This window comes from Gordonia sp. SGD-V-85, assembly GCF_001456905.1.
Lineage (GTDB): Bacteria > Actinomycetota > Actinomycetes > Mycobacteriales > Mycobacteriaceae > Gordonia > Gordonia hongkongensis.
The window spans coordinates 57,672-173,014 of record NZ_LNQO01000001.1 but is presented as its reverse complement, the minus strand read 5'-3'; the positions used below and the strand labels follow the sequence as shown (position 1 = coordinate 173,014).

The 115,343-nt window shown below is 67.9% G+C and carries 100 protein-coding genes, 1 tRNA gene and 1 pseudogene (2 of these 102 cut by a window edge); 46 read left to right on the top strand and 56 right to left on the bottom strand.

The window, feature by feature from the left end; all coding sequences use genetic code 11:
• The 7 genes in view from AS181_RS00755 to AS181_RS00725 are tightly spaced (at most 34 nt apart) and all read right to left on the bottom strand, a layout consistent with a single transcriptional unit that may run on beyond the window.
• Positions 1 to 67, bottom strand: partial view of a tautomerase family protein gene (locus tag AS181_RS00755; protein ID WP_058249708.1) — the 5' portion only. Its footprint begins 140 nt before the window's first position; only the first 67 of its 207 coding nucleotides appear in the window; the start codon lies at positions 65 to 67; the stop codon falls past the left edge of the window.
• Between the two features lies 1 nt (position 68).
• Positions 69 to 866 carry a 2-keto-4-pentenoate hydratase gene (locus AS181_RS00750; protein ID WP_091344194.1) on the bottom strand — a complete coding sequence of 266 codons (798 nt, stop codon included), beginning with the start codon at positions 864 to 866 and terminating at the stop codon, positions 69 to 71.
• Positions 867 to 898: 32 nt separating this feature from the next.
• Positions 899 to 1,702, bottom strand: a complete 804-nt coding sequence (locus AS181_RS00745) for a 2-keto-4-pentenoate hydratase (RefSeq protein WP_396275649.1) — start codon at positions 1,700 to 1,702, stop codon at positions 899 to 901.
• 34 nt (positions 1,703 to 1,736) lie between these two features.
• Positions 1,737 to 2,558, bottom strand: a complete 822-nt coding sequence (locus AS181_RS00740; protein WP_058249706.1) for an IclR family transcriptional regulator — start codon at positions 2,556 to 2,558, stop codon at positions 1,737 to 1,739.
• Position 2,559: 1 nt separating this feature from the next.
• Positions 2,560 to 2,871, bottom strand: coding sequence for an EthD family reductase (locus AS181_RS00735; RefSeq protein WP_058249705.1), 312 nt, complete (start codon positions 2,869 to 2,871; stop codon positions 2,560 to 2,562).
• 28 nt (positions 2,872 to 2,899) lie between these two features.
• Positions 2,900 to 3,937: an NADH:ubiquinone reductase (Na(+)-transporting) subunit F gene (locus tag AS181_RS00730; RefSeq protein ID WP_058249704.1), complete on the bottom strand. Its 1,038-nt coding sequence runs from the start codon at positions 3,935 to 3,937 to the stop codon at positions 2,900 to 2,902.
• 3 nt (positions 3,938 to 3,940) lie between these two features.
• Positions 3,941 to 5,176 (bottom strand): cytochrome P450, encoded by a 1,236-nt coding sequence (locus AS181_RS00725; protein ID WP_058249703.1) that lies wholly within the window; start codon positions 5,174 to 5,176, stop codon positions 3,941 to 3,943.
• Positions 5,177 to 5,297: 121 nt separating this feature from the next.
• Here AS181_RS00725 and AS181_RS00720 point away from each other — a divergent pair, with 121 nt between their 5' ends.
• Together AS181_RS00720 and AS181_RS00715 are read left to right on the top strand one after the other, a co-directional pair.
• Positions 5,298 to 6,287: an AraC family transcriptional regulator gene (locus AS181_RS00720; protein WP_058249702.1), complete on the top strand. Its 990-nt coding sequence runs from the start codon at positions 5,298 to 5,300 to the stop codon at positions 6,285 to 6,287.
• Positions 6,288 to 6,334: 47 nt separating this feature from the next.
• On the top strand, positions 6,335 to 6,826 hold the full coding sequence (locus AS181_RS00715) for an SRPBCC family protein (RefSeq protein ID WP_058249701.1): 492 nt from the start codon (positions 6,335 to 6,337) through the stop codon (positions 6,824 to 6,826).
• A gap of 52 nt (positions 6,827 to 6,878) precedes the next feature.
• Here AS181_RS00715 and AS181_RS00710 read toward each other — a convergent pair whose 3' ends face one another.
• The 6 genes from AS181_RS00710 to AS181_RS00685 all read right to left on the bottom strand — a co-directional run bounded on the left by AS181_RS00710 (position 6,879) and on the right by AS181_RS00685 (position 18,244).
• On the bottom strand, positions 6,879 to 12,377 hold the full coding sequence (locus AS181_RS00710) for an ATP-binding protein (protein ID WP_058249700.1): 5,499 nt from the start codon (positions 12,375 to 12,377) through the stop codon (positions 6,879 to 6,881).
• 285 nt (positions 12,378 to 12,662) lie between these two features.
• On the bottom strand, positions 12,663 to 13,760 hold the full coding sequence (locus AS181_RS00705; RefSeq protein WP_058249699.1) for a phosphotransferase: 1,098 nt from the start codon (positions 13,758 to 13,760) through the stop codon (positions 12,663 to 12,665).
• The gene (locus tag AS181_RS00700) at positions 13,757 to 14,113 is read right to left on the bottom strand and encodes a hypothetical protein (RefSeq protein ID WP_058249698.1); all 357 of its coding nucleotides are present in this window, start codon (positions 14,111 to 14,113) and stop codon (positions 13,757 to 13,759) included. Before AS181_RS00700 ends, AS181_RS00705 begins: the two co-directional genes overlap by 4 nt.
• A gap of 29 nt (positions 14,114 to 14,142) precedes the next feature.
• Positions 14,143 to 15,228 carry a TIGR03857 family LLM class F420-dependent oxidoreductase gene (locus AS181_RS00695; RefSeq protein ID WP_058249697.1) on the bottom strand — a complete coding sequence of 362 codons (1,086 nt, stop codon included), beginning with the start codon at positions 15,226 to 15,228 and terminating at the stop codon, positions 14,143 to 14,145.
• Positions 15,221 to 16,315, bottom strand: a complete 1,095-nt coding sequence (locus AS181_RS00690; RefSeq protein WP_058249696.1) for a phosphotransferase — start codon at positions 16,313 to 16,315, stop codon at positions 15,221 to 15,223. The genes AS181_RS00695 and AS181_RS00690 overlap by 8 nt, the downstream gene beginning before the upstream one ends.
• A gap of 195 nt (positions 16,316 to 16,510) precedes the next feature.
• Positions 16,511 to 18,244 carry a PEP-utilizing enzyme gene (locus tag AS181_RS00685; RefSeq protein WP_058249695.1) on the bottom strand — a complete coding sequence of 578 codons (1,734 nt, stop codon included), beginning with the start codon at positions 18,242 to 18,244 and terminating at the stop codon, positions 16,511 to 16,513.
• 270 nt (positions 18,245 to 18,514) lie between these two features.
• On the opposite strand from AS181_RS00685, the gene surE reads away from it, so the two are divergent.
• Entirely contained in the window at positions 18,515 to 19,315 is an 801-nt protein-coding gene (gene surE, locus AS181_RS00680) for a 5'/3'-nucleotidase SurE (RefSeq protein ID WP_058249694.1), read from the top strand.
• Positions 19,316 to 19,423: 108 nt separating this feature from the next.
• Here the strand turns inward: surE and AS181_RS00675 are convergent, their stop codons facing one another.
• Both AS181_RS00675 and AS181_RS00670 read right to left on the bottom strand, forming a co-directional pair.
• Complete coding sequence (locus AS181_RS00675) at positions 19,424 to 20,053, bottom strand: hypothetical protein (RefSeq protein WP_058249693.1); 630 nt, start codon at positions 20,051 to 20,053, stop codon at positions 19,424 to 19,426.
• Positions 20,050 to 21,636, bottom strand: a complete 1,587-nt coding sequence (locus tag AS181_RS00670) for an AMP-binding protein (RefSeq protein ID WP_058249692.1) — start codon at positions 21,634 to 21,636, stop codon at positions 20,050 to 20,052. The genes AS181_RS00675 and AS181_RS00670 overlap by 4 nt, the downstream gene beginning before the upstream one ends.
• Before the next feature lie 165 nt (positions 21,637 to 21,801).
• Between AS181_RS00670 and AS181_RS00665 the strand changes: the two genes are divergently transcribed.
• From AS181_RS00665 to AS181_RS00640, 6 genes are read left to right on the top strand one after another with little or no spacing between them, the layout of a single operon-like run.
• Positions 21,802 to 23,001, top strand: coding sequence for a cytochrome P450 (locus AS181_RS00665; protein WP_058249691.1), 1,200 nt, complete (start codon positions 21,802 to 21,804; stop codon positions 22,999 to 23,001).
• Positions 22,998 to 24,452 (top strand): aldehyde dehydrogenase family protein, encoded by a 1,455-nt coding sequence (locus tag AS181_RS00660; RefSeq protein WP_058249690.1) that lies wholly within the window; start codon positions 22,998 to 23,000, stop codon positions 24,450 to 24,452. The genes AS181_RS00665 and AS181_RS00660 overlap by 4 nt, the downstream gene beginning before the upstream one ends.
• Positions 24,449 to 25,276, top strand: coding sequence for an SDR family oxidoreductase (locus tag AS181_RS00655; protein WP_058249689.1), 828 nt, complete (start codon positions 24,449 to 24,451; stop codon positions 25,274 to 25,276). The genes AS181_RS00660 and AS181_RS00655 overlap by 4 nt, the downstream gene beginning before the upstream one ends.
• 11 nt (positions 25,277 to 25,287) lie before the next feature.
• Positions 25,288 to 26,766 carry a pyruvate, phosphate dikinase gene (locus tag AS181_RS00650; protein ID WP_058249688.1) on the top strand — a complete coding sequence of 493 codons (1,479 nt, stop codon included), beginning with the start codon at positions 25,288 to 25,290 and terminating at the stop codon, positions 26,764 to 26,766.
• Positions 26,766 to 27,479, top strand: a complete 714-nt coding sequence (locus AS181_RS00645; RefSeq protein ID WP_058249687.1) for a TetR/AcrR family transcriptional regulator — start codon at positions 26,766 to 26,768, stop codon at positions 27,477 to 27,479. Before AS181_RS00650 ends, AS181_RS00645 begins: the two co-directional genes overlap by 1 nt.
• Complete coding sequence (locus AS181_RS00640; protein ID WP_058249686.1) at positions 27,476 to 28,510, top strand: ferredoxin--NADP reductase; 1,035 nt, start codon at positions 27,476 to 27,478, stop codon at positions 28,508 to 28,510. Before AS181_RS00645 ends, AS181_RS00640 begins: the two co-directional genes overlap by 4 nt.
• Here AS181_RS00640 and AS181_RS00635 read toward each other — a convergent pair whose 3' ends face one another.
• Together AS181_RS00635 and AS181_RS00630 are read right to left on the bottom strand one after the other, a co-directional pair.
• Complete coding sequence (locus AS181_RS00635) at positions 28,511 to 28,924, bottom strand: (R)-mandelonitrile lyase (protein ID WP_058249941.1); 414 nt, start codon at positions 28,922 to 28,924, stop codon at positions 28,511 to 28,513. It lies immediately after the preceding gene.
• Between the two features lie 38 nt (positions 28,925 to 28,962).
• Complete coding sequence (locus tag AS181_RS00630) at positions 28,963 to 29,982, bottom strand: zinc-dependent alcohol dehydrogenase family protein (protein WP_058249685.1); 1,020 nt, start codon at positions 29,980 to 29,982, stop codon at positions 28,963 to 28,965.
• A gap of 171 nt (positions 29,983 to 30,153) precedes the next feature.
• Here AS181_RS00630 and AS181_RS00625 point away from each other — a divergent pair, with 171 nt between their 5' ends.
• From AS181_RS00625 to AS181_RS00595, 7 genes are all read left to right on the top strand, one after another.
• Positions 30,154 to 31,020, top strand: a complete 867-nt coding sequence (locus AS181_RS00625; RefSeq protein WP_058249684.1) for a helix-turn-helix transcriptional regulator — start codon at positions 30,154 to 30,156, stop codon at positions 31,018 to 31,020.
• A gap of 116 nt (positions 31,021 to 31,136) precedes the next feature.
• On the top strand, positions 31,137 to 31,547 hold the full coding sequence (locus AS181_RS00620) for a globin domain-containing protein (RefSeq protein ID WP_082652828.1): 411 nt from the start codon (positions 31,137 to 31,139) through the stop codon (positions 31,545 to 31,547).
• Positions 31,548 to 31,656: 109 nt separating this feature from the next.
• A complete protein-coding gene (locus tag AS181_RS00615; protein ID WP_058249683.1) occupies positions 31,657 to 32,826 on the top strand; it encodes an LLM class flavin-dependent oxidoreductase in 1,170 nt (389 codons plus the stop codon).
• Between the two features lies 1 nt (position 32,827).
• Positions 32,828 to 33,241 (top strand): SRPBCC family protein, encoded by a 414-nt coding sequence (locus AS181_RS00610; RefSeq protein WP_058249682.1) that lies wholly within the window; start codon positions 32,828 to 32,830, stop codon positions 33,239 to 33,241.
• A gap of 68 nt (positions 33,242 to 33,309) precedes the next feature.
• The gene (locus AS181_RS00605) at positions 33,310 to 33,846 is read left to right on the top strand and encodes a flavin reductase family protein (RefSeq protein ID WP_078113737.1); all 537 of its coding nucleotides are present in this window, start codon (positions 33,310 to 33,312) and stop codon (positions 33,844 to 33,846) included.
• On the top strand, positions 33,843 to 35,099 hold the full coding sequence (locus tag AS181_RS00600; RefSeq protein WP_058249681.1) for a bifunctional 3,4-dihydroxy-2-butanone-4-phosphate synthase/GTP cyclohydrolase II: 1,257 nt from the start codon (positions 33,843 to 33,845) through the stop codon (positions 35,097 to 35,099). The genes AS181_RS00605 and AS181_RS00600 overlap by 4 nt, the downstream gene beginning before the upstream one ends.
• Positions 35,100 to 35,465: a hypothetical protein gene (locus AS181_RS00595; protein ID WP_058249680.1), complete on the top strand. Its 366-nt coding sequence runs from the start codon at positions 35,100 to 35,102 to the stop codon at positions 35,463 to 35,465.
• 32 nt (positions 35,466 to 35,497) lie between these two features.
• Here AS181_RS00595 and AS181_RS00590 read toward each other — a convergent pair whose 3' ends face one another.
• Positions 35,498 to 36,316, bottom strand: coding sequence for a helix-turn-helix transcriptional regulator (locus AS181_RS00590; protein ID WP_231742195.1), 819 nt, complete (start codon positions 36,314 to 36,316; stop codon positions 35,498 to 35,500).
• Between the two features lie 77 nt (positions 36,317 to 36,393).
• Between AS181_RS00590 and AS181_RS00585 the strand changes: the two genes are divergently transcribed.
• Positions 36,394 to 37,995, top strand: coding sequence for a fatty acyl-CoA synthetase (locus tag AS181_RS00585; protein WP_058249679.1), 1,602 nt, complete (start codon positions 36,394 to 36,396; stop codon positions 37,993 to 37,995).
• Between the two features lie 21 nt (positions 37,996 to 38,016).
• Here the strand turns inward: AS181_RS00585 and AS181_RS00580 are convergent, their stop codons facing one another.
• From AS181_RS00580 to AS181_RS00570, 3 genes are read right to left on the bottom strand one after another with little or no spacing between them, the layout of a single operon-like run.
• A complete protein-coding gene (locus AS181_RS00580) occupies positions 38,017 to 40,389 on the bottom strand; it encodes a PEP/pyruvate-binding domain-containing protein (protein WP_058249678.1) in 2,373 nt (790 codons plus the stop codon).
• Entirely contained in the window at positions 40,386 to 41,423 is a 1,038-nt protein-coding gene (locus tag AS181_RS00575; protein WP_058249677.1) for a TIGR03617 family F420-dependent LLM class oxidoreductase, read from the bottom strand. Before AS181_RS00575 ends, AS181_RS00580 begins: the two co-directional genes overlap by 4 nt.
• Before the next feature lie 9 nt (positions 41,424 to 41,432).
• Positions 41,433 to 42,548, bottom strand: a complete 1,116-nt coding sequence (locus AS181_RS00570; protein ID WP_058249676.1) for a hypothetical protein — start codon at positions 42,546 to 42,548, stop codon at positions 41,433 to 41,435.
• 52 nt (positions 42,549 to 42,600) lie between these two features.
• On the opposite strand from AS181_RS00570, the gene AS181_RS00565 reads away from it, so the two are divergent.
• Entirely contained in the window at positions 42,601 to 43,200 is a 600-nt protein-coding gene (locus AS181_RS00565) for a TetR-like C-terminal domain-containing protein (RefSeq protein WP_058249937.1), read from the top strand.
• A 143-nt stretch (positions 43,201 to 43,343) separates the two neighbouring features.
• Complete coding sequence (locus AS181_RS00560) at positions 43,344 to 45,164, top strand: BCCT family transporter (protein WP_058249675.1); 1,821 nt, start codon at positions 43,344 to 43,346, stop codon at positions 45,162 to 45,164.
• A gap of 35 nt (positions 45,165 to 45,199) precedes the next feature.
• Here AS181_RS00560 and AS181_RS00555 read toward each other — a convergent pair whose 3' ends face one another.
• Positions 45,200 to 46,111, bottom strand: coding sequence for a LysR family transcriptional regulator (locus tag AS181_RS00555; RefSeq protein ID WP_058249674.1), 912 nt, complete (start codon positions 46,109 to 46,111; stop codon positions 45,200 to 45,202).
• 371 nt (positions 46,112 to 46,482) lie between these two features.
• Here AS181_RS00555 and AS181_RS00550 point away from each other — a divergent pair, with 371 nt between their 5' ends.
• Complete coding sequence (locus AS181_RS00550) at positions 46,483 to 47,769, top strand: GGDEF domain-containing protein (protein ID WP_231742194.1); 1,287 nt, start codon at positions 46,483 to 46,485, stop codon at positions 47,767 to 47,769.
• On the opposite strand, the gene AS181_RS00545 is transcribed toward AS181_RS00550, so the two are convergent.
• On the bottom strand, positions 47,717 to 49,081 hold the full coding sequence (locus AS181_RS00545; RefSeq protein ID WP_058249673.1) for an FAD-binding oxidoreductase: 1,365 nt from the start codon (positions 49,079 to 49,081) through the stop codon (positions 47,717 to 47,719). The two genes, AS181_RS00550 and AS181_RS00545, sit on opposite strands and share 53 nt — an antisense overlap.
• Before the next feature lie 85 nt (positions 49,082 to 49,166).
• On the opposite strand from AS181_RS00545, the gene AS181_RS00540 reads away from it, so the two are divergent.
• On the top strand, positions 49,167 to 49,592 hold the full coding sequence (locus tag AS181_RS00540; RefSeq protein ID WP_058249935.1) for a nitroreductase/quinone reductase family protein: 426 nt from the start codon (positions 49,167 to 49,169) through the stop codon (positions 49,590 to 49,592).
• Positions 49,593 to 49,639: 47 nt separating this feature from the next.
• The gene (locus tag AS181_RS00535) at positions 49,640 to 50,590 is read left to right on the top strand and encodes a serine/threonine-protein kinase (RefSeq protein ID WP_058249672.1); all 951 of its coding nucleotides are present in this window, start codon (positions 49,640 to 49,642) and stop codon (positions 50,588 to 50,590) included.
• 4 nt (positions 50,591 to 50,594) lie between these two features.
• On the opposite strand, the gene AS181_RS00530 is transcribed toward AS181_RS00535, so the two are convergent.
• Entirely contained in the window at positions 50,595 to 51,728 is a 1,134-nt protein-coding gene (locus AS181_RS00530) for an amidohydrolase family protein (RefSeq protein ID WP_058249671.1), read from the bottom strand.
• Positions 51,729 to 51,851: 123 nt separating this feature from the next.
• Here AS181_RS00530 and AS181_RS00525 point away from each other — a divergent pair.
• A pseudogene (locus AS181_RS00525) lies at positions 51,852 to 53,015 on the top strand (FAD-binding oxidoreductase); the annotation flags it as partial.
• A gap of 38 nt (positions 53,016 to 53,053) precedes the next feature.
• Here AS181_RS00525 and AS181_RS00520 read toward each other — a convergent pair.
• The 7 genes from AS181_RS00520 to dnaK form a co-directional block, all read right to left on the bottom strand.
• Positions 53,054 to 54,130 (bottom strand): hypothetical protein, encoded by a 1,077-nt coding sequence (locus AS181_RS00520; protein ID WP_058249669.1) that lies wholly within the window; start codon positions 54,128 to 54,130, stop codon positions 53,054 to 53,056.
• A gap of 98 nt (positions 54,131 to 54,228) precedes the next feature.
• Positions 54,229 to 55,335, bottom strand: coding sequence for a hypothetical protein (locus tag AS181_RS00515; RefSeq protein ID WP_058249668.1), 1,107 nt, complete (start codon positions 55,333 to 55,335; stop codon positions 54,229 to 54,231).
• Positions 55,336 to 55,353: 18 nt separating this feature from the next.
• Positions 55,354 to 55,821 carry an SRPBCC family protein gene (locus AS181_RS00510; RefSeq protein ID WP_058249667.1) on the bottom strand — a complete coding sequence of 156 codons (468 nt, stop codon included), beginning with the start codon at positions 55,819 to 55,821 and terminating at the stop codon, positions 55,354 to 55,356.
• A 44-nt stretch (positions 55,822 to 55,865) separates the two neighbouring features.
• Entirely contained in the window at positions 55,866 to 56,264 is a 399-nt protein-coding gene (locus AS181_RS00505) for a heat shock protein transcriptional repressor HspR (RefSeq protein WP_058249934.1), read from the bottom strand.
• A gap of 3 nt (positions 56,265 to 56,267) precedes the next feature.
• A complete protein-coding gene (gene dnaJ, locus AS181_RS00500; protein WP_058249666.1) occupies positions 56,268 to 57,470 on the bottom strand; it encodes a molecular chaperone DnaJ in 1,203 nt (400 codons plus the stop codon).
• Between the two features lie 263 nt (positions 57,471 to 57,733).
• Positions 57,734 to 58,378 carry a nucleotide exchange factor GrpE gene (grpE, locus tag AS181_RS00495; protein ID WP_058249665.1) on the bottom strand — a complete coding sequence of 215 codons (645 nt, stop codon included), beginning with the start codon at positions 58,376 to 58,378 and terminating at the stop codon, positions 57,734 to 57,736.
• A complete protein-coding gene (gene dnaK, locus AS181_RS00490) occupies positions 58,375 to 60,219 on the bottom strand; it encodes a molecular chaperone DnaK (RefSeq protein ID WP_058249664.1) in 1,845 nt (614 codons plus the stop codon). Before dnaK ends, grpE begins: the two co-directional genes overlap by 4 nt.
• A 469-nt stretch (positions 60,220 to 60,688) precedes the next feature.
• Here dnaK and AS181_RS00485 point away from each other — a divergent pair, with 469 nt between their 5' ends.
• Together AS181_RS00485 and AS181_RS00480 are read left to right on the top strand one after the other, a co-directional pair.
• Positions 60,689 to 61,507, top strand: coding sequence for a DUF1353 domain-containing protein (locus AS181_RS00485; RefSeq protein WP_058249663.1), 819 nt, complete (start codon positions 60,689 to 60,691; stop codon positions 61,505 to 61,507).
• A gap of 101 nt (positions 61,508 to 61,608) precedes the next feature.
• On the top strand, positions 61,609 to 63,399 hold the full coding sequence (locus AS181_RS00480) for an HNH endonuclease signature motif containing protein (RefSeq protein ID WP_058249662.1): 1,791 nt from the start codon (positions 61,609 to 61,611) through the stop codon (positions 63,397 to 63,399).
• Positions 63,400 to 63,480: 81 nt separating this feature from the next.
• On the opposite strand, the gene lon is transcribed toward AS181_RS00480, so the two are convergent.
• From lon to AS181_RS00465, 3 genes are all read right to left on the bottom strand, one after another.
• On the bottom strand, positions 63,481 to 65,823 hold the full coding sequence (lon, locus tag AS181_RS00475; protein WP_058249661.1) for an endopeptidase La: 2,343 nt from the start codon (positions 65,821 to 65,823) through the stop codon (positions 63,481 to 63,483).
• A 64-nt stretch (positions 65,824 to 65,887) separates the two neighbouring features.
• Positions 65,888 to 66,514, bottom strand: coding sequence for a hypothetical protein (locus tag AS181_RS00470; protein WP_058249660.1), 627 nt, complete (start codon positions 66,512 to 66,514; stop codon positions 65,888 to 65,890).
• 61 nt (positions 66,515 to 66,575) lie between these two features.
• Positions 66,576 to 66,758, bottom strand: coding sequence for a hypothetical protein (locus tag AS181_RS00465; RefSeq protein ID WP_058249659.1), 183 nt, complete (start codon positions 66,756 to 66,758; stop codon positions 66,576 to 66,578).
• A gap of 196 nt (positions 66,759 to 66,954) precedes the next feature.
• On the opposite strand from AS181_RS00465, the gene AS181_RS00460 reads away from it, so the two are divergent.
• Complete coding sequence (locus AS181_RS00460; RefSeq protein WP_058249658.1) at positions 66,955 to 67,374, top strand: DoxX family protein; 420 nt, start codon at positions 66,955 to 66,957, stop codon at positions 67,372 to 67,374.
• Here AS181_RS00460 and AS181_RS00455 read toward each other — a convergent pair.
• From AS181_RS00455 to AS181_RS00445, 3 genes are read right to left on the bottom strand one after another with little or no spacing between them, the layout of a single operon-like run.
• On the bottom strand, positions 67,371 to 68,843 hold the full coding sequence (locus AS181_RS00455; protein ID WP_058249657.1) for a DHA2 family efflux MFS transporter permease subunit: 1,473 nt from the start codon (positions 68,841 to 68,843) through the stop codon (positions 67,371 to 67,373). The genes AS181_RS00460 and AS181_RS00455 overlap by 4 nt on opposite strands.
• Positions 68,840 to 69,358 carry a hypothetical protein gene (locus tag AS181_RS00450; protein WP_058249656.1) on the bottom strand — a complete coding sequence of 173 codons (519 nt, stop codon included), beginning with the start codon at positions 69,356 to 69,358 and terminating at the stop codon, positions 68,840 to 68,842. The genes AS181_RS00455 and AS181_RS00450 overlap by 4 nt, the downstream gene beginning before the upstream one ends.
• 58 nt (positions 69,359 to 69,416) lie before the next feature.
• Positions 69,417 to 70,010 (bottom strand): TetR/AcrR family transcriptional regulator, encoded by a 594-nt coding sequence (locus AS181_RS00445; RefSeq protein WP_231742193.1) that lies wholly within the window; start codon positions 70,008 to 70,010, stop codon positions 69,417 to 69,419.
• A 98-nt stretch (positions 70,011 to 70,108) separates the two neighbouring features.
• On the opposite strand from AS181_RS00445, the gene AS181_RS00440 reads away from it, so the two are divergent.
• Positions 70,109 to 71,014: an alpha/beta hydrolase family protein gene (locus AS181_RS00440; RefSeq protein WP_058249654.1), complete on the top strand. Its 906-nt coding sequence runs from the start codon at positions 70,109 to 70,111 to the stop codon at positions 71,012 to 71,014.
• Between the two features lie 27 nt (positions 71,015 to 71,041).
• On the opposite strand, the gene AS181_RS00435 is transcribed toward AS181_RS00440, so the two are convergent.
• Both AS181_RS00435 and AS181_RS00430 read right to left on the bottom strand, forming a co-directional pair.
• Positions 71,042 to 71,443, bottom strand: coding sequence for an SRPBCC family protein (locus AS181_RS00435; protein ID WP_058249653.1), 402 nt, complete (start codon positions 71,441 to 71,443; stop codon positions 71,042 to 71,044).
• Positions 71,444 to 71,504: 61 nt separating this feature from the next.
• Entirely contained in the window at positions 71,505 to 72,230 is a 726-nt protein-coding gene (locus AS181_RS00430; RefSeq protein ID WP_091344192.1) for a GAF and ANTAR domain-containing protein, read from the bottom strand.
• Between the two features lie 173 nt (positions 72,231 to 72,403).
• Here AS181_RS00430 and AS181_RS00425 point away from each other — a divergent pair, with 173 nt between their 5' ends.
• Positions 72,404 to 73,126, top strand: a complete 723-nt coding sequence (locus AS181_RS00425) for a cutinase family protein (protein WP_082652836.1) — start codon at positions 72,404 to 72,406, stop codon at positions 73,124 to 73,126.
• Between the two features lie 7 nt (positions 73,127 to 73,133).
• Here AS181_RS00425 and AS181_RS00420 read toward each other — a convergent pair whose 3' ends face one another.
• Positions 73,134 to 73,415 (bottom strand): hypothetical protein, encoded by a 282-nt coding sequence (locus AS181_RS00420; protein WP_058249652.1) that lies wholly within the window; start codon positions 73,413 to 73,415, stop codon positions 73,134 to 73,136.
• 415 nt (positions 73,416 to 73,830) lie between these two features.
• Positions 73,831 to 74,505 (bottom strand): TetR/AcrR family transcriptional regulator, encoded by a 675-nt coding sequence (locus AS181_RS00415; protein ID WP_442902759.1) that lies wholly within the window; start codon positions 74,503 to 74,505, stop codon positions 73,831 to 73,833.
• Between the two features lie 275 nt (positions 74,506 to 74,780).
• On the opposite strand from AS181_RS00415, the gene AS181_RS00410 reads away from it, so the two are divergent.
• The 3 genes from AS181_RS00410 to AS181_RS00400 all read left to right on the top strand — a co-directional run bounded on the left by AS181_RS00410 (position 74,781) and on the right by AS181_RS00400 (position 78,081).
• A complete protein-coding gene (locus AS181_RS00410; protein ID WP_058249651.1) occupies positions 74,781 to 75,806 on the top strand; it encodes an alpha/beta fold hydrolase in 1,026 nt (341 codons plus the stop codon).
• A 64-nt stretch (positions 75,807 to 75,870) separates the two neighbouring features.
• Positions 75,871 to 76,968 carry a Rieske 2Fe-2S domain-containing protein gene (locus tag AS181_RS00405; protein ID WP_058249650.1) on the top strand — a complete coding sequence of 366 codons (1,098 nt, stop codon included), beginning with the start codon at positions 75,871 to 75,873 and terminating at the stop codon, positions 76,966 to 76,968.
• Between the two features lie 27 nt (positions 76,969 to 76,995).
• Positions 76,996 to 78,081 carry an NAD(P)H-dependent amine dehydrogenase family protein gene (locus AS181_RS00400; protein WP_058249649.1) on the top strand — a complete coding sequence of 362 codons (1,086 nt, stop codon included), beginning with the start codon at positions 76,996 to 76,998 and terminating at the stop codon, positions 78,079 to 78,081.
• 81 nt (positions 78,082 to 78,162) lie between these two features.
• On the opposite strand, the gene AS181_RS00395 is transcribed toward AS181_RS00400, so the two are convergent.
• From AS181_RS00395 to AS181_RS00385, 3 genes are all read right to left on the bottom strand, one after another.
• Positions 78,163 to 79,095 carry an oxidoreductase gene (locus tag AS181_RS00395; protein ID WP_058249648.1) on the bottom strand — a complete coding sequence of 311 codons (933 nt, stop codon included), beginning with the start codon at positions 79,093 to 79,095 and terminating at the stop codon, positions 78,163 to 78,165.
• A gap of 70 nt (positions 79,096 to 79,165) precedes the next feature.
• Positions 79,166 to 80,524 carry a styrene monooxygenase/indole monooxygenase family protein gene (locus tag AS181_RS00390; RefSeq protein WP_058249647.1) on the bottom strand — a complete coding sequence of 453 codons (1,359 nt, stop codon included), beginning with the start codon at positions 80,522 to 80,524 and terminating at the stop codon, positions 79,166 to 79,168.
• A 129-nt stretch (positions 80,525 to 80,653) separates the two neighbouring features.
• A complete protein-coding gene (locus AS181_RS00385; RefSeq protein ID WP_058249646.1) occupies positions 80,654 to 81,214 on the bottom strand; it encodes a dihydrofolate reductase family protein in 561 nt (186 codons plus the stop codon).
• A 138-nt stretch (positions 81,215 to 81,352) separates the two neighbouring features.
• Between AS181_RS00385 and AS181_RS00380 the strand changes: the two genes are divergently transcribed.
• Positions 81,353 to 83,584, top strand: a complete 2,232-nt coding sequence (locus tag AS181_RS00380) for an acyltransferase family protein (protein WP_058249645.1) — start codon at positions 81,353 to 81,355, stop codon at positions 83,582 to 83,584.
• A 17-nt stretch (positions 83,585 to 83,601) separates the two neighbouring features.
• Here AS181_RS00380 and AS181_RS00375 read toward each other — a convergent pair whose 3' ends face one another.
• The 4 genes from AS181_RS00375 to AS181_RS00360 form a co-directional block, all read right to left on the bottom strand.
• On the bottom strand, positions 83,602 to 84,678 hold the full coding sequence (locus AS181_RS00375) for an ABC transporter ATP-binding protein (RefSeq protein ID WP_058249644.1): 1,077 nt from the start codon (positions 84,676 to 84,678) through the stop codon (positions 83,602 to 83,604).
• Entirely contained in the window at positions 84,675 to 86,273 is a 1,599-nt protein-coding gene (locus tag AS181_RS00370; protein ID WP_226514175.1) for an ABC transporter permease, read from the bottom strand. Before AS181_RS00370 ends, AS181_RS00375 begins: the two co-directional genes overlap by 4 nt.
• Positions 86,227 to 87,198, bottom strand: coding sequence for an extracellular solute-binding protein (locus AS181_RS00365; protein WP_058249930.1), 972 nt, complete (start codon positions 87,196 to 87,198; stop codon positions 86,227 to 86,229). Before AS181_RS00365 ends, AS181_RS00370 begins: the two co-directional genes overlap by 47 nt.
• A gap of 189 nt (positions 87,199 to 87,387) precedes the next feature.
• Complete coding sequence (locus AS181_RS00360; RefSeq protein WP_058249929.1) at positions 87,388 to 87,903, bottom strand: SanA/YdcF family protein; 516 nt, start codon at positions 87,901 to 87,903, stop codon at positions 87,388 to 87,390.
• A 214-nt stretch (positions 87,904 to 88,117) separates the two neighbouring features.
• Between AS181_RS00360 and AS181_RS00355 the strand changes: the two genes are divergently transcribed.
• The 6 genes from AS181_RS00355 (at position 88,118) to AS181_RS00330 (ending at position 98,764) form a co-directional block, all read left to right on the top strand.
• A complete protein-coding gene (locus AS181_RS00355; RefSeq protein WP_058249642.1) occupies positions 88,118 to 89,491 on the top strand; it encodes a WS/DGAT/MGAT family O-acyltransferase in 1,374 nt (457 codons plus the stop codon).
• Positions 89,492 to 89,720: 229 nt separating this feature from the next.
• Positions 89,721 to 93,398 (top strand): (Fe-S)-binding protein, encoded by a 3,678-nt coding sequence (locus tag AS181_RS00350; RefSeq protein ID WP_058249641.1) that lies wholly within the window; start codon positions 89,721 to 89,723, stop codon positions 93,396 to 93,398.
• 134 nt (positions 93,399 to 93,532) lie between these two features.
• Complete coding sequence (locus AS181_RS00345; protein ID WP_058249640.1) at positions 93,533 to 94,786, top strand: pyridoxal phosphate-dependent aminotransferase; 1,254 nt, start codon at positions 93,533 to 93,535, stop codon at positions 94,784 to 94,786.
• Positions 94,787 to 94,927: 141 nt separating this feature from the next.
• Positions 94,928 to 96,709, top strand: a complete 1,782-nt coding sequence (locus AS181_RS00340; RefSeq protein WP_058249639.1) for an SDR family oxidoreductase — start codon at positions 94,928 to 94,930, stop codon at positions 96,707 to 96,709.
• A 5-nt stretch (positions 96,710 to 96,714) separates the two neighbouring features.
• Entirely contained in the window at positions 96,715 to 97,617 is a 903-nt protein-coding gene (locus AS181_RS00335) for a metal-dependent hydrolase (RefSeq protein WP_058249928.1), read from the top strand.
• 22 nt (positions 97,618 to 97,639) lie between these two features.
• Positions 97,640 to 98,764 carry a PDR/VanB family oxidoreductase gene (locus AS181_RS00330; protein ID WP_058249638.1) on the top strand — a complete coding sequence of 375 codons (1,125 nt, stop codon included), beginning with the start codon at positions 97,640 to 97,642 and terminating at the stop codon, positions 98,762 to 98,764.
• On the opposite strand, the gene AS181_RS00325 is transcribed toward AS181_RS00330, so the two are convergent.
• Complete coding sequence (locus tag AS181_RS00325; RefSeq protein ID WP_058249637.1) at positions 98,726 to 100,366, bottom strand: MFS transporter; 1,641 nt, start codon at positions 100,364 to 100,366, stop codon at positions 98,726 to 98,728. The two genes, AS181_RS00330 and AS181_RS00325, sit on opposite strands and share 39 nt — an antisense overlap.
• A gap of 115 nt (positions 100,367 to 100,481) precedes the next feature.
• Between AS181_RS00325 and AS181_RS00320 the strand changes: the two genes are divergently transcribed.
• The gene (locus tag AS181_RS00320) at positions 100,482 to 101,072 is read left to right on the top strand and encodes a TetR/AcrR family transcriptional regulator (RefSeq protein ID WP_058249636.1); all 591 of its coding nucleotides are present in this window, start codon (positions 100,482 to 100,484) and stop codon (positions 101,070 to 101,072) included.
• 34 nt (positions 101,073 to 101,106) lie between these two features.
• Here the strand turns inward: AS181_RS00320 and AS181_RS00315 are convergent, their stop codons facing one another.
• From AS181_RS00315 to AS181_RS00300, 4 genes are all read right to left on the bottom strand, one after another.
• Positions 101,107 to 102,654 carry a hypothetical protein gene (locus tag AS181_RS00315; RefSeq protein ID WP_058249635.1) on the bottom strand — a complete coding sequence of 516 codons (1,548 nt, stop codon included), beginning with the start codon at positions 102,652 to 102,654 and terminating at the stop codon, positions 101,107 to 101,109.
• Between the two features lie 95 nt (positions 102,655 to 102,749).
• Positions 102,750 to 104,186, bottom strand: coding sequence for a UDP-glucose dehydrogenase family protein (locus AS181_RS00310; protein WP_058249634.1), 1,437 nt, complete (start codon positions 104,184 to 104,186; stop codon positions 102,750 to 102,752).
• Between the two features lie 132 nt (positions 104,187 to 104,318).
• Positions 104,319 to 104,891, bottom strand: a complete 573-nt coding sequence (gene dcd, locus AS181_RS00305) for a dCTP deaminase (protein WP_058249633.1) — start codon at positions 104,889 to 104,891, stop codon at positions 104,319 to 104,321.
• A gap of 21 nt (positions 104,892 to 104,912) precedes the next feature.
• The gene (locus AS181_RS00300; RefSeq protein ID WP_058249927.1) at positions 104,913 to 106,412 is read right to left on the bottom strand and encodes an HNH endonuclease signature motif containing protein; all 1,500 of its coding nucleotides are present in this window, start codon (positions 106,410 to 106,412) and stop codon (positions 104,913 to 104,915) included.
• A gap of 252 nt (positions 106,413 to 106,664) precedes the next feature.
• Here AS181_RS00300 and AS181_RS00295 point away from each other — a divergent pair.
• Positions 106,665 to 106,738, top strand: a tRNA-Gly gene (locus AS181_RS00295).
• Positions 106,739 to 106,779: 41 nt separating this feature from the next.
• On the opposite strand, the gene AS181_RS00290 is transcribed toward AS181_RS00295, so the two are convergent.
• A complete protein-coding gene (locus AS181_RS00290; RefSeq protein WP_058249926.1) occupies positions 106,780 to 107,841 on the bottom strand; it encodes a YdcF family protein in 1,062 nt (353 codons plus the stop codon).
• 200 nt (positions 107,842 to 108,041) lie between these two features.
• Here AS181_RS00290 and AS181_RS00285 point away from each other — a divergent pair, with 200 nt between their 5' ends.
• The gene (locus AS181_RS00285; RefSeq protein ID WP_058249632.1) at positions 108,042 to 109,142 is read left to right on the top strand and encodes a hypothetical protein; all 1,101 of its coding nucleotides are present in this window, start codon (positions 108,042 to 108,044) and stop codon (positions 109,140 to 109,142) included.
• 65 nt (positions 109,143 to 109,207) lie between these two features.
• Positions 109,208 to 110,716: an amino acid permease gene (locus tag AS181_RS00280; protein WP_058249631.1), complete on the top strand. Its 1,509-nt coding sequence runs from the start codon at positions 109,208 to 109,210 to the stop codon at positions 110,714 to 110,716.
• Between the two features lie 60 nt (positions 110,717 to 110,776).
• Here AS181_RS00280 and AS181_RS00275 read toward each other — a convergent pair whose 3' ends face one another.
• Complete coding sequence (locus AS181_RS00275) at positions 110,777 to 111,247, bottom strand: SRPBCC domain-containing protein (RefSeq protein ID WP_058249630.1); 471 nt, start codon at positions 111,245 to 111,247, stop codon at positions 110,777 to 110,779.
• A 119-nt stretch (positions 111,248 to 111,366) separates the two neighbouring features.
• Between AS181_RS00275 and AS181_RS00270 the strand changes: the two genes are divergently transcribed.
• From AS181_RS00270 to AS181_RS00260, 3 genes are all read left to right on the top strand, one after another.
• Entirely contained in the window at positions 111,367 to 111,783 is a 417-nt protein-coding gene (locus AS181_RS00270) for a TIGR03668 family PPOX class F420-dependent oxidoreductase (protein WP_058249629.1), read from the top strand.
• A 238-nt stretch (positions 111,784 to 112,021) separates the two neighbouring features.
• The gene (locus AS181_RS00265) at positions 112,022 to 113,545 is read left to right on the top strand and encodes an SLC13 family permease (protein WP_442902762.1); all 1,524 of its coding nucleotides are present in this window, start codon (positions 112,022 to 112,024) and stop codon (positions 113,543 to 113,545) included.
• Positions 113,546 to 113,668: 123 nt separating this feature from the next.
• Positions 113,669 to 114,328 (top strand): NADPH-dependent F420 reductase, encoded by a 660-nt coding sequence (locus AS181_RS00260; protein ID WP_058249628.1) that lies wholly within the window; start codon positions 113,669 to 113,671, stop codon positions 114,326 to 114,328.
• 37 nt (positions 114,329 to 114,365) lie between these two features.
• Here AS181_RS00260 and AS181_RS00255 read toward each other — a convergent pair whose 3' ends face one another.
• Positions 114,366 to 115,133, bottom strand: a complete 768-nt coding sequence (locus tag AS181_RS00255; protein ID WP_396275658.1) for a LysR family transcriptional regulator substrate-binding protein — start codon at positions 115,131 to 115,133, stop codon at positions 114,366 to 114,368.
• Between the two features lie 41 nt (positions 115,134 to 115,174).
• On the opposite strand from AS181_RS00255, the gene AS181_RS00250 reads away from it, so the two are divergent.
• Positions 115,175 to 115,343 carry the 5' end (the start) of a DUF5997 family protein gene (locus AS181_RS00250; RefSeq protein WP_058249924.1) on the top strand. Its footprint extends 221 nt past the window's final position, so 169 of the gene's 390 nt are visible here — the first part of the coding sequence; it begins with the start codon at positions 115,175 to 115,177; the stop codon falls past the right edge of the window.

The following is a 115,343-nucleotide window of genomic DNA, read 5'->3' as shown; positions in this document are numbered from 1 at the left end:
CGCGCATCAGCGCGCGCACCTCGTCGGGTGAACGCCCCTGGGCGATGGTCACATCGATGAACGGCATCTCACCCTCCCGCGATCGTGATCGAGCCGAGCGTGGTGAAGTGTGCCGCGACCCGGCTACCCGGCTCGACCGGCACAGCGTCCGTCATGCCGCCGGTGAGGACGACCCACCCTGCCTCCAGGGTGACGCCCCGCGCGCCGAAGGTGTTGGCCGCGAACGCCAGTGCCTCGGCAGGATGTCCGAGCACCGCCGAGCCCGTCGCGGTGGCGACGATGTCGCCATCGATCTCCAGAAGGCACGCCTCGAGTCCGAAGTCCACGTTCGCGACATCTCGGATGACCGGACCCGTCACGTAGACGCCGGAGGAGTTGTTGTCGGCCACCGCATCCGCGAGGGTGAACTTGAACCCCGAGTAGCGACTGTCGATGATCTCGATCGCGGCCATCGCATGGTCGACCGCGGCGAGTGCTGTGGCCGCGGTGACACCGGGACCGGTGAGGGGCCGCCCGAGCACGAAGGCGATCTCCGGCTCGGCGCGCGGATGGATGAGTCGCTCACGCGGAACCGGCAGACCGGCGGGCAGCACCATCGCGTCGGTGAGCCAGGCGACCGACGGTTCGTCGACGCCCATCTGTTTCTGCTTGGCCCGCGAGGTCAGGCCCAGCTTGATTCCGGTCACGGTCTCTCCGCGCGAGCGCCGATCGGCGAGCGCGATGTCCTGAGCGGCATAGGCTACGTCGAGTGTCAGGCCCGGCCACTCGTGGTGGATCGAGGTCCGCGGCGTCCGCGAGTGTTCGGCGGCGAGCAGCGTGCCGGCGACGCGAACCGCACTCCAATCGTCGATTCCTTTGTCTGTCACATCTTCTCCTGATGGTTCGAGGACACGAGCACTCACGCGCCGGCCAGCACCGCGGTGACGCTGCCGAGTCCGGCGATGGTGGCGACCACGGTGTCCCCCGGCGCGACCGGCACGGCCGCGGTCATCGAACCGGGCAGGACCACGTGGCCTGGTTCGAGGGTGACACCCAGCGGCCCGACTGTGTTCGCCAGCCAGACCAGCGCGTTGATCGGGGATCCCAGCACCGCACCACCGGCGCCGGTGTCGACGAGGTCGCCGTTCACATGCAGGTTGCAGCCGGCCATCCGCAGGTCGACGTCGACGAGCGGCACCGGCCGTCCGCCCAGGATCACCCCGCCCGACGACGCATTGTCGGCGATGGTGTCGAAGATGCCGATCCGCCAGTCGCGGATGCGCGAGTCCACGATCTCCAGTGCGGGGAGCACGAAGTCGACGGCCGCGGTGGCCTCTGCGACCGTGACCCCCGGCCCGCGAAGCGGTTTGGCGAGGACGAAGGCGACCTCTGGCTCGATGCGCGGCTGGATGAAGGTGCCCGCCGGGATCGGGGCGTTCTCGAGATGGAACATGCTCGCCGTGAGGTGCCCGAAGTCCGGCTGGTCGACACCCATCTGCCGTTGGATGGCACGGGAGGCCAGCCCCACCTTGTGGCCCTTCACCACATCGCCGTTCTTCTCCCAGTCCTGAACCTGCGCGAGCGCGATCTCGTACGCGGTCGACAGTGGGTGGCCCGCGAACCGCGCGGCCAGGGGTTCGATCGGGGCGTGGTCTCGATAGGCGTCGAGCAGCGCATCGGCGGCGTCGCGCACGAGGTCGGCATGGTCGGTCATGGAAGGCATGATCTTTCTGGTCTGAGGAACAGTGACCGCAGGGTCATCCCGCCACCGCGTGCAGGACGGAGACCTCGCGCTCGGGCAGACGGATGGGCGTGGACACGTCGCCCGACGAGGTGCTCAGCGCGCGGGACGCGTCGGCGGCGGCCGCGATGACCGCACGCCGGAATTCGTGTTGTGCCGGGACGAATCTGGTCGCGGGCGCGGTGATCGACATCGCCGCCACGACAACCCCCATCTCGTCGCGGATCGGGGCCGCGACGCAGTGCACGTCGGGCACAGCTTCGGCCAGGTCGACGGCGCAACCCCGACGCAGCACACCCTTCAGTTCCGCGGCCAGTTCGTCCGGGTCGGTCAGGGTCGACGACGTGTACCGCCGGAGCTGCTTGTCGGTCAGATTGCGGGCCAGCTGGGCCGGATCGCAGTGCGCGAGGAGCACTTTGCCGACCGCGCTGCAATGCGCATCGAGCTGGGCACCGATCCGGGCGCCGGACACGTTGATGACGTGGTTGCCGAGCACCTTGTCGACGTAGATCACCCGATAGCGCTCCATAACCGCGAGATGGGTTGTCTCGCCGAGTTTCTCGGACAGCGCCTGCAGGATCGGCGCGGCACACGACTTGACGTCGACCGTGCCCTGGAGTGCCTGGTTGAGTTCGACGACGCGCCAGCCGATGCGGTAGCGACCGCGAGCGCGGCACTGCAGCAGGCCGATGTCGACCAGCGAGGCCAACAGTGCGTGCGCGCTCGATCGGGGGACGCCGAGCTCGCCCGCGACCTCCGACACTCCCCACTCCGGCCGTTCGACGGTGAACAGGTCCAGCACCGGGCCGATCTTCTGAACCGTTTGCAGAGCAGCCATCTCAGGGCCCCACCAACGACTCGTCGCTGAACAGCATGGTGGCTCCACCGGTGGCGAAGTTCGCGACATCACCGGCCGCGGCCTGGCCTTCCGGAGAGCCGAGGGCCTGGCCGAGCGCCTCTTTGGAGTCGAAGTACAGCTCGGCCACGCTGTAGGAGGCCGGTTCGGTGCCGTCCAGGGACTCGCACTTGCCCGCGGCGAACCGTCGCAGTCCGGGGATACGGCGGACCAGCTCGGCATGCTCGTTCTCATAGTGCCGGTCGAAGGCCGCCGGGTCGAGCGGGTGTCCGTAGATCACGGTGAGTCGGTACATGGCTTGCCTTTCGGATTCGAGCGAGATGTCACGATGCCGCGGTGGTCGCCACGGGGGCCGCCACGGTGAATTCCTCACGGAAGATGAGACGGGGCGCCATCCGGCGACGTTTCAGCGCCCGGACGCCGGCCTCGATCATGGCCGGCGGGCCACAGAGATAGGCGCTCAGCCCTTTACAGCTCCGGAAGTCCTCGACGACGACGTCGGTGACCATCCCGGTGGCGCCGTCCCACTGCTCCTCGCTGAGGACCGGCCGGTAGTGGAAGTTGCTGTACCCGGCCTCGAGTTCGCGGAAGAACTCGACGTCGTAGAGGTCGTCGCGTCGTCGGCCACCGTGGTACAGGTACAGCTCGGGTACCAGGCCGTGGTCCAGCACGTGGCGGGCGATGGACTTCAGGGGGGCGAGTCCGGTACCGCCGCCGATGAGGATCGCCGGCTCGGCCTGCTCGCGGACGAGGTGGAACTGGCTGAGCGGTCCGCGGAGTTCTACCCGCTCCCCCACCGTCAGCGAACCGAAGATCCAACCCTCCGTTGCTCTTCCACCGACGGTGCGCTTGACGTGGAACTCCAGGAGCTTCGACTCCGACGGCGGGTTGGCCATCGAGTACTGGCGCCCCACACCGGTACCGGGAATCACCAGCTCCGCATACTGGCCGGCGTTGAACGACATCGGCTCGTCCAGTTCGACGACGAGTCGGCGCGTATCGGTGGCGATGTCGTCCAGGACGACGACGGTGCCGTCGTGATCGCGCAGGGGATGTCGGGGCGTTCCATCGTCGACCGCGGCGCCCAGCGGTTCGACGACCAGGTCCGAGCACGGGGTGGCCATGCAACCCAGCGCCAGCCCGGCACACCGTTCGGCAGGCGTCAGCGTGTAGTCGGGTGAGTCATTGTGCGCCACTTCGCCGTCGAGTACTCGGAGCTTGCAGGTACCGCAGGTCCCCTGCGTGCAGGAGTGCGGCAGCCATTCCCCCGCGCGCAGAACCGCATCGAGAACCGATTGATCGGCGGCGACCTCGAGCGGCGTGTCCGAACCCTGGACACGAACACGATGTGTGGTGGTCACGCCTCAGACCTCCCACTGGATGTGGAGCTCCTTGGGGCCACGGAAGCCCCAGCCCCAGAAGTTGACCTCGTGGTCGGTGTCGCGCTCGATGTTGGGGATCGTCTCCAGGAGTTCCTCGAGCGCGATCCTGATCACGTTGTTGGCGAAGTAGGTTCCCGCACAGGCATGGACACCGCCGCCGAAGGTCATGTTCGGGATCACCGCGCGGTCGAGGTCGTAGGCGGTCGGGGCGTCGTAGGCGTTCTCGTCCTGATTCGCCGAACCGTAGGAGAGCATCACCAAGGAGTTCTGCGGGATCGTCACCCCGCCGACCACGACCTCGTCGGTGGCGATCTTTACGGCCGCCGACCAGATCGGTGCGACCCACCGCATGCCCTCGCCCACCGCCCGCGGGATGAGGCCCGGGTCGTCGACCACCCGCTCCAGCTGGTCCGGCCGGCTGAACAGGCCGGCGAGCGTGGTGGCCATCGCATGACCCGGCTCCTGCATCGCTCCGAGCAAGAACACGTAGAGGTTGGGGTAGATGACATCACGGCTGCGCGTCTGCCCCTCGGGCATCCCGTCGTGCAGCCAGTGCGAGATCGCGCTGTGATCGGGGTTGACGATCCACTCGTCGATCTTGGGGTCGACATGCGCGATGATCTCGGCCTTCGCCTCGTCACCGGGGACGAAGCCGTCCGGGTTGGCGAACTCGCCGTCGGAGGTCATCGCGGAATTCGTGAACGAGACGCTGAGCTTGTGGAACCACTCCCGCAGCTTGTCGGTGCTCACGTCACCCAGGCCGAGCAGATCGCCGAGTGCCCGGACACTGACCGGTTCGCAGTATTCGGCGACGATGTCGGCCGAGCCGTTGTCCTCGATCCGTTCGAGCAGTTCGCGAGCGTACGGCCGGACCAGGTCGTCGATGTAGTTGTCGACGGCCGACGGCTGCAGATGCGGCTCGACCATGTCGCGGAGATCGCGATGCTCGGGACCGTTCGTGTTGAGCAGCGCTCCGTGACCGAAGGTGCGCCCGCCCGCCGGGGAGATCACCGCAGGCCAGTTGTCCGAATCCTTCGCGATCTGCATGCACAGCTCGCGGGTCGAGAGGATGTACATCCCGAGGGAGGGCACGAACGCCACCGGCGCCTCCTTCCGGAGCCGCTCGTAGAACGGGTACGGATCCGCCTCGAGTTCGGCCATCGTGATCTCTTCGACGAACTTGGGGGTGACCTCGTAGGAGGGCTGTACTGCGGTCATGTGACTCTCCGTTGTCGTTCCGGATATCTGTTGTCTGGGGCCGGCTCGTTCGGTCATGCCGCCGGCCACGTCGGCGATATCTTGTGATCTGGAACACTATGGGTGGAGGTGGTGGGAGAGAATGACTGCGAATGCACCGATGGATGACTCCGCGCGCACCGCCGGATCCGTGGAACTGAGCACCCGCGAGCTTGCGAGTGCCGAGGGCCGGGTGCGGTGGGCCGAGGCCCTCGACGCCACCTTCTGCGAGATGGACATCGACTGGCCCCAGGACCGACGCCCGTTCACCGCACAGATCGTCGCCCGACCCGTCGGCGCCCTGTCGGTCAGCGTGGTCCGCGCCGATCCGCACACCGTCGTGCGCACGCCGGCGATGATCGAATCCGATCCGGCCGACGACTATCTGCTGTGCCTCATCACCCAGGGGGCCGCGACGATCTCACAGGGTGAGCGCACCGGATTGCTGGAACACGGCGCCTTCGGGATCATCGACGCCACTGCACCTTTCGTCGTCAGTGGCGCAACCGAGTTCGAGCAGATCGTCGTGCGCGCCCCGCGGGAACAGCTCATCGCGCGGGCAACCCACGACGTCGTCGACGACGCGACGGGCCGCGCGATCGCGGTCGACTCGGGCATCGGACGGCTGGTGTCGAACTTCCTGGTCGATGTCGCGGCCCAGGTCCAGGGCGTCTCCGTGCCGTCGTCGAGCACGGTGGCGAGCGCGGTCCTCGACATGGTCGCCGGCGCGATGACCGAGCAGGTCTCACCTCGCACCGCGACCGACCGGATACACGCCGCCGACCTCCGCGCGGTCCAGAACGCGATGGCCGATCACCTCCACGATCCTGACCACACCATCGCACTGGTGGCCGCAGAGCTCGGGATGTCGGTGCGCTACGTCCACAAGCTGTTCAGCACGACCGGCACCACACCTCGGGCGTGGCTCTACGCCCGGCGGCTCGACCGGGCCCGTAACCTGCTCGTCCAGAGCGATCTGGGCGTCGCCGACATCTGCGCACAGGTCGGGTTCCGCGACCCGTCGCACTTCAGTCGTGCGTTCAGCCGGACCTTCGGGGTCAGCCCGTCCCGGTACCGGACCATCGCGCCCTGAGCGGCGCCCTCCCTAGGATGGTCGGTACGCGACCGCAGGAAGGGCCCATGACGACCAGCGACATCGACCGCAGTGCTCGATTCACCCGTTCCGAGTCCATCCACATCGACGCCACGCCGCAGCAGGTCTGGGATCTGGTGACCGACATCGCTCGCACCGGCGAGTGGAGCCCGATCTGCAAGGCGTGCTGGTGGAAGGAGCCCGCGACCGGACCGGAGGTGGGCGCGTGGTTCTTCGGCCGCAACGAGACACCCGAGCGGGTGTGGGAGACCCAGTCGCGGGTGGTCGCCGCACAGGAGCCCGTCGAGTTCGCCTGGATGGTCAACGGCGACGCCGTGCGGTGGTCGTACACGATCGAACCCGACGACGACGGGACGACGCTGACCGAGTCCTGGGCCGTTCAACCGGCCGGTTTCGAGCTGTTCGCGCAACGGTTCGGCGACGACGCCGACGCCCAACTCGAGCAGCGTCGCGACGCAGCACTGTCGGGCATCCCGGCCACTCTCGCCGCGATCAAGGAGATCGCCGAGCGCGGGTGATCCCGCTTCCTGAGGTGCGCGGCATTCGCGCACCTCAGGAAGCAAAGGACTTCTAGGAGCTGGCCACCTGCGAGTCCTGCCGACCCCACGCCGGCGACTTCTCGATCGCGCCGATGATCTGGGGCCGGAGCTCCTCGGCCTGGATGACCGCGTCGACCGAGCCGACCTCGACGGCGCGGCGGATGCTGTGCACCGCGTCGAACTCCGCAGCGATCTCGCTGATCTTCTCCGCGCGCACCGACTGACGCAGATCGGCCAGCTCGGCGTTGAGCCGTGAGCGGTCCGGGCCGGTGGCCTGGGCGGTCTCGGCTTCGAGCTCACGCACCCGCGCGTCGGCACTCACCCGCTTGGCCACGTCGCCGGCGAACACCACTGCCGCCGCGGGGGCACCGCCGAGGACCGACGCGAACGAACCGTCGATCGCGAGCACGGTCATGTTGGGGTTCAACGCCTTCGAGAACACCACGAACGCTCCACCGTGGTAGCGCGAGATCACGCAGAACACGATGGGACCCTCGAAGTTCACGATTGCGCGGCCGATCTCCGCGCCGTACTCGAGTTGCAGCTTGCGCAACGATTCGGGCGATCCGTCGAAACCGGACAGGTTCGCCAACACCACGAGCGGTCGGTTTCCGCTGGCCACGTTGATCGCGCGCGCCGCCTTCTTCGACGACTGCGGGAACAGCGTGCCGGCCGTGTAGGTGTCGGGACCGTCCGTGGGGGTGTATCCCCGGCGCGGCACCTCCCTCGACTCGATACCCAACAGGCACACCGGGATTCCGCCCATGTGCAGATCGCACACGACCGCGGTCTCCGCGTCGGCCATCCCCGCCCAGCGCTCCAGCACCGGGTGGTCCTGGTCGGCGACGGCGCGGATCACCGTGCGGATGTCGAACGGCTTCTTGCGGTCCGGATTGGTGGCCGCCGAGAAGATCTGTCCGACCGTGGTGAAGTCGCTGCCCGCCAGGACGTGCGGGTAGTCGGAGATGTCGCGGTCCACCGGGTCGCTCGTGATCGCGCGACGCGGGGTCTGCTCGCCCGACGCCACGTAGGTGTGCTCGTAGTGAGCCATCAGAAGATCCCGTGCGGCACCGAGATTCGGCGCCCAGTACTGCGCCTGGCCGTTGGGGCCCATGACGCGGTCGTAACCGCCGATGCCGAAGTTGTCCTCCGCCGACACACCGCCGGAGAAGTCCAGCGACTGCTTGCCGGTGAGCACCATGGCCGACTCCGGTGTCATCACGAGGATGCCCTTGGTGTGCATGAGCATCGTCGCCTCGGCGTTCCAGTACGGCTGCCCGCCCACGTTGATGCCGGCCACGACGATGTTGATCTCACCGCCGGCCTGCGTGAACTCGACGATGCGCTTCAGCGCCCGGGCGATCCAGTCCATGTTCTCCGTGCCGGAATCCATGGAGATCCGCGCGCCCGACGACAGTGCGTACCACTCGAGCGGGACCTGCATCTGCTCGGCGAGGTCGAGCGCCGCGACCAGCCGGCTGCACTCCGGTTCCGCCAGCGCGCCCAGCGATTTCGTCGGGTCGCCGAGCAAGACCACGCGGGTGACGCCGCGCGGGTACTTCTCGGTCGGTGTGGTGACCACACCGGCGACGATCGCCGCCGAATTGCGGCCCTTGGCCCGGTCGACCGGCACCAGACGCTGCTCGGCGTCGAGGTCGTACTCGGTGAAATCGCCCAGGATGGCGGCCAATTCGTACGGGTAGACGGTGTTGCGCTTCGCTGCCCGCAGCACCTTCTGGCGGTACTCGTCGACCGGTTCGATCGGCTCGTCGGTCGGGTCGACGACCCGGACGTCGAACCCGCCGGTGGGGTTGACCGAGAAGTGGACCGAAACCTTGCTCAGCTCGCCGGTGTCGCGGTCGCGGCGCCGCGCGATGAGCTGGACCTCTTCGAGCCCGACTCCCTGTGTCGTGCCGCGGATGTGGTCGGCGATCGCGTCGAGGACGTCGGCGTCGACGTCGATCGGCGGCCACACGTACATGATGATCCGGTTGGCGCTGGACAGGTTGGTGGAGCCGCGCTGCGCGCGCCGGATGGAGTCGACGCACGACGCGAGTGCGGCTTCGGCGGTCGGCAGCGTCAGCAGGCGGCCGTCCTGGTCGCGCAGTGCGGTCAGGTCGCGGACCTGCGCGAAGGCGACGAGACGGCGATCCGACGCGTTCTCCCGTGCGACACAACGGAAGAGGTAGACCTCTTCGTCGTCCGACGACGGCAGTCGGGTGAGGTCGAACTTGCGGAGCCGTTCCATCTGCATGCGCTGTGCGATGTAGGGGTGCAGTCCGCGGATCAGGCGTTCCTCGGCCATACCCGTCGCCGACGGCCGGAAGGTCACGTGGTGATGCATCCGCGCATCGGCGCTGCCGGCGACCGTGATGGTGACGCGGTGCACCTGCGGCGGAAGCGAACTGGTGGCGACGATGTCGTGCAGTGTCCCGGCGAGCACGTCGAAGTCGTCGGGTTGCTGCTCCCACGCCAGGTAGATGTCGGCATCGACCGCGGCGGTGTCGCGGGCGAGTTCGGCGAGTCCGCCGATCGTCGCCGGCAGGGCGTCGAAACCGACTGCGGCCGAAGCGATGTCACCGGCATCTCGCTGGGCGACCACGAACGTCGCCCCGCCGGCCTCCCGGATCCGGATGTCGGCGAGGCCGCGGTTGCCGTAGTAACGCCGGGTCAGAACCTCGAGCATCACCGTGTTGTCGGCGTGCCGCTCGATGCGCTGACCGAGAAGCCGGACGAGCGGTTCGGTGCTGCGCACCATGTCGTCGATGCGGCTCGTGCGGTCGGCGGCGTCGGGGTTCTCGTCGAGGTACTTGAGCTGCTTGCGCACATTGCTGTAGACGCGGGCGCGGTCGCGCAGCAGCAGCGGCTGGCCGTACCAGGCGTAGATGACGCCGCGGGCGAGGTCGGCGACGGCCGGGAAGCGGACCTGGGTGGCGGCGACGAGGCGGTCGAGGGCCGTGCCCACCGCGTCGCGCAGTTCGTCGCGCGGGGTCGGCTCGTCGAGCCATTCAAGGAGCAGCGAGCTGATCACCGCGGCCGAGTCGTTCGGGTTCTGCAGCGCGAGGAAGATCCGGAACACCGCGGCCTCGAGCTCCGGGGTGCGCTCGAGGTCGGTCACGCCGTAGTGGCTGAGCGCGCGGCTCAGCTGGTCGTGGAACGCCGCGGGCAGGCCGTCGCGTTCGACGTCGAGACTCTGCAGGTAGGTGTGGAAGTTCTCGCGTGCGCTGTGCACGTGCTCGACACCGACCTCATGACTCGACGGCCGGTTCTGGCTCAGCTCGGCCAGGTCGGCGAACACCGTCACCAGTTCGAGCTCGTCGGCCAGCGGACGACGGCCGCTGTCGAATGCGGCGCGCCGGACGGCGAGGTACTCGTCGAGCAGGCGCATCCGGTGGTTCGGGTCGACGTCGAAGCCGAGCAGCTGGCTGCGGAGGTCTTCCTGACTACGGGTGGTGCGTTCGGTGGGATCGACCTCGAGCTCGGCAGGCAGCTCCAGGTCGACGGCGTCGGCGGCCACCTCCTCGACGGCGTCGTCCTCGTCGTCGGCGAGCGGTTCGAGGCGCATCAGGGTCGCGCCCGTCTCCACCTGGGTGCCGACCGACACCGCGCACTCCTTGACGCGCGACCGCACCGGCGCGCGCAGGACGGTCTCCATCTTCATGCTCTCCAGTACGAGGATGGGGGCACCCGCGTCGACCTCGTCGCCGGCCTGCAGCGGCGTCGCGACGACGAGCGCCGGCGCGGGCGAGCGCACCACACCGCCCTCGTCTCGGCTGACGCGGTGGGTGACGCCGTCCACGTCGACGAGGTGGATCGGTCCGTGGGTGTCGGTGAGCAGGCGGTAGCGCACCCGGTTGACCACGAGCTGCGCGGCGTGCTCGTCGAAGCGTTCGAGGTCGACATCGGCGGTCCGGATCTCGCCCGGCGCCTCGATGGTCACGCGGAAACGATGCGCGCCGATGGCCCCGACCCGGACGCGATACGCGACGCCGCGCAGCTTCAGATCGAGTGGACGGCCGCTGTCGTGCTGCACCTGCGGACGACCGCCGGAGGCCGTCGACATCAGCCGCTGCCGCTCGACGAGTTCCTCTTCCTCGTACGCGTCGATGGCGGCGGCGATCAGCGCGATCGCCGAGTGCCGGTTGGCGACGAGGCCGCCCTCGGCACGCACGCGGTCGATCCAGCCGGTGTCCGCGCTGCCGTCGATGACCTGCGGCTGCGCGAGCAGCTCCAGCACGAAGCTCTTGTTGGTCGCGCCGCCGGCGATGATCACGCGGGTCTCGCGCATGGCCCGGCGGAGGCGGCCGAGGGCCTCGTCGCGGTTCCGTCCGTAGGCGATGATCTTGGCGATCATCGAGTCGAAATCGGCGGGGATGGTGTCGCCCTCGCTGACGCCGGTGTCGACGCGGATACCGGGGCCGGCGGGCAGCTCGAGCAGGTCGATACGGCCGGGCGCGGGGGCGAAGTCGCGGTCGGGATCCTCGGCGTTGAGGCGGGCTTCGATGGCATGCCCGCGCTCGACCGGGGGCTCACCCTCGAGGCGGCCGCCCGACGCCACGTGCAGCTGGGCACGGACCAGGTCGAAGCCGGTCGTCGCCTCGGTGATGGGGTGTTCCACCTGCAGGCGGGTGTTGACCTCGAGGAACGCGAGCAGGTTCTCGCCCGGGTGGTAGAGGAACTCGACGGTGGCCGCGCCGCGGTATCCCACGGCCACGGCGAGCCGCTCGGCCGACGCCTTGAGCTCGGCGACCCGATCGGCGGGCAGGACCGGCGACGCCGATTCCTCGATGATCTTCTGGTTGCGCCGCTGAACCGAGCAGTCGCGGACGCCCAAGGCCCACGCGGTGCCCTGGCCGTCGGCGATGACCTGGACCTCGACGTGGCGCGCACCGGTGACGAGTCGTTCCAGGAACACCACGCCACTGCCGAAGGCGCGCTCGGCCTCCTCGCGGGTGCGGGTGTAGGCGTCACGGAGATCGGCATCGCTGGTGACCTTGCGGATGCCGCGGCCACCACCGCCGGCGGTGGCCTTCAGCATCAGCGGGTAGCCGATCTGGGCTGCCGCGGCCACGGCTTCGTCGAGGGTGTCCACACCGCCTCGGCTCCACGCCGCCACCGGGACGCCAACTTCTTCGGCGATGAGCTTGGCGCCGATCTTGTCGCCCAGTTTGCGCATCGCCTCGGCCGACGGCCCGACGAAGGTGACGCCGATGCGGTCGCAGAGTTCGGCGAACAGCGGATCCTCGGCCACGAAGCCCCAACCGACCCATGCCGCGTCGGCACCGGTCTCCAGCAGGGCGTGCTCGAGCACCTTCATGTTCAGGTACGGACGCGACGCGGCAGGCCCGAGGTCGTATGCGACGTCCGCCTCACGTACGAACGTGGCATTGCGATCCACGTCGGTGTGCAGCGCGATGACCTCGATGGGTTGCCCGGTCTCTTCCGAGAGGCCCCGAACGGCGTGGATGAGCCGCATCGCGGCCTCACCTCGGTTCACGATGGCGATACGAGAAAACAACACCGGCTCCATTCACGTCGTCGTCGTGCGGTTGAAGGTCCGCAGGTACGGTACAGCGCAGCGGCCCAGCTCAGTGGCGATCCGGGACGCGCGGGGTGGTTCGACGCTGTGATTCTTACGAGTCAAATCGCTACGCGCGAGTACGGCGCGTCGGAACGTGGCCGAAACCGTGCGATTCGGACTCGGCGATGCCGTGTTCGCACCACGCTCGGGGCGATGTCGCGGTGGGTACCGCGGAGGCCGGGGCGGGCATGTCGTGTCGTGCGTCCGGGTCCTGCGGACCGCGGCGCAACGCGGCTAAGCGGTGTCCCCCGCGTGAGCACGAACCTGTGCCACCGAGTCCCAATCGACCACCGCGGCGCAGTTTCGGCGCAGCAACGCGAGAATGAGGGTGTTGACCGTCTCGTTGTCGGGTAGTACGTCGATCGCGGCGAGAGTGATGTAGAGGCCACTGAGCAGTTGCACACGGTAGTCCCGCAACGCGGTGGCCTCGTCGTAACCGGCGGACTTTTTCGCGAAGGTCTCCGCGTAGTGGGTGATCAGCCGACGTTCGTGCGCTCGCCGATCTGCGACGTCGACGCTGCCGGACATGAAGTAACCGACGTCGTACATGGGGTTGCGGAGTCCGGTGACCTGCCAGTCGATCAAGACCGCGCGTCGGACGTCTCCGACTGACTCGAACAGCACGTTGTCCACGCGGGGGTCACCGTGGGTGAAGGTGAGGTGCTCTTGCGGGAGCAGGTGCCACACCCGGACGAGCTCGATCGCCCGCCGGATCGCCTCGAGATGATCGTTGGGAAGGTCGTCGGCGAACCGGGTCAACGCCTCACCCGCCCCGCGTTCGGCGGCGTCGGACCAGTAGTCGCAGACATCGCTCAGCCGGATCATCCATGCCGGCGCGGTGGCGGTGTCCATCGGATGGAACTCCGAGTGCACATTGGCGAGTTCGGTCAGCACCGCCGTCGCGTCCTCGACGGTCGCGCCCTGAACCTGGTTTCCCGCAACGGCACTCGTGCTGAGGTCCTCCATCACCAGATTGATCGTGGTCTCGTCTCCCGCCACCCAGTACTTCAGCGGGATTCGGCAGGCGTTCCGCGCCGAGATGTCGACGTACGCGCCGATCTCCCGGTGGTATGCGCCACTGCGCAATCCGTGCGCGTGTACATCGGGGTCGCGGGGCCGCAGCTTGATCACGACCGCGGACGGCGCTCCGGGACATTGCCTGGCATAGGCGATGCTCACGCGTACCGTGTCGCTGACGTTGCCCGCGCCGATCGGCTCGATCGCGATGGACGCAATAGACGTGTCGTGCCCGGCGTGGCCGAGGACCTCCTCCAGCCAGGGTGCAGTGATGTCGTCGGTGGTGTCGATCAGCTTCGGTGTCGTCAGCGTCATGACCAGGACCCTTCGAGGTAGTCGGGATTCCACACATCGGTGATGACCCCGTCGTGAACTTTGAAAATTTCGATGCCACAGAGGCGCTCACCCGTCGTGAGTCGTTCGGCATTCCACGTGAGAGATGCGTAGGTCTCGTCGCCGACGAGCGTGACCACGGTGAACTTCGGTTGATGCTCGGCGAGGTCGGCGACGATGCGCTCTCGTTGCTCGCGTCGACTGAGTGACCGGATGCTGCCCGCCCCATGGCGCGTCATCGGGTCGCCGCAGATCTCGTCGACCAGGTCGATCTGCTCGTCGTTGTACAGTTCGTAGACGTAGCGTTCGACGAGTCGTACTGCGCCAGTGCTCATGTGATGACTTTCTGGTGGGTGCTCATCGGTCAACTGCCGAGAGCGACGAATTCGGTGACAGTGCTGTCGAGCTCGGTGGGGGTCGCACCGTGCATGATCACGCCGTCGACACCCAGGTCGAACTGGGCACGGACCTTCTCGGCGCAGTGCCGCGGCGTCCCCATGGCCGCGCAGTCGAGCCACTCGGCGGGGATCACGTCGCGAAGGCGCTCGAAGGTCGCGGTGTCCCCGACTGCATCGGCCCATCCCGGTAGCTCGCGCACCACCTCGGATTCCCGGAACCTGTTCAGCGCGGCCACATCCCACCTGTTGGTGGACACCAGAAGGTCCCCGTAGACCTGGAGGTAGGTGGCGATCCGGCCGACGGTCTTCTTCAGGATGACCTGTTCGTCGAGTTCATCGGTAACGGTGGCATAGCACGACCACACCTCGACCGAGTCGGGGTCGCGGCCCGCCGCAGCCGCGGCGTCCTTGACGGTGCGTACGACTCGGGCCGTCGTCTCATCGGAGAAGAAGGTGTGCAACACCACCAGGTCATAGGCTCGGCCGGCCATGGCGAGGGTCTCGGGCCCGAACGCCGTCGTGGCCAGCCTGATGTCCTCGTCGAAGGTGGGATCGAGCTTGATCGCCGGGAACCGGCCCAGCGCCCCGTCGTAGTCGGTCACGGTCTCGCCACGCCACAGTCGACGCATCAGATGAGCGAACTCTTCGAGTTGCGCGGTGGTCGTGTGCGAGAGGCCGAGACCCGCGATCTGGGGACGCAGGCCCCGACCGACGCCGAGGGTGAAGCGACCACGGGTGAGGCGATGCATGGTGGTCGCGAAGGCCGCAGTGATCGCCGGGTGGCGGGTGTTGATGTTGGTTGCCGCCGTGGTGATCCCGATGCGGTCGGTCGCGGCGCCGGCAGCCCCGGACAGGGCACACGCCTCTTTCACGTTGAGCCGCTCGGAGATGAATGCCTGCCCGAGACCGAGACGCTCGGCGTGCTCGAGTTCTCCCAGCATGTCCCGTGGGTCGGCGACGTGCCCGCCGAGCGTATAGAACCCCAGTCGTTCGGTACCGATTGCGGGTGTGCCGGTCGGCGGTCGATGCTCGTGCGTGACCGTGTCAGACATGCACTGCTCCTTGCTCGCTCAGCGCGATGATCCGCGCGAGCGCATCGTGGTCGCGGGCATGCGCCAGCGAGTTGGTCACCATGGCCGTGAAGAGGTCGTCACCCCGATCGGATCGCGCGACGAGCATGGCGGCGGCGACGCCGATCACCAGGTTCTGGAAGGTGCCGACCGGATAGTCCCGCATCAGTTCGGTCAGTGAGTAATCCGTGACGCCGTGTTCGACGAGGCATCGGTGGTAGTGCGCGAGCAACTCGCTTTCGGATTCCCGGCGGGTCGCCGGATCCAGCGCGCCGCCGATGAAGTAGGCGACATCGACGACGCCGGGCGCGAAGATCACCGTCTGCCAATCGAGAACCGCGAGGGGCACGTCGCCACCTGCCGCATCGAAGAGGACATTGTCCGGCCGGTAGTCACCGTGCTGAATCGTGAACGGCATCGTACGCAGTGCGGAGTAGTAATCGGCGATACGCTCGGTAAAGGCCGTTCCGAGTTCGATGTCGGCCGCGGACAACCGGTTTCGGTACCGGGCGACGAATCCGGCCCACCACTCGGGCATCATCTCGGTGAAGCGGGCCCAGTAGGTGTCGGAGATGTCGAGCCACGACGTGCCGGCGAGTTGCGCCGATCCCCAGTACGGTCCGTGGATGCCCGCAGCCTGCTCGACCGCGAGCCGCACCTCGCCGACGGTGCACCCGGCGAGCTGGTTCCCGGGCCGAGCCGGGGTCAGGTCTTCGAGTACGAGCGCGAATTCGGTGTTGTTGGAGTCGATCTCACCGTGAAAGCAGCGCGGGACGCGGACCTGCAGGTTCGGCGCGATCTCCTGATAGAAGCGCACCTCGCGCAGGTAGTTCAATTCACTCCGGCCGGCCGCACGGCTCTGCTCCTTGTCGGAGGTGACCTTGATGACGAACGACGACGGGGCGGACGTGGGTGCGGCGTAGCTGACCGTCGTCCGGATGCTGTCGGCGACCTGGCCGGTACCGATGGGGCTGGTGGCGACGTCGGTGATCGCCACCGTGCCGTCTTTGGTACCGGTCGTGGTGAGCACGGTGTCGAGCCAGGTGGGACAGATGTCAGAGGCGTGCATCGGACTCCTTCGTTGACGCGCAGACCGACGCCGGGTTCGGCGTCTTAACATGGAGATGGTCGGCGCGGGACCGACCGGCACGATGCCCACGGCGAAGCAAGTCGGGCGATCGCGGCGGGTGCGCCGAATGGAGCGGCCGGCCCCGAGGGGTTGGGCCCTCTCGGGGCCGGCCGAGTCGAATTCCGAGGAGGAACCTCAGAGGAGAGTGACGGTGCCTGCGGTGCCGTCGACCTCGACGGTCGCGCCGTCGGTGATGCGCCGTGTTGCCTCGGTGGCCGACACGACGCACGGGATGCCGAGTTCGCGGCTCACGATCGCGGCATGCGAGAAGGGAGCGCCCACGTCCACGACGACCGCCGCCGCGGTGACGAACAGCGGCGTCCACGACGGATCGGTGATCGGCGCGATGAGAATGTCGCCGGGCTCGAGGGCCGACGGGTCGGCGGCCTCGGTCAGCACCCGCGCCCTTCCGCGCGCGACACCTCCACACGCGGGGACACCGGTGATGGTGTCGCCGGCGGAGGCTGCGGAAACGTTGGACTCCGACCGCAGCGGCCACTCCGAGACCGGCGGCGGGGTGCCGTCGACGACGAACGGCGGGGTGCGGTCGAACAGGTCCAGGTACCCCTTTTCGCGTTCGACGAGGGTGTCGCGGTACGACGCCGGGTCGTCGAGGAAACTCGCCAGCTCGTCGGCGAAGAGCATGAAGATCTGACGTGGCGCGTCAATCGCACCCCGGTCCGCGAAGCGACGGCCGAGTTCCAGTGCGGGCAGGCGCAATTCGTGAATCAGCATCGCCGCTGTCGTGCGACCACGTTCGCGGCCGCGCATCCACAGTGCCGACGCGTTCAGCACTGCCTCGAACTGGCCTGCGGTCTCGGCGTCGCCGGCGAGCATCTCCCGGATCGCCGCCGCGGCGGCGTCACGCTGCGCGGACCGCTGTGCCGACTTGGCCTCTGGCGCTTCCTCATCCGGAACGTCGCGCATCGTCTCGATCGTCGCGAGGGCGAGGTCGGGGTCGACGCCCCATGTGATCGCGCGGATCTCCCACTCAGCAGGTCCACGGAAGTCCCAGTCGGCGAGGAACGCATCCAACTGCGCGGTGAAGGCGCCGACCGCCTGCGACTCCGAGGCCTTGAGCTTGGCGTAGAGCCCCTTGGTGCCGGCATCGAACAGGGCTGCGACATCGGGATGCTGAGCCTGACGGCTCAGTTCCCACATCCGCAGCGAGGGGCCTGCGGAGTCGACGTTGCCCAGGCCGGCCACCAGGGTGAGTGCCTGTTCCGGTTTGCCAACCGCCTCCGCCAGCTGCGCGATGGCACCGAGTCCGACACCGCACTTCAGGCTGGCCTCGATGTGGTGCTTGAAGAGCCGACGAAGCAGGGTCTCGAACGAGTTCATCCGCTCGACGAGTTCGCCGTCCGACAGCTGTGTCAGGTCCGGTCGCGTGCGGCGGATCTCGTCGACCTCGTCGCGATCGACGTCGTATGCGGCCAGGTCGGTCGCGCCGAGCACCTGCTCGTTGAGCCAGGCACCGGCTTTCGCCTCGTACTCGGCGTTCTCGTCGAAGTCGCGCTTCTCGCTCTCGTAACTCGGGATGCCGGGCATGTCCCCGAAGTACTGCAGATCGACGGCCTCGGCGCTCATACCGGGAACGCGCACGCCGAACAGCCGCATCAACGACATGTTGATGTAGAGGTAGCTGCCGAAGGCCGGGAGGATGTTGAAGGCCACTGCGTCGTCGTAGAGGTCGTCGTCCCAGACGCCGCACGCCACGAACGCGTCGCGCCATCCGGGTTCCAGCGTGTGCTGGAACCCGAGGGACGCGTTCAACGGGGTGATCGGGTCCGGGAAAATCTCGCCGACGTTGGCGCGGGAGTACAGGGGGAACAGTTTCGAGGTCTCATTCGAGATCGGCCAGGCGGTCATGTCCGGCGTCCTTCCAGTTGGTCATGAGCGAGCGGCCGAGTCCTCGGCCCGCTTCCGCATCTCGTAACCACAAGTTCGTGGTTAGCGAACGCTGCGTCACATTATTGTGTGACCCCACTCACGTTGTCAACCATTCGAGTCGCGAACACAAGGTTCTGTGCACGTCTTTTACCTCCAGTGCGCGACCGTGGCTGGACATATATGTGATGGGTGAGTCACTATTCATCCAGACGGCGCGGTACCGGACGAGCTGTCGGGAGGAGAGTTCAGATGCGTGTGCTGGTCACCAACGACGACGGCTACGACGCCGATGGGTTGATCGCGGTGGCCACGGCGCTGATCTCCGCCGGACACGACGTAGTCGTCGGCGCGCCGAGCTCCGAGCGGAGCGGTAGCGGGAGTTCCCTGGGCACGATCGAGGACGGCGCACTGATCGCCACGACCGAACACCGCCTCCCCGATCTCGGCGACACCCCGGTCTTCGCTCTCGACTGTCCGCCTGCGTTGACCGCGGTGGCTTTCTGCGCCGGCGCCTTCGGGCCGCCGCCCGAGCTCGTCGTCAGCGGGATCAACGAAGGCCACAACACCGGGCGGTCGATCCTGTTCTCGAGCACGGTGGGCGCCGTGCTGGCCGCGCGAGTGGCGGGTGTCAGCGGCGTCGCGGTCAGTTGCGGGTTCGCCCCACACCACCGCTATGACACCGCGGCAGCGGTGACCGAGCGCGTCGTCGGATGGATGGCCGAAACCCCTGCCGCCCCGATGACGTTGAACGTCAACGTTCCCGACGTCAACTTCACCGCACTGCGCGGCATCCGGGTGTCCGCACTGGCGAGCCGGAGCATGTTCACCTTGCGGCTGTCCCGCACCGAGAGCGGCCTGCTGATCAATCGCGAGGAGCGGCAGAGCGGGTTCCGCGACGGCACCGACAGCGCCGCAGTGGCGGACGGGTATGTCTCGGTGACCACTCTGCGCGGGGTCGTAGCGGACAACGACTCCCTGGGTGACGCGGAAACCGCACTGCGACAGGCGATCACGCGGGACGACGAGGTCGGGCTCGCGCAACTGCGCTGACCCACCGGCGACAGAAAGCCGACTCACCGCGAAAGACGTTCGAGCCGCCCGGCATCGGATGACGGGCGGCTCTGGCGTCGTGATGTTACGAAGAACCCTGCCAGGCCCTCACTCGTCACCCGCGCCACGCTGGTGACCCGAGGTCAGCAGCAGATCCTGGTGTAGTTCCATCCAGATGTCGTGGTAGCTGTCGTACATCGGGCGCGCGAATGCGGCGGTGTCCCCGCCGTGGACCTTCTCCAGCGCCGCCGACAGCCGACCCCGGTAGCGGCCGAGTCGCGGGATCTCGGCGCCGACCTCGTCGAGCGCCTGCGCGATCCGGTGATGAATCCGGTCCAGATCGGCGATGACGGATGCGTCGTAGTTGGCATCGGCGTGATCGTTGGGGGTCTCGTCCGGGCGGATCTGCCACGAGGCGCACACCTTCTTGAAATCGCCGTTGATCTGCCCGAAGCCCTCGTGAAAGGTGTCCACCGCAGCACGTTCGGATTCGTTCAACGGGAACTCCGCGGACAGGCGCCCGTGCTCGGCCTTCCCGGCCGGGGTGATCATGGTCCCCGAGATCCGGCCGCCCTCGCGACGCATCACGAATCCGGCGTCGGCGAGCTCCCCGACGATTGCGTCGCGCGTGTCCGCGTCGAGCCCGGTCAGCGCGGTCAGGGTGTCGTCGGTCGCGAGCCCCTTCACCTTGAGGGCATGCAGCACGTCGAAGTGGGCGGTGGAGGTCTCGGTCGTCATACTCTTTCTCCTTGCTGTGACGGATCTTCGGACATCGTCGAAGTTTCCGGTGCCGTGGGTGTTTCGGTTCGCGGATCGGCCGCGGCCCCGGGGGAGGCGAACCGATCAACGAGCCGCCTTTTGTCGAGCTTGCCAGTGGGTAGGCGCGGTAAGTCGGTGGTGAACTCGACGGACCGGGGCGCCTTGAAGTGCGCCAGGTGTTCGCGCGCATGGGCGATCAGGTCGTCTTCACTCACCGACGCGCCGGGGCGCACCTCGACGACCGCCTTGACCGACTCGCCGAACTCGGCGTCCGGCACCCCGACCACCGCCACGTCGGCGACCGCCGGGTGCGCCAGCAGTGCCGATTCGATCTCCTCGGGATAGATGTTGACCCCGCCGGAGATGATCATGAAACCTCGGCGGCCGACGAGGTAGAGGAATCCGTCATCGTCGAGATACCCGATGTCGCCCATCTGCTTCAACGCCGGTCGTGAGGCCTCGGCCGGCCTGTCGTGGCCGTCGGCGGCCTCGAAACACACCGTGCCCTCGACGCCGGGCCCGACGTCGGCGCCCGTTGAGTCGGTGATGTGCACCCGTGCGGTACCCAAAGGCCGACCGACCGACCCCGGATGCGACCGGGCGTCCGTCGGCGAGATGTAGGTGTGCCCGTATCCCTCGGATGCGCCGTAGTACTCGTGGAGAACCGGACCCCACCAGTCGAAGATCGCTTCTTTGACATGCGGCGGACAAGGGGCGCCCGAGGTGAAGGCCACCCGATGCCGCGGGGAGAGTGCGATCGACTCCCGGTCGGGCAGGTTCAACAGGCGGATCAGCATGGTCGGCACCCATTGTGAGTGCGTCACACAGTATTCGGTGATCGCTCGCATCGCCACCGCGGCGTCGAACTTCTCCATGCACACGACGGTGCCGCCGGCCGCCAGCGTGATCAGCTGGAAGGTGAACGGCGCCGCGTGATAGTTCGGGGCGGGCGACAGTAGGACCGAGTCGGCTCCGACGCCGAGCTCGTCGACGAGGCCCGAGTGCCGGCGCGGGGCATCCGCGGGATGCACGCCGAGCAGCGGCTGAGCGAACCGCTTCGGCCGTCCGGTGGTTCCGCCGCTGTAGAGCACCCGCGCGCCGAGCAACTCCCGCTCCAAGGGCTCGGACGACTGGTCGGCGAGCGCGTCGGCCAACGCGACACACCCGTCCGCCGGGCCGTCGGCGCACACGATCACGGTCCGATCCAGGTTCTTGTCGCCGACCGCGGCAACGACCTGCGCCGCGAGCGCCGTGCTGGTGACGATGGCAGCCGGGCGGTCCTCCCGGATGAGGGCGGCAAGCTCGGCCGGCTTGAGATGCCAGTTCACCGGCGTCACGTACAGACCGCTGCGCATCCCGGCAGCGACTGCCACGGGCCAGGCCAGACTGTTCTCCAGGACAAGGACGACCGAGTCGCCCGGACGAACGCCGCGCGACCACCAGAATCGAGCGAGTCGGTTCGATCGGCGATCGAGTTCGGCGTAGGTGATGCGCTCCCCCGACCCCGCCATGACATAGGCGACGGCATCGGGGTACGCACGCGCAGTGGACGGTGGGTACACATCACTCCTGTTTGCGAATTAATAGTCGCATTGCCTTCTCGGGCCGCAACCGCCAGTTGCTGCAGGTAGGCAATCTTCGACTTTTGTATTGTTGTGGTTCACAACACACCATAGACTATGGTTTAGTGAAAGTGCAGTCACAAACGAGAGTCCATTGGAGAAGACATGACCATCGCTGACGACATCGACCTGATGGATCTCCGCCCGTTCGCGGCCGGTGTCGATCATGACGTGTTCGCGCGGCTGCGTACCCAGGACCCGTTGCACTGGAACACCGAACCCGACGGGCCGGGGTTCTGGTCGGTGACCCGCTACGAGGACGTCAAGGCCGTGGCCTCCAACGCCGAGGACTTCACCGTCACACAGGGCACGCAGATCGCCAGCCGACGCGCTGAGGGCGAGGGCGCTCGCAGCATCCACCACGTCGATCCGCCCGAGCACGGCAAACTGCGCGGGATCGTCACCCCGCACGTGCGGCCGGTCAAGCTCAAGTCGCTCGAAGGCGACATCGTCGCAGTCATCGACGAGCTGCTCGACGCTCACACCGGCGCAGGCGGCATCGACTTCGTCGCGTCCATAGCCGCGCAGCTCCCGTTGGTGATGATCGGGCGGCTGCTCGGCGCACCGCTCGAGGACTGCCCCAATCTGCTGCGATGGACCAACCAGATGGCCAGTGAGGACCCCGACTACTCCGAGGGCCCGGAGACCGCGGTGGCAGCACGGGACGAGGTCTTCGACTATTTCCGCGGACTGGAGAAGCTGCGTCGCGAATGCCCCGCCGACGATCTCATCAGTGTGCTGACCGCGGCCGAGCTCGACGGCGTACCCCTGTCCCGCGGTTACCTCGACGCCTACTATTTGATCCTCATGGTCGCCGGTAACGAAACAACCCGGAACCTGCTGTCCGGCGGCGTCAACGTCCTCGCCGAGAATCCGCAGTGGTGGGAGTTCATGCGCGAGAACCCCGCCAAGATCAGGGTGGTCGTCGAGGAGATGGTCCGCTGGGTCTCGCCGGTGCTGTCGATGCGCCGTACCGCCACCCGCGACATCGAGATGCACGGCAAGACAATCCGCGAGGGAGACAAGGTCGTGATGTGGTTCTGCTCGGCCAACCGCGACGAGCGCACCTTCGACGACCCGGAGACATTCATCGGCAACCGGTTCCCCAACGAGCACCTCGGCTTCGGATGGGGCGCGCACGCCTGCCTCGGCTCCAACCTCGCGCGCCTGGAGGCACGTCTGTTCTTCACCCGCCTCGTAGAGCGCGGACTCGGCATCACCGTCCTCGATGCGCCGAACCGGTTGCAGAGCAACTTCTTCCGTGGCATCAAGACTCTTCCGGTCCGAATCGAGGCCACTCGATGAGCGCGATCGGCGAACTGGCCGGGATCACCGGCCTCGGGACCGGGCCGGCCGCCCTGATCGGAGACCGGGATCTCGCCGACGGCGCCCCGATCCCGGTGATCAACCCGTTCACCGACCAGGAGATCGGTGCGACCCGTGAAGCCGGGAAGGACATCGTCGACGAGGCGGTGGCCGCCGCGGCGGACGCCCTGCCGGCGTGGGCACAGATGCCGCCGGCGCAGCGAGCCGCCGTCCTGCGGGCGACCGCCGATCTCATCGATCGACGCGGCGACCGGATCGCGGCACTGGTGACCGCCGAAATGGGTATGCCCACCACGCTTTCCACCGCGACACAGCAGGCGCTGCCGGCGACGGTGCTGCGGGCGACCGCGGACGCGGCCGAGAGCTTCCCCTGGGAGCAGGTCGCCGACGGGGCGATCGTGCGCCGCGTGGCCGGCGGTGTCGTGGCGGCGATCACCCCGTGGAACATGCCGGTGCATCAGATCATCGCGAAGGTCGCGGCCGCACTCGCCGCGGGCTGCACCGTCGTTCTCAAACCCGCCGAGGCAACCCCTTTCGACGCCGCCCTCGTCCGCGGGTGCTTCATCGACGCGGGCCTCCCCGCGGGTGCCTTCGCCATCGTCAACGGCACCGGACCGGTCACCGGCCAGGCTCTCGCCGCGCACCCGGACATCGCCCACGTGTCGTTCACCGGCAGCGTCCGCGGTGGCAAGGCTGTCGCCGCAGCGGCCGCGGAGTCGCTGGCACGCACCACACTCGAACTCGGCGGCAAATCCCCCGCCGTTGTCCTACCCGACGCCGACCTCGACGCCGTGGTGCCGCGCATTTTGGCGTCCGGGTTGGTCAATTCCGGCCAGGCGTGCAACGCCACCAGTAGGCTCGTGGTGCCCGCCGCACACGCCGACCGCATCGAGCCCCTGATCGACGCCGCACTCGGACGATTCGTGTTCGGCGACCCGACCGCGCTGGACACCACTCACGGTCCGCTCGCCTCCGCGGCGCACGCGCGACGAGTTCTCGACCGCATCGATGAGGCACGCCGGGTCGGCGCCCGGGTGATCGCCGGTACCGGACAGCGTCTCGGCATCGGCGACTCCCGTTCGTTCGTCTCCCCCATCGTCTTCGGCGATCTCGACCCCACCGCCGCCGCGGTCCGCGAGGAGATCTTCGGCCCCGTACTGGTGGTGCAGTACTACCGCGACGTCACCGAGGCGATCACGCTGGCCAACGACAGCCAGTACGGCCTGTCGGCCGAGGTGTGGTCCGCCGACCGAGATCATGCCCTGGAAGTCGCAACCCAGTTGGAAGTCGGCCAGGTCAAGGTCAACGGTGTACGCACCCGCGAACGGCCGGCCGTGCCCTTCGGGGGACTCAGAAACTCGGGCTACGGACGTGAGCTGGGCAGTGCGGGCATCGCCGAGTTCACCGAGATCCAGGCGGTGATGGCATGACACGTCCGACACCCGCCGCACGCACCGTGGCCGTCACCGGAGCCGCCTCGGGCATCGGCCTCGCGCTGGTACAACGACTTCTCGATCGGGCACCCGGCACGCGAGTAGTCGCCATCGACATCGCCCGCTGCCCGGACGACCGCGCCCACTCGGTTCTCACAGACCTGTCCGACTTGGAAGCGGTTGCAGCACTTGAGCTGCCCGACCACATCGACGCGCTGGCCAATGTCGCCGGGGTCCCCGGCACCGCCCCGGCGGAGACGGTCCTGGCGGTCAACACCCTGGGTCTGCGGGCCCTGACGTTCCGTGCACTCGAGCGGATGTCCGCGGGCGGCGCCGTCGTCAACGTCGCCTCGATCGCGGCGCACCGGAACACGCTGACACACGACGACATCGTCGGCCTGCTCGCCGTACGGGATCGAGAAGAACTGCGCGCCTGGCTGTCCCGGGTGCAGATCGACGGCCCCGCGGCCTACGACACCTCCAAGCGCGCGGTCGTCGACTGGACGGTCGCACTGTCGGCGTCGTTGCAGTCCCGAGGGATTCGGGCACTGTCGGTCAGTCCCGGCCCGACCGACACCCCAATCCTGTCGGATTTCGAACAGTCGATGGGCGCGGAGGCCATCGCGCGATCGGCGTCGATGGTCGGCCGTCACGGCACGGCGGCCGAGTCGGCGTCGGTGATTGACTTCCTGCTCAGCCCGGATGCCGCCTGGGTCAACGGCATCGACGTGCCCGTCGAGGGCGGTCTCACCGCACTGCGCGCCGCAGCCATCCCCCTTCCCCTCTCTCGACCCCGCGCCCGGGTCGACATCGCCGAGTGAAAGGCCCACTGATGACCACACCCGCTGTCCTCGCACTGGACGGAACCGCGCCGGCCGATCGAGAGCTGCTCGGCGGCAAGGCCTACAGCGTGAACCGCATGCGGTCGCTGGGATTGCCGGTCCCGCCGGCCTTCGCCATCACCACGCCCGTCTGCGCCCAGTTCACCGAAGGAGGCGGTCAGCTTCCCATTCACGTCTGGGAGGGGGTACTCGGCCAGCTCCGCGTCTTGGAGCAGCAGACCGGAAAGCTATTCGGCGCCGGTCCGTTTCCGTTGCTCGTATCGGTGCGCTCGGGCGCTGCCCAGAGCATGCCCGGCATGATGGACACCGTGCTCAACCTCGGTCTCACCCGCGAGCTGACCGCCCAGCTCGCCGAGGCGACCGGCGACCCCGACTGGGCGCTCGACACCTGGGAGCGGTTCTGCGCCGGGTACGGCGAGATCGTGCTCGGCGACGCCACCGCGGCACCACCCGCCGATCCGTATGACCAGCTGCGCGAGGCGATCGGTGCCGTGTTCGGTTCGTGGAGCAACGAACGCGTCGCCGCCTACCGGCGTCACCACGGACTGGGTGAGGGTGGCGGCACCGCGGTGACCGTCCAGGCCATGGTGTTCGGCAACCGTGACGATCAGTCCGGGACCGGCGTGGTGTTCAGCCGCGACCCGGCCACCGGCGCACCCGAGCTGTTCGGCGAATGGCTCGCCCGGGCACAGGGCGAGGACGTCGTCTCCGGCGAGCGGACACCCGAGAGCATCGACTCCTTCCGGACCCACTCGCCCCACCTGCACGCCGAACTCGCCACCATCGCGAAAACGCTCGAGAACGAACACCGCGATCTCGTCGACATCGAGTTCACGGTCGAGAGCGGCACGTTGTACATGCTGCAGTGCCGCTCGGGAAAGCGCTCCGCGCGTGCCGCGGTCCGCATCGCCGTCGACCTCGTCCGCGAGGGACTCATCAGCCGGGACGACGCCATCGGGCGTATCAGCGCCGAGCAGGCGAAGTCGTTGTCGCAGAACAACTCGGCGGACATCTCCGCCGACGTGCTCGCCACCGGCACGGGCGCCGGGCCCGGCGCCGCGGTCGGTGTCGTGTACACCGACACCGACGACGCGTGTGCCGCCGCGACCCGCGGCGAGCGCGTCGTCCTCGTCCGTCCCTCCACGTCGCCGGCCGATGTGCCCGCGATGTTCGACTCCGTGGCGGTAGTCACCGAGGTCGGCGGCACCACGTCGCACGCAGCCCTGGTCTGCCGCGAGATCGGAGTGCCGTGCGTGGTCGGGTGCGGCACCGGGCTGACCGGCACCCTCGCCGGGCAGACTGTCACCGTCGACGGGTCGACCGGAAAGATCTACGCCGGTAACGCTCTCGGTGCCGAGCAGTCCGTCGACGAGCACGTCGAGGAGCTGCTGTCGTATCTGCCCGAGGCGCTCCCGGCCGAGCATCCACTGGCCCAGCTGATGACCGCACGATCTCTGCAGGGGGCCTGATGAGCACCGACACCGGACCGGACGCACACACGCACGACGGGATCGACGCGGCCTACTCGGCGGCCGGTTTGCTCGACCACACCGCGGCCCCGGCCAAACGGGCGAACAAGCGCGGTGAGCAGACGCGCGACAAACTGGTCAAGGCAGCCACCGAGTGCTTCACCGAGTACGGATACACCCGCACCCGGATCTCCGACATCACGCACCGCGCCGAGATCTCCCAGGGCAACTTCTATCGTCATTTCGTCAGCCTCGACGACATCTTCCTCGCCGCGCTCCGACCGTCCCTGCTGGAACTGGCGAACGCACGACTGCGTCCCGATCGCGCCCAGGGCGAATTGCAGTCGCTGATCGAGGTCAACACCACCTATCTGCAGGCCTATGCCCGCAGCCGACACATGCTGCGACTGCTCCGTGAGGCGGCGGCGGCCAGCGAGAACCGGGGATTCCAGCAGCTCTGGCTCAATCTGCGGGGCGACTTCGTGCGGCGCACCGAACGCTGGCTCGACCGGCTCGTCGCCAACGGCACCATCGAGGCCTGCGACACCGAGCTGCTCGCCGAGACCCTGGGTTGCGCCACCGAACAGATGGCCTACATCCACGTCGGCCTGCCGGCCAGCACACCGCGACGCGAACGCCTCGAGGCACTCGGCACCGCGCTCGGCGAACTCTGGTACCGCGTTCTCCCGCTCACCTCCAGGACCACGGCATGACCCGCTCCGTCACCTCGACCGTCGAGCGCACCCTCGGGGTCGACGTGACCGTCACCGCGGTGCGCGACGAGACGTCGGAGGCACGCACGATCGTGCTGGACTTCCCCGCGGGCACCGACTATCGGCCCGGACAGTTCGTCACCGTGCGCATCCCGAGCGAGCGCACCGGCTCCGTTGCGCGCAGCTATTCGCTGTCGACCGCGCCGGGGGTGGACGCCGCCCCGGCGATCACCGTCAAGCGAACCCGAGACGGCTATGGATCGAACTGGTTGTGCGACAACGCCGAACCCGGCCTGACCCTGCACGTCATCCCGCCATCGGGGGTTTTCACGCCGCACTCCTGGGCGCACCCGTTGTACCTGTTCGCGGCCGGCAGCGGCGTGACGCCGGTGATGTCGATCCTGCGCTCGGCCCTCGAATCCCACGACACGACGGTGACCCTGTTCTACGCCAACCGCGACCGCGAGTCGACGATCTTCGCCGAGGCGATCGACGGGCTGGCCGAGCGTCATCCCGGGCGGTTGAGGGTGCATCACTGGCTGGAGGCCGACCGGGGGTTACCCACCACGGACGCGATCGGCGACGTGGTCGCCGGCGTCGGTGACTGCGAGGCCTTCATCTGCGGTCCGGCGCCGTTCATGGACCTCGTCGAGCACACCCTCGGCGAGCGTGGACTGCAGCACGAGGCGATTCATGTCGAGAGGTACGTGTCGTTGACCGGCGACCCGTTCACCCTCACGACACACGACGACGAGCCCGACGCCCACGAGGTCACCGTGCACATCGACGGTGACGTCCGCGCGGTCCGCTGCGGTTCGGACACCGTGCTGCTCGACGCACTGCTCGCCGCCGACGTCGACGCGCCGTACTCCTGCCGGGAAGGTGACTGCGGGTCGTGTGTGGCCCGCCTGACCGCAGGCGACGTCGACCACGGCAACGGCATCGCGTTGGAACCCGAGGACATCGACGAGGGCTACCTGCTGACGTGTCAGGCGACCCCGAAGGGCCCGGTCGTCATCGAGTTCGACTGATCAGATCCCGAGATCCGGCGCCTGCGAGCACTCCTCGTCGGTGACCGGTTGCAGCCACTGCACGACATCGTGGTCGTCGTCGCCCTCGTTGATCGCGAGGTGGACCATCAGGCGGGTGGGGGCGGCTCCGTGCCAGTGCTCCTCGTCGGCTTCGAAGAGGACGCGATCGCCGGGGCGGATGACCTCGATGGGGCCACCGCGCCGCTGGCACAGGCCGATTCCCTCGGTGACGAAGACCGTCTGGCTGAGCGGGTGCCGGTGCCAGTGCGTCCGCGCCCCCGGCATGAAATGGACGAGGCTTGCCGACACCCGGGACGGCGGTGGCGAGGCGGCCGCCGCATCGATGTAGACGTCGCCGGTGAACCAGTCTGCGGGTCCTTTGACGGTGCCGATGGAACTGCGAGTGATCTTCATGCTGAACACCTTTCGTTTGCCGTGGGTACCGACCGAGGTCAGACGGTGAGCAGTACCTTGGTCGCGCGGCGCTCGTCCATGGCGCGGTATCCCTCGGCGGCGTCGTCGAGCGGGAGGGTGAGGTCGAAGACCTTGCCGGGATCGATCTCTCGTTTCCAGATCAGGTCGATCAGGTCGGGGAGGAAGCGTCGGACCGGGGCGGGCCCGCCGTGCAGGTGGACGCCGGAGAAGAACAGCTCCAGGCCGGGGAGTTCGACGTCGTGCGAGACACCGACGTAGCCCACATGGCCACCGGGCCGGGTCGACCGGATGGCCTGCATCATCGACTCCTGCGTGCCGACGGCTTCGATGACCGAATGCGCGCCGAGACCGTCGGTGAGTTCCTTGATCCGCGCCACGCCCTCGTCGCCACGTTCGGCCACGATGTCGGTCGCCCCGAAGTCGCGCGCGAGCGCCTGGCGGTCCGCGTGGCGACTCATCGCGATGATGCGGTCCGCGCCCAACTGCTTCGCGGCCAGCACACCGAGCAGCCCGACCGCGCCGTCGCCGACGACGGCCACGGTCTTTCCCGGCCCCACCTTGGCCGCAACGGCACCGAACCAGCCGGTCCCGAGCACGTCCGACGCCGCAAGTAGCGACGGGATGAGGTCGGCGTCGGGCTGACCGGGTGTTGCGACGAGAGTGCCGTCGGCGTGCGGGATCCGCGCGTACTCGGCCTGGGTGCCCAGAGCACCCATCGGCTCGGCGTGCACGCACCGGGACTGATAGCCGGCGCGGCAGATCTCGCAGGTGTTGTCCGAGGCGAAGAACGACCCCACCACGAAGTCACCCACCTTGATCGACGACACCTGGTCCCCGACCTCGGTCACGGTGCCGACGTACTCGTGGCCCATCGGGGCGTGGTCGACGTCTTCGATGCCGCGGTACGGCCAGAGATCCGACCCGCAGACGCAGGTCGCGGCGACCTTGATGATCGCGTCGGTCGGCTCCTGGATGGTCGGGTTCTCGCGATCGTCCACCCGGATCGTGCCGGGGGCATCCATGATCACTCCGCGCATGTGTTCTCCTTCTCGGTCGGGTCCGCCGCCTGTGCGCCCCCATGGGAGCGCACGACGGCAGACGCGGTCACCCATCAAGGCAACCGCATATGTCGCGTCGTCGACAGTTCCTGTCAGGAGGTGTACTGACAGGGCACCCCTCGACATCACCGACCGTCCTACCCTGGGCACATGGACAACCGTGCCGAGGTCCGCGATTTCCTGATGTCGCGGCGCGCGAAGATCTCGCCCGAGAGCGCGGGGCTTCCGGCAGGCGGGAACCGCCGCGTACCCGGACTCCGCCGCAGCGAGGTCGCGACTCTCGCCGGGGTGAGCGTCGAGTACTACTCCCGCCTCGAGCGCGGCACGATCGCCGGCGCGTCCTCGTCGGTCCTCGAATCGCTCGCACGAGCACTGCAGCTCGACGACACCGAGCGCGCCCACCTTCTCGACCTCGCTCGCGCGGCCGACGGCATTCCGGCGTCCGGGCGTACCCGTCGCCGGTCATCGAAGGGCACCACGACGCGCAACAGTCTGCACTGGGCTCTGGGAGCGATCACCGACGCCGTCGCCTTCGTGCGCGACTCGCATCAGGATGTGCTGGCCACCAACCCACTTGGCCGCGCCTTCTATTCGCCGGTCATCGGCGACGGCGGCCGCACCCCCAACCTGGCTCGGTTCCAGTTCCTCGATCCGGCGAGCCGCGACTTCTATCCGGACTGGGACCTGTTCGCCGAGATGTGCGTTGCGATCATGCGGGCCGAGGCGGGTCGCGATCCCCACGACAAGGCCTTACAGGATCTGGTGGGCGAGTTGTCCACGCGCAGTGACACTTTCCGCACCCTGTGGGCCGCGCATGACGTCCGCACCCACGGCGCCGGGACCAAGCGCTTCCACCACCCGGTGGTCGGCGAACTGACCCTGGCCTATGAGGAACTCGCCGTCACCGCCGACCCCGGCACGATCCTGATGATCTACACCGCCGAGCCCGGCTCCCCCAGCGCCGAGCGCCTGCAACTGCTGGCCTCCTACGCCGCCAGCGAGGCCGCCGAGTTCTGATCGGCGGCGGTCCGCCCATTCAGCTGTGGAGCGCCGCGCGCCGTGCTAGATGTTACAGAGATACAGAGTCTGTGTCATTGCCACATTCAGCAGAACCGACGAGGTGCAGCCCCACTATGTTGAACCGAGAAGTGTTGCAAGACAGCCTGTCCCTGGTCATCGACGATGAGCACGAGCTGATGCTCGAGTTCTACGATCGCCTGTTCGACGAACACCCGGAGGTCCGGGCCATGTTCGGCGCCGACCTCCGCCCACAAGCCACGATGCTCCAAGAGGCGATCGGCGCGGTCCTCGATCATCTCGAGGACGCCGAATGGCTCGACCGCACACTCGGCGCGCTGGGGCGTCGGCACAACGACCTCGGTGTCACGCCCGAGATGTACGACTGGGTGGCCGGTGCGCTCATCGCGACGATGGCCGAACGCGGCGGCGCGGAGTGGACCGACGATATGACCGCCGCCTGGAACGACGCCCTCGGTGCGGTCGCCGGCCTGATGCTCGACGCGTATCCGGCCGTCGCCGACTGAACCGGGGCGGCCGGTCGCCGCCACCGAATGTCTACTTTTGCGGACTTATCTCGCTGTGTCCTGAGTCATAGCTTCTGATGTGTACCTCTCACGTCACACAGGAGTTCCGATGACCAGACTGAAGTTCGGCACGTTCCTCGCCCCGATCCACGAACCGGGACAGAACCCGACGCTGCTGCTGCAGCGGGATCTCGAATTCGTCCAGTACCTCGAGCAATTGGGATACGACGAGGCGTGGTTCGGAGAGCATCATTCCGCGGGCGCCGAGATCTACGCGTCGCCCGAGATCATGATCGCGGCCGCAGGGGAACGCACCAGCCGCATCAAACTCGGCACGGGCGTCACCTCGGTCTCGTACCACAACCCGCTCTGGGCGGCCGAACGCATGATCATGCTCGATCACCTGACCCGCGGCCGCGCCCTGTTCGGCCTCGGACCCGGATCGCTCCCGACCGACGCCGCGATGCTGGGCCTCTCCCAGATCGACACCCGGGAGTTGCTCGCGGAGAACACCGACATCATCATGCGCCTCCTCCGCGGCGAGACGGTGACGGCCAAGACCCGCACCCACGAACTGTTCGACGCGAAGATCCAGATGGCCCCCTACTCGGATCCGCTGTTCGACGTCGTGGTCGCCGCGATCGCGTCGCCGACCGGTGCGCGACTCGCCGGCAAGTACGGTATCGGCCTGCTGTCGATCGCTGCCACGCTGACCGCCGACGGTTTCAGTGCACTGCAACATCATTGGGGTCTGCTCGAGGAGTTCGCCGCCCAGGCGGGACGCAGCGACGAGGTGGACCGGTCGACCTGGCGACTGGTCGGGCCCTTCCACATCGCGGAGACCAAGGAGCAGGCCTACAAGGATGTCGAGCACGGCATCGAGTACTGGTTCAACTACCTCCAGCACGTGGCGGCCTTCCCGCAGATGGACGTCCGCGGCACCAACAAGCACGAGATGATCGACTTCATCAACACCTCCGGCATCGGCGTCATCGGCACCGCCGACGAGGCACGTGCACAGGTCCAGCGCCTGATCGACCAGTCCGGCGGTTTCGGCACGCTGCTGATCCAGGGTCACGACTGGGCGAACCCGCAGGCCACCCGACGCTCCTACGAATTGTTCGCCCAGGACGTCATGCCGTATTTCCAGGGGCAGGCGCAACCGATGATCGACGCCGCGGCGCGCGCCCAGGCGGTCCGCGAAGGCCAAGCGGCCGAACACGTCAAGGCCGTCGAGCACATGACCAAGAAGTACGAAGCCGAACTGGGACGGGTGTGACATGGCGAGCATCGAAGTGACCAAGGACTTCCCGCTGTCCGCCGGGGACGTGTGGTCGTGGATCGGTGACACCGGCGGTGTGGCGGCGTGGATTCCGGCCATCGACGCATCGCGGATGGACGGCGACGTCCGTCACGTGGTCTTCACCGACGGCGCACCGGCGCGCGAGCGCATCGTCGCCTTCGACGAGGAGGCGCGCACGTACTCCTACGAGTACATCGACGGCCCGCTCCCGCTCGAGCACTACCGCTCGACCATCTCGGTCACGGCAGTCGGCGACGACACCTGCTCGGTTCACTGGTCAGCGAAGTTCGGCGCCGAATCCGCAACGGTGGAAACCGAACTCGCCACCGCGATCGAAGGTATCTACGCGGCCGCCCTCGACGAGTTGGCCACCAAGGCCGTCCCGGCCTGATCCCGGTTGCCCGGCGGGTGCGTGCGTCCTTGACCCGCACCCGCCGCGGCCGCATCGGAAGGACTTCCATGAACACCAGTCACATCGCCGACGACGTCGCGTCCGTGCACGCCGATGACCAGGCGTCGGTCCGCGACCGATTCCGTGAAGTGCTCGCGCACTTCGGTTCCGGCGTCGTAATCATCACGTCGGCCGGCCCGGACGGTTCGCCCGTGGGCATGACCGTCGGCTCCTTCACCTCGATCTCGATGGAGCCGCCGCTGGTCGGCTTCTTCGCCGGCATCACCTCGACGACGCTGCCGTCGGTCGTGGCGAACGGCTCCTTCTGCGCGAACGTGCTGTCCGAGGATCAGCATGTCCTGGCGCGCACCTTCGCCCGGAGCGGCGCCGACAAGTTCGCGGGCGTGGAATGGACCCTGTCCGGCAACGGCTCCCCTCGGCTGGCGGGTGCACATGCGTGGATCGAATGCACCATCGACGAGCACCGCCCGATCGGCGATCACGAGCTCGTCGTGGGACGGGTCGACGCCCTCTCCGTTCCCGCTGCCAGCGAACCGTTGATCTTCCATCGCTCGCTGTTCCACGGATTGCGGGCACACCGATGAGCCACGAGGACCGTGTGCCCACGGACAGCTCCGCCGGCGTCGAACGGTGTCTCGACCAGCTCCGCCTCGGGCGTCCGGTCATCGTCGTCGACGACGCCGACCGCGAGAACGAGGCCGATCTCGTGATGCCGGCACAATTCGCCGACGTCGACGACATCGCCTTCTTCCTCGAGTTCACCTCCGGCTTCCTGTGCGTCGCGATGACCGCGGATCGTGTTGCCGCACTGGAACTACCTCCGATGGTCGACGACCCGACCGACCCCCTCGGCACCGCGTTCACCGTGAGCGTCGATGCCGCGGTCGGTGTCACGACCGGAATCAGCGCGGCCGACCGGGCGCGGACCATCCGCGCCCTTGCCGACCGCGAGGTCGGTCCGAAAGACCTCACCCGGCCGGGCCACGTGATGCCATTGCGTGCCAGGCCGGGCGGGGTCCTGGAGCGTCGCGGACACACCGAGGCAGCCGTGGACCTCTGCGCCGCAGCCGGTCTCGAACCTGCCGGTCTCATCTGCGAACTCGTCAGCCCCGACCGGCGCGCGATGCTCGGCGGGGCAGACGTCCGGGATTTCGCCGCGCGTCACGGACTCGCGGTGATCTCCATCGCCGATCTGGTGGCCCACCGCCGCGCAGGCCGCTCGGTGGAACGGGGCGCGACCTGCGCGCTGCCGACCGATCACGGCATCTTCCAGGCCACCGTGTACCGATCATCGAGTGGCGCGGAACATCTCGCACTCGTGCGCGGCGAGCCCACGCAGGGCGAACCGCTCGTGCGCATCCACAGCGAATGCCTCACCGGAGACACGCTCGGCTCGCGCCGATGCGACTGTGGCGCGCAGCTGCGAGGCGCACTCCAGCACGTCGCGGACGCCGGAGCCGGGGTCGTGGTGTACGTCGGCGGACACGAGGGACGCGGCATCGGTCTCGCAGCCAAGATCGCCGCCTACCGACTCCAGGACCTCGACGGCGTCGACACCGTCGACGCGAACCTGCGTCTCGGTCAGCCCGTCGACAGCCGGGACTATCGGGACGCGGCGGCGGTGCTGGACGATCTCGGCATCCGACGAGTCCGGTTGCTGACCAACAATCCGGCCAAGGTCGACGGGCTGTCCTCTCACGGCATCGAGGTCATCGAGACGGTCGGACTCGAGATCGAGGCCACCGCGGACAACGCCGGATATCTCGCCACCAAGCGTGACCGGCTCGGCCACCGGCTGACGCCGTCCGTGGCAGCGACATCGACGGCGGTGGTCTGAATGACAGACGAGAAGAACACGGAGAGAGCCGGATTCGGCTCGCTGTTCGAGCGGGTGACGGTGATGCACGCGACCGACCGGTGGGCCGGCGTCGCCGGTGACGTCGAAGCCGTGTTGGGAGCACCCAGGTTCTCCGACGGGTCGGCCTGGGCGGCCTGGGATGCGCTGAGCGTCTCAGACGAGACCGACGGGCCGGCCTGGTCACTCCTCGCGCGGACCGCCGATCTGGCAGCCACGATCGACGTCGCGCGATCACTGGGCTGGCATGTCGGCGAGAGGTCGGTGGGCGGCCACGAGACGCGGGTGCCCCTGCGTTCACCGAACGGGCTGACCGTCGTCGCGTACACACCGACGCCTGCCCCGTGACCGCGCCGGGAGTCACCGCTGCGCCGGGCCGCTCAGCGAGCCCGCCGGCGCGAACGCAGCACCGCGGTCGCGAGCTCGGCCCGGTTGCGCAACCCGGCGGCGTCGAAGATGCGGCTCACGTACTTCTTGACCGACAGTTCCGACAGCGACAGGCGCTGGGCGATCTCGGCGTTGCTCAGTCCGTCGCTGACGAGTTCGGCGACCTCCAGCTGTCGCGGCGTGAGCGCGGCCAGTGGATCGACGGACTCCAGCGACGCGGACACCGTCGTGGATCGAGCCCGCAGCTGACGCGCGAGGATGCGCATCGCGAGCAGGTCGGATTCGTCCCACTTCCGGACGCGGTCGAACATGCCGACGAGGGCCTCACCGTCGGAGAGCGGCAGGTGCAGGGCCGACGCGGTCTCCATGTCGTTGGGGTGCAGATAGTCCACGACATAGGAGCGCTGCGGGACCGGCAGGCGCGACAGTTCTTCGAGGGTCGCGAATCCCTCGGCCGTGAGGACCCGCCGGGCACGCGGCAGCGCGAAGATGTCCTTGTCGCGCCATCGTTCGCGGTAGTCCCGCAGCAGCGGGGCCGCGGCGCCGGTCAGCAGCGGTGCCGGGTCGTCGAAGATCTCGCTGTAGGTGCGGCCGTGGAAGAACGTCACGTCGCGAACCCCGAAGTACGTGGAGATGGCCTCGACCAGACCTTCTTTGAAGTCCTGACCGCCGGCCGCGTGTTCGCACTGCTCGAGCACCGCCAGGACCCCGAGCATCTGCCGACGCGACAGCAGGTCCTGCCATCCCCCGCGAGGCGACACCGGATCGGCGCCGGGCCTGCATCGGGCGCCCGGCTCAGAACTACCGCGCATAGCTACGAACAGTACCCATCGACCCGTGACCAGCGGTCCGGGTCGACCAATCCCACCGGATCGAGAGGCACCCGCCCATGACGACGACTCCTCCCCTCGGCACCGACCTGACCGGCGCGGCGCGGTCGCACTCGCTCGGCGACATCCCGCGCAGGTCGGCCGCCCGGACGCCCGACAAGCCGGCCGTCATCCACCGCGACACCCGCCTGACCTTCCGGGAGTTCGACGACGCGGTCGAACGGGTCGCCGCCGCGTTGCACGCCGCCGGCCTGCGGCAGGGGCAGACCCTCGGCATCCTGTCGCACAACTGCTGGCAATTCCCCGTGGTCATCTTCGCCGCCGCGCGAATCGGGGTCATCTCGGTCCCGATCAACTTCATGCTCACCTCGGCGGAGATCGCCTACATCCTCGACGATTGCGGCGCATCCGGCCTGATCGTCGAAGACGCGCTCGTGCCCACCGCCGACGAGGCGATCGCCGCATCCACCGCACCGGTGACCGTGCGTCGATCGATCCCGCGCGGTCTCGACCTTTCCGATTCCCGATGGCCGTCCGTCGACGACTGGGTGCGCGAACCGGCCGGGCCGCTGCCCGACGTCCGCGTCGCCGACGACGACGTCATCCGCATCATGTACACCTCCGGCACCGAATCCCGGCCGAAGGGCGCGATGCACACGAGCCGGACGCTCATGTGGCAGTACATGAGTTGCGTCGTCTCGGGCGGGATGAGCGACGACGACATCGAGGTGCACTCGCTTCCGCTCTACCACTGCGCGCAACTGGACAACTTCCTGATCACCGACATCATGCTGGGCGCGACCAGCATCATCCTCGATCGTCCGGACGCCGCAACGCTTCTCCGCACTGTGGCGCAGGAGGGTGCGACCAAACTCTTCTGCCCGCCGACGGTGTGGATCTCGTTGCTGAGTTCTCCCGACTTCGACCCGGATGCATTGTCGTCGCTGCGGAAGGGCTACTACGGGGCCTCCGCGCTCCCCGTCGAGGTGCTGGGCGAACTGACCGCCGCCCTCCCCGGCCTTCGTCTGCGGAACTTCTACGGCCAGACCGAGATGGGCTCGCTCGCCACGGTTCTGGCGCCCGACGATCAGACCACGCGCGGCGGTTCCGCCGGCCGCCCCGCACTGAACGTCGAGACCCGGATCGTCGACTCCGACGGCCGGACCGTCCCTGCCGGCACCGTCGGCGAGATCGTGCACCGCAGTCCCCAGGTGACCGTCGGCTACCTCAATCTGCCCGAGAAGACGGCCGAGTCGTTCCGCGGGGGCTGGTTCCACAGCGGCGATCTCGGTTACTTCGACGGCGACGGATACCTGTGGGTGGTCGATCGGCAGAAGGACATGATCAAGACCGGCGGCGAGAACGTGTCGAGCCGCGAGGTCGAGGAAGTGTTGTTCGAACACCCTGCCGTGCAGGAAGCAGCGGTCATCGGCGTTCCGCATCCCTACTGGGTGGAAGCCGTTGCCGCGGTGGTGGTACCGGCCCCCGGGTACACGATCGACCCGGGATCGATCACCCAGCACTGCCGAGACCGACTCGCGCCGTACAAGATCCCGAAGATCGTGATCGCGAGCGAGTCCCTGCCCAAGAACCCCAGCGGCAAGATCCTCAAGCGCGATCTCCGTGACCACTACGCCGACATCGCCTCGGGTGATAAGTGAACCCGCTGGTTCTCAACCGGTTCAGCTCGCCTCGAGCCGTTCGACGATCCCGCGATCTCCGTCGACCCGCACGCGGTCTCCCGTCCGCAACACCTGAGTGCCCACCAGGGTGTTCACGACGCACGGCAGCCCGTATTCGCGGGCGACCACCGCCCCGTGCGAGACCGAGCTGCCGATGTCGGTGACCAGCGCGCCGATGACGGTGAAGTACGGCGTCCAGCCGACGTCGGTGACGGGTGCCACGAGGATCTCGCCGCGCTGGACGTCACGCGCCTCCACGATCGACTTGGCCACGCGCACCACGCCTTCGACGGTTCCACGGCCCGCCGGACGACCCACGATCCGGCCATCGCCGACATTCCGCTCGGGAGCTACGACGCGCGGGGACGGGCGGCCGACCGACACGTCGTCGAACTCGAGCCGATCCTGGTACGACAAAGCTTCTCGACGCTTCTGCGCGCTCTCGACGAGGTCGGTGATGTCGCCGGCGCCGACGACCCGGTGCAGCTCCGCACGGTCGAAGAAGAAGACGAGATCGGCGTCGGGAAGCCGCCCGGTCTCGGCCAACACCTCGCCGAGGTGCCGGTAACCGCGCTTGAGCCGATGGGCCATCAGCGCCATCCGCGACTTCGTCTCCTCGCGCCCCCGTGCACCCCCCTGCGCCAGGCGGGCGAGAAGCCTGATCGCGGCGGGCGGCGTTTCGTCGACAACCGCCGGGGCCGAATTCCGAACGGCGGGGTCGAGCGCAGACCGCAGCATCACCTGCATCATCGCCCCCAGACCACCGGGGTCGTCGGCCCAGGACGGGTCGCGCATACACAGTTCGCGGTAACCGCGGTGACCGTGCCGCTCGAGGAAACGCTGCAACGCGCGACCGGCGTCACCGGAGGCCGACCGCAGCCCGGCGACCGCCACGTCCGGTGCGGCGGAGAGGAACTCCTCGGCCACCGCGGAATCGGCGGCGATCGTCCGTACGACGGCGTCGAGTTCGGCGAGCATCAGCGCGCTCTCGACTTCCGACGCACCGGCCATGAGCCGGGCGGCCTCGGCCTTGCCGTCGTCCTCGGTGCGGCCGTCCTTCTCCGCGCGCCGGACCAGCACGCTCTCGAGCACATTCGCCGCGACGGCAGCGCGTGAGGACGACCGCACATGGATGAGGGTGACGTCGCAGTACTGGGCGACCCCGGCTTCCAGCTCCTGCCATACGATCCGGGGGTCGCGGCTCGTCGGCACCGCGAACCCGGCGATCTCACCGGGCAGTCGACGAATGGCGGGACCGACCGACAGCGCATGCGAGGTCAGCCGGACGGTGTTCCCGAGCTTGCGCCGGAACGGTTGTGGCGGCTTGGGTTCGAGTTCGTCGATGACCCGCCCGCAGATCGAGGTCGAGAACTGTTCCAGCGAGTTCCCGAGGATGCCGGAACTCAGTGCCGTGCCCTCGGTCAGGTTCAGGAACATGTGCCCGTAGAAGTAGCCCACCTGCAGCCAGGGCTTCTCGTATCGCTCCTGTGCCCGGGCGACCACCTGCACCATCTGCATCGCGTAGTCGATCGCGAACCCGGAGACCGATGCGGTCAGCGGACAGAACGCGCCCGGCATCATCTCGCCGATGTTGCATCGTGTGTAGACATGGTCGGCGCCGGCCACCGACGAGTCCATCTCGTTGAGGTCACCGGGCAGCGTGGTGATCGGCCGGGCCTGCAACCACCAGATTTCACCGGATTTGTCGATGGCCCATTCGAGGTCCATCGGCCGGCCCCACTCCTGCTCGGCCCGGCGGGCGCCGGACTGGATCGCCGCGATCTCGACCGGCGACAGAACCGGCGCCGCAACGGTTTCGTTGACGACCGCGGTTCCGTCGGCATCGAGCACGACGTGATCGGGAGCAACCGTCCCGTCAACGAGCGCCTCGCCGAGTCCGGAAACGACGTCGATCACCGTCAGGTCCCGCCGACCTGAGACCGGGTCCGCGGTGAACACCACGCCCGCGGCGCGCGCATCGACCATCCGCTGGACCACCACATTCATGGTGGCCGAGGCATTCCCGCTGTACGACGACGCGCGGAGCGAGTGCACCGAGTCGGCACAGGCGCGAACCGCGTCGACGAAGCGGTCGACGGTGTCGACCCCCAGCACGGTGTCGTACTGACCGGCGAAGGACTGGTCGTCCCCGTCCTCCCCCACGGCCGAGGACCGGACCGCGACCGGTGTCCATCCGGCGGCGGCCATCTCGTCGAATCGTGCTGTCGCAGCGTCGGACACCCCGGACGCGCCGGCGATGACGTACCCGGGCGGAACCGGGAGACCCAGGCGCCGCAGACGCGCGAGTCCGGCCGCCTTGCCGCCGTACCGGTCGTCGGTGATCTCCTCGAATTCGACCGTTTGCGAACTCATCTCGCCTCACCACTCAGGGAGTCGACGATCTCGGCCAGCGGTTCCACACCGATGGGTCCCGGTTGATAGAGGCAGATGCGGTCCGACACACCGTCGACGCGGTCGCGGATGTGTGCGGCGATCTCGGCCGGAGTGCCGCAGGCGGCGATGGTGTGGAGGATCTCGTCGTCGATGAGTCCGGCCATCTCCTGCCAGCGTCCCTGTTTGGACATCGTGTTGAGTTCCGGCTGCAGGTCGCCCCATCCGTGCGCATCGAGCACGGGCCGGTATGCGGGAGTGGAACCGTAGAACGCCAACAGCATTCGCGTCGAGGCATGGTCGTCCGTCACATTCGGCCCGCTCGCTCCGCTCCCGGCGCCGGACGCGTCCGAACCGACCGAGACGATGATCTCGGGCACCACCTCGAAGTCGTCCTCGCTCCGACCGGCTGCCGCGAGACCGTCGCGGACCGCGGGCAGCGTCGTGCCGTGCAGGAACCGCTTCGACCCGAACGGCATCACCAGCAGGCCGTCCGCGACCTCCGCGGTGGCACGGGTCAGGCGGGGCCCCAGCGCGCCCAGGTAGATCGGTGGCGGCCCGTACGGGTTGGGGCCGGGCACGAAGGTCGGCGTCATCAGGGTGTGCCGGTGGTACTGACCCCGGAAGTCCAGACGCTCACCGTCGTTCCACGTCGCGAAGATCGCGCGCAGGGCACCGACCATCTCCTTCATCCGCTCCACCGGACGATCGAACTCGGTGCCGTATCGCTTCTCGATCTGCGCGCGCACCTGGGTGCCCAGTCCGAGAATGAACCGTCCCTCGCTGAGCAGCTGCAGGTCGTTCGCCTGATGAGCCAGTTGAATCGGGTTGCGCGGGAGCGCGATCGCCACATTCGACATGATGTCGAGCCCGTCGACCGCTGTCGCGAGCGCGAGCGGCGTGAACACGTCGTGCGGACCTTCGAAGGTGAACACCCCCGACGCGCCGGCCTCCTGCAACGCCCGCGCGCGATCGACTGCTCCGACCGGATCGAACAATGCCGTCATGATCTTCATGTCGATGTCCTAGCCGATCACATCGGTCCAGTCGGAGAATCCCGACGGGTGATGAGGACCGATGACGCCGTGCTCGAACAGACCGGCACCATGCCGGACGGTGCCGTCCGGTTCGGTACAGACGGCCGACCCGACGTGGTCGATCAGACTGAAGGGCGCCCGCGCCATCACCTCCGGGTCGGTGAGGTCGAAGCTGACGCGTTCGGCGAACGGTCCGTCTCTCCATGTGCCGTGTCCCCACGACGAGTCGCCGCCGTACCCCGATCCGAACGCGATGGGAGCGAACAGTTTCGACTCCACGTCGAGGACGACCCGGTCACCGGCACGGGTCAGGAACTCGACGTGCGCGCCCCGGGGAATCCGTGTGCCCGGCGTGTAATCGATGGCGACGCGCACACCGTCGAGTTGCTCGACGCGACCGTCCCGCCAGCGCCGCGTGCAGTCGTAGAGACTGCGATGACCGTCCGGATCCTCCTGCAGGATCAGGAACAACTGGAAGTCGTCGAAGGCCAACGGCAGGTACAGCCACCACATGCCGCGGAAGGCGGCGTCGGGCCGGCCCGCGGGTTCGGACTCACCGACGGGGCGGATGCCCCACGACCGGTCCCGGCTCGCCACGCTGGTGTCGTACTCGACCGTCAACCGCTCCCCGTCGACATCGATCCATCCCTGCCAGCTGCCCACTTGCGCAAACCGGCACGCCTGCAGGGTGACCCGCCGTTCGGTGAGCATGTCGTGCGGCTTCTCCAGCGCCGCGGGGAAGAGACCGCGGAAGGTCAGATCGGCGGAGATTCCCTCGGTCTCGGCCAGCGTCAGATGTAGCTCCTGCAACGGCTCCAGCACATCCAGGCGGTAGCCGTTGACGTTCTGCCGCAGGCGGTCGTCGTCGATGGCGTCGCTCAGGTGCACCGCGGTCTGAGTATCCCCGCGCCGGACGACGAAGTAGGCGTCCTTGACCCCGAGCCGCGGGTAGTAGCCGATGCCGGTCAGCGCCATGAACCGGCCCTCGCGGTCTAGGACGTTGAAGTACGAACGGTCGTAGAAGTTCCGGTCGGAGGTCGCCGGCCAGGTGATCGGCGCCGGGGCCTGATGGATCGGATATTCGTCGAGTGGACTGAGTTCCACGGACCCTCCCATAAAATACGATGCACACCGTATTGCAACTATGCTGGGACTCATGACAGCAGATGGCCGAAGGGAACACAAGAGGTCGAACCCTGCGTCGCCCGGACGGCCCCGCGACGGGCGGATCGATACCGCGATCATCGCGGCCACCCGCGAACTCATCCTCGAGACGGGCTACCCGGCGCTGTCCCTCTCGGCGATCGCGGCCCGCGCGGGCACCACCACCGCGGCCATCTACCGGCGCTGGTCCGGCAAGGCCCAGCTCGTCCACGAAGCAGTTCTGGCCGCCGAAACCCTGGCGCCGCCAACAGGTTCGGGCGACGCCCGACAGGACATCCGGGCGCTCGTCGAGATCGTGCGGGCGATGTTCAACCGGCCTGAGGTGCGCGTGGCGCTACCCGGTCTCATCGCCGACACCGTGGCCTCACCCGAGCTGCACAGTCAGATGATCGCCCGGCTCGCCGGCGACCTCACCGCCTTCGAATCCCGGTTCGGTCAGGAACGCCGGGGCGACGACCGGTTGCCCATGCTCGCGGAGGTCGTCGCCGGCACCGCGATCTTCCGCATCCTCATCCGCAGCGACGCCGCACTCGACGACGCGTGGGTCGAGGAGATGGTCGAGCTGATCACCGAGCGGTGGCCGTCGTCATGACGTCGTACTGACGACACGCGCCGAGGGCCGTGCAGCCTCACCCCGGTCAGCGGACCGATCGCGGTGTCCGTAAGGTCGAAATTCGGACACTTCATCGACTGCCGCCATCATCGAGCGCACAAATCTGGGACCAAGGGAGTCACATGTTCCGCAACGCCTGGCGTGAACTGCACAAACCGGTATTCCTGACCGCGTCCGCCCTCATCTTCGGCCTGATCATGTTCGCGGTGATCTACGCGGGGACCGCCGCGGACGCTTTCGAGAATCTCAACAAGTGGATCACCGACGGCGTGGGCTGGTGGTACGTCCTGATCGCCACCGGCTTCGTCCTGTTCGCGGTGTACTGCGCGATCAGCCGGATCGGCACCATCAAGCTCGGTGAGGACGACGAGGACCCCGAGTTCGGGGTGCTCTCCTGGTTCGCCATGCTCTTCGCTGCCGGGATGGGCATCGGACTCGTGTTCTACGGCGTGGCCGAGCCTCTCTCGCACTACGTGAACCCGCCCGAGGCCGGCGGCATCCCGGGTGGCACCGACGCCGCGGCCAATCAGGCGATGGAACTGACGCTCTATCACTGGGGTCTGCACGCCTGGGCGATCTACGTCGTCGTCGGACTCGGCCTGGCCTACATGACCTTCCGCAAGGGACGGCCGTTGTCCGTCCGGTGGCTGCTCGAGCCGCTCCTCGGCCGCGAACGCGTCGAGGGCTGGCTGGGTCACGCGGTCGACATCGTCGCCATCGTCGGCACTCTGTTCGGCGTCGCGACCTCGCTCGGCTTCGGCATCCAGCAGATCAGCGCCGGTCTCGATTACCTCGGATGGGTCGACGTCAACAACTGGATCATCGTCGCGCTGATCATCGGCATCACCGGCCTGGCCATCTTCTCGGTGGTCACCGGGGTGACCAAGGGCCTGCGGTGGCTGTCCAACCTCAACATGGCCGTCGCGGCGGCACTGACCGTCTTCGTCCTGCTCCTCGGTTCGACGCTCTTTCTCATCCAGTCGTGGGTGCAGAACATCGGCAACTACATCCAGGCCTTCCCCGATCTGATGCTGCGCACGGCGCCGTTCACCGACGACGGCTGGGAGGGCGCGTGGACGATCTTCTACTGGGGCTGGTGGATCAGCTGGGCGCCGTTCGTCGGTATGTTCATCGCACGGATCTCGCGGGGCCGGACGATCCGGCAGTTCATCGGTGGCGTGCTCATCATGCCGACCCTGGTCAGCACCATATGGTTCACCGTGTTCGGCGACTCGGGCATCCTGCGGCAGATGGAGTTCGGCGACATGCTCGTCGACGGCGAGGTCGACACGAACACGTCGTTGTTCCAGCTCCTCGACACCTTGCCGATGTCGGCCATCAGCAGCGTCGTCGCAATCGTCATCGTCGTGCTGTTCTTCGTCACGTCTTCGGACTCGGGGTCGTTGGTCATCGACATGCTGGCTACCGGCGGCAAGATCGACACCCCGAAACTCACCCGCGTCTACTGGGCGTCGCTGCAGGGCGTGGCGGCCGCGGTCCTGCTGCTGGTCGGCGGCACCAGTTCGCTGACCGCGCTCCAGACGATGTCGATCGCCACGGCGGTGCCGTTCTCCATCGTCATGGTGCTGGCGTGCATCTCGCTGCTCCGTGCGTTCCACTACGACGTCGCGGTCCGTCCGCGGTATGTGCAACTGAGCACAACCGAACCCGTCGAGGGGTCCGCGGATACTGCGGATACTGCGGACATGTCGGCGGCGCAGCACCATCGTCACCGCAGGGCACGCCAGCCGGTGTCGGCGACCTTCGCGGGCCTGCCCGGCGAGGGAGCGGTCCGCAATCGCGACGGATCGCCCATGGTGCTCGCAGTCCGTGAGGTGCCGCATCATGCGGTGACGGTCAATCCAGAGACCGGCTCGTTCGCGGTGTCCGAAGGGCACGAACCGGAGAACCCCCTCGGGGACGACCCGACCGAGAAGAGCTGAACAGCGTCGGTCCATGATCGTCGCGCGGGGTCACGTCAGAGCGAGTTCTCGGCCGCGGCGAGGATCTGTCGCCGCAGGGTCGACGAGGTGTTGGGCAACCACATCGCGCGGACGGGTGCGAACGGCGGATCGGTGAACTCGACGATCCGGATGCGGTTGACGTAGATCCAGCCGGGTTCATTGGTGACGAAGGCGCACGCCTTCGGGTGTGCGATCACCGCCGTGTGCGGGGGCGTACCCAGCAGGGTCGACAGGATGATCTTCGGTTCGAATCCGGCGCGCCGGCACATGCCGACGAGGATGTCGGTGTACTCGTACTCGTGCTCGGGACCCCAGACGACGATCTCGTAGCCGGCGAGGTCGGCCATGTCGACCCGGTCGTGCGCGGCCAGCGGGTGATCGGCACGCACCGCCAGACGCAGTTCGTGTTGTGTCGCGATGGTGGTGGCCATGTCCGGCGGGGCCGCCACGCCTCGTCCGAGAGCCATGTCGATGGCTCCCGACAGCAACTCGTCGCGAATGAGTTCGGCGAAGACCGGTCGTACCGTGATCGGCACCGACGAGTCGGCGAGCACCACCGGTTCGATGATCCGGAAGACCTCGGAGGAGGCGAGGTCCGGGGCGTGACCGATCACGAACGGCGCAGGCGAGCCGGCGTCCACCCGTCGTACCTGCGTCGCGAGCTGTTCGCCACCGGCCAGCAACGGCACTGCACCACGGTAGAGCGCCTCACCGGCAGGCGTCGGCGTGAGGCTTCGGCGCGACCGCGAGAAGAGCTCTACCCCCAGGTGTCGCTCGAGTTCGCGGATCGCCGAGGAGAGCGCTTGCTGGCTGATGAACAGGTCATCCGCGGCGACACGAAGGCTGGGCGCCTCCATCACCACGACGAACATCCGCAGTCGTCGGAGGTCGATATCACGTAGTCCGGGCTCCCCGGGACCATTCATCAACGATCTCCTGTCAGTTATCCCGATTGATGTGATTGTAGGTTGACCATCGAGCCAATATGCTGGATTCCGCGAGGCCAGGTTCGCGCCGGCCACATCGCATTCGGACTACCTGCTGGGGTCCCTCCCGCGGAGGGGACGGGAGGACCCCAGCAGGCGGCGGCTGATCGGGCCCGATCGGCACGACCGTCTCAGCGCGCATCAGATCGACGGCGATTCTGCCGATTCTTACATCTTTCGCTCCGTTGGGTCATATCGCGGATTTCGAGAAGAAACGATCTTTAATCGTCCTCTAAACTCCGTAACGTGTGTTCGACGATTCTTCGTCGCGACATGCATGCGCGTCACGCGCATCACGAGTGAAAGAGGACGTGGCCATCGAGCACCGACAACGCGGAGACCACGAGGAACGGCCCGCCGCACGTTTCCGGGCTCTTCGCCACGGGCCGGCCACCGATGAGATATCCGGACACCCCCACCTTTTCTACGACAACGCAGATCACGTCCTCAAACAGGTCCGGATGCGCGAATGGCATGTCCGCGTCACCATCGCCGTATTGGTCGCGGTCTGCGGAGCGCTCGGTACGATCGCGCTCTTCACGCCGAGTGGCACACAGGGATCCGTCCCGCGCTCGATCGCCCTCGGCATCGTCGCCGCCACCACGATCCCGATGGCTTTCGTGGTCAGCCGGGTCCACCTCGGCGTGATCTGGTGGACCAAGCAGTCGTCGATAAGGGGGTTCAACACCCTGTTCGTCCTATGGGCCGACGCTGTGCTGACCGTTGCGATCCTCGCCATCTCCGACATCATCCTGGCCCAGTTCTGCGCCGTGATCTTCGCTGTCATCGGGTCATATGTGGCGCATTTCGTCCGGTCCCCGGTCGCGTACGCCCACATGATCTACTCGAGCATCGCGGTCTGCGCGATGGGCCTCATGTCGTGGGCAGATGGCACTCCGGTGTTGAACGTCCTGTTCACCACCCTCGCATTGTTGGTCGTCACCAATGGCACAACGGCCCTTCATCGCAGTTACACATCCGATTTCCAGCGATCGCTGAAACATCAGCTCATCATGGCAAATACCGATTCGCTCACCGGATTGCTGAATCGTCGCGGCTTCATCTACGCGACGACGACAATGCTCCGTCGGAGCCCCGCTCAACCGTTCGCCTTGGTCACCGCGGATGTCGACCGGTTCAAGGCCATCAACGACGAACACGGTCACGCGACGGGTGACGACGTCCTGGAGCGGGTCGCGGCGATTCTGCAGGGGGCCACCGACGAGCAGGCCATCGTCGCGCGACTCGGCGGTGACGAGTTCGCGATCGCGACGCTTGCCGACGAGACCTCGGTGCGCGCGCTCGCCGAACGCATCCGCGCGCGGCGCATCACGATCCCCGGTGGTGCGACCGCGACGATGAGCCTGGGGATCGCCGTGGGTGCCACACCAGGCGGCCACATGTCCGCCGACGACGCCGACGCCTTCATCCGGCACGAGTTCGACGTCGCCGACCACGCGCTCTTCGACGCCAAGGCCGCAGGCCGCGACACCTATGTGGTGGCGGGGCGCACCGCGGCCTCCCGGTCCACCGGAGGACGCCCGGCTACAACAGCACGCCCGGGTTCAGCAGACCGTCGGGGTCGAGAGCCTGCTTGATCCGAGCCGTCAGTTCCATGACGTCGGGCCCCACCTGGTCGGGCAGCCAGCCCTTCTTCAGTCGCCCCACCCCGTGCTCGCCGGTGATGGTGCCGCCCAACTCGATCGCGAGGTCCATGATCTGACCGAAGGCGACCTGCGCGCGCTTCGCCTCGTCCACATCGGCGGGGTCGAAGACGATCAGCGGGTGCGTGTTGCCGTCGCCGGCGTGGGCGATCACCGAGATCATCACCCGGTTGCCGGCCGCGATCTCGGCGACACCGTCGATGAGGTCGGGCAACGAGGGCAGCGGTACGCCGACGTCCTCGAGCAGCAACGATCCCAGCTTCTCCACCGCCGGGATCGCCGCGCGGCGGGCCGCGGTGAACGCCTCGCCCTCGACGGGGTCGTCGGTCGCGAAGACCTCGCCGGCGCCATTGGACTCGAACGCCTTCCGGATGAACTCGACCTCGGCCGCGCCGGCCGCACCCGGGGCGTCGGACTGGGCGACGAGCAGCGCCCCGGCCTCTCGGTCGAGGCCCATCCGCAACAGGTCCTCGACGGCGTTGATGGCCACCGAGTCCATGAACTCGAGCATCGCGGGACGCATTTCCCCGGTCACCGCCAGCACCGCTCGGCTGGCGTCGTGCACCGAACCGAACACACCGACGACGGTGCTCGCGGGGCCTTGCGGTGGCAACAGCCGCAGGGTGACCTCGGTGATGATCCCGAGCAGCCCCTCGCTGCCCACGAACAGCTTGGTCAGCGGCAGGCCCGCGGAGTCTTTGAGCTGCTTGCCGCCGACGCGTACCGCCCGGCCGTCGGCCAGCACCACCTCCAGGCCCAGGACGTAGTCCGTGGTGACGCCGTACTTGACGCAGCACAGTCCGCCCGCGTTGGTGGCGACATTCCCGCCGATCGAGCAGATCTCGAACGACGACGGGTCCGGCGGATACCACAGCCCCGACGCGGCGGCCGCGGCCTTCACCTCCGAGTTGAACAGTCCGGGTTGGACGACGGCGGTGCGCGTCGCCGGGTCGACGTCGATGTCCCGCATCTTCTCGGTGGACAGCATGATCGCGCCGTCGACCGCCGTCGACCCGCCCGACAGACTGGTACCCGCACCCCGCGTGATGACCGGGACACCGTTGGCGGCACACCAGCGAACGGTGTCCTGCACTTCGGCGGTGGTGGTCGGCCGAACCAGCGCGAGCGGGGTGCCGGCCGTCGGATCGGCGGCACGGTCCTGCCGGTAGCCGGCGAGGATGTCGGCGTCGGTGACCACCATGCCGTCGGGAAGGGAAGCGGCCAGCGAACTCGGGTCGGCACTCATCTGTTCAGAGTATTCGCAGACCGAACGACCACGGTTTCAGATTGATACATGGCCGGAAACGCCGGGCACCGCGACAATGAGCGACGTGAACGATTTCAACGCGACCGTCATCAACGAGTTCCGCTCCAACAACGGGCATGTGGACACCGCCGGCTTCGGCAAGAACCTGGTGCTCCTGCACACGCTGGGCGCCAAGTCCGGCGAGCCGCGGATCAGTCCCCTGTTCGCCCTGCCCGACGCCGACAGCTGGCTGGTGATCGGCTCGTACGCCGGTTCGCCGAAGGCCCCGGCGTGGGTGCACAACCTGCGGGCACATCCCCAATCGGTCGCCGTGGAGGCGCCGGCGGAGAACGGCGTCGAACGGCTCGACACCGCGGTGACCGAAGTCGAGGGTGACGACTGGGAACCCGCGTGGCAGAAGTTCATCTCGGCATCCGAGCAGTTCCTGAAGTACACCGAGACCGCGCAGGGCCGCCGGTTCCCGATCTTCCGGCTGACACCGGCTCGCTGACCCCGCGGTTACCGCCGTCGGCCCGCGAACGCCACTACCCTGGCAGGGTGTTCGAGGTTGGCGAGAGCGTGGCCGGCTTCACCATCGACGACTTCCTCGGTGGCGGGGCGAGCGCCGATGTGTTCCGGGTCCATCGCACCGGCGACGACGGGGCCCCGTCGTGCGATGGACCGCTGGCCCTGAAGGTTTTGCACCCGAACGCGTCCGACCACGCGCGGGTCCGGGAGCGCTTCGAACGGGAATTCGGGATCGCGTCGCTGCTCGACCATCCGCACATCGTGCGCATGATCGAGCACGGCGAGATCGCCTCGCCGCGCGGGTCGCTCGGGCCGCGGCACCTGCCGTCGATGTGGCTGACCATGCAGTACATCGGCGGCCCCGCGGCGACCGCACTCGTCCCCGAGCGCGGCGACGAGCCGGACATGGACACCATCCTGCGGGTGGCGATGCAGATCGCCGATGCGCTGGATCATGCGCATTCGCAGGACATCCTGCATCGCGACGTCAAACCCGCGAACATCCTCCTCTCCCGCACCCCGCGATCTGTGGGTACACCCCTCGACGCCTACCTCTCGGACTTCGGGATCGCCCAGTTCCTCGACGACACCCGTCCACTCGCGCGCAACGGTCGTGTGCAGGGTTCCATCGGCTACGCCTCGCCCGAACTACTGCAGGCCCAGAAGCTCACCCCCGCAACCGATTTCTACGCATTCGCGTGCACGCTCGTCGAACTCATCACGGGCACACCGCCGTATCCGCGGAACACCGCTTTCGCGATCACCTATGCCCACCTCAACGACGACCCGCCGAAACTCACCCGACGCCGCCCCTGGCTGCCGTCGGCGATGAACTCGATCTTCGCCAAGGCGCTGGCGAAGTCACCGGAGGACCGGTATCCCTCGTGCACCGCCCTCGTCGAGATCCTGACCCGGCTCATGCGGGACGTGCCCGTGCCGGAGTCGCCGCAACGCTCGACCTGGTGGCCCCGCGGCCGGTGAGCGGTCAACCCGCCGCGTCATCGATCGTATAGACACGAACAGCGGTGTCGCGGAAGATCTTCCGCAGAGCCTCCGAACCCCACTGGGACACACAGTCGACGAGCGCGCCGACCAGCACGTCGACCGCGGCGTTGGGCCGGTCGATCGGATAGTTGGACCCGAACATGATGCGGTCCGACCCGAAATGGGTGACGATGTGCTCGACGAAGGGACCGATCATCTCGGCGAGCGTGGCCTGACCGCCGATGTTGCCCCACCGTTCGTGACCGTAACCCAGTATCGGCATCGCCAGACCCGACAGCTTGACGACGACGTTGCGGTGGTTCGCGAGGGTCGTCATCCGTTCTCGCCACAATCGCCAGATGTCCGCGCGCGCAGCGGCTGTCGCGCCGGTGCGGACACCGACGGGACCGAAGACCCCTGCCGGGATGCCGAAGTGGTCGAGGACGATCGTCGTGTCGGGGTACTCCCGGGCCAGCAGGATGACGTCGTAGAGCTGATGGGAGTACACCGACGCCTCGAAGACCAGATCGCGGCTCGCGAGTTCAGCGAACCCCTCGAGGAACGCCGTCGAGGACAGCAGGTTGTCGGTGTCCCCGCCGTCGCGGACTCGCGGATCAGGATGTCGGGACGCGACGATGCGGATGCCGCGGAACCGCGGGGAGGCCGCGAACTGTTCGTCGAGCATGGTCGCGAACGTGCGGGTCCGCGGATCGCCGTGCGAGATGACGGCGCCGAGGCGGGGGGTACCGGCCTGGCCGAACGGCAGGCTCTCGAGATATCGGGTCTCCTCGACGGCGGTGCTGTCCACCGGGGGCTCCGCGGCGTCGGCCACCTCGCGGCGCCAATGCGACTCGACGTGCACCACCGTGTCGATCGGTACCCCCACCACGGTCGGCACCAGCGCCGCATCGGTGGCGTACTGACGCGGCTCGTAGGCCCGGGCCACGGTGCGCGGGGTCAGGATGTACTCGCGGTCGGCGCGCGAGACGACGAGCGGAAACACCCGGTCGCCCAAGGTGGGGACGAACCCGTACAGCCGCGACGCCCGCGTGGCCGCCCACGGGGTACGCCGCGGGTTCCAGTGCTGCACATGGGCATCAACGATGCCCGTGAGGACCCCTTCGAGGGACGTCATCCCCGTACCTTGCCACACCTCATCACTGTCCGACATGGGATGCCGGATCCTGAATTGTGACGTGTTGAAGGACTAGTGTGGGTCTCTTGAACCGGGTGGGGAGACGAGCCGCGACGGAGGTGTGATCTTTTCGAGATGGCGACACATACGCGCCACGCGCTGCATCAGCTGCGGACGGCTGTCAATCGACAGCCCGACCGGTTCGTCACCAACGTCTACACCCGGATGTTTGCGATCGATCCCGACCTGCGTGACCTGTTCGGGGTGTCGATGGCGGCCCAGCGAGTGGCCTTCCATCGGGTCATCGACCATGTGCTGGAAGCGATCCCGGCCGAGTCGGGTCACGCCGAACTCGTGGAGTTCCTCGCGCAGCTCGGACGCGACCATCGCAAGTTCGGGGTCGAGCCCGAGCATTACCACGTGATGTACGCCGCCCTGATGGGCGAGTTCGGCAGCCTCATGGCCGGTTACTGGGACGCCGAGACCGAACAGACCGTCTCGCAGGCGATGATGCTGGTCACCGGGGTCATGCGGGGCGCGGCCGAGAGCGCGACCCATCCTGCGCGCTGGACCGCCGAGGTCGTCGAGAAGTACCGGATCACCCGGGACCTCGCGGTCGTCCGACTCCTCGCCCACTCGCCGCTCACGTTCAACACGGGCCAGTACCTCGAGGTGCACACCCCGCAATGGCCCAAGCAGTGGCGCAATCTGTCCCCCGCCATCCCGCCCAACCCGGCCGGTGAACTGGAGTTCCACGTGCGTGCGATCCCCCGTGGAACGGTCAGCACCGCGATCGTGAGCGAGACCAGCATCGGCGATGTGTGGACCCTCGCCCAGGGGCACGGGACGCTTCACGTCGACCGCGACAGCAAGGTCCTCATGGTGGCGGGCGGGACCGGGCTCGCACCGCTGCGGGCGTTGTTGATCGAGATGTCCATGCGCGCGGATTCGCCGGAGACGCACATCTTCTACGGCATGCGCTACCCGGGCGAGCTCTACGACCTGACCGTCCTGCGCCGCATCGCGTCGACCAATCCCTGGCTGCGGGTCACCGCCGTGTCCCAGGAGGAGAGCGATCCGTGGTGGATCAACGCGGTGGCGACACCCGCCGAGCTCGGCATCGACCACGAGATCGGCACCCTCGCCGACGTCGTGGCCCGGTCCGGTGACTGGCAGGACCGTCAGGTGCTCATCGCGGGATCACCGCAGATGATCGAGAACACCCGACGCACGCTGATCATCGCGGGCGTCCGGGCCAGCCGCATCCAGCACGACCCGGTGTTCTGAGCCGGCACAAGAGTTGACTTCCCCGAACCGGTTGCAGCTCAGGGGACTTCGAGGCTCGGCTCGCTGCCGGCCGGAGCCGTGACCGTTTCGGTCTCGGTCACGGTGTACGTCTCGGGAGCCGACTCGGTCACCGTCTCCGTTCGAGTGACCGGACGCGGGGTGCTGGTGACCGTCGTCGTGCGGACGGAGGTCTCAGTCTCGGTCTCGGTGACCGTCGCCTCCTGGGTCGAGGTGACCGCTGCCGGTGTCTCGGTCACGGTGACGGGCGCGGGTTCGGCGACCGTCGACTCGGCGGTGACGATCAGCGTCATCCCGACGGCGGCCAGGAACACGGCCGCGCCGATGGCGGCGCCGACGAACCACCAGCGACGTCCCGTCGACGTCCGCGGGGCGACGGGGGGCGCTGCCGCGGCTACCACCGCGGCGTCGGCCGCACCGAGGGCCGAGGCCAGCGCCGGGTTGTCCGCGACGGTGACGGGGCGTTGCGCCGCGTACTCGAAGGCCGGCGCGATGCCGGGGAGTTGCGCGCCGGGGCCGACCACGATGACCGACGTGATGTCACGCCCGCGCGGCAGGCGGGTGACCGCCGTCGCGAGCCGGGTCGCCGCGTCGGGGTCGGTGACCGAGGCGATCTCGCCCGGCGCGAAGTCGGTCGTGCCGAGGACGGCGCCGGAAGACGTGTCGACGGTGGCGAGGGTCGTGCCGGCGGCCGGCGCGGCATCGCGATCCAGGTCGACGACGGCCACCACCCCACCGCGCGTCGCATGCGTGCATGCGATCTCGGCGAGTGCGGCGGCATAGCCGGTGACGACGACCTTCTCCGTCCACGACGGCCCGGTGCCGGCGCCCGGCGCGAAGGCCCGTGCCAGGTGGTCGCGGACGTCTGCGCGGGACGCCGAGATGCCGATGCGGTCGACCTCCACAGGGACGGAATCGACGAGTTCGAGGATCGCGGCCTCGGCACCGGCCGCCGACGCGTCCGGGAGGTCGACGAGATTGCTCGCCAGGACGTGGCCGTCGGCGTCGCGGACCACCGAGCTGATCTGGTCGTCGACGACGGAGATACCCAGGACCACGAACCCTGGCATCGGACCGTTTGCCGGTACCTCGGACATGGTTCACCTCCCGTCGCCGACCTTGCTGTGGCGTTCTGACCCGCAAGCCTAGCGGCTGACGCGAGGACCGGGGCATCCGGCTGTGTCCGGCGTCCGGCTCAGATCGACTCGGCAGCGTGCTGGGTGTACGCGGCGTCGCGCACCGCTTCGTCGGTTTCCAGGCCGGCGCCCAGGGCGCCGCCGACGGTCGCGAGGGAGCACGTCAGCCAGGCAACCTCCAGATAGTCGGTGAAGCCGACAGGGTGGTCGAGCGTCGCACCGATGACCTGCGGTACCACGAGGCAGAGCGCGCCGATCGCGGACAAGACGAACAGCGCCGCGTAGAACGCGCCCACACCGAGAACGACTGTGATCATGGTGACGATGTTGAACAGCGCCACCTGTTCTCGCGTCTGTCGGGAGCCGCCGCGTTCCCACAGGTCGGCACCGATGATCAGCGTCGCGGTGATCGCGATGATCGAGCCGAGCGCCACCGCGGTCAGGCGAATCCCACCGAAAGTGTCTGCGAGAAGCCAGATGTCGGCGGTGACGAGCGCGAAGACCCCGGCCGCGATCGCCCCGGTGAGGGCGCGGGTGAGCCCAAGCGCGAGCCGCCACGGGCGGTTGGCGCGCACCATGCCGGTGAGCAGACGCAGGTTCCCGGTCAGGACACGCGCGGTGAACGCGGTGCCCGCCTCGTCGACGTCGGTCCCGAGTTGGCGGACGCGATGGCGCAGCGCCGACCGCGCCGGCGACTTCTGGTGACCGCGGAGATCGTCGGCGTCGGCACCGAGGAGTTGACCGACGAGTCCGGTGATGATGCCGCGGGCCCGCTGCCGCACTCCGGTGGCGCCGAGTGCCGGCACCGAGAGGACCGCGACGCCGTGCACTGCGTTGGCATGCGCGACGACCGGACGTTTGCCGACGTGCAGCGGCAGGTCGGTCAGGCAGAGCACCAGATCCCACTCGTGTTCGAGCAGAAGATCTCTCGTGGCGTCGACGATCTCGGCGTCGCCGGCCGGCGGCTGTACGACGCCGGCCTCTAGGAGATCCAGCTGCCAGCGCGCGCCGGGGAAGGTCGTCTGGATGTGGTCGGTGAGGTCGGCTTCGATGAGCTTGCGGGCGAGGTCGATCGCCTGGCCCGGCGCGGCGACGATGCCGAGGACGACGACGGGTTCATCCGAGGTGCCGGGCTCGGGGAACGACTCGGGGGAAGAGGAGTCCATCAAGGGTGACGGCTCGGCTCAGGCGAACCGGGCCGCGAGGGCCCGCAGGGTGCCCTCGATCCCCTTGCCGTTCTTCTTGTCGTAGCCGATGAGTTCCATGATCTTCGGTACCCGGAGCGTCGAGTAGTCGAAGGTCTCGGTGACCGCGGTCGTGGTCGGTGACGTCGACTCGAGTTCCCACCGCCAGCGGTGCCCCATCGGGTGCTGCCATTCGACGACCCGACCGGGTTCGAAGTCGGTGACGGTCGAGGTGATCTTGTACGGCACGCCGTACTGCTTCATCCCGACGCTGAAACGCGCCCCACGGGTCAGCGTCTCGGGCCCGTCCACAGGGGTGTCGCGGACCGTGCCGGAACCGTCGAGCTCCGGATGCCGATGCGGATTCGACACGAGCGCGAACACATCGGCGGCCGGGGCGTTCACGACGACCCGGCGCGAGACCTTGTGCGGGCCGGAGTCGACGGTGGTGACGGGTTCAGAAGCCATACGCTCAACGTTACGCACGTCCGTGGGCTCGCGTCGAAACCACGTCAGTCGGTGGTGCGTTTGCGTCGCGGCTGCCAGACGACCAGGGCGTTGGTGCGCGGCACCGGGACGAGTTCGCCGCCGCGGCGGGTCCGCGACGCTTGCACCTCGTCGGTCAGCTCGCGCACGCGGTGCTGGAGCGCCTCGACCTGATTGCTCAGGTCGATGATGCGTTTGATGCCCGCGAGGTTGACGCCTTCCTCCTGCGAGAGACGCTGGATCTCGCGCAGGAGTTCGACGTCGCGGGACGAGTAGCGGCGACCACCGCCACTCGTCCGTTGCGGGGTGACCAGACCCAGGCGGTCATAGGTCCGCAGGGTCTGGGCGTGCATGCCGGCGAGTTCGGCGGCCACCGAGATCAGGAAGGTCGCGCCATCACCGTCGAAGTTGCTCGCACCGGCCATCACTCATCGCCCCCAGTCCGCCCGCGGGTCGAAACCGCTTGCCCGCTCGGCCTGGTCGTAGGCGCGCATCGCCTCGACCGCGGCCTCGTCGAGCTTGTTCGGAACCGCGACCTTGACGGTGACGAGCAGGTCGCCCGCCCCGCCGGAGCGCTTGGGCACCCCACGACCGCGCACGCGCAGCGTGCGGCCGTCGGTGGTGTTCGGCGGGATCTTCACCCCGACCGAACCCTCCAGGGTCGGAACCGAGACCGTCGCTCCGAGAACGAGTTCGGAAATCCGCACCGGCAGCTGCACTCGAAGGTCGTTGCCGCTGCGGGTGAACTGCTTGTGCGGGGTCACGTGCACGACGACGTAGAGGTCACCCGACGGGGCGCCACGACGACCGGCCTCGCCCTGCCCGGCGAGCCGGATGCGTTGACCGTCCTCGACGCCGGCGGGGATCCGGACGTTGATGGTGCGCGCCCGGACCTTCACGCCGCTGCCGTCGCAATCGGTGCACGGGTCGTCGATCCGCGACCCGGTGCCCTGGCAGTCCTGGCAGGGCTCGCTGAATCCGAACGCGCCCTGGTTGCGGCTCACGAACCCGGAACCGTTGCAGTTCGCGCACACCCGCGGACTGGTCCCGGGCTTGGCGCCTGAGCCGTGGCAGGTGGTGCAGGGCGACGGACTGGTCACCCGCAGGGGGACGGTCGTGCCGAGCGCGGCGTCGGAGAACGAGAGCGTCGTCTCGGTCTCGAGGTCCTTGCCACGACGCGGCCGGCTCGCCGTCGAAGTACGTTGCGTTCCGCCGCCGCGGTTGAACAGGCCGTCGAAGATGTCGCCAAAACCGCCACCGCCGCCCCCGGTCTGCGCCCCGCCGAACAGATCGCCGAGGTCGAAGTCGCCACCGCCGCCGGTGGTGTAGGTGGTTCCGCCGCCGGGGAAGCCACCCGGGAAGCCGTTGCCGCCGCCGCGGAATCGTCCGCCGGCGAACATGGCGCGTGTCTCGTCGTATTCCTTGCGCTTCTCGGCATCGCCGAGGACGCTGTGGGCTTCGGACACCCGCTTGAAGCGCTCTTCGGCCGCGCTGTCACCCGGATTCGCATCAGGATGCAGCTCGCGCGCGAGCTTGCGGTAGGCCTTCTTGATCTCTTCAGCCGAAGCGTCAGAAGCAACGCCCAGGTCCTTGTAGAAGTCGTGTTCTAACCACTCACGTTGTGGTGCCACCAGACGTCACCTCCTTGAGTTCTGTTGTCTGGATTGATGTTTCAGTTGGGGCCACCCTCTCCCTGGGGTGCGAGCCGACCACCTGCTCCTGAGGTGCGAGCCGACCACCTGCTCCCTGAGGTGCGAGCCGACCACCTGCTCCCTGAGGTGCGAGCGAAGCGAGCCACGAAGGGTTCGTCGCCCTTCGTGGCTCGTCGCTTGCGCTCCTCGCACCTCAGGGATCAGTGGTGAGTTCGCCCACTCAGGATCGAGCGACGGTCGTTCTATTGTGCACCGGGCGCGTCGCCCGCGGGAGCGGGATCGGTGACCGTCACCATCGCGGTGCGGATCACCTTCTCGCCCAGGCGGTAGCCGCATCGGTACACCGATCCGATCACCGGATGTGCCCCGGTGCCGTCGTGCTGCACGGCTTCGTGGAGTTCGGGATCGAACTCGTCACCCGCCGCACCGAAGGCCACGAGACCTTCGGCGGCCAGCACACCGGTCAGCTTGTCGGCGACCGAACGCAGCGGACCGCTGTCGAGGTCGCCGTGTTCACGGGCACGGTCGAGATCGTCGATGATCGGCAGCAGCTTGTCGATCAGGATCTGCTTGCCGTAGGCGACCGAACCCTGCTTCTCCTCGGCGGCACGCCGCCGGAAGTTGGCGAACTGGGCGCGTTCTCGCTGCAGGTCGGCCGTCAGCTCGGCGACGCGGGCATCCGGTTCGTCGGCTGCGGCGTCCGGCTGCTCCTCGGTGGCCTGTGACATGTCGGTCTGCTCGTCGACGACCGGTCCGGCATCGGCCGGGCCGGGTCCGGCGGCCGGCTCGTCGCGCACCTCACCCGTCTCCGGGTCGATACGACGACGGTCGGTCACCGTCACCGGCTCCTCGCCGGACCCATTCGACGAATGGGCTCCTGCGGTCACTTGTTCTCCTTCGAGTCGGCATCGTCGACGACCTCGGCGTCGACGACGTCGGGATCGCTGTCGGCCGCGGCGGACTCACCGTTGGGGGACTCGGCAGCGGCGTTGGCGTAGATCGCCTGGCCGAGGGCCTGCGACTCCTCCGACAGCTTCTCGATCGCGGACTTGATCGCCGCGGTGTCGTTGCCCTTGAGCGCTTCCTGCGCCCCGGCGACGGCCGCCTCGACCTTCTCCTTCAGCTCCGCCGGGACCTTGTCCTCGTTCTCCTTGAGGAACTTCTCGGTCTGGTGGACCAGCGACTCCGCCTGGTTGCGGGTCTCGGCCTCCTCGCGGCGCTTGCGGTCCTCGTCGGCGTGCGCCTCCGCGTCCTTGATCATGCGGTCGATCTCGTCCTTGCTCAGGCCCGAACCGTCCTGGATGCGGATCGAGTTCTCCTTGCCGGTGCCCTTGTCCTTCGCGGTGACGTGCACGATGCCGTTGGCGTCGATGTCGAAGGTCACCTCGATCTGCGGGACACCCTGCGGGGCCGGAGCGATGCCGCCGAGCTCGAAGCTGCCGAGCAGCTTGTTGTGCGAGGCGATCTCGCGCTCACCCTGATAGACCTGGATCTGCACCGACGGCTGGTTGTCCTCAGCGGTCGTGTAGGTCTCCGACCGCTTGGTCGGGATCGTGGTGTTGCGCTCGATCAGCTTGTGCATCACGCCGCCCTTGGTCTCGATACCGAGGGAGAGCGGGGTGACGTCGAGCAGCAGCACGTCCTTGACCTCACCGCGGAGCACACCGGCCTGCAGTGCGGCGCCGACGGCGACGACCTCGTCCGGGTTGACGCCCTTGTTGGGCTCGCGGCCACCGGTCAGTTCCTTCACCAGGTCGGTGACGGCCGGCATACGGGTCGAACCACCGACGAGCACGACGTGGTCGATGTCGCCGACGGAGATGCCCGCATCCTTGATGACGGCCTGGAACGGTGCGCGGGTGCGCTCCAGCAGATCAGAGGTGATCTTCTGGAACTCGCTGCGCGAGAGCTGCTCGTCGAGGAACAGCGGGTTCTTGTCGGCGTCGACGGTGATGTAGGGCAGGTTGATCGAGGTGCTCTGCGAGCTCGAGAGTTCGATCTTCGCCTTCTCGGCGGCCTCACGGAGACGCTGCAGGGCCATCTTGTCCTTGGTCAGATCGATGCCGTTCTGGCTCTTGAACTTCTCGACGAGCCAGTCGACGACGCGCTGATCCCAGTCGTCACCACCGAGGTGGTTGTCACCGGAGGTCGCACGGACCTCGACCACGCCGTCGCCGATCTCGAGCAGCGAGACGTCGAAGGTACCGCCACCGAGGTCGAAGACCAGGATGGTCTGTTCCTTCTCACCCTTGTCGAGCCCGTAGGCCAGGGCGGCCGCGGTCGGCTCGTTGACGATGCGGAGCACGTTGAGGCCGGCGATCTGGCCGGCTTCCTTGGTGGCCTGACGCTGCGCGTCGTTGAAGTACGCCGGGACGGTGATGACCGCGTCGGTCACGTCCTCACCCAGGTACGACTCGGCGTCGCGCTTGAGCTTCATGAGCGTGCGCGCGCTGATCTCCTGCGGGGTGTACTTCTTGTCGTCGATCTCGACGGTCCAGTCGCCCTCGCCCATGTGGCGCTTGACGGAGCGGATGGTGCGGTCGACGTTGGTGACCGCCTGGTTCTTGGCGGGCTGACCGACCAGCACCTCGCCGTTACGCGCGAACGCGACCACCGACGGTGTGGTCCGCGCGCCTTCGGCGTTGGCGATGACAGCGGCTTCGCCGCCTTCGAGCACGGCCACCACCGAGTTGGTGGTACCGAGGTCGATTCCAACAGCACGAGACATGTTTGGCTTCCTCCTAGTTTGCGGGTGTGCACCCGAGTCCTTGTCCCGAGGTCTCGCGACCGCGGGGATGTCGTGGCGAAACTCTGCGGGACCGGACTTCAGTGCGTCCGACTCATGTCCTACTGAAAAAGTAGATCCGAGTCAAACCGACTTGAGTCTTCGTCGCTCAGGTTTCTCGAAGTGTGCAACGGGGGTGACCGACGGATTGTTCCCGGATCGTCGAAAAAATTGAGCGGAGTTCGCTCAATTTGGGCCGGGGCCTCAAACGCAAATGACGTTGCGCCCGGTTTCCGGGCACAACGTCATACGGATGCGTGGCTTCTTCGACCTCGCCATCGCCGGGGCCCCGGGCCCGCAACTTCCACGGTGGTCAGTACGCCACCACCCCAACACGCTGCGCCTCCGTTACCCATCGGTCCCGGTCGCGTGGGGGCTACGGTCGATACATCCCCTCGACGCGGAGGCGGCGATGAACGAGACCACACCGAACGATCCGCGATGGGTGCCGTGGCGGGTCGCGCCGACGTCGGGCTTCGAGGTCGACGACCCGACCGGGCGTGGCGAGGTCGAGATCGCGCAGATCGACGAGCGACAGTTTCTCGTGCGCAACGCCTTCCGGTTCTCCGATCCCGCGGTCGAGGAGTACCTGGTAACACAACTGGTCGAGCGAGGACAGACGGAAGCCGATGCGCGGGGCGCCGTCGACGCGGCCCGCGCGTTTGTGCCCGGCGACGACAACCCCACCGACCTCGCCTCGATCCCCCGGTTCCTGCGCTGGTTCGAGAACCCTTACGGCAGACACTCACTCGCGGCGCTCATCCACGACGAGCTCATCACGGGCACCGTCAACTCCGGCGCGCTCGGGAGTGACACCCTGTCCGACCGGTTCTTCCGCGAGATGATGCGGGCGTCCGGCGTCCCCTGGCTCAAGCGGTGGATCATGTGGTCGGCCGTGGCACTTCGCACGCGATGGGTCGCCGGCGGATGGCGACGTCTCAGTGTGGTCGGGTGGCTGGTGCTGAGCCTCGTCGGCATCTGCGCGGCGGTCGGTTCGAGCGGGGCGCTGCTGTTCGATTGGTCGTGGCCGACATCATCGCCGGCGGTCTCTCTCCTGCTCTCCCTGCTGATGATCTTCGTCGCCGCGCCGCTGTGGGGGCGCCAGTGGGCGGCGAGTCTCGTTGCGGCCGTGGCCGCCTTGTGGGTCCTGCCCGCCGCGATCGTGGCCTACTTCGCCTATGCGCTGTATCTGTTGTCGGAGAGGATCGCTCGCACCGTCGGGCTCACGTAGCGGCTCGGCCGAGCATTCTTGTCGGTGGTCGGGTCTATCTTGGATGTATCAGTTGATCCGGTCAACCAGGCCGGGTGGCAACGACTTCGGGGGGAGTCACTGTGGGGGCATGGACGGATCTGCCGGGCGAGTTCCTCGCCGGGGTCGATCCTGCTTGTCCGGCCGATGCCGACACCGCCACCCATATGCAGCGTCTGGGGTCGATCCGCGCGGGCGAGTCGTATCTGGCGTGGTGCCGCTATCAGACGATCCTGGTGTTGTGTGATCGGCTGTTGACCACGGTCGGCAACAGTTACGTCTCGGACGGTTTCGGTGACATCGTCGCCCGGGTCTCGCGCGAGGCCGGGATCACCCGCTACCGGGCGGGGATGCTGGTCGACGAGGCGCTGTGTCTTCGTGACCGGTTGCCGCGGGTGTTGGAGACGTTGCGCGACGGCATCATCGGGCCGCACCAGATCCGCGAGATCATCGGCCGCACGCACTTGGTGTCCGATGATCACCTTCTCGACCCCGGCGACCCCGCCAGCCGCCGGATCATCGAGGTGCTCGACGAATCGATCGCCGACCTGCTGCGCTCCCGGTCCGGGTCGTGGTCGACGTCAGGTTTGCGCGACATGATCGACCGCCTGGTCTTCGGCCACGACGCCGACGCCGTCCGCGAACGGCGCCGCGAAGCGCTCGACAAACGCGGGGTGTGGACCGAGAACCACGGTGACGGCACCGGTGAGATCACCGCGGTCATGGCCGCCGAAAACATCCGAGCTTCCAACGCCTCGGTACGGGAGCTCGCCGCATCCGTCTGCGACCGGGATGGCCGCACCCTCGGGGAACGGAAGTCCGACGCCATGTGCGCGTTGCTCACCCGAACAGCGTTCACGTGTGCGTGCGGTCAGTCCGACTGCACCGCAACACCGCCCGATTCTGCCGGCGCCACCGCGGGTACCGAGATCGTGATTCACGTGGTGACCGATGCCGACACCCTGGCCGGCGGGTCCGGACCCGGCTGGGTCGACGGGCACGGAGTGATCTCCGACGAGCATGTGCGTGACCTTGCCGCCCGGCCCGACGCGACGATCAGACCGGTCACCCCCATCCGCACACCACCGTCGCAGGTCGTCGCCGGCGGCCCAGCCGTCACCGACGAGGGCGGATACGACGACGAGCACCCGCGGACGGCGAACATCGCCGCACCACAGCAGGCTACAGATGACACCGGCGGCGCGGGTGACGCGTCGGCACCCCCGACTTCGGCCACACCGTCGACGGAGCCGCCGTCGTCGGAGGTCGTGGTGGTCTACCCGGCTGCCCTGCCTGGTGACCCGTATCGTCCGACAAGTGCGTGCGCGGAGTTCGTGCGGGTGCGCGACGGTTACTGCACCGAGCCGGGTTGCACGCGTTCGGCATTCACCGCCGATGTCGATCACGTCGCCGAGTACGACCACGCCCGACCCGCCCGCGGGGGTGCGACCTCGAGTGAGAACCTCAACGCCAAATGCCGTCCCGGTCATCTCCACAAGACGCACAGCGACTGGACCGATGTGCAGTACCGCGACGACGAGGGCCGCCTGGTCACCGAATACGTCACGCCCGAGGGCTTTGTGATCCCCGGCGAGGCCGAAACCCTCGAAGACCTCTTCCCCAACCTGCGGCGAATCCGATTCGAACAAGCCGCGAAAGCCCCACCGACACCGCGGATCATCGTGCCCGAACGGCAAGGCAGACAACAACAAGGCCGACAACCGCGCACGATCACCGAACGCACCGCCGCCAAACACGCGAAGCGGCGAGAAGAACGTGCCCGCAACAAGGCACAACGCGAAGCGGATCGACTTGCCCGAGCCGAGGCAGCTAGCCATCAACCCGACACGCCCGACGACCCGCCACCCTTCTGACAGACGCCAACACCCCGGCGGAACGTGATCGTCCACGTACCACCGGGGTGTTGGGCTGGGCCTGGGCTACAGCGCGCGGGATCAGGCCGCGGTCACCTGCGCGTCGACGGCGACTTCCAGCGCCTGCGCGACGATCTCGGCGACATCGGTCATCGGCCGCACGTCGAGGGCGTCGAGCACCTCGGCCGGCACGTCGTCGAGGTCGGGCTCGTTGCGCTGCGGGATGAAGATGGTCTTCAGCCCGTTGCGTTGTGCGGCAAGCAGTTTCTGCTTGACCCCACCGATCGGCAGGACCCGCCCGTTGAGCGTGACCTCGCCGGTCATCCCGACATCGCTGCGCACCTGACGTCCCGTCGCCATCGACACCAGCGCGGTGACCATGGTGACGCCGGCGCTCGGACCGTCCTTCGGCACGGCCCCGGCCGGAACATGCACGTGGATGGTCTTGTCGAGCGCTTTCGGGTCGACGCCGAGCTGCTCGGCGTGCGCCCGCACGTACGACAGTGCGATCTGCGCCGACTCCTTCATCACGTCGCCGAGCTGGCCGGTCAACTTCAGACCCGGCTCACCCTCGGTGGCGTTCACCTCGATGAACAGGACGTCGCCGCCCATGCCCGTGACCGCGAGACCGGTTGCGACACCGGGGACCGCCGTCCGCTCCGCCGATTCCGGCGTGAAGCGCGGACGCCCCAGGTAGTCGCGCAGATCGGGCTCGTCGATGGTGACGGGCGCCGTCGCGGTTCCCCCTTCGCCCGATTCGACCGCGAGGTTGGTCGCGGCCTTGCGCAGCGCCTTCGCCAGCAGCCGTTCGAACTGCCGCACACCGGGTTCGCGGGTGTAGTTGGCCGCGATCTCCCGCAGCGCCGCATCGGTGACGGTCACCTCGTCGGGTGTCAGCGCCGCCCGCTCGGCCTGCCGGGGCAGCAGGTAGTCGCGGGCGATGGCGACCTTGTCATCCTCGGTGTACCCGTCGAGGGTCACGAGCTCCATACGGTCGAGCAGGGCCGACGGGATGTTCTCGATGACGTTGGCGGTCGCGAGGAACAGCACATCGGACAGGTCGAGATCGAGATCGAGGTAGTGATCGCGGAAGGTGTGGTTCTGCGCGGGGTCGAGGACCTCGAGCAGCGCGGCGGCCGGGTCGCCCCGGTAGTCCGAGCCCACCTTGTCGATCTCGTCCAGCAGCACAACGGGATTCATCGATCCCGCCTCACCGATGGCCCGCACGATCCGGCCGGGCAGCGCACCGACGTAGGTACGCCGGTGGCCGCGGATCTCCGACTCGTCGCGCACACCACCGAGGGCGACGCGCACGAACTTGCGGCCCAACGCCCGGGCGACGCTCTCACCGAGCGATGTCTTGCCGACCCCGGGAGGACCGGCGAGCACCATCACGGCGCCCGACCCGCGTCCGCCGACGACCTGCAGGCCGCGTTCGGCGCGACGGGCACGCACCGCGAGGTACTCGACGATGCGGTCCTTCACGTCGTCGAGGCCGTGGTGGTCGGCGTCGAGGATCTCGCGCGCGCCCTTGACGTCGGTCGAGTCCTCGGTCCGGGTGTTCCACGGCAGGTCGAGGACGGTGTCGAGCCAGGTGCGGATCCATCCGGTCTCCGGCGACTGGTCGCTGGCGCGCTCGAGCTTGCCCACCTCGCGGAGCGCGGCCTCGCGCACCTTCTCGGGCAGGTCGGCTTCCTCGACGCGGCCGCGGTAGTCGTCGGCGCCCTCGGGTTCGTCCTCGCCGAGCTCCTTGCGGATAGCGGCGAGCTGCTGGCGAAGCAGGAATTCCTTCTGCTGCTTGTCCATGCCCGCGCGGACGTCCTCGGCGATCTTCTCGGTCACCTCGGACTCGGCCAGATGATCGCCGGTCCACTCGATGAGCAGCCGCAACCGCGCCGCGGTCACCGGCGTCTCGAGCAGCTCACGCTTCTGTTCGTCGGACAGCCACGACGCATAGCCCGAGGTGTCGGCGAGATCCGCCGGATCGGACATCTTGTTGACGGCGTCGATGAGCTGCCATGCCTCGCGGCGCTGGAGCATCGCCAGCACGAGCTTCTTGTACTCACCGGCGAGTTCACGGTCTTCGTCGGTGGCGTCAACCTCGTCGACCTCGGTCACCTCGACCCACAGCGCCGCACCGTGACCGGGTGTCCCGGTTCCGATCTGCGCGCGCTGCTCACCCTTGACGACGGCTGCCATGCCGCCGCCCGGGATGCGGCCGACCTGCACGATCGACGCGATGACACCGTAGGTGGGATACCGGTCGTCCAGACGTGGGGCGACCAGCAGTTTCCCGGTCTCGCTCGCCCGGGCGGCGTCGACCGTGGCCTGTGCGGCATCGTCGAGCGGGATGGGCACGACCATGCCGGGCAGGACGACGACGTCGGGAACGAAGAGAACCGGCAGTGAATATGTCTGCGACATGAAACCTCCAGAGTTAAGTCTGACCGACTCAACCCAGGTGGCAGGAATCTTGTTCCCGGGCGATTTATGCCAGGAGCGAACGGGGTGCGGCCGCCCAGGTGAAGCCGTCCGGATCGGTCAGCTCGCCGGCGTCGCCGCCGATCACGAGCCGATGGGAACCCGAACCGTCCGGGTGGACACCCGCATCCTTGGCCGCGGCCTTGCGCCCGTAGAGCGCGAGCTTGATCGAGTCGGGCGCGCTCTCGAACTCGACGTACTTCCGGCCGAAGCTCTTGGCCACGGCGAATCCGCGGCTCACATAGAACCCCTTGGTCGCCGCGACGTCGTCGACGCCGAGCAGCAGGACCAGATCGTCGACCTCTCGCTCCGGCGCGCCGGTCGGCTTCTTCGACGAACTGGCGACCTTCCAGATCGCGCCGTCGGGCGCCTGGACGACGCCGCCGTACCCCCAGAAGGACTTCTTGGCGGGTTTGAGCACCGTGGCGCCGGCCTCGATCGCCGGCAGCAGGAAGGAGTCGGCAACCGTCGGATCGGCGACCACGAGAGAGACCACAAAACCGCGGAAACCCGAGGTCGGCGAGTCTCCCGCGCGGAACCGCAGTCGATCGCCGAGTCCGAAGGCCTTGTCGTAGAACGCTTGTGCTGTCGCGATGTCAGTGACGTCGAGTGTGAGTGCGTTGATGTTTGTCATGCTTCGACGCTAAGACGCCGACCCGGCCGGACGCTTCTCGATTCCTGACCGGTCGCGAACCTCAGGTGAGGTCGACCGCGGCGCGGGTGGCGAGGACGACGATTTGGGCGATCACCAGAACCGCGACGGCGACGAAGAACGCCGCGGTGGTCACGACGACACCGGCCGCCCCGCGCAGCGCACTCGGCACCGCATGCAGCCAGGACACGGAGAGTCGGTGTGCGGGTGCGACATCGGGGGTCATGGGCGGTCCTCTGCATACAACGAGCGACCACACCGTTGTGGTCGCAATCACAACACTCAATCACAAGTAAGTACTTCTGTGCCACAAATCGACATCAAGACTCATCCCGACCCGAACCCTCCGGCGCTGACCGTCCGAAACCCCGCCCGCCACGAAGTGCGGTAGAACCGAACCGACACCCACCCGAGGAGCCCACATGTCGATCGTCACGCCGACCACCACTCGTCAGCCGCTGGGCCGGGCCATCGCCCGGATCGCCCTGGGAGCGGTGCTGGTGATTGCCGGCGTCGGCCACCTCACCGCCCAGCGCGAGGAGTTCCAGGCACAGGTCCCCGACTGGGTGCCGTTCAGCAAGGACTTCGTGGTGCTGGCCTCCGGCGGCGTCGAGATCGCCCTGGGCGCCGCGTTGATCGCGCTGCCCCGCCACCGCAAGGTGGTGTCGTGGATCGTGGCCGCGTTCTTCGTGGTCATCTTCCCCGGCAACATCAACCAGTATGTCGAGCACATCGACGCCTTCGGCCTCGACACCGACGAGAAGCGCCTGACGCGACTGTTCTTCCAGCCCGTCCTGGTGCTCTGGGCCATCGCGGCCGGCACGGGCGAACGCCGGGCCTAACCTGCCCGGGTAGCCGCATCCTGGCAGGCGGTGTCCACACCCGCCCGGACCTGCGGTCGCACGTCGGTGCTCGAGCGGATCGTGCACGCCGCCACCAGCCCGCCGACCGCGCAGCATGCCGCGCAGATGTACATGGCCGCCCGGAAGCCGTCGCCGAGCGGATCGCCGGGGCCCGCATCGATCCCCGCCACGGCGGGCAGCACCGCCACCGCGAGCAACCCCGCGAGCCGCGCCACCGCGTTGTTCACGCCCGACGCGGTGCCGGCGAGCGCGTCGTCGACGGCGGCGAGCGCCGCTGAGGTGAGCGGCGCGACCGTCACCGTCATGCCGAGGCCGAACAGCAGCACCCCGGGCAGCACGGAGTCGACGTAGCCCGAGCCCGGCTCGACCCGGGACATCAGCGCGAAACCACCGGCGGCGATGAGCGGGCCGACCGTCATCGGCAGCCGTGGCCCGGTGCGCTGCGCCAGCTTGCCGACCAAGGGCGACCCGAACAGCATGATGAACGTGGTCGGGAACATCGCCGCGCCGGCCTCGAACGCCGAGTAACCGAGGCTCTGCTGCAACTGCAGGGCCAGCAGGAACAGCGCACCGCCCAGCGCCGCATAGACCAGCAGCGTCGTCAGATTGGCGCCGGTGAACTGCGACGGCCGGAACAGCCCCAGCGGTAGCAGCGGCGCCGGCACCCGCGACTCGATCACCACGAAACCCGCGAGCGACACCACACCGACGATCCCGGCGGTGACCGTCTCGCCGCTCCACCCAGTCGACGGCCCCTCGATGAGTGCGTAGATCACGCCCGCGAGCCCGACGGTCATCGCCAGCGCACCCGCCACGTCCAGCCGGGCGTTCGACGGCGTGCCTCGCGATTCAGGTACGTGCCGAATCGCGATCCACAAAGCGCCCAGCGCGAGCGGCACACTGAGCAGGAATGTCCACCGCCACGACGCCGCGTCGACGAGCCAGCCACCGAGGAACGGGCCCAGAGCCGTGGTCGCGCCGGACATCCCGGCCCACAGACCGACCGCCGCACCGCGGTCCGACGGACGGATCTCGGCGTTGATCAACGCCAGGCTGCCCGGCACGACCGCGGCGGCGGCGATCCCCTGCACGATCCGTGCGGCGACGAGGAGTTCGACGGTCGGCGCCAGCCCGCACGCGACCGTGGCCACCGCGAACACGGCGAGACCTCCGGCGAAGACGAGCCGACGCCCATACCGGTCGCCGGCGACACCACCGATCAACAACAACGCGCTCAGCGTGAGCAGATACCCGTCGAGTACCCACTGCTGACCGCGTAGACCGGTATCGAGGTCGCGCGCGATGGCCGGCAGTGCGACGTTGACGACGGTGCCGTCGATGAAGGCGACACCCGAACCGAGGACCGCGGCGACGATCAGCCACCGCCCCGCCGCCGACGCGGCCGGCACTCCACGGGCGTCGGTGTCGGCCGCGCTGTTCTCGCTCATCGGTTCTCGGCGGCGATGAGCTCGGCGGCGAGGACGTCGGCGAGCCCGTCGAACTGGTGACCGCCCACCGGATGACGATGCAGCGGCGCCGACGGAAGGAACGCCGCGTTCAGGTCCAGGTGCTCGACGGGCACCACGTCGTCGTCGACGCAGTGGTGGACCGAAGGGAGCAGAGTGCCGGTGCCGGGGAACACGTACTGCGGAACATCCCAGCCGTCCGGTCCCCAGTTCGGCATCGCAAGCAGCACAGCACTTCTCGAGACGACATCGGCGTCGGCGAAGACATGCATCAGCACCGTCGCCCCGAACGAGTGCGCGACGACGTGATCGTCGGCGTCCAGCCCCACGAGACGCTCGCGGATCGGCCGGGCCCACGCCTCGATCGACATGTCATCGTCGGAGAACCGAGGCATGTCCAGCGTCGCGTCGAGTGCCGCGGCCAGCGCCTCGGCGAGCGGGCCGTCGTCGGCGTATCCGCCCGCGCCGTGGATGAAGAACAGCCGACGCTGCGTCATGGGGTCTCCTCGAAATCGCGTTCCGTTCTCGAAGGCTGACTGCGACGTATGACGGATCTCATCGCCCCGCACCCTCCTCTCCTGCCGAAGATGCACCGGAGCCGATCAGCAGCAGACCGACCATCGCCCTGGCGTCGGCGTCGGTGTACCCGGGTCCGATGATGCACAGGTTGCCGATCGCCCGTAGGAAGGTCAGCGCGCAGATGTCCCGGCTGACCTCTCCCGTGGCCTGCGCCGGTTCGAGTAGCGAGGCGAACGCCGGCACGAGGGTGTCGAAGATGAGCGCGTGCAGATCGACGAGGCTCGGGTCGTCCGAGCTGAGCGCGTCACTCAAGCCGTGTTTGGTGACGAGGAAGTCGGTGAACGCCGACGTCCACCGGCACAGCGCGGCACGCGGCGGGACCTGTTCGGCCAGAAGCTGTTCCGCCAGTGCCGCACATTCGTCGACCTGGTGCCGGTACACCGCGGTGACCAGTTCCGCCCGGCTCGGGAAATGCCGGTACACCGTGCCGACGCCGACACCGGCACGCGTGGCGATGTCCCGCACCGGGGCCTGCACGCCCGCATCGACGAAGGCCGCGGCCGCCGCCTCGAGAAGTGCCGTACGGCTCCGTTCGGCCTGCATCTGACGTGCTGTTTTTCCTGCGGACACCCTCCACCTCTTGCTCGCGGAACACTGTTCCGCTAGTTTGGCGGAACATCGTTCCGTCCAGGTTATCGCGCACCGGCCCCGTCCCGAAGGGAACTCCCATGTCCACGAAAGTGCTCGCTCGTCAGATCGTCTCCGTCAAGCCCATCGTCGTCCCCACCTCGGACCGTCCGTTCCCGTTGACGGCGAGGGTCACCGCACCGGCCACCGGGGATCGGCTCCCGGTCCTCGTGTTCTCCCACGGCAACGCCTGGTCGATGGACGGTTACGCACCACTCGTCGATCGTTGGGCCGCATCAGGTTTCGCCGTCATACAGCCGACGCATCTCGATTCCCGGCGCCACGGGATCGGATTCGACGACCCGCGATTCTCGTCCATCTGGCGCACGCGGGTGCAGGACGCGCACGCGGTGATTGACCATCTCGACGAGATCCTGATCGCGGCCGGCGGGGACCTGCGCCCGCGCGTCGACATCGACCTGCTCGCCGCGGCCGGCCACTCATGGGGCGGTCAGACCGTCGGCACCCTCCTCGGCGCGCGTGTGATCGGGCCGGACGGGGTCGTCGGCCCGGATCTCGCACACCCCGCCGTGCGAGCGGGCGCACTGATGGCGACGGCCGGGACCGGCGACAGCCTGAGCGAGTACGCGCGCGAACACCTGCCGTTCATGCGGCCGGACTTCTCGACGATGTCCACCCCGGCGCTCGTCGTCGCCGGCGGCAAGGACGACTCGGCACTGTCGACACGTGGCCCGGAGTGGCTGACCGATGCCTTCCACCTCTCGCCCGGCGCGACGGACCTGATGTGGATTCCGGACGGCGAACACACTCTCGGCGGTATCGCCGGTGAGGCGGTCCGGGAGACCACCGATGAGAACCCGGCCCGGGTCGCGCTGGTGGCCGACGCCGTCGCGGCCTATCTACTCGACGCGCTCGGCGTCAGCTCGGCCGCGTGGGAAGCTCTGCGGCACGCGGACTCCGCGGAGTTCACGGTGCAACGGAGGTGACAACGTCCGGGTCTACCCAGACGGACACTAGGCCGAGTAATCCGCCTCCAGCAGCGATTTCAGATGTGCGAGATCCTTTTCCACCATCTGGGTGTCCCGGTCGAACTCGTCGTCGGACATGGCCAGCTGCCGGATCGTGAAGACGACTTCGGCACCTTCTGGATGCGCCAGCACCCGAAGCGGATTGAGCACGGTGTCCCCGGTGGGAAGCACCACCTCGTGGTCGACGACGCCGAGGGTGTTCCGCGGGACGAACCGGACGGTCACGGTGCCCATCGGCGACTCCACGAGCAACTCGTCACCCCTCCGGACCACCGCCGACTTCGCGAGCCCCGCGGCCCAGCGCGGCAGATTGTCGGGCTCGGCCGCGAAATCGTAGACCCTCGCGGGTTCGGCGTTGATGACCACACTGACGTGCCGGCTGCGCATGTGGCCAACGTAGTCATGACAGCATGCTGCCGCCTACCGATCCCGACGTCGACCTGCCCGGTCAGGAGAGCGACTCCGCGGCCCCGTCGGTGGGCTCGGCCAGTTCCCTCTCGATGAGCTGTTCGGCGACCTTGGCCAGCGGCGTGTTGGTGTCCTGGGACAAACGTCGGAGCAGAGCGAAGGCGGCGACCGCATCGATGCGGAAGCGGTACATGATCATGCCCTTGGCCTGACCGATGATGTCCCGGCTGGCCAACGCACTGCGGAAGTGTTGTTGCTGCCGCGCGGCACGCAATGCCAGGGCGGCGTGGGTCGCGAACAACAGGCCGACTTCCAGGGACTCGTCGCCGAAGGCGTCGGGCGTATCGGCGAACACGTTGAGCGCGCCGATGGTCCCCTTGTCGGTGAACAGTTTGAACGACAGGCTGGACCGCAGCGGGCTCTCGTCGAGCATGCGAGCGGAGAAGGCGGGAAATCGCTCGTCGCGGGCGATGTCGTTCACGAGCACGGTGTGGTGGTCCCAGGCCGCCTGCAGGCACGGGCCCTCGCCCGTTTCCTTTTGAATCCGGTCCGCCAGATTCATCAGCGGGTCGGTGGGCGCGAGCGTGTCGAAATTGTTCTTCTGATCGACCACGAGAACGCCGGCGTACTGCGCACCGGGGACGTACTCGACGGCGCCGGCGGTGACCGAGGGCAGCACCTCGGCCGACGTGTCCTCAGTGGACTCGGGAACGGCATGCATCTGCCGCGCCAGCTCGGCGATCTTGAAATGGACGTCTGTTGCCACCGGCACTCAACCTCGATTCGATGCGCCGGCTCAGCCCGGCGAACCCCGTAATTCTACAAATCGCGCATGCGCTCAACCCGGTTGTTCGTGCCGAACCGACTCTCGGATGGCCCTGGATCGGCTCAATCTTTGGGACGATCAGGCCCTTATCCCCGCGCGAGGTGATCTCTACCATTGGCCTGGTGATCAAACGGTTCAGTGTCTCCGTCCTTTGTGTCATCGCGGCGATCACGGGGGCGGTGGCCGTCGGCACGCCCACGGCGCAGGCCGCACCGTCGTGCTCCGACGTCGAGGTCGTGTTCGCGCGCGGAACCGTGGAGACCTCTCCGCCGCTGGGCCTCACCGGGATTTCCTTCGTCGAGGCCGTTCGCTCGCAGCTGCCGGGCAGGTCCGTCAGCGCCTACGGCGTCAAGTACCCGGCCAGCGACCAGTTCAACAACCGGCTGAAGTTCGCGCGCACGGTGGCCGACGGCGTCCGCACCACCCAGAACCGCATCAAGTACCTGGCCGCGAAGTGCCCGGACACCAAGGTCGTCCTCGGCGGCTACTCCCAGGGCGCCGTCGTCGCCGGCTACGCCGTCCATGCCGGGCTGGACCTGCCCGCCCGGTACGCCGCGTACGACCGGTTCGTGCCGCCGCCGCTGCCGGCGAACATGGCGCGCAACGTCGCCGCGATCGTGCTCTACGGCGCGCCGTCGGATCGCTTCATCGACGACATCGGCGCTCCCCCGGTCAAGGTGGCAGCGCCGTACCGCGGCCGCACCGTTCGCTACTGCATCCCCGGCGACACCATCTGCGACGGCGCGCCGGTCGGCGGCCCGAATGCCCTGCACGTGCTCTACTCGGTCAACGGTATGACGCTCGAGGGCGCCCGGTACGCGGCCCGGCGGGTCTGAGCTCGGTTCAGAAGTCCGGCGCAGGCACGACTTTCGCGAAGGTCCTGCTGGCGTCGGACTTCTCCGCTTCGTAGACGAGAGCCAGTTCGGCGCGCTCGAAGTTCTGGAACCACTCGTCCCAGGTGATGTGCTCGAGGCCGCCGTCGATCGCACCGTCGAAGTCGATGCGGAGCATTCCTGTTCCGCCGACGCTCCGGATGTCGCGAACCCGGGCGGGCACACCCCGGTGAGTGGTCGCCCACTCCCGGATCTCGTCGTGATCGCGCGTCGTCCTGCAGTGAGACCCCATCAGTCGTCTCCTATCGTGCCGCACCGAAACCCACCATTGGGCATCGCGGTCCGTGGACCGCCCTGTCCTTGTCTCGGCGTCCGGGCGTCCGACGTCAACCGCTGATCGGTGCGCTGTTCATACCCAGGACAGGCTCTCGTCAACCCTGCGTGACCCGGGATGTCAGGGCGCGGCTCGGAGCGAGACGGTGAGATCGAAATGGTCGAAGGCGCGTGGCATCTCGACGTCGCCGCCGCGCACACGTGGCGCGAGCACGTTGTCGTCGGTAGCGTCGGCCTCTCGACGGCCGCCCGCGTCCGCCAGGCCGCCTCGTGGAATAGCCCGCGGGACAGCGAGCGAAACCGGCACCGGTCATGCGCAATCCATTGGTCGGCGATGCCCCCGAGCGGGGAGTTCGGCCCGCCGGGGCGGTTCCTCAGCCCGCGAGCAGCGCGACGATGGCCTTCGCCAGGCCACGTCGGGCCAGCTGCTGGTCCTGGAAGGTGCCGAGTTGCTTCTCCGACACCAGGCCTCGCATGGCCCCGGGCAGGAACGCCGCGACCTCTCGCACCCGCTCCGGATCGACGTCGAGGTCGGCGAATGCACTCTGGCACGAATCGATCCACGACGGCCCCCACGACGCGAACTCGGCGGCGGTCTTGGGAAACATCCGACGCAACTCGTCCGGATCGCGCGGCAGGGCCGCCCGCAGGGTCTCGATCGCGCGGGATTCGGGCGCGGTCAGTCCGTCGTACATGAGGTCGACGATGGCCGCAACCCGCTCTGCCAGCGGCGCATCGGGTTTCACACTCATCGGGAGGTCGCCGCGATGTTCCGCGGTCCGATGTAGCACCGCCGCCCACAGGCCGTCGATGTCGTCGAACTGGTATTTGACCGCGCCCCACGTCGCGCCGATGTCCTTGGCGATCCGGTTGCCCGACACGGAGGCGGGGTCGCCGGTGGCCAACGAGGCGAGCGCGGCGTCGAGCATCGCCTCGCGCGTCGCCTGGCCGCGCCTGTTCACCCTCCGGGTGACGCTGCCCGTAGCACCGTGGGGGGATCCGTCGTCCGCGGCGCGGACGTCGGAGTCGCGGGATTCGCCGGGAACCATGGCTGCCGATCGTAGCCGCTGCCAACCGCGGTCATGGCGTCGCGGCAATGCGCTGACCGGCGCGATGTTTGGCGATCGTTCGCTCGGCTACCCGTCCGTCGGGCCGACCGCGACGAAGTGCGGACGACCATCGTCCGACCAGGCAGCCGGCCCGTTCGGACACAACCCGACATCTGGCACAGAACGTTGCCCAAAGCGGGAGATACAGACAATAAGAGTTTGTATCATTGTGCAGCCGATATGACACAAGTCACCGGCAGTCCGGAGGGGACGACATGAATGCAGCAACCGGCATCGGAGCCGCCCGTCACGCACTGTCCGGGCTGCTGCCGGCCGAGGCGCGTCGGCGACTCCGCAACCGCGTCTATGTGGACACGCTGTTCAACAGCCGCGAACCCGAACGGACCTCATGGGCGGTGACCGACGACGGCGCGCGGCTGCGCGTCGTCCACCACGGACCCGCGGACGCTCCCGTACTCGTTCTCGTGCATGGTTGGTCGTGTTGTGTCGAGTACTGGAATCCCCAGATCAATGCGTTGTCCGAGCGCTACCACGTCATCGCCTACGACCAGCGCGGCCACGGCGAGAGCACCTGGGGCCGTCGCGCGTTCGACACCGACGTCTTGGCGGATGACCTGTACACCGTTGTCTCTCAGACACTCCCGGAAGCGTCCACAGCCGTGTTCGTCGGGCACAGCATGGGCGGCATCACCCTGCAGGCCTGGGCCCACCGGCATCGTGATCAGGCCGAGTCGCGAGCCACCGCAATGATTCTCGCCAACACCACCTGGGGCGGGGTCGCCACCGAGAGCCGGGTGCTGCCACTCGTCAACGGCCCGATCAAGGCGCCGCTGTGGCTGCTCCAGATGGCGCTGTCCATACCGGTTCCTTTCCCGGGAGATCGGTTCACACGGAGCGTCATCCGGCATCGCATCCTGAACGGCCGATCGGCGACCGTCGATCACGCCGCCTTCGTTCTCGCGATGACCCGCTCGTGCTCGCCCAGCTCCCGCGCGAAGTCCGCCGTGGCCCTTCTCCAGTTGGCGATGGGACCCGCCGGCGCCGACGCCATCACCGTGCCGACCACGGTCATCGGCGGTCGGCACGACCTCCTTCTCCCGCACGCGATGACCCAGCGCATCGCGCATGCCCTGTCGATTCGCGGCTACCTCGATCGCCTGGTCGTCCTCGACACCGGCCACGCGTCGAACATCGAGGCCGCCGAGGACTTCACCGCCGAGATCCATCGGGTCATGCATTCCGCGTCACCGCGTCCGGAGCTCGCCGAAACCGCCAGCTGACCAGGCACGGACTTTTTCATAGAACCCTCTTGCATTCTCGCTACGCGCGACCTACGGTTGCCGCATGGCGAGAACGCCGCTGTCGATGACACCCACCGGTTGGTTCCAGGTCGCCTGGTGCTCGGAGATCCCGGTCGGGGCGGTCCACACGATGAAGTACTTCGGGCGCGAGATGGTCGCCTGGCGGTCGCGGTCGGGCCGGGTCTCGGTGTTCGACGCCTATTGCGAACATCTCGGCGCCCATCTCGGCCACGGCGGCCATGTCGAGGGCGAGAACCTGGTGTGTCCGTTCCACGGCTGGGAGTGGAATCGCGAGGGGCGCAACGTCTGCATCCCGTACGAGAAACATCCCAATCGTGGGCGACGAATCCGCAGCTATCCGGTCGTCGAGCGCAACGAGGCCGTCTGGATCTGGCACGACCTCGAGGGTCGTCCACCGCATTTCGACGTTCCCGACATCTTCGGCGACTTCGACGACGATCGCACCGCCGCCGACTACTACCCGCCGGTGCCCGCGGCCACCCTCTTCCGGCCGGGACTCGAGATCCACCCGCAGTACATCATGGAGAACGGCGTCGACTTCGCCCACTTCAAGTTCGTCCACAAGACACCGTTCATGCCCGAATTCACCCGGCACGACTTCGACGGTCCGGTGTCGCATGTCGACTTCACCATCGCCTTCGAGGAGGGCGCAACACTCGAGAACGCCACCAGCGGAGTCGAATCCATCAACGCCGGGCTGGGTTGTTCGGTCACCAAGAGCTGGGGCATGGTCGACAACCGCACGATGCCGGCGGTCACCCCGGTCGACGAACACACCTCCGACGTCCGGTTCACCGTGTGGATCGGCCGCAAGCCGGGCGAGGAAACCGGCGAGATCACCCGCTACGGGACCGTGATGGCCGACCTCGTCATCGAGCAATTCGCCGCCGACATCGACATCTGGGCACACCAGCGCTACTCCGATCCACCCGCACTGTCCCGCAGAGAGTTCGAGGGCTTCACCGCACTTCGCAAGTGGGCGCGGCAGTTCTACCCCGACGGCGGACCCGACGATACCGATCCGTCGTCGTCGAGTGGAGCGGTGCTGCCACAAGGCGATGACTTCGTCCGCATCCGCCGTTCCGAGCTCGAGGCGCTACGCGCCGCCACGCAGTCCTGACATACGTTCAGCCCGAGAGGATCTGTCATGACCACCACCGAACGAATCCGGGTCTTCCAGGTCGCCACCGGCAATCTGGGCACCGAGATGATCGGGCGCATCCAGTCGCATCCCGACCTCGAACTGGTTGGGCTGCATTGTTATACGCCAGACAAGATCGGCCGCGACGCCGGTGAGATCGTCGGCCTCGATCCGATCGGGGTGACGGCCACCGGCACGGTCGAGGAGATCATCGCCGCCCGTCCGGATGTCCTCACCTTCCACGGCGTCTTCCCCGACGAGGACCTCTACGTCCAGGTTCTCGAGGCCGGGATCAACGTCGTGACCACGGCGGACTGGATCACCGGATTCCATCGCGACACCAATCACCCGCACCATTCGGGACGCAAGGTCAGCGAGGTGATCGCCGAGGCCTGCGAGCGCGGCGGCGCAACCTTCTACGGCACCGGTATGAACCCCGGTCTCGCGCAGATCCTCGGCATCGTGCACACCGCCGATGTGGCCGACATCGAGAACGTGACGGTCATCGAGTCCGTCGACGTCTCCTGCCACCACTCCGTGGACACCTGGAAGGCGGTGGGTTACGGCCTGCCCGTGGACGATCCGAGCATCCCCGACTCGCTGTACAAGTACACCGCGGTGTTCGCTGACTCCGTCTATCTGATGGCCGACGCCTTCGACCTCGAGCTCGACGAGGTGGCGTTCTCCTACGAACTGGGCGCCTGCACCAAGGACGTCGACCTCGGCTGGTATCAGCTCCCGGAGGGTTCGTTGGGCGGCAGCTACATCAAGTACCAGGGCATGGTCGACGGCGTCGCGCGCGTCGAATCCCACCTCGAATGGCAGATGACACCGCACACCGATCCGTCGTGGAACATCCAGGCCTGCTACATCACCCAGGTCACCGGCGACCCGAACATCTACTCCAAGCACATGATCTTCCCGCGCAAGGGTTTCGACCTCAGCAAGCCGGAGAACTTCGCATCCATCGGCATGACCGTCACCGGACTCCCGGCCCTCAACTCGATCACGTCGGTCGTCGCGGCCGCGCCGGGCATCGTGACGAGCGCCGACCTCCCGCTGCGGTCGTTCGCCGGGCGGTTCGCGATCTGACGAGAGGTGTTGCGACCCTTCGTGGCTCGTCGCTAGCGCTCCTCGCACCTCAGGGAGCGTAAGGGGGTCGGTTCGCGCGCGTCAAACGAGGTCGATCGTCACCCCGGTGAGTTCGGCACCGATGTCCCACAACCGCGCCGCGACGTCGCGGTCCTTCGCCTTCGCCGACGGCTCAACCAGCACCGGAGGGCCGGCGAGCCCGAAACCGCGCACCGGACCGTAGTATTCGCCGCCCTGCGCCTTCGGGTCGGTGCCGGCGCGGAGGACCGACAACGCCCCGTCGGGCGGGTCCATGATGAATCGGTCGGTGAGCCATCGCAGCGAGGACGCGTGATAGGCCCACTGCAGGAACCGGCTCTGCTCGCGCATCACGCCGGTGCGGGTTCCGCCCGGGTGCGCGGCGAGCGAGATCGCCGGCGTCTCCGCGCTTCTCATCCGACGATCGAGTTCGAGGGCGAACAGCATCTGGGCGAGCTTCGCCCGCGAGTAGGCACCGGCGCTGGTGAACGCACGGTCCATCGGGAGGTCCGTGAAGTCGATGTTCCCGGCTCGGTGCGCGTGACTGCCGACGGTGACCACCCGCCCGGCGTCGGCTGCCAGGATCAGATCCATCAGCCGGCCGGTGAGTGCATAATGACCGAGATAGTTGGTCCCGAAGTCCATCTCGAACCCGTCCGGGGTGAGTTCGTGCCGCGCCCGCATGACGCCGGCATTGTTCACCAGCAGATCGACGGTCGCGTGCCGGCGTCGGATCTCCTCGGCCGCGGATCGCACGGAATTCAGACTCGCCAGATCGAGATCGACGATCTCCACCTCGGCGCCCGGGACCTTCGCGACGATGTCGTCGCGGGCCTCCGCAGACGTTCGAGGATTGCGGCACGCCAGCACGACGCGAGCGCCCAGAGTCGCCAGCCCGAGCGCGATCTCGCGCCCGATCCCCGAGTTCGCCCCGGTCACCACCGCGACCCGTCCGGTTTGCGGAGGCGCGTCGGCCAACGTCCACCCCGACGTCACATCTGCCCCCTCCGGCACCGGCTCGAACGACGATGTTGTTCGTATCACATGGCGCCGGAGGGAGCGAGAGTCAGGCGCTCACGGCCTCCGGGGTGGCGCTGCTGAATTGTCCGGCGGGCGCGAAGCGGGCGAGGACCTCGTCGTGCGGCTCTCCGGCCACCGCGGCGATGAAGCCCTCCACGTCCTCGCGGGTCCGCAGACCGAGCAGTGGATTCGGTTCGGAGAGGAGACCGAACAGGGCCGACGCGATGGCGGGACTGACGGCGGCAGCCGGAAACGACAACTCCAGGTGGGTCGCGTAGTCGGGGTCGCCCAGGTAGAGGCGGGTGACCTCGACGGCAGCCTGTCCGCGTCGCTCCCAATGCTTCTCGAATTCCGCCGACAGCCATTCGGCGGTGAACTCGCCCTCGTGGCCGCGAGCGGCCTTCACCAGTTCGGCGACCTGGATCAGCGAGTTCTGCGCACCCTGCCCCGCCACCGGGTCGACGGCGATCGCGGTGTCACCGATCGCCGCGACCGGATGTCCACCCGCGGTGGTGGCGACGGCCTGCCGCACGGTCGGGGTGACCGCACCCTTGAGCCACGACACCGGATCGGACTCGATGACCTGCAACCGGTCGATGACCGGCGCATCCTCCGGGAAGTATTCGGCGAAGATGCCGGAGACGGTCTGACGGGCCGAGACCGCGTCGTGGACGTCATCGATCCGGGCGGCCCACGCCCCGTCGGGCTTGGCGAAGACGATGAACGACCACGTCGGGCCGGCGTCCTTGTGCAGGAACGGTCCGACGAAGATCTCACCGTTCTGCGCATCCAGGTTGAACAGCGAGTGGTCGCCGCCCGCGCTGCTGCGGTAGGCGAAGGACTCGGGGCCGTGGTCGACACCGGTCAGGGTGACCTGCAGCAGACGACGCTGCGGTTCCCGGTAATGCGTGCGCGACTCGTCGACCGGGAACAGCGTCGACAGTCCGCCCTTGCCGGTGGCGACGAGGGTGATGTCGGCGTCGGCGGCGATCGCGTCGAGACGGTCGAGGTCGACCTGTCCGACCTCGAATCGGCCGCCGCGGTCCAAGAACCGGGCGAGCCGGTCGTCGGCGCGGAGGCGGAGGTCGACGGCCTGGGCGACGTAGCCGTAGTCCGGGTTGAACTCGAGGACCGCGGCGCGCTCGTCACCGCTGCCGGAGTACAGCCGGGCGCTGATGCCGGTGGTGTTGCTGACCTCGTACAGGTCCTCGATGATCTCGGCATCCCACTCGCGGGACTTGCCGAACAGGACACCGACACCGGTCGGCGGCACCTTGTCGCGCAACGACTCGCGGTCCCGGTCGCTGTAGAGCGTGACGTCGAACCCGGCGTCGAGGAAGCCGAGGGCGGCGCTGGTCCCGGCCAGCCCGGCCCCGATGATCGCGACCGATCGTCGTGCTGTCATGAATGGATCTCCCCTGGTTGTCGGCGTGGAATGACTGCTCGACAGCGTGCCGGGGCGATCGGTGTGGCTGAAGGGTTAGACGCACCGAGAACGAATCGGCGCGTCGGTGCCGCTCGGGTGGGGAACGCGCTAGGCGTCGTCGCGAACCCGGCGGTACCGCTCGTAGATCACCTGTCCTCCGTAGGTCCGGGTCTCGGCGAGCGACAGCCGGATCGTGTCGGCGACCGGCGGCAGCAACGGGGTACCGCCACCGACGATGACCGGGTAGCGGAAGATGCGGAACTCGTCGACGAATCCGAGTTCGATTGCCTGCCGGGCCAAGTCGGCGCCGCCGATCTCCACGTCGCCGTCGGTCGAGTCCAGCACCGCGGTGAGCTCGTCGGCCAGCGATCCCTGCGCCAACCGCGCGTTGCCCTCGACCGACGTGAGGGTGCGGCTGAAGACCACCTTGGGCAGCGCCGACCAGAGGTCGGCGAACGCGGCATCCGCGTCGTTCTCACGCATCCGCGGGTCGGTCTCCCAGACCAGCATCGTCTCGTAGAGCCGGCGGCCGCACACGAACGCGCCGAGCTCGCCGACCCGTTCGGTGTGGAACGCGAACAGATCGTCAGAGGGGACCGACCAGTTGAAGTTGCCGTCGCGGTCGGAGATGAAGCCGTCCACCGAGACGCCCATCGACAGAAGCAGCATGTGGGGATGTTACGACGCCTCGCCGCCACAGTCGCGGACTCCGACGCAGCAGGTGAACCCACGAGTCTGCTGTGAGGTCCGACGACACCCCGCTCGTGCCAGGCTTCCCTCAGGTGCGGGCAAGTACCATCGCCCTCTGTGCGTACGCCCCTGACCGATGCGACACCCGTTGCAACCCCGAACGAGGACGCCGCGACCGGCAACACGTCCGGGTACCGGTTGGACCTCGACGGGCTGCGCGGCATCGCGATCGCGCTGGTCGCGATCTTCCACGTCTGGTTCGGCCGGGTGTCCGGGGGCGTCGACGTCTTCCTGACACTGTCCGGCTACTTTTTCGTCGCGTCCCTGCTCAAGCACGTCCTGGCGACCCAGCCCGCGACGAGTTCCTGGGGCGCGGCGATCAATCCGTGGCCGCGGTTCTCCCGGCTCCTGCGCCGGTTGCTGCCCGCTCTGCTGCTGGTGCTCGCGGTCACCGCCGGACTGATCGCGCTGATCATGCCGACGACGCGTTGGGGACCGCTCGGGGCCGAACTGCAGGCCAGTGCGCTGTACTACCAGAACTGGCACCTCGCGTTCGAGTCGCAGGACTACGCGGCCGCCGACTCCGCGAACAGCCCGATGCAGCATCTCTGGTCGATGTCGATGCAGGGCCAGTTCTTCGTCCTCACCCTCGTCTGCGCGCTGGCACTGGGCGCGGTGCTGCGTGCGCTCGGCCGGCGATCCGCATTCTTCGCCGACCCCAAGGTGGTCCGTGGAGTCGTCGGGATCGCGCTCGGCGTCGTCGCACTGGGCTCCTTCGCGTGGGCCAACTACCGCCACGGGATCAACCAGCCCTTCACCTACTACGACACCGTGGCCCGTCTGTGGGAACCGCTCGTGGGCGGACTCCTCGCGGTGTGGATGCCGCGGATCGCGCTGTCGCAGCGGGTGCGTGACCTACTGGGACTCGTGGCCCTGGGCCTCATCGTGACGTGTGGCTGGTGGATCGCCGGCGTCCAGGAATACCCCGCGGCGTGGGCGCTCGTCCCCGTGGGAGCGACGCTGATCCTCATCTGGGTCGGCTCCTCCCAGACCGCCCCCATCGATCAGGCCCCCGTCGATCAGAAGACGGCGTCCGGCCAGACCTCGATCCGATCCGGGGTGAGCCGCGGTCTCGCCCATCCCCGGCTGGTGTGGCTGGGCTCGATCGCCTACGCGCTGTATCTGTGGCACTGGCCGCTGCTCATCTTCTACCTGGCGTGGCGCTATCAGGACGATGTCTCGTGGTTCGAGGGCACCGCCATCCTGGCCGTGTCCGTGCTGCTCGCCTGGCTGACCACGAAGTACGTCGAGGCGCCGCTGCGTGCCGGGTCGGCGAAGCGGAAGCAGTCCCCGGTGCCGACCGATGCCGATGGCGCGGCCGCGCGGCCGCCGTTCGAGAAGACCAGAGGCTACCGGCGCGCCCTCGTCGCGGTGCTGGTCGTCATCAGCGTCGCGGCCGGCGCCGCCGCGGTGACCTGGCAGCGCGACGCCGCCAACGCCACCCTCGACACCCAGAACCTCGACCCACGGCTGTACCCGGGGGCGCGGGCCTTCCTCGACGGCGCTCCGGTACCGAACGTGACCGCACAACCGAGTCCCGACGTCGTCGACATGGACTGGCCGATCACCTCCTACGACTCGATCATCAGCGGCTGGAAGGACCCGTCCATCAAGGTCGGGTACTACGGGAACGTGAACGCCACCCGAACCATCGCGCTGGTCGGCGGTTCGCATGCGGAACAGTGGATCACCGCGCTCGACGCCATCGGCAAGCGCCACGACTTCCGCGTGACCACCTACCTCAAGGTCGGGTGCGCCCTCACGACCGAGCACGTGTTCACGTGGTTCGGCCAGAAGTACTACCAGTGCAACGACTGGTCGCGTCGCGTCATGGAGCGGCTCGCCGTCGACAAGCCGGATGTCGTGTTCACCAACAGCACCCGGCCCGTCGAGTCGGGCGACGGCGACTACGTCCCGAAGGACTACGAAGAGATCTTCGCCGAGTTCCGCGACCGCGGGCAGCGGGTCGTCGCGGTCCGCGACAACCCCTGGGCGACCGGACAACTCAAGCCGCCGGAGTGTCTCGCCAGCGGTCGCAAACCCGAGGTGTGCGGCGTGCCCCGAGCACAGGCGATGGCGCCGGCCGATCCCGCCGCCGCGCTCGCCGGCGAGTTCCCCAACATGAGCTTCCTCGACTACACCGACGCCATGTGCGACGACGAGTACTGCCCCGCGGTCGTCGGGAACATCCTGGTGTGGCACGACTTCCACCACCTCTCGGCGACCTTCGTCCGCAGCCTCATCCCCGCCGTCGAAGCCGATCTCCAGCGGTCGCTGGGCTGGTGGTGAGGGTCACCCGACCGCCGTCAGCACCGCCCGCGAAAGTGCACCGGCCGTCGTTGCCGGTACTCGACGACGGTGCCGGCCGGACGATGCCATCCCGGCTCGGCCCGAACGGTCAACTCGACCGCGGGGCAGCCGGATTCGACCGGAGGCACCGATACTCGGACGTCCACGTGGTCACCGCGAGGTCGTACCGCGAGCACCTCTGCGCAACCGACATTCGCGACGCCGGATACGATCTCCAGGTCCCCGGGCCGCAGCATCACCACTCCTGCCCCGTGGCCCGGCCGGCGAATGCGTAACCGTCCTGCCGCGCACGAGACCTCGCCGTCGTCGGCTTCGCCCGGCAGATCCGTCATCTCCCCGAACATGCGCGCGACCTCCGCGTCGACGGGCTCGAGGTAGATCTCCTCGGGTGTCCCGACCTGGCGCACGCAACCCGCCATCAACACCACGACGTGGTCGGCCATCGCCATCGCCTCCTCACGGTCGTGAGTGACCAACAGCCCACTCGAACCCTCCGCCAGGATCGTGGCCCGGACATGCTCGCGCAGCTGCGTCCTCAGCTGGGCATCAAGTGCCGAAAACGGTTCGTCCAGCCCGATGACAGCTGGTCGGGGTGCGAGCGCGCGGGCCAGTGCCACCCGTTGGCGCTGACCGCCGGACAGCGAATCGGGCCGTCGATCGCCGAACTCCTCCAGCCCGACCACGTCGAGCAACTCAGCAATCCGGGCCGCCCGGCCGGGCATACGTCTCCACCAGGGACCGAGTCCGAACCCGACGTTGCCCGCGACGGTCAGATTGTCGAACAGCGCCCCCTCTTGTGGCACCAACCCGAACCTCCGACGTTCGGGTCGAACCCCCACCGGGCGGGTTCGGGCAGAGCCGGCCGAGGCGACCTCGACACCGTCGATCTCGATGCGACCCGCTCGGATCGGCTCGAGACCCGCGATCGCGCGCAACAGGGTCGTCTTACCGCAGCCCGATGGACCGATGACCGCCGTGATCGACCCGGCGGGAACGTGAAAGGACACGCCGTCGAGAACGGTCGTGCTGCCGTACACGACCGAGACGTCGTCTACACGAACCGCGTTCCTCATGCGTGGCGTGCCCTTCCGAACAGTGCGGACAGCGCCGCGGTGGGTAGCGACGAGACGACGATCAGAACCAACCCGAGGACGGCTGCGCGACCGTAACTCAAGTCGTTGTTCAGACTCCACATATCCGTTGCGAGAGTTCGTGTTCCGATCGGGGCAAGCATCAAGGTGGCGGGTAGTTCCTTGGCAACCGACAAGAACGCGAGAGCGGAGCCGGCCATGATCGCCGGCATCACCAACGGGAGTTGCACACGCACCGCGGTCGTCAGCGGTCCCGCACCGAGAGTGCGCGAGACCTCGGACACCGCACACGGGATGGAGTCGACACCGGATCGGATCGGACCCAGACAGACCGGCAGGAACAGGACCGCATAGGTGGCGATGAGCATCGTGGCGGTGAGGTAGAGGTCCGGGACGACGCGGGTGCCCAAGAAGACCATCGAGAGCGCAACGGTCACACCCGGCAACGTATAACCGAGGTAGGACACGGCCTCGACAGTGTCCCCGGTCCTGCTACGCGGACGAGATATGAAGAATGCCAACGGCAATGCGAGAAGGGCGATGACGATGGCCGCCTGTACCGAGAGCAACGTCGTGGTCCGGGCGTACGGACCCACCCAGGCCAGCAGTTCGCCGACGCTGTCGAATCCGAGCCGGCGGGACTCGCTGATCTCGCGTAACAGCCCGACGATCGGAAGGCAGACGCCCACCGCGACGGTGGCTGTGACGAGACCCCAGGCCACCGGCCGGTTCTTCGAGACCCTCGACCGCGACGGGGTGGCACTTGGATCGACGTGGCGTCGTGCTCGCCGTTCGACGACGGCGAGCGCCACCGCGACGAGTGCGAGAACCACACCGTAGAGTGCGGCGACCGAACGGTCCAGGGTTCCGTTGTAGGCGTTGTAGATCCCCACGGTGAACGGCTCGAAGCGGACGATCGCGGGTCCACCGAAATCGCTGATCGCGTACAGCGCAACCAGCAGTCCACCCGCAACGACCCCCGTGCGAACACGCGGGAGAGTCACGCGCACAAAGGCTTCGAGCGGACCACAGCCCAGAGTGCGGGCGGCATCCTCATCAGTGCGGCCGGTACCGGAAAGCAGCGCCACCGTCGGCAGCATGACCAGGGGATAACAGGCCAGGGTCAAGACGAGTGCAGCCGCCCCCAGGCCCTCGAATCCCGGGAACAGACGGGTCCACACAAAGCCCGATACGTACGAGGGGATCGCGAGCGGCGCCGCGAGTAACGCGATGACGAATGCGCGCCCGCGCCCCACCCCGCGGGACACACACCACGCCAGCACGACCCCGATGATGATCGACGCGCACGTGACGATCGCTGCGAGCTGAACCGTGCGCCAGAGAAGTTGACCGGTGCGCGGGCGGAACAGAAGCGCGGTCGCCTGATCGATCCCGATGTCGGCGACCCGAACGACGAGATAGACCGCGGGCGTGATCAACAACAGGGCGATGCAGACGCTGATCGTGCACAACAGCATTCGCCCCGGCCGGAGATGACGGCCGGGACGAATCCTGGTGTTGACCAACAGGTCAGACAGCGCCGACCTCGCGCAGCAACTCATCTGTGCCGACGACATCGGCCAGTTCGTCGAGGGCGATCTGCGGCGGTGACAGCTGCTCCAGCGTCGGCAGTCCCTCGACCGGGAGCGGCTCGTTCCCGACCACCGGGTACTCGCCCACCTCGGTGGCGAAGTAGGTCTGGGTCTCCGGCGTCAGCAACTGTCGGACGAATTCGAAGGCCTGCTCCTTGTCGGACGCGGTCTTGAGGACACCGATCGCACCCACGTTCACGAGCGCGCCCGGATCGCCGTCGGAGAAGAAGTGCAGTCGCCCGGGAACGTTCTCGATTCCCTTCTCCTGCACCTCCTGGACCCAGTAGTAGTGGTTGGTGAGTCCCGCTGCGAGTTGTCCGGTGTTCACGCCCTCCACGATGGGCCCGTTGCCCTCGAACGACTTGGGGTCGTTGGCAAGGAAGGCGGTGAGCCAAGCGCGAGCGCCATCGTCGCCGCGAGTGAGTCGGAGCGCAGTCACGAAGGACTTGAACGAGGCATTCGTGGGGGCGTAACCGACCTTGCCACGCATCTCGGGCGCGAGAAGTCCGTCGATGCCCGCCGGGAGGGTGGCCGGATCCACCTGCGCCGGATCGAAGATCAACACACGAGAGCGCGCCGACGTGGACACCCAGGTGCCGGTCTCAGACCGGTAGGCCTCGGGGACGTTCTCGGCGATGTCTGCGGGGAGGGGTTCGAGGAGTCCGGCCTCGGCAAGAGCGCCGAGCTCGCCGGCATCTTGCGCGAAGAAGAGGTCGGCCGGGCTACCGTCGCCCTCCTCCAGGATCTGCGCGGCCTTCTTGTCGTACGCCGCCGTCACCGGAACCGTCGCGTGGATTCGTTCCACCAGCGGACCCACCAGAGACTCCGAACGTCCCGAGTAGAGCACGAGCGCCTCGTCGTCGTTCGACGAATCGCTTCCTGTGCAGGCCGCGAGCAACCCGGCGGCCATGATCGCCGCCCCAGCGGTGGCGACCACTCGTCGAACCCATCGTCTTGTGTGCACTTGCCGATACTCCTCTGTTCTCGGGACACCAATGAACCTTCACCCCCGACCAAGCCAGGTAAGCCTAACCGATACTGGCGCAAGGTCGGACAAAACGGTCGTAGTCCGGTGACCGCCTGGGCGGCCGGCTTGCCCTCAGCCCACCGCGGTCAGCAGAGCACGCGGCCCGGCGAAGACCGTCTCGCGAATGTGGTTGCGGACGAGAGTCCAAGCGGGGCAGTCACATCGAGCAGCGACACCGCGCGCGTCGACGCCCTGGTCCCGGCACAACGCGATGGCCCGGCGCAGGTGGAAACCCTGCGTCACGATGACCACCTCGTCGACGCCGAACACCTCCCGGGCGCGCCGGCAGCTCGCCGCGGTGTCGAGGCCGGCCGGGTCGTCGGCGATCACCCGCGGGTTGACACCGCGTTCCTCGAGATAGCGTCGCATCACCGCTGGTTCGTTCCCAGCCTCGTCGGAACCGTTGCCCGAGTTGATGATCCGGGCGACTCCCCCGGTCCGGTACAGCTCCCGCGCCGTGTCGAGCCGCCCTCGCACGTAGTCGCCGGGCGACCCGTCGTCGTGGACGAGGGAACCCAGCACCAGCAGCGTGGACGGGCGAGCGGGTGCCGTCGCGTCGTCGATCCTGCCCACCGACGAGAAGTACATCCACGTGGCGGCCAGGGTGATCCACAGTTCGACCAGCACCAGCAGCACCGGTACGACGAGACGAGCACCTGACCTCACCCCTACAACGTAGGGGACCGACCACCAACATGCCCGTTCGAGCCCGGACCCGGCGGTCGCCCCGTGATACTGAGAGGACCTCGGTCGCGCTCAGCCTGTGCGCGCATCCATTTCGTGGTGTGAAAGTGATGGTGCGATGCCGTACATGCCGGTCACCTCGTCGATGTTCCTCCTCGCCGAGACGCGGGAGCAGCCCATGCACGTGGGCGGACTCCAACTGTTCGTACCGCGCGAGGGCCAGTCGTCGAGCGAACTCGCCGAAGAGATCATCGAAGCGTTCTGCGGCTGCACCGAAGTCCATCCGACCTTCCGCAAACGGCCGGCAGTACCGGTGACCCTGCTGGGCAACGTGGCGTGGTCCTTCGACGACGAGATCGACTTCGACTACCACGTCCGGCGGACCGTGCTCCCCCGCCCCGGCCGCGTCCGCGAGCTGCTGCGATACGTCTCCCTCAACCACGGGGCCCTGATGGACCGGTTCCGACCGATGTGGGAGATCCACGTCATCGAGGGTCTCGACGACGGCCGGGTGGCGCTCTACAGCAAGATCCACCACTCCGTCGTCGACGGCGTCTCCGCGTTGCGCCTGCTCCAGCGGACCTTGTCCGACGACCCCGACGACCGGTCGGGTACTGCACCCTGGGACCCGGCGCTGGTCGAGCGTCGACCCCCGCGCCCCTCGCCGAGTCTGCGCAGCCGGGTGTCCGGCCTGGCGAACGTGGCAGGCCAGGTCGCCGGCCTCGGGCCCGCGGCCGCGAAGGTCGCGGTGGCCGGCCTCCGCGACCCGGAGTTCGTCGCCCCACTGGGACGGGCCCCGCGCACGATTCTCGACGTCGCGATCGGGAGCGCCCGCCGATTCGCCTCGCAGCAGTGGGAGATCGACCGTCTGCGCGCAGTGGCCGATGCCCGGAACATCACCCTCAACGACGTGATCGTCGCCATGTGTTCGGGGGCCCTGCGGTCGTACCTCATCGACCAGGACGCGTTGCCCGACGCCCCGCTCATCGCGGCGGTGCCGGTGTCGATGCACACCGACGGCGATGACGACGGCAACGCGGTGACCGCCATCCTGGTGAGTCTCGCGACCGATGAGCCGGATCCCGAACGCCGCCTGGACAAACTCGTCGAGTCGGCGCGCCACAGCAAGTCGGTGGTCCGGGGCCTTCGTCCGCTGCAGGCGCTCGCGCTGGGAGCGGCGAATTTCGCGCCGCTCGCCTTCGCGACCGTGCCCGGCTTCGTCCAGTACGTCCCCCCGCAGTTCAACATCATCATCAGCAACGTCCCCGGGCCGTCGAAGCACCTGTACTGGAACGGCGCCCGCCTCGACGGGGTGTACCCGGTCTCCATCCCGACGCAGGGTCTCGCGCTCAACATCACGGTGACCAGCACCGCCGAGCACATCAACTTCGGGCTGATCGGCGCCCGGGCCCAGCTCCCGAGCCTGCAACGCCTGCTCACGCACCTCGATACGGCGCTCGAGGAACTCGAGAAGGTCGCGCGAACCCGGTGACGTCTCCGGGCACCCGCGGCCCGGACGTGGCCTCGGACACCCTGACTCGACAGTAAGTTACTCGCGAGTATCATCTGATATGAGGTAGACCAGCGTAATTAGGCCAGCCTTGGCAGCGCGCCGGTGGCGCAACGAATTACGGTTACCTGTAGTACACCGCCCCGTGGTACCCAGCCTCGCGTTCCGCGACCGGGGGCGGACGACCTAGACGAAAGGCCGGTACGCGCCCGTGACTACCACGACGATTGCCATCGGCACGACAGCCGCGGTGATCAGCCTCCTCTGCTGGTACCTGTTCCTCGGTGGCATGGTGCGGATCTTCCGCACCATCAAGCTCGGGCACAAGGTCGACAGCTCCCGCTTCTGGCCCATCCTCCCGCGCTTCCTGACGATGATGAAGGAATTCATCGTCCACACGCGGATGGTCAAGTTCCGCACCGTCGGCTGGGCGCACTGGCTCGTGATGGTCGGCTTCCTCGGTGGATTCCTGCTGTGGTTCGAGGCCTACGGACAGTCCATCAACCCGGAGTTCCAGTGGCCCGTCTTCGGTGACACCTTCGCGTGGCACCTCTGGGACGAGCTGCTCGGCATCGCCACCGTCGTCGGCATCATCGTGCTGATCGTGATCCGCCAGCTCAACCACCCGCGCGTCCCCGAGCGGCTGTCGCGCTTCGGTGGTTCGCGCTTCGGACCGGCCTACTTCGTCGAGGCCATCGTGCTGCTCGAAGGCCTCGGCATGATCCTGGTCAAGGCGTCGAAGATCGCGACCTACGGTCACGCGAACGCCTACTCCGATTTCTTCACCATGCAGGTCGCGAAGATTCTCCCGGCCTCGCCGACGCTGGTGTCGATCTTCGCCGTGATCAAGCTGATGAGCGGCATGGTCTGGCTGGCCATGGTCGGCATGAACATCAGCTGGGGCGTTGCCTGGCACCGTTTCTCGGCCTTCTTCAACATCTACTTCAAGCGCGAGCAGGACGGCGGCGTCGCCCTCGGTGCCGCGAAGCCGATGATGAGCCAGGGCAAGGTCCTCGACATGGAGACCGCCGATCCCGATGTCGACGCGTTCGGCGCCGGCAAGATCGAGGACTTCTCGTGGAAGGGATGGCTCGACTTCACCACGTGTACCGAGTGTGGCCGCTGCCAGTCGCAGTGTCCGGCGTGGAACACCGGCAAGCCGCTGAGCCCGAAGCTGCTCATCATGTCGCTGCGCGACCACGGCAACGCCAAGGCCCCGTACCTGCTCGCCGGTGGCCGCAAGGACATGGGCGGCGACGAGGTCGGCCTCGTCGATGCCGACGGCAACGTCCTCGAGGACAAACTCAACGCGATCCCGGAATCGGCGCGTGCCGAGGCGGCCCGCAAGCTCGTCGGCGAGTCCAAGGGCGATCTCGGCGGCGGTCAGGTCGTCGAAGCCGTGGAGGGTGAGTTCGATCCCGAGGCGCTCGGTGCCGTCATCGACACCGAGACCCTGTGGAGCTGCACCACCTGCGGTGCCTGCGTCGAGCAGTGCCCGGTCGACATCGAGCACGTCGACCACATCCTCGACATGCGCCGCTACCAGGTCCTGATCGAGTCGGACTTCCCGACCGAGCTGGCCGGCATGTTCAAGAACCTCGAGAACAAGGGCAACCCGTGGGGCCAGAACGCCTCCGCGCGCACCGCCTGGATCGACGAGATGGACATCGAGATCCCGGTCTTCGGCAAGGACGTCGAGTCGTTCGAGGGCTTCGAGTATCTGTTCTGGGTCGGCTGTGCCGGTGCCTACGAGGACCGCGCGAAGAAGACCACCAAAGCCGTCGCCGAGCTCCTCGACATGGCCGCGGTGAACTTCATGGTCCTCGGCGAGGGCGAGACCTGTACCGGTGACTCCGCACGACGTGCCGGCAACGAGTTCCTCTTCCAGATGCTCGCGCAGCAGAACATCGAGATGCTCGGCGAGGTCTTCGCGACCGCGCCCGAGCAGCGCAAGAAGGTCGTCGTCACCTGTGCGCACTGCTTCAACGCACTGGGCAACGAGTACCCGCAGCTGGGCGCGAAGTACGAGGTCGTCCACCACACGCAGCTGCTGAATCGTCTCGTGCGCGAGAAGCGACTCGTTCCGGTCGCACCGCTCGGCGAGGGTGTCACCTACCACGACCCGTGCTACCTGGGCCGCCACAACAAGGTCTACGACGCCCCGCGTGAGTTGATGGGTGCGGCCGGTTCGACGCTCACCGAGATGCCGCGACACGGCGAACGGTCCATGTGCTGTGGTGCCGGCGGTGCCCGCATGTGGATGGAAGAGCAGATCGGCAAGCGGATCAACATCGACCGGGTCGACGAGGCGCTGGACACCCTCGGCGACACCACCGGCGATCAGGTCAAGAAGGTCGCGACCGGCTGTCCGTTCTGCCGCGTCATGCTCACCGACGGTGTGACCGCCCGGACGAGCGGTACCGAGTCCGAGGGCAAGGTCGAGGTCGTCGACGTCGCGCAGTTGTTGCTCGAGTCGGTGAAGCGCGACCGGACCGAGGTCAAGCTCGGCGGCCGGTTCCTCGGACCGCGTCCCACCCTCGCCGAGCCGGAGCCGGAACCCGAGCCCGAGAAGGTGCCCGCGGCGGCGACTGCGTCGGCCGCGACCACCGAGGCCGCGCCGAAGCCGAAGGTCGGCCTGGGCATGAAGGGCGGCAAGAAGCCGGGCGCGGCGGCCAAGACCGCGGCACCGGAAGCACCCGCCGAGAAGGCACCCGCCGAGAAGAAGCCGGCATCGAAGGGCTTCGGCATGAAGGGCGGCAAGAAGCCCGGTGCCGCAGCGGCGTCGGCCGCCCCGGAGCCGGCAACCGCCGAGACCGCAGCCGAGGCACCCGCCGAGAAGAAGCCCGCAGCCAAGGGCTTCGGCATGAAGGGCGGCGCCAAGCGTCCCGGTGCCGCGAGCAAGCCCGCCGGTGGTACCGCCGAGCCGGTGCCGGCCGAGGCCGAGTCGTCCGAGGCGGTCAAGGAGGAGGTCGCCGAGGCCACCACCGAGACGCCGCAGGCCGAGAAGAAGCCCGCATCCAAGGGCTTCGGCATGGGCAAGGCCAAGCGCCCGGGTCAGAAGACCACCAACGCGGCGGCCCCCGCCGCCGGGGTGACCGCGCCCGCCGAGAGCAAGGTCGACGAAAGCGAATCGGCCCCGGACGCCGCCCCCACCGTGGACACGGAATCGGCTTCGGCGACAGCGGGAACGACGACAGCGGAGTCGGCTACCGCGGGATCGGCGACGGAATCACCTGTCGCTGCGGCAACGGAAGAGAAGCCTGGCAAGGCCAAGGGCTTCGGGATGTCCGCGGGCAAGAAGCGGCCCGGCGGTATCGGCAAGGCCGCGGCCAAGCCGGCTGCGGCACCTGCCGAGGCTGCGGACGCCCCCGCCCCCGCTCCCGAGACGGACGTCGCACCTGCCGAGACCGCCGAGGCACCCGCTGCCGAGGCTCCGGCTGCTGAGACTCCAGCCGCCGAGGCGCCGCAGGGCGGCTCGGCCGCCGTGCTGACCGAGGAGAAGCCGGCCAAGGCCAAGGGCTTCGGCATGGCCGCGGGCAAGAAGCGACCGGGCGGCGCGAGCAAGGCCGCACCGGCAGCTGCTCCGACTCCGGAATCGGCTGAGCCAGAACCCGAGGCCCCGCAGGCCGAGGAGGCACCAGCCGAGGCCGCAGCGACCGAAGCGGCTGTGAACGAGGCCCCGGCCGCCGAGGCTCCGGTAACAGAGGCCGACGACGCGGAGACGGCCGAGGTCGAGAGCCCGGGCGACGCAGACGACGCCGACACAGAGGCGGCGCCTGCGGCGTCGAGCAACGGTTCGTCCGCTGCTCGCACGGTCGCCGAGACCGGGGCGTCGAAGGCCAAGGGCTTCGGCATCGCGGCCGGCAAGAAGCGGCCCGGCCACAAGTAGAACTCTCAGCAAGGCAGACAGATGTCGTCTTTCGTGGCGCCCATCGCCACGAAAGACGACATCTCTCGTTTCGGGTGACCTCAGCTTCGGCACGCGCCAGAAACGCATTTGCCACCGGCTGCGACAATGTACCCGTGAGTAGGCCCCATGTTTCGCACCTCAACCAGAACCTCAAGCCGCTCGAGCAGTCGCTCAAGCTGCAGAACGTGTGCTACGAGATCCGCGGTCCCGTCCACGCGCACGCGCAGCGGCTCGAGGCGGAGGGCCATCGAATCCTCAAGCTGAACATCGGCAACCCGGCGCTGTTCGGTTTCGAGGCCCCCGACGTGATCATGCGCGACATGATCCACGCCCTCCCCTACGCGCAGGGCTACTCCGAGTCGGCCGGTGTCCTGTCCGCGCGTCGTGCCGTGGTGACCCGCTACGAGCTCATCCCCGACTTCCCGTACTTCGACGTCGACGACGTCATCCTGGGCAACGGCGTCTCCGAGCTCATCACGATGACGATGCAGGCCCTCCTGAACGACGGCGACGAGGTCCTGATCCCGGCGCCCGACTACCCGCTGTGGACCGCGATGACCTCGCTGTCCGGCGGGCAGCCCGTGCACTACCGCTGCGACGAGGAGAACGGGTGGAACCCCGACGTTGCCGACATCGCCGCGAAGATCACCGACCGCACCAAGGCGATCGTCATCATCAACCCGAACAATCCGACCGGCGCGGTCTACTCACGGGAGGTCCTCGAGCAGCTCGTCGAACTCGCCCGTGAGCATTCGCTGCTGATCCTCGCCGACGAGATCTACGACAAGATCATCTACGACGACGCCGAGCACGTGAACGTGGCATCGCTGGCGCCGGATCTGTTGTGCCTCACCTTCAACGGTCTGTCGAAGGCGTACCGCGTCTGCGGCTACCGAGCCGGATGGGTCGTGATGACCGGGCCGAAGGACCACGCGCGCGGGTTCATCGAGGGCATGGGCATCCTGGCGTCGACGCGCCTGTGCGCCAACGTGCCGGGCCAGCACGCGATCCAGGTGGCCCTCGGCGGTTACCAGTCCATCGAGGCCCTCGTCTCCCCCGGTGGCCGGTTGTACGAACAGCGGAACGTGACCTGGGAGAAGCTGAACGAGATCCCCGGGGTCAGCTGCGTCAAGCCCAAGGGCGCGCTGTACGCCTTCCCCCGCCTCGATCCCGAGATCTACGAGATCCACAACGACGAACTGTTCGTCCAGGACCTGCTGCTGCAGGAGAAGATCCTGGTGGTGCAGGGCACCGGGTTCAACCTCGACGACCACAACCACTTCCGCATCGTCACGCTGCCGTGGTCGCGCGATCTGAAAGAGGCTGTCGAGCGTATCGGAAACTTCCTGTCGTCGTATCGACAGTGATCCCGCGGAGTTCCGCGAGAAGTCCCTGGTGAGGGCCCGGTCATCCGACCGGGCCCTCACTGCTTTTCCGGGGTCTGGACATTTGTGTAACCGTTGGTAACGTGTACCTCCATCGGCGGGGCACACACAACGAGGTGACAGATGGCTCAACAGGCGATTCGACGACCCGAGTGGCGTCCGGGGACCGTCAGCAACAACGGGATCCGGCTGGCCACCTACGAGCTGGGCGATCCGTCGAAACCGACGGTGCTGCTGGTGCACGGCTGGCCGGACACCCACCACCTGTGGACCCACATCGCGCCGCGGCTGGCGGAGCAGTATCACGTGGTCGCCTATGACTGCCGCGGCTTCGGCGAGAGCGACCGCCCCCGGCAGGTCGCCGCCTACCGCCTCGACGAGCTCGCCGACGACCTGTACGCGGTCGCGGAGTCGGTGAGTCCCGACGACGCCGTACACGTGGTGGCACACGACTGGGGATCGGTGCAGACATGGGAGGCCGTCAGCCGCCCGCGCGCCAACGCCCGCATCGCCTCATTCGTCTCGGTGTCCGGCCCCAACCTCGACCACCTCGGTCAGTTCGTCCGCGATCAGGTCGCCAGCCCCACCCCTCGACACCTGCGCAATGTGCTCGCGCAGTCGATGTCGTCGGCTTACACAGGGCTGTTCCAGCTTCCGGTGCTCCCCAACGTGTTGTTGCGCGCGATGGGCAATCCGGCGGTGTGGAAACAGTTCCTGCGCGCGGTCGAGGGCACGCCACCGGAGAACGTCGACGTCGCCGACTCGTTGCGCCGCGACATGGTGAGCGGCCTCGCCCTGTACCGCGCGAACATCCGCGCCAAACTCCTGCGCCCCGATCCGCGGACCACCACGGTGCCGGTGCTCCAGGTGGTCAACGAACGCGACATCGCGCTGCGGCCGGCCATCTACGACATCACGCCGACGTACGTCGCGAAACTCTGGCGCCGCGACACCCCGACCGGACATTGGCTGCCCTACACCAACCCCGACTATCTGACCGATCTCGTCCTGGATTTCCTTGCGGTGCAGACCAACAGTGGGGCCCCGGCCCCGGTCATCGAGCGGGCCCGGCTTTTCACCGAACCGAAACCTCTGGCGGGCAAACTCGTCGTGATCACCGGTGCGGGCAGCGGCATCGGACGCGAGACGGCCCTGGCACTGGCCGAACGCGGGTGCGAGCTCGTCCTGGCCGACCTCGACCTCGCGTCCGCCGACGAGACCGCCCGCGCCTGCAAGGCCGCGGGGTCGGCCGCGCACGCCTACCTCCTCGATGTCTCGGACACCGCCGAGTTCGCCACCTTCGCCGCTCGCGTCCGAGAGGCCCACGGCATCCCCGACATCGTGGTCAACAACGCCGGAATCGGTTTGGCCGGCGGGGTGTTGGCGGCCACCGACGAGCAGGTCGACCGGCTCCTCGACGTCAACCTGCGCGGCGTCGTCACCGGCAGCCGGGAGTTCGGCCGGCAGATGGTCGAGCGCGGGGTCGGCGGGCACATCGTCAACATCGCGTCGGCCGCGGCGTTCACGCCGTCACGCAGCCTCGGTCTGTACTCGGCGTCGAAGGCGGGCGTACTCCTCTTCTCCGAGTCGCTCCGCGCCGAGCTCGCCGAACACCGCATCGGCGTCAGCGCGATCTGTCCCGGACTCGTCGACACCAACATCGTCTCCTCGACGCCGATCGCCGGCCTCGACGCCGAGGCCGAACAGGCCCGCCGCGATCGGCTCGACCGGTTCTACCAGCGCCGGGGATTCACCCCGGACCGGGTCGCCGGTGAGATCGTCGCTGCCATCGAGCACAACAAGGCGGTGGTGCCGGTGACCGTGGAGGCGAAGGTGGGATACCGGATCTACCGCTTCGCGCCGTGGCTGTCGCGCATCGGCGCCCGTCAGAACGTCACGGGGTGAACCACATGACGCACACCGAGGATCACGCACACGACGACGCTTCGGCCGATCCCGGCCCCGTCGAACTGCACGCCCGGAACGTGGCATTCGACTGGGATGACGTCCCGCTGCATTGGATTCCCGGCCATCCGGTCGCGTCGAACTTCATCAGTGTGCTCAATCTCCTCCTGCCCGAGGGCGAACGATGGTTCGTGCAGACCTACAACGAGGCCCTGCCGCTGGTCGACGACGAGGAACTCGCCTCTCGCATGCGAGGATTCATCGGCCAGGAGGCGATGCACGCCGAGGCCCACGATCACGTCCTGTGGGAGTTCCTCGATCACCACGGCATCGACCCGCGGCCCTACCAGCTGCAGATGGAGTGGATCTTCCGCAAGGTGCTCGGCCCGCTGGAGGGTGGCACCCAGGCGGCCCGCGACAAACACCTCGTCGAACGCCTCTGGCTCATCGCGGCTTTGGAGCACTACACCGCCATCCTCGGCGACTTCGCGTTGAACAACACCTGGACCCGGGTCGGGGCGCACCCCACGATGACCGACCTGTTCATGTGGCATGGCGCCGAGGAGGTGGAGCACCGCGCGGTGGCACACGATGTCGCCGCGTACTTCGGCGACGGATATCTGCGTCGCGGCCGGGCGATGTTCGTGGTGCTGCCGATCCTGTTGATCCTCATCCAGCGGGGTTACCGATTCATCATGGGCCAGGACAGGTCGTTGTCGTACAACTACTTCCAGAAGACCTGGCATTACCACCGCGGGGTGCGGGCCGGCGTGCTCCCGAAGATGCGGACGATCGTCTTCGCCACCTTCAGCTACTTCCGGCCCGGGTTCCGGCCGGAGGACATCGGCAGCACCGCACAGGCGGTCGCGTATCTCGCGAGCTCGCCGGCCGCGCGCAACGCGGCGTGAGTGCGGACGGGAGAGCAGGGTCATGAACCAACGCGCGCATCCGCATTCGACAACGCTCACGCAACCACCGCCCCACCTGCACGGCCGATGGCGGCATGACCCGCTGCTCACGTTCGGCACCATGGTGTTCCGGGCGTGGTGGCCGGTCTGGCGGCCGCTGTCACCGCTGCGCCGAGGTGCGGTGCGCGACGGGACCACCCGGGTCCGAATCGTCGGACGCGAGGTGGTCGCGCGCGACGAGAACGTCATCGCGCTCACCCTCGCCGCCGCGGACGGTGGCGCGCTGCCGAACTGGCACGCCGGGGCGCACATCGATCTGTTGTTGCCGTCGGGACGCATGCGGGAGTACTCGCTGTGCGGTGACACCGCGGATCGGGAGCACTACCGGATCGCGGTGCGCCGGATTGCCGACGGCGGTGGTGGTTCGGTCGAGGTCCACGACTCGTTGCGTGTCGGCGACGTCTTCTCGATCAAGGGTCCCCGCAACGCCTTTCCGTTCGCGGTCCCCGGCCACGGATCACCTGCGCGCCGAATCCGCTTCGTCGCGGCCGGAATCGGCATCACCCCGATCCTGCCGATGCTCGCCACGGCCGAGCGCTTCGGGCTGGACTGGTCGATGATCTACACCGGCCGCACCGCCGAGTCGATCCCGTTCCTCGACGAGGTGGCAGCGTTCGGCGACCGCGTCACCATCCGGACCGACGACGTCCACGGACTGCCGAGCATGGCCGATCTGGTCGGTCCCGTCGACGCCCCCGCCGACCTCGCCGTCTACTGTTGCGGCCCGGTTCCCATGCTGGAGGGGCTTCGCCGTCATCTCGCGACACGCGCCGACATCGAGCTGCACTACGAGCGGTTCAGCCCGCCACCGGTGGAGAACGGCTCCGAGTTCACGGTGACGCTGGCCTCGACCGGTCAGGAGATCCCGGTCGCCGCAGACGAATCGGCGCTCGCCGCGATCCGCCGAGTGGTGCCGTCGGTACCGTACTCGTGCCGGCAGGGATTCTGCGGCACCTGCAAGGTCAGGACGCTGTCCGGCGAGGTCGACCACCGCGACAACATCCTGACCGAGCCCGAGCGCGCGGCCGGGACCATGCTGACCTGCGTATCACGCAGTCCCGGCGGGAATCTCACCCTCGACCTCTGAGGCTTCCGCCCCCTGAGCTGAGGTGTGAGGAGCGCTGGCGACAACCCGTCCGCTCCCTGAGGTGCGAGGAGCGTTAGCGACGAGCCACGAAGGGTTCCCGCTCCCCCGCAACAAGAATGCCGCCGCGACGCCCGCGACCGCCGTGACGGCGACCGCGGCCCAGACCGCGTCGTGCAACCCGACCATGAAGGCGTCCTGCACCGCGATCCGGACCGCATCACCGATCGCGCCCGGCGCCTGGTCGGCCACCCCGACCCCGGCCATCACCGATTGCTTCGCCGCGTCGACCGCCGCGGCCGGCAACCCGCTGCCCGCCAGCCGGTCCCCGACCCCGGCGACATACGCCGAAGTCAGGATCGACCCGAGGACCGCGACACCGAGCGTCCCGCCGATCTCGCGTGTCGTGTCGTTGACCGCACTGCCCGCACCGGCCTGTTCCGGACGCAGCGCGTCCATGATGAGCTGGGTGCACGGACCGGAGATGAAGGCGAGACCCGCCGCCATCAGCGACATCGCCCAGATGATGAGTTCCCAATACCCGGAGTCCCGCGCGGAGAGCTCGACGAGCGCGAACCCGCCGGACATCAGGAAGGCACCGGTCACCGAGACCACCCGGGGCCCGAAACGGTGCGACAGTGCCATCGCAACCGGCGACAGCGCCGCCATCACGATCGCGAACGGAAGGGTACGGACACCGGCCGCCAGCGGACCGTATCCCTTCACCGCCTGGAAGAACTGCGTGATCAGGAAGATGAAGCCGAAGAGCGCGAAGAACGCCACGCTGATCATCCCGGCCGCGGTGGCGAAGCGCCGGTTGGCGAAGAGCCGGACGTCGAGGATGGGGTGCGCGATCCGCAGCTGTGTGGCCACGAACACCGCCAGGATGGCCACTGCGACAACGACACCCGCCACCGTGCGTGGCGTGGCCCAACCGACGTGGGGCGCCTCGATCAGGGTGAAGGTCAGCAGGCCCAGGCCGGCGATCGAGAGCACGACCCCGAGCGCGTCGAACCGGGGCACCGACACCGGTCGCGTGCCGGGTACGACCGCCAGGATCATCGCGAGGGCCACCACACCGAACGGGACGTTGACCCAGAACACCGATGTCCACGAGAAGTGTTCGAGGAGCCAGCCGCCGAGAACCGGTCCGATGGCCACTGCCACTCCGGAGACCGCCGCCCAGATCCCGACAGCCATCGCGCGTTCCCGGGCATCGACGAAGATGGTCGTGATGATCGCGAGCGTGGCGGGAAAGACCAGCGCCGCGAAGACCCCGAGCCCCGCACGGCCGGCGACGAGCTGCCCGAGGTTCTGGGATGACGCCGCCAGCACCGACACCAGCATGAAACCTCCGATGCCGGTGAGGAGCACCCGACGGTGCCCGAACCGGTCACCGAGGTAGCCGCCGGTCAACAGCAGGCCGGCGAAGACGAGCGTGTAGGCGTCGACGATCCATTGCAGGCCCGAGATCCCGGCGCCGAGGTCGCGGGCGAGCGTCGGGAGGGCCACGTTGACGATCGTGTTGTCGATCATCACGAGTAGTTCGGCGAAGCTGAGGGCGCCCAGCGCCCACCAGCGAGCATGCGTGCGTTCGGTTGGCATCGATCTTCTCCTGGTCGGGTGGCGCAAGCGGTTTCGTCGATCCGTTAGAACAACGTTCCAGTTTTGTAGAACAGTGTTCTATTCAAGAAGAACACCGTTCCAGTAGGTTGTCAACATGTCTCCCGCGAAGCCGCGCACGCGTACAGCAGGCGCCGACGTCCGATCCGCGCTGCTCCGGGCAGGTCGCACGATCCTCGAGCGCGATGGCACGGCCGGTCTGACGGTTCGGGCCGTGGCCGGTGAGGCGAAGGTCGCCCCGATGGGCGTCTACAACCACTTCGACGGCCGGGACGGCCTGCTGGACGCCCTGGTCACCGACGGTTACGCCGAATTCGGACGGGCGATTGCGACGAGGGATGACGATCCGGCGACTCGTCTGCGCAACGCCGGTGTGGCGTACCGGAAGTTCGCACTCGCCAATCCGGTGCTCTACGGGCTGATGTTCTCAGCGCAGTGCACGCCCGAGATCGACGTGGCCGCAAATGCATTCGAGGTCCTCGTCGACACCATCCGGTACGGCCAGGTGGCCGGGGTCATCTTGTCCGCCGACCCCGTCGAACAAGCCATGCAGACCTGGTCCGCCGTTCACGGCGCCGTGAGTCTCGAACTCGCCCATGCCTATCACCCCGACGTCGATGCATCGGCGAACTATGAGAACGTCCTCGACTTCGTGGCGCGCGCACTGGCGCCCCGGCCCGGCGACTGAGACCCGGCTCGGACACGGTCATCGGGTTCGTGCGTCAGGGCAGGACGATCGGCGGCAGACCGGGAAGCGGGATCGTCACGCCACCTGGCGGACGCGGAGTCCGCGGCCGGGGACGAGGCCGGGGCGCGGGTTCCTCCGCGGAGGGCGTCGTCGTCTCCGGCGGGGGAGGAGTCGTGTATCGGCGCGCCGGTTGCCGGGCCTCGGCATAGATTGCGGGATCGGCGAATTCGGGTTCCGGGGTGGCGCTGGTGCGCTGGGGAAGCGGCGCGGCCACGGTCGGCGACGCCTCATCGTGTCCGACGGCCAACGCCGTGGCCACCGCGACGACGGCCACCGCGCACAGCAGCGCCACCGCGGCGAGAACGCGCTTGCCTCCGTGCCGCCGTCGCCTCGCGCCGGCCGCCTGCGGCCCTGCTACGGACACGTCGGAGTGCGGTGGAGCCCCGATGGCCGACCCTGTGTCCGCCGAATACCCGGCCATCGGATCGACGTTCACCTCCCCATCGCCGGACCGGACGGGCGGCGTGGGCGTATGCGCCGACGTCCACCGTGGCGCAAACTCGGCCGACGGCGGCGGCTCGGCAACCGGATTCGTCGGCGTGCGCTGATCGTGACCGACCGGAGAGAGCTCGGAGAACTGCTGGTCGTCCCGAAGCGGCTGGGCGCGAGGGACATCCGGGGCAGCAACATACGGAGCGAGCGCCCCGAACGCCGTGGCCACCACCGGTGGCGACTGGGTGACGGACTCGAAGATGGGGGTGTCGTGCGTATCGTGCGTATGGTCGTCGCCACTCGGAGCGATCTCGGCCATCTCGGCGGGGGCCGAGAAACCGTCATCCGGCCGGGTCGGGACCGCATCCTGTTCGGCGGGCGGGGTCGCCACTTCCACGTCCGGTTCGATCACATCGCCGGACACCGCGATCGGGTGCGGTACCTCCGGTTCCGCCGCGTGTCCGCCGTGCACCGGGGGCCGAGTGATGCTTCCCGACGGAGCGACGTCGACGACCGGCACGGGTACCGCTCGCGCGATCGCGTCCCGGAGGCCGGGCCATGCGCTCACGCGATCGGTGACCACGACCGCGGGGGCGGAGGCTCCGGACACCGCCGCGCGAGCGAGGTCCTCGGCGCGTGCGGTCAGCGGGGCTCCGGCTTCGGCGACGTCGCGGCGCGCCATGCGGAACAGCCGGATGTGGTCGCGGCCCATCAGGAAGGTGCCGTCGGACTCGCGGAGCCGCTCGCGGCCGCGGGTGACGAGGTCGAGGACCTCCTCGTGCCATTCGCGCGAGGTCGGTGCCGCCACCCGCCCGACCCGAACGAGATGGTCGGCGATCACCTCATCCAGGACGGCGAGGGTGAGACCGGAATCGGAGTAGGAGTCCGCGACGGTCCCTCGAGCCGGGTCCAACCGTCCCACCGAGACGCCCGCCCGCGGATCGAGATCGAACAGCACGACCTCGGCATTCTGCGCGATCCCCCGCTCAGCGAGTTCGGCGCGCACGGCGTCGACGACGGCAGCACTGACCGTGACCTCTGCCTGCGCAGACGTCGGTGTCACGGCCGGATCGGCCACCGTGTCGGTCATCTGGTTGATTCCTGCACCTCACGTGCACCTCGCCTCATGTCCCCCACCGGCGAGTAGGTGCCCCCTGGACAGTCGCGAGCTCAACCTAGCACGACTCAGCGGACGGTGGCCCCCGGCGCATATCCGTTCACCTGCTCGGACGGGTGGTTTCGCGGCGCAGGGCGGGTGGGAGCGGGGCCGCCCAGGGCGCGGTAGTCCCAACCCGCGTCGCGCCACATCTGCGGGTCGAGGCAGCGCCGGCCGTCGACGATGCGTTTGGCGCGGACGACGCCCTCGAGTTCTTCGGGCGCCATGTGCACGAACTCGGCCCACTCGGTGGCGATGACGACGACGTCGGCCCGGTCGCACGCGTCGCGCGCCGAGGTGGCGTAGCCGAGGCTCGGGTGGACGCGTCGTGAGTTGTCCATGGCCTTCGGGTCGAAGACGGTCACGGACGCCCCTTCGAGCGCCAGCCTGCTGGCCACCGTCAGCGCGGGTGAGTCACGGACGTCGTCGCTCTCCGGTTTGAAGGCGGCGCCCAGGACGGCGACGTTGCGCCCGAGGACCTCGCCGCCGAGGGCCTCGAAGACCAGTTCCACCGCCGCACCCCGGCGACGCATGTTGATGGCGTCGACCTCCCGCAGGAAGCCGACGGCCCGCGGGGCGCCCATGTCGTCGGCGCGCGCGGTCAGGGCGCGGATGTCCTTGGGCAGGCAACCGCCGCCGAAACCGAGACCGGCGTTGAGGAATCGGCGTCCGATCCGCGGGTCGTGCCCGATCGCGTCGGCGAGGGTGTTGATGTCGGCGCCGGCGATCTCGCACAGTTCACTGATCGCGTTGATGAACGATATCTTGGTGGCCAGAAAGGCGTTCGCCGAGACCTTCACGAGTTCCGCGGTGGCCCAGTCGGTCTCGATCAACGGCACGCCGGTCTCGAGGATCTCGCGGTAGATCTCGCGGGTGACCTCCCCGGCCGACGACCCGGCGTCGGGGTCGTCGGCGGCCGTGTTGAGGCCGCTCGGGTCGAGCGAACCGGTACCGAGGACGAGCCGATCCGGCCGGAGCGTGTCCTCGACGGCGAATCCCTCGCGCAGGAACTCCGGACTCCACGACAGTTCGACATCCGCCCCGGCGTGCGACAGTACCGAGATCCGTTGTGCGAGTTTGGCGCAGGTGCCGACCGGTACGGTCGACTTGCCGATGATGAGGTGGGCGCCCCGCAGCGTCGGCACGAGCGCGTCGATCGCCGAGTACACGTGCGAGAGGTCGGCCCGGTGCCCGCGGGGTTCCTGCGGGGTCCCGACGCCGAGGAAGTGCACCGAGGCGTGGTCGGCGGCCGCGAGGTGGTCGGTCGTGAAGCGGAGTCGTCCGGCGTCGATGTTGCGGCGCAGGATGTCGGCGAGCCCCGGCTCGAAGAACGGGACCTCGCCGGCCTGCAGGCGTTCGATCTTGTACGGATCGACGTCGATGCCGACGACCTCGTGCCCGAGTTCGGCCATGCAGGCCGCGTGAGTGGCACCGAGGTAGCCGCATCCGATCACCGTGAGCTTCATGAGGGCAACGGTTACCCAGGCGGAACCACCGGTAACCATCCTCGTCGTGGCGGGTTGTCATCGGCTGGGTGAACTTCCGGAGCCGCGCCCACCCGGTCCGCCCACCCGCCGGTTGAGCCGAGTCGAAACCCCTCAGTCGTGCTTCTGGAAATTCAGGTACGCCTTCGAAGGGGTGGGGCCACGTTGTCCCTGGTATTTCGATCCGACCGACGCGCTGCCGTACGGTTCCTCGGCCGGGCTGCTGAGGCGGATGAGGCACAGCTGCCCGATCTTCATGCCGGGCCAGAGGGTGATCGGAAGGTTCGCGACGTTCGACAGCTCGAGGGTGATGTGGCCGGAGAAGCCGGGGTCGATGAAGCCCGCCGTCGAATGCGTGAGGAGGCCGAGCCGACCGAGTGACGACTTGCCTTCGAGCCGGCCGGCGAGGTCGTCGGGCAGCGAGCACACTTCAAGGGTGGACCCCAGCACGAACTCACCCGGGTGCAGCACGAAGGGCTCACCGTCGGCCGGTTCGACCAGCGAGGTGAGTTCGTCTTGGCGTTGTGCGGGGTCGATGTGGGTGTAGCGGGTGTTGTTGAACACCCGGAACAGGCCGTCGAGCCGGACGTCGACGCTGGAGGGCTGGACGAGGGCGGGATCGAACGGATCGATGGCGAGGCGCCCGTCAGCGATCTCGGCGCGGATGTCGCGGTCGGAGAGCAGCACGGTGTCGAGGTTATCGAATGGTCAGGGAGGATCTGCGCCGGTGTCGGTCGGCGCCGACCCTCCGCTCTCCGGCACCGCTGTTCTGCGCCGCCGCCGGACATCAGCGCGCATTCGGTCGAGGATCGCGTCGGTGCGATGGGCATGGTTGATCCGCGGCGTCGGCGACGGGTGCGCGCGGGGCGGGTGCCAGACGGCGCGGCCGGCGTCGACCCCTTCGGTGGCGATGGTGGTGGCCCACTGATCCACCCCGGTGCCGACCACTCGGTTGTGTGGTGGGCAGGCGGTCGCGAGGGTGTCGAGGTCGGTGGATCCGTGGTGGGCGTCCCACTCGACGACGTGGTGGATCTCGCAGTCGAACGACGGCCGCGTGCATCCCGGGAAGGTGCAGCCGCCGTCGCGGGCGACCGCGGCGATTCGTTGTGCGCGCGAGGCCAATCGCCGGGACCGCCCGAGGTAGAGCACCTCACTGGAGTGGTCCCGGAACACCGCGAGATGATGCTGCGCGGCGGCGGCGAGGTCGATGGCGTCCTTGATGGGTAGGAGGGTTCCCGTCGCGGTCCGTGCCGGGTCGCCGGCCGCGTCGCGCAGCGCCGATTCGGTGATGGAGACGACGAGGTGTGGCGGCAGCCCGTGGTGCGAACCCCCGAGCGCGCCGGCGTCGAGCACGAAGCGCAGCATGGCGCGCAACGCGTCGTGGTTCCGCTTCTCCGCGGAGCGCTCGTCGCGTCCGGCAGCGGCGGCCAGCGCGTCGGGGTCCGCGGCGGCGGGGTTCCCGGTGGGCGACTCGGGATCGGCGGGATTGTTCATCCCAGGAGCGGCCCACACCGACAAGACGACGTCGAACATGGCGCGCGTCACGGGGTCGAGCGTTGCGGTCAGCCGGGACATCAGTTGGGCGTCTTGCGGCCCGAGTTTGAGTCCGCGGTTACGGGCGCGGTCGCGATCGTCGGTGATGGTTCCGTCGGGGTCGAGGTGGGCCAGGATGCGGGCGCCGAGATCACGGAGTGACGACGGGTCGTACTCGCGTGCGTATTGCGCGAGCGTTGCCTCGGCGGCTTCCCGGTCGGCAGGGTCCACGTCGGCGGGGATCTTGCGCATCACCTCGATGACGACGTCGACGTGGCGTCCCGAGATCTCGCCGTCGGCAACACCTTTGGCGGTCTCGGGGAAGCGCGGTTCGAGCGGCACCCCCTGCATGTCCGGAAACCTGCCCAAGGCCCAGACCCGGTTCATCAGGCGGGTCGCCTCGCCGCGCCGGTTCAGACCATGGCAGAGGAAGTTGGAGACGGTCTGGCACCCCATCTTCCGGTACGCCGACCGCTCGTCGATGTCGACGATGTGATCGGTGAACAGCGACAGCAACCGTCGTTCGGCACGCTCGTGCTCGATCGCGACCTGTAAGAGGTCAGTGTCGGAGCAATCCGTGGACTGCGTCTCGGCGATCTCGTCCATAAGTGCATGCAGGCGCTTGTACTGGTCGAGAAGAAGTGGTGGTGCTGCAGATGGCCCTGTAGAAGCCATGATTTCATCCCCCGTCATCATGGCTTTACTCGAAACTACGTTCGAGACTACCGGCCGATCGCCCGGCGCGCAACCCCTTCCGGCGAGTTGTTCTGCGTCGCAACCGAATCGCGTCGCCCCGCCGCGACCCGGTCTCGCCCAGATGTCGCAGTTCGTTGCGCCTGACGCCACGTTCTGCGACATCTGCGCGTGCCGGCGACCGGACCGGCCACGGGTTTGCTAGGCTGTCGTTCGCGAGTCCGGCACTCGCACGCCGATGTAGTTCAATGGCAGAACATCAGCTTCCCAAGCTGAATACGCGGGTTCGATTCCCGTCATCGGCTCCACCATCACCGCAACTCGCGAGGCCCCCTGGTCCGGTGATCGACTAGCCGAAGAGAGCGACAGCGGTGCCGGCGATCAGCGGCACACTGAGCATGACCAGGACGACTCCGTTGATCCATCGGTGGTCACGCAGAACCGCCAAGAACTCACGGACCTGGGCGTTGGGGACGAAGTATCGCGCGGTGTGGGCGCCGGTCGAGAATCCGTCGATCCCGGCAGACCGCATGAGCATCGCTCCGCGGAAGGCGTGATAGCCGCTCGTCACCACCGCGACCGGTTCGGTCACTCCACGCTCGTCGAGCACACGCCTCGAGTACCGGAGGTTCTCCGCGGTGTCGGTGGATCGGTCCTCGAGTGCGATGGCATCACGATCGACGCCCTTCGACACGAGGTACTCGGCCATCGCCGCGGCCTCCGACAGCCGCTCGTCGCCACCTCTGCCTCCGGAGCAGATGATCAGCGGGTCCAGGCCGGAAGCCCGGGCCAGATCATAGATCTCGCGACCGCGGTCGAGTCGTGATGCCAGCAGCGGACCGACGCGGGACCCGTCGAGCAGACCGGCACCCAGGACGATGATCGCGCCGACCTTCGCCCGTCGCGCCCGCCACCTGCTCCACCGGCCGTACAGCCACGACCAGAGCAGCAGCGAGGCAAACACGAACCCCAGGTAACCGGCCGGCATCCCCACCGCCAGGAGGAAGTTGAGCAGCGCGTTGCTCGTCGACACGTCGAACCATCCGACGATGATCCCGAGCAGGACAGCGAGCGCGTAACCGGACAGGAGTGCACCCAGGAGCGCCGACAGCAGGTTCGATGGACGGCGCCCCTCTCGGCGCAGAAGCGTCACGCCGTTGGCGATCAACGACACCCCGAGAATGAGGATGGCAAGCAGCGCAACGAGTCCGAGGGCCACGATGACGACCGCCGGCGCGAGAACCGAGCCGTCGTCGTCGACGCCACTGTCCACGGCCGCGATCACCGCGGCGAGCATCACGCCCGACAAGCCCGCGGTCAGCAGGATGCCGGGGCTCAGACGACGTGGGTCCTGCCATGCGAGCACCGCGCTCGCGATGAGCAGCACTGCCGCAACTATCGGTACGCCCATCACGAGCACGATGGTGTCACAGGTGTCGCGCAGGTCGGCGAATGAGGAATGAGCCCAGCGGCTCTAACTCGATCTCGGCGCACACGAAACGTTTCTCCGTACCCATTCTCGGACGCGATCGAAACCGCGCGGCCGGCGTGCAATCATCGAACGAGTTGGGCCGACGCCACAGTCGGTCCTCGTCATCCCAGGACGCACACATGCATCTGCCCGCGATGAGAACTCCGATTCTGGTGCTGAGCATCGGCCTGCTCCTGAGTTGGCTGCTGCCGCCGCCCGCTCATGCGGCGCCCAACCGGGTCGATGCCACTCCGGCTGGGTTGACCCTTGATGGACGCCAGTGGTGGCCATCCGGATTCGACGCCTACCAGCTGGCCACCGATTGGTCGGTGAATGCCGGATGCGGAGCGATGGTTGATCTCGACGACTATTTCGCCGCCTTACCTCCGCATTCGCTCACCCGCTTCAATCTGTTCGCTCAACTGGCCGTGAACAAGTACACCCAAAAATTGGATTTCGGGCCGATGGATGCCGTCTTCGACGCCGCCGCACGGCACGATCAGATGGTCTTGCCTGTCCTCGCGGCCGCCGATGGCGCATGCGAGAGCAGAGTTTTCAAGGAACGGGACTGGTACCGATCCGGCTGGCGAACCGTCGCCGGCGCGGGCGGACTCACGTTCGAGCAGTGGGTCAGGACGGCAGTGGGACGCTGGAAGAGCAGGTCGGCCCTGGCGGGATGGGAATTGGTGGGTGAACCCGAACCGTCCATCTGTGGCGATCAGTCGTGTGGATGGCAGCAGCGGTCGTGCCCGGTCGACGCCGCGCGCGTACTGCGGTCGTTTTTCGGCAGCGCAGGCGCGATGGTCACCCGACTGCACGGCGGGGCGGTGATCTGGTCCGGCTTCACCGGCGGTGGCCAGTGCGGCATCGCCGGGCCCGACTACCAGTACGTCGCCGGCTCCCCGTACGTGGACGTCCTGGACTATCACGACTACGGTGCGGACGGTGTCGCGCTCCCCGGGGATCAGTGGAACGGACTGGCCGAACGTCTACGCCAGGCACGCGTAGTCGGAAAACCCCTCGCGGTGAACGAGATCGGCCAGCATGCCGGCTCATGCGGTTCGACATCCGAGCGCGCCGACGACTTCCGGACCAAGGTCGCCGGTCAGCGGGCGGCCGGGACGGCAACCGCACTCTTCTGGGCATTCGTCCCGGACCCGAGGCACGACCAGTGCACCTACGACATCGGTCCCGGTGACCCGGTGCACGAACTGGTCTCCGAACTGACAAGCCTCGATTGAGGGTCAGCACTCGGGCAACAGTTCAATACCCGGCCGACGGGCCGACCGGCCGTTAGACTCTGCCGATGTCCAGTCCCCTGGGGATCACCCCCGACGAGTCGCTGCGCAAGGGACTTCAGAGTCGTCACATCAGCATGCTCGCGCTCGGCGGTGCCATCGGCACCGGCTTGTTCGTCGCCTCGGGCGCCACCATCTCCGACGCGGGCCCGGGTGGCGCCATCCTGGCGTATCTGCTGATGGGCTGCATGGTCTTCTTCCTGATGCAGAGCCTCGGCGAGATGTCGGCGTACATCCCGTGCAGCAACCCGTTCGAGGAGTACGGAAAGCGCTTCGTGTCCAAGTCCTTCGGCTTCGCAGCCGGGTGGAACTACTGGCTCAACTGGTCGGTCACCTTGGCCGCCGAGTTGGTGGCCGCCGGGCTGATCATGAAGTACTGGGCACCCGACGTGCCGTCGTGGATCTGGTCGGTCGTGTTCCTGGCGGGTCTGCTGGCGCTGAACCTGTTCGCGGTCAAGGCATTCGGCGAAGCCGAGTTCTGGTTCGCGGCGATCAAGGTCATCGCGGTGGTCGTCTTCCTCATCGTCGGCGTGCTGCTGATTCTCGGTGTCGTCGGCGACCGTCCGTCGCCGGGCTTCAGCAACTGGACGATCGACGACGCTCCGTTCGTGGACTTCCCGCTCGGCATGCTGTCGGTCTTCCTCATCGCCGGTTTCGCATTCCAGGGCACCGAGATGATCGCGGTCGCCGCCGGCGAGGCGGTCGAACCGAAGACGGCGATTCCACGCGCCGTGCGCACCGTCTTCGTGCGCATCCTGCTGTTCTACATCGGCACCCTGACCGTCATCGCGTTCCTGATCCCGTACACCGACCCCAATCTGCTGAATGCGTCCGAGGAGAACATCGCAATCGCCCCGTTCACCCTCGTGTTCTCCGACGCGGGGATCGCGGTGGCGGCATCGATGATGAACGCCGTGATCCTGATCGCGATCCTGTCGGCGGGCAATGCGAGCCTGTTCGCGGCAACCCGCGCGTTGTACGGCCTGTCGGTGCAGGGCAACGCCCCACGTGTGTTCGGCTGGGTCACGCGATCAGGAGTGCCACTCCTCGCCGTGGCCGCGACGACGGCCATCGGCGCCCTCTGCTTCCTGGCGAGTCGGGTGGGCGACGGTCGCGCGTATGTGTGGCTGGTCACCGCCTCGTCGGTGGCGGGCTTCATCACGTGGATGGGTATCGCGTGGGCCCACTATCGTTTTCGTCGGGCGTGGCAGGCGCAGGGTCTGGACCTCGGCAGACTCCCCTACAAGGCCTGGCTCTACCCGGCCGGCCCGATCATCGCGTTGCTCATGTGTGTTGCAGTCATCGCGGGGCAGAATCTCCCGGCGATCCGCGACGGATCCGCGGGGAATCTCGAACTCTGGCTCACCGCCTACGGCGCACTGTTCGTGTTCCTCGCTCTGTGGTGGGGCCACAAGGTGATCACGCGCAGCCCGACCGTCGACCTGCTCACCGCCGATCTGTCACCCACATCGGCTGCGTCGGCGCATCGCGATCCGGATCCGGACCTCGTCGGCTGACCGGTTCGTCGGGCGATCGGGGTGGGGCGCCGGGGCTCGCTCAGTCGCTGACCTCGCCGATCAGCCGACAAGTTCGGCGATGTGGTTCAACGAGTTACGCAGATGGTCGTCGGCGAACGGCGGGAACTCGATGTACTCGCGGATGTGGGTGGGTACGGCCGACCAGTCGTAGGTCAAGGTGAGCTCGGTGGACGACTCCCCCACCGGCACCAGGTCGTACCGCCATGTCCAGCCGCCGAATTCGAGCTCCCCGGAGTCGTTGCGCTGCCCTGGTTGCCACGCTATCGCCGACCGCGGTTCGATCACCTCGACCCGGTTCTCCATCAGGTAGTCACCATCCGGATGGTTGGAGTGGTACATGTTCATCCGGAAGAGCTGGCCCACCTCCCGCAGCGGCGTCGTGTCGACTGCGTCCCGAACCCAGCCGGTGCCGTCGATGGCCTGGTGTGTGCGGGGGTCGGCGAGCGCCGCGAACACCTCATCGGGTGTGGCGGAGATCGTGCGGCTGACGGCAACGTTCTCGTGCGTCATGGTGCTGCCCTTTCGGGTCGGGTCCCCCGGATCGGGGATCGGACACAGAGGTGGACCCGAACCGGCGCCCGTACTCATCGGTGACCTTGTTCCCCACGAGTGCGTGTCATCCTCGTGAGATGGACCTGCGCCTGACTCGGGAACGTTTCGCCGCCGCCCGGTCGGTCACGCTCGCCACCGTGTCACCCTCCACCAAGCCGCACCTGGTCCCCGTCGTGGGCGCACTCGACGACGACGTCATCTACACGTGCGTGGATCACAAGCCGAAACGAACCACCGCACTCCGTCGTCTCGCCAACATCGCGGACAACCCCGCGGTGTCGCTCCTGGCTGACATGTATTCCGACAACTGGGATGGACTCTGGTGGGTGCGGGTCGACGGCCGGGCACATGTCGTCGACGCCGGTGAATCCGTCGGCAGTCACGGCATCGACACGCTGGCCGGGAAGTACCCGCAGTATCGACTCCGACGGCCCGATGGACCGGTGATCGTCGTGGAGTCTCTGACGTGGCACAGCTGGTCGGCCACCTCATAGGCACGTCGGCGGGGGTGGTTTCGGGCAATTCCGGCGCGTTCCTCGATAGGCTGGCTGCCACGCAGGCATACCGAGGAGGTTCCCGATGGTGCAGCGCAGCGGCGAACGGCCACGCGACAACCGGTCCGAATCACCGGGCTCGGCCGGCCGAGTCTCCGGATCGCCTGACCCACAGCAGGACTTCGACGAGATCGACCACCAGTCGGCGGGTGAGCGCGCCGACGAGGTGGAACCGAAGATGCGACGTCGGCAGTGGATCGGACTCCTTGCCGGCGTAGCACTCGCGGCCCTCGTCTACGTGATCCTGCCCGCCGAAGTCGGGCAGGGAGCCCGGCTCACGGCGGCGACCGCAGTTCTCATGGGCCTCTGGTGGATGACCGAGGCGATACCCATCCCCGCAACCGCGCTGCTGCCGCTGGTGATCTTCCCGGTCTTCGGCTCAGACGAAGCAGGCGAGTCGATCTCGGTGAACGACGTCGGCGCGGCCTACGGAAACAACGTCATCTTCCTGTTCATGGGCGGCTTCATCATCGCCCTCGCGATGCAGCGGTGGAATCTGCACCGCCGCATCGCCCTGGTCACGGTCTCGGCGATGGGCACCAAGCCGCCGATGGTGATCGCGGGCTTCATGATCGCCACCGGATTCCTCTCGATGTGGGTGTCCAACACCGCAACCGCCGTGATGATGATCCCGATCGGCGTGTCGGTCCTGGCGCTGGTTCTCGACCTCGGCAAGGAATCGGGCACCGACGCGCCCGGGCCGAAGGCCACCGACACCGACGAACCGGTGGACGGTGAGACCCTCACCCAGGCGGTCATCAAGAGCAACTTCGGCACAGCACTGATGCTCGGCATCGCCTACGCCGCATCCATCGGCTCGTTGGGCACGATCATCGGCACCCCGCCCAACACCCTCCTGGTCGGGTACCTCGAGGGCGAAGGCATCGACATCGGGTTCCTCGAGTGGATGATCGCCGGCGTCCCGCTCGCCGTCATCTTCCTCGCCATCGCGTGGTTCCTGCTCACGCACGTCCTGTTCAAGCCGGAGACCGACGACATCCCCGGCGGCCGGCGCATCATCCGCGATCAGCTCGACGGCCTCGGCTCGATGTCGCAGGGCGAGATCCGGGTCGCCGCGATCTTCGGCCTCACCGCACTGGCGTGGATCGCGGTCCCGCTGATCTGGGACGAGAATCCGCCAATCTCGGACACCGGCATCGCGATGACGGCGGCGATCCTGCTGTTCCTGCTGCCCAGCGGCTCCAAACCCGGTGTGCGCCTGCTCGACTGGGAGACCGCGATCAAACTGCCATGGGGCGTGCTGCTACTGTTCGGCGGCGGCCTCGCCTTGTCCCAGCAGTTCGAGTCCAGCGGACTGACCGCCTGGATCGGCGACGTGGCCGCCGGGCTCGACACGATCCCGGTCATCGTGCTGGTGGTCATCGCGGCGACCGCGATCATCTTCCTCACCGAGATCACCAGCAACACCGCGACAGCGGCAACATTTCTCCCGGTCGCCGGAGGCGTGGCCATGGGGATGGGTCTCGACCCCCTGGTGCTCACGATCCCCGTCGCCCTCGCCGCGACCTGCGCATTCATGCTCCCGGTGGCGACCCCACCGAACGCGGTGGCCTACGCCAGCGGGTACGTCACCATCGGCCAGATGATCCGTGGCGGGCTCTGGCTCAACCTCATCGGGATCGTGCTCATCACCCTCGCCGCCTACACGGTGTTCGCCTGGTCTCTCGGCATCGCGTACTGACCCACGACTCGACCGGGCCCGGTCGAGTCGCTCGTCACCCTCCCGCCGACCACGGGAATGCACCGAACCGACGGATCCGTTGCGCGAAGGGTCAACAACGTCGTCGAACAAAGAGGTGCAGTTGTGAAGATCGGGATCATCGGAGCGGGATTCATCGGCGGGACGCTCACGCGTCGTCTGACATCGTTGGGACACGAGGTGCGGGTGGCGAACTCGCGCGACCCGGAGACGCTGGCCGAACTGGCCTCCGAGACCGGCGCCACCGCGGTATGGGCCGCCGACGCCGCGAAGGACGCCGACCTGGTGATCGTCAGCATCCCGCAGAAGAACACCCCCGACCTCGCGCCGGGCATCCTCGACGCCCGCAAGCCCGACGCCCCGGTGATCGAGACCAACAACTACTACCCCCAGCAGCGCGACGGCAAGATCGAGGCGATCGAAAACGGTACCCCCGAGAGCGTCTGGGTGTCGGAACTGCTCGGCGTCCCGGTGTACAAGGTGTTCAACGGGATCTACTGGAAGCACCTGCTGAACAAGGGCGTACCCGCGGGCACAGAGGGCCGTATCGCGCTGCCGATCGCCGGCGACGATACGGCGGGCAAGGAGATCGTGTTCCGCGTGGTCGACGAACTCGGGTTCGACCCGGTCGACGCCGGACCGCTCGCCGAGTCGTGGCGGCAACAGCCGGGAACGCCGGTGTACGGCAAGGATTTCGGCGTCGACGACACCCTCAAGGCGCTCGCCGAGGCGTCGCCGGAACGCACCGCTGAGTGGCGCGCCTGACGCACCCTCCCGAGGGGCGGCACGCCACGGCGTGGGGTCACCGGCGCTTCGGGCGACCGGGCCCCCGACGAGCACTCTTGCCGGGGATCTTCCCGGCCGCCTCGCGTGCCGCCCTCTTCGCCGCCGCCTTCTCCTTCGCCGACCGTTTGGGCGCCTCGTCGGTCCGCCCCCGCGACGACGTCGCCTTGCGGCCGCGCACGATGCCGATGAACTCATCGGCCAATTGAGTTGTGGGAGCAGGCCACAGGAGTCCGACGGACCCGGTCGGGGCGTCGGTGACCGGTCGATACACCAGGTCCTTGCGGTGATGCAGGCGCGCCAGCGACTGCGGCACGAGCAGTACGCCGACGCCGGCCGCAACGAGTTCGACTGCGTCACCGGTGGTATCGGGCCGATGGTCCACCGCCACACCCGGGCGCTCGGAAACGGCCAACGGCTCGTCCAGCGGCCACAGGAACTGCTCGTCGGCCAGATCAGCCAGGGTCATCTCGTCGCCGGCGGTCAGGGCGTGGCCCTTCGGCACCACGACGACCGTCGTCTCCTCGTACAGGTCGATCGTGTGATGTTCCCGCGCATCGCCGGACCGCAGGGCATCGGGCAATCTGGTGATCGCCATGTCGACGCGCCGCTCCCCGACCTCCTCGGCACAGTCCGCGACGTCGACGGCGACGAGTTCCAGCGGGACGTCGGGACGCCGCTCGGCCCAGATCCTGACCCACTTGCTCGGCGTGACCCCCGGAACGTACGCCAGTCGGAAGACAGGGGCCTCGCCCGCTGCGTGAACGTCGGGTGTGGTCACGCCCAAAGGCTACCGCCCGATACCCTCGTCGAATGAGCTCGCAGTCGATGAAGCCGGCCACCGCCGCCAAGAAGCTGGACGTGTACCTGCCGGCCACTCCTGCGGAGTTCCAGCAGGGCCCCATCACCCGGGCCGAACTCGCCGCCCTCCAGACCGACCCGCCGGAATGGCTCCGCACGCTTCGCGCCGACGGCCCGCACCCGAAGAATCTGGTCG

Bases quoted from the DNA above. Each gene is read 5' to 3' on its own strand.
- AS181_RS00745 (WP_396275649.1), bottom strand. From the start codon at position 1,702: ATGCCTTCCATGACCGACCATGCCGACCTCGTGCGCGACGCCGCCGAT.
- AS181_RS00740 (WP_058249706.1), bottom strand. From the start codon at position 2,558: ATGGCTGCTCTGCAAACGGTTCAGAAGATCGGCCCGGTGCTGGACCTG.
- AS181_RS00735 (WP_058249705.1), bottom strand. From the start codon at position 2,871: ATGTACCGACTCACCGTGATCTACGGACACCCGCTCGACCCGGCGGCC.
- AS181_RS00725 (WP_058249703.1), bottom strand. From the start codon at position 5,176: ATGACCGCAGTACAGCCCTCCTACGAGGTCACCCCCAAGTTCGTCGAA.
- AS181_RS00720 (WP_058249702.1), top strand. From the start codon at position 5,298: ATGACTGCGAATGCACCGATGGATGACTCCGCGCGCACCGCCGGATCC.
- AS181_RS00715 (WP_058249701.1), top strand. From the start codon at position 6,335: ATGACGACCAGCGACATCGACCGCAGTGCTCGATTCACCCGTTCCGAG.
- AS181_RS00710 (WP_058249700.1), bottom strand. From the start codon at position 12,377: ATGGAGCCGGTGTTGTTTTCTCGTATCGCCATCGTGAACCGAGGTGAG.
- AS181_RS00705 (WP_058249699.1), bottom strand. From the start codon at position 13,760: ATGACGCTGACGACACCGAAGCTGATCGACACCACCGACGACATCACT.
- AS181_RS00700 (WP_058249698.1), bottom strand. From the start codon at position 14,113: ATGAGCACTGGCGCAGTACGACTCGTCGAACGCTACGTCTACGAACTG.
- AS181_RS00695 (WP_058249697.1), bottom strand. From the start codon at position 15,228: ATGTCTGACACGGTCACGCACGAGCATCGACCGCCGACCGGCACACCC.
- AS181_RS00690 (WP_058249696.1), bottom strand. From the start codon at position 16,315: ATGCACGCCTCTGACATCTGTCCCACCTGGCTCGACACCGTGCTCACC.
- AS181_RS00685 (WP_058249695.1), bottom strand. From the start codon at position 18,244: ATGACCGCCTGGCCGATCTCGAATGAGACCTCGAAACTGTTCCCCCTG.
- surE (WP_058249694.1), top strand. From the start codon at position 18,515: ATGCGTGTGCTGGTCACCAACGACGACGGCTACGACGCCGATGGGTTG.
- AS181_RS00675 (WP_058249693.1), bottom strand. From the start codon at position 20,053: ATGACGACCGAGACCTCCACCGCCCACTTCGACGTGCTGCATGCCCTC.
- AS181_RS00665 (WP_058249691.1), top strand. From the start codon at position 21,802: ATGACCATCGCTGACGACATCGACCTGATGGATCTCCGCCCGTTCGCG.
- AS181_RS00660 (WP_058249690.1), top strand. From the start codon at position 22,998: ATGAGCGCGATCGGCGAACTGGCCGGGATCACCGGCCTCGGGACCGGG.
- AS181_RS00655 (WP_058249689.1), top strand. From the start codon at position 24,449: ATGACACGTCCGACACCCGCCGCACGCACCGTGGCCGTCACCGGAGCC.
- AS181_RS00650 (WP_058249688.1), top strand. From the start codon at position 25,288: ATGACCACACCCGCTGTCCTCGCACTGGACGGAACCGCGCCGGCCGAT.
- AS181_RS00645 (WP_058249687.1), top strand. From the start codon at position 26,766: ATGAGCACCGACACCGGACCGGACGCACACACGCACGACGGGATCGAC.
- AS181_RS00640 (WP_058249686.1), top strand. From the start codon at position 27,476: ATGACCCGCTCCGTCACCTCGACCGTCGAGCGCACCCTCGGGGTCGAC.
- AS181_RS00635 (WP_058249941.1), bottom strand. From the start codon at position 28,924: ATGAAGATCACTCGCAGTTCCATCGGCACCGTCAAAGGACCCGCAGAC.
- AS181_RS00630 (WP_058249685.1), bottom strand. From the start codon at position 29,982: ATGCGCGGAGTGATCATGGATGCCCCCGGCACGATCCGGGTGGACGAT.
- AS181_RS00625 (WP_058249684.1), top strand. From the start codon at position 30,154: ATGGACAACCGTGCCGAGGTCCGCGATTTCCTGATGTCGCGGCGCGCG.
- AS181_RS00620 (WP_082652828.1), top strand. From the start codon at position 31,137: ATGTTGAACCGAGAAGTGTTGCAAGACAGCCTGTCCCTGGTCATCGAC.
- AS181_RS00615 (WP_058249683.1), top strand. From the start codon at position 31,657: ATGACCAGACTGAAGTTCGGCACGTTCCTCGCCCCGATCCACGAACCG.
- AS181_RS00610 (WP_058249682.1), top strand. From the start codon at position 32,828: ATGGCGAGCATCGAAGTGACCAAGGACTTCCCGCTGTCCGCCGGGGAC.
- AS181_RS00605 (WP_078113737.1), top strand. From the start codon at position 33,310: ATGAACACCAGTCACATCGCCGACGACGTCGCGTCCGTGCACGCCGAT.
- AS181_RS00600 (WP_058249681.1), top strand. From the start codon at position 33,843: ATGAGCCACGAGGACCGTGTGCCCACGGACAGCTCCGCCGGCGTCGAA.
- AS181_RS00595 (WP_058249680.1), top strand. From the start codon at position 35,100: ATGACAGACGAGAAGAACACGGAGAGAGCCGGATTCGGCTCGCTGTTC.
- AS181_RS00590 (WP_231742195.1), bottom strand. From the start codon at position 36,316: ATGCGCGGTAGTTCTGAGCCGGGCGCCCGATGCAGGCCCGGCGCCGAT.
- AS181_RS00585 (WP_058249679.1), top strand. From the start codon at position 36,394: ATGACGACGACTCCTCCCCTCGGCACCGACCTGACCGGCGCGGCGCGG.
- AS181_RS00580 (WP_058249678.1), bottom strand. From the start codon at position 40,389: ATGAGTTCGCAAACGGTCGAATTCGAGGAGATCACCGACGACCGGTAC.
- AS181_RS00575 (WP_058249677.1), bottom strand. From the start codon at position 41,423: ATGAAGATCATGACGGCATTGTTCGATCCGGTCGGAGCAGTCGATCGC.
- AS181_RS00565 (WP_058249937.1), top strand. From the start codon at position 42,601: ATGACAGCAGATGGCCGAAGGGAACACAAGAGGTCGAACCCTGCGTCG.
- AS181_RS00560 (WP_058249675.1), top strand. From the start codon at position 43,344: ATGTTCCGCAACGCCTGGCGTGAACTGCACAAACCGGTATTCCTGACC.
- AS181_RS00555 (WP_058249674.1), bottom strand. From the start codon at position 46,111: ATGAATGGTCCCGGGGAGCCCGGACTACGTGATATCGACCTCCGACGA.
- AS181_RS00545 (WP_058249673.1), bottom strand. From the start codon at position 49,081: ATGAGTGCCGACCCGAGTTCGCTGGCCGCTTCCCTTCCCGACGGCATG.
- AS181_RS00530 (WP_058249671.1), bottom strand. From the start codon at position 51,728: ATGACGTCCCTCGAAGGGGTCCTCACGGGCATCGTTGATGCCCATGTG.
- AS181_RS00520 (WP_058249669.1), bottom strand. From the start codon at position 54,130: ATGTCCGAGGTACCGGCAAACGGTCCGATGCCAGGGTTCGTGGTCCTG.
- AS181_RS00515 (WP_058249668.1), bottom strand. From the start codon at position 55,335: ATGGACTCCTCTTCCCCCGAGTCGTTCCCCGAGCCCGGCACCTCGGAT.
- AS181_RS00510 (WP_058249667.1), bottom strand. From the start codon at position 55,821: ATGGCTTCTGAACCCGTCACCACCGTCGACTCCGGCCCGCACAAGGTC.
- AS181_RS00505 (WP_058249934.1), bottom strand. From the start codon at position 56,264: ATGGCCGGTGCGAGCAACTTCGACGGTGATGGCGCGACCTTCCTGATC.
- dnaK (WP_058249664.1), bottom strand. From the start codon at position 60,219: ATGTCTCGTGCTGTTGGAATCGACCTCGGTACCACCAACTCGGTGGTG.
- AS181_RS00485 (WP_058249663.1), top strand. From the start codon at position 60,689: ATGAACGAGACCACACCGAACGATCCGCGATGGGTGCCGTGGCGGGTC.
- lon (WP_058249661.1), bottom strand. From the start codon at position 65,823: ATGTCGCAGACATATTCACTGCCGGTTCTCTTCGTTCCCGACGTCGTC.
- AS181_RS00470 (WP_058249660.1), bottom strand. From the start codon at position 66,514: ATGACAAACATCAACGCACTCACACTCGACGTCACTGACATCGCGACA.
- AS181_RS00465 (WP_058249659.1), bottom strand. From the start codon at position 66,758: ATGACCCCCGATGTCGCACCCGCACACCGACTCTCCGTGTCCTGGCTG.
- AS181_RS00460 (WP_058249658.1), top strand. From the start codon at position 66,955: ATGTCGATCGTCACGCCGACCACCACTCGTCAGCCGCTGGGCCGGGCC.
- AS181_RS00455 (WP_058249657.1), bottom strand. From the start codon at position 68,843: ATGAGCGAGAACAGCGCGGCCGACACCGACGCCCGTGGAGTGCCGGCC.
- AS181_RS00450 (WP_058249656.1), bottom strand. From the start codon at position 69,358: ATGACGCAGCGTCGGCTGTTCTTCATCCACGGCGCGGGCGGATACGCC.
- AS181_RS00440 (WP_058249654.1), top strand. From the start codon at position 70,109: ATGTCCACGAAAGTGCTCGCTCGTCAGATCGTCTCCGTCAAGCCCATC.
- AS181_RS00435 (WP_058249653.1), bottom strand. From the start codon at position 71,443: ATGCGCAGCCGGCACGTCAGTGTGGTCATCAACGCCGAACCCGCGAGG.
- AS181_RS00420 (WP_058249652.1), bottom strand. From the start codon at position 73,415: ATGGGGTCTCACTGCAGGACGACGCGCGATCACGACGAGATCCGGGAG.
- AS181_RS00415 (WP_442902759.1), bottom strand. From the start codon at position 74,505: ATGGTTCCCGGCGAATCCCGCGACTCCGACGTCCGCGCCGCGGACGAC.
- AS181_RS00410 (WP_058249651.1), top strand. From the start codon at position 74,781: ATGAATGCAGCAACCGGCATCGGAGCCGCCCGTCACGCACTGTCCGGG.
- AS181_RS00405 (WP_058249650.1), top strand. From the start codon at position 75,871: ATGGCGAGAACGCCGCTGTCGATGACACCCACCGGTTGGTTCCAGGTC.
- AS181_RS00400 (WP_058249649.1), top strand. From the start codon at position 76,996: ATGACCACCACCGAACGAATCCGGGTCTTCCAGGTCGCCACCGGCAAT.
- AS181_RS00390 (WP_058249647.1), bottom strand. From the start codon at position 80,524: ATGACAGCACGACGATCGGTCGCGATCATCGGGGCCGGGCTGGCCGGG.
- AS181_RS00385 (WP_058249646.1), bottom strand. From the start codon at position 81,214: ATGCTGCTTCTGTCGATGGGCGTCTCGGTGGACGGCTTCATCTCCGAC.
- AS181_RS00375 (WP_058249644.1), bottom strand. From the start codon at position 84,678: ATGAGGAACGCGGTTCGTGTAGACGACGTCTCGGTCGTGTACGGCAGC.
- AS181_RS00370 (WP_226514175.1), bottom strand. From the start codon at position 86,273: ATGTCGTCGGCACAGATGAGTTGCTGCGCGAGGTCGGCGCTGTCTGAC.
- AS181_RS00365 (WP_058249930.1), bottom strand. From the start codon at position 87,198: ATGGCCGCCGGGTTGCTCGCGGCCTGCACAGGAAGCGATTCGTCGAAC.
- AS181_RS00360 (WP_058249929.1), bottom strand. From the start codon at position 87,903: ATGTACTTCTCGTCGGTGGGCAGGATCGACGACGCGACGGCACCCGCT.
- AS181_RS00355 (WP_058249642.1), top strand. From the start codon at position 88,118: ATGCCGTACATGCCGGTCACCTCGTCGATGTTCCTCCTCGCCGAGACG.
- AS181_RS00340 (WP_058249639.1), top strand. From the start codon at position 94,928: ATGGCTCAACAGGCGATTCGACGACCCGAGTGGCGTCCGGGGACCGTC.
- AS181_RS00335 (WP_058249928.1), top strand. From the start codon at position 96,715: ATGACGCACACCGAGGATCACGCACACGACGACGCTTCGGCCGATCCC.
- AS181_RS00330 (WP_058249638.1), top strand. From the start codon at position 97,640: ATGAACCAACGCGCGCATCCGCATTCGACAACGCTCACGCAACCACCG.
- AS181_RS00325 (WP_058249637.1), bottom strand. From the start codon at position 100,366: ATGCCAACCGAACGCACGCATGCTCGCTGGTGGGCGCTGGGCGCCCTC.
- AS181_RS00320 (WP_058249636.1), top strand. From the start codon at position 100,482: ATGTCTCCCGCGAAGCCGCGCACGCGTACAGCAGGCGCCGACGTCCGA.
- AS181_RS00315 (WP_058249635.1), bottom strand. From the start codon at position 102,654: ATGACCGACACGGTGGCCGATCCGGCCGTGACACCGACGTCTGCGCAG.
- AS181_RS00310 (WP_058249634.1), bottom strand. From the start codon at position 104,186: ATGAAGCTCACGGTGATCGGATGCGGCTACCTCGGTGCCACTCACGCG.
- AS181_RS00300 (WP_058249927.1), bottom strand. From the start codon at position 106,412: ATGGCTTCTACAGGGCCATCTGCAGCACCACCACTTCTTCTCGACCAG.
- AS181_RS00290 (WP_058249926.1), bottom strand. From the start codon at position 107,841: ATGGGCGTACCGATAGTTGCGGCAGTGCTGCTCATCGCGAGCGCGGTG.
- AS181_RS00285 (WP_058249632.1), top strand. From the start codon at position 108,042: ATGCATCTGCCCGCGATGAGAACTCCGATTCTGGTGCTGAGCATCGGC.
- AS181_RS00280 (WP_058249631.1), top strand. From the start codon at position 109,208: ATGTCCAGTCCCCTGGGGATCACCCCCGACGAGTCGCTGCGCAAGGGA.
- AS181_RS00275 (WP_058249630.1), bottom strand. From the start codon at position 111,247: ATGACGCACGAGAACGTTGCCGTCAGCCGCACGATCTCCGCCACACCC.
- AS181_RS00270 (WP_058249629.1), top strand. From the start codon at position 111,367: ATGGACCTGCGCCTGACTCGGGAACGTTTCGCCGCCGCCCGGTCGGTC.
- AS181_RS00265 (WP_442902762.1), top strand. From the start codon at position 112,022: ATGCGACGTCGGCAGTGGATCGGACTCCTTGCCGGCGTAGCACTCGCG.